At 71.2% G+C, this 114,784-nt stretch carries 99 protein-coding genes, 3 tRNA genes, 1 pseudogene and 1 riboswitch (2 of these 104 only partly in view); of the genes and pseudogenes, 49 read left to right on the top strand and 54 right to left on the bottom strand.

The window, feature by feature from the left end; all coding sequences use genetic code 11:
* The 12 genes from ACN28F_RS25510 to ACN28F_RS25565 form a co-directional block, all read left to right on the top strand.
* Positions 1 to 415: the final stretch of an SCO3242 family prenyltransferase gene (locus tag ACN28F_RS25510; RefSeq protein ID WP_421360029.1), read on the top strand. 539 nt of this gene lie to the left of the window's left edge; the window shows 415 of its 954 coding nt (coding positions 540-954); its start codon lies off the left edge, out of view; the stop codon is at positions 413 to 415.
* Positions 412 to 1,365, top strand: coding sequence for a sugar phosphate isomerase/epimerase family protein (locus tag ACN28F_RS25515; protein WP_421360032.1), 954 nt, complete (start codon positions 412 to 414; stop codon positions 1,363 to 1,365). Before ACN28F_RS25510 ends, ACN28F_RS25515 begins: the two co-directional genes overlap by 4 nt.
* A complete protein-coding gene (locus ACN28F_RS25520; protein ID WP_421360034.1) occupies positions 1,362 to 2,033 on the top strand; it encodes an EboA domain-containing protein in 672 nt (223 codons plus the stop codon). The genes ACN28F_RS25515 and ACN28F_RS25520 overlap by 4 nt, the downstream gene beginning before the upstream one ends.
* Entirely contained in the window at positions 2,034 to 2,885 is an 852-nt protein-coding gene (locus ACN28F_RS25525) for a TatD family hydrolase (protein ID WP_289210391.1), read from the top strand.
* Positions 2,885 to 4,051, top strand: a complete 1,167-nt coding sequence (gene eboE, locus ACN28F_RS25530) for a metabolite traffic protein EboE (RefSeq protein ID WP_421360036.1) — start codon at positions 2,885 to 2,887, stop codon at positions 4,049 to 4,051. The genes ACN28F_RS25525 and eboE overlap by 1 nt, the downstream gene beginning before the upstream one ends.
* A complete protein-coding gene (locus ACN28F_RS25535) occupies positions 4,048 to 5,463 on the top strand; it encodes an alkaline phosphatase family protein (protein ID WP_289210393.1) in 1,416 nt (471 codons plus the stop codon). Before eboE ends, ACN28F_RS25535 begins: the two co-directional genes overlap by 4 nt.
* A complete protein-coding gene (locus tag ACN28F_RS25540) occupies positions 5,460 to 6,530 on the top strand; it encodes a polyprenyl synthetase family protein (RefSeq protein ID WP_289210394.1) in 1,071 nt (356 codons plus the stop codon). The genes ACN28F_RS25535 and ACN28F_RS25540 overlap by 4 nt, the downstream gene beginning before the upstream one ends.
* Positions 6,531 to 6,553: 23 nt before the next feature.
* Entirely contained in the window at positions 6,554 to 7,807 is a 1,254-nt protein-coding gene (locus ACN28F_RS25545; protein ID WP_289210395.1) for a glycosyltransferase family 4 protein, read from the top strand.
* Positions 7,808 to 7,915: 108 nt separating this feature from the next.
* Positions 7,916 to 9,427 (top strand): O-antigen ligase family protein, encoded by a 1,512-nt coding sequence (locus tag ACN28F_RS25550; RefSeq protein WP_289210396.1) that lies wholly within the window; start codon positions 7,916 to 7,918, stop codon positions 9,425 to 9,427.
* Positions 9,428 to 9,441: 14 nt separating this feature from the next.
* The gene (locus tag ACN28F_RS25555; protein ID WP_289210397.1) at positions 9,442 to 10,563 is read left to right on the top strand and encodes a Wzz/FepE/Etk N-terminal domain-containing protein; all 1,122 of its coding nucleotides are present in this window, start codon (positions 9,442 to 9,444) and stop codon (positions 10,561 to 10,563) included.
* Positions 10,532 to 12,217: an oligosaccharide flippase family protein gene (locus ACN28F_RS25560; protein WP_421360040.1), complete on the top strand. Its 1,686-nt coding sequence runs from the start codon at positions 10,532 to 10,534 to the stop codon at positions 12,215 to 12,217. The genes ACN28F_RS25555 and ACN28F_RS25560 overlap by 32 nt, the downstream gene beginning before the upstream one ends.
* On the top strand, positions 12,214 to 13,068 hold the full coding sequence (locus ACN28F_RS25565; protein WP_421360042.1) for a sulfotransferase family protein: 855 nt from the start codon (positions 12,214 to 12,216) through the stop codon (positions 13,066 to 13,068). The genes ACN28F_RS25560 and ACN28F_RS25565 overlap by 4 nt, the downstream gene beginning before the upstream one ends.
* 20 nt (positions 13,069 to 13,088) lie before the next feature.
* Here the strand turns inward: ACN28F_RS25565 and ACN28F_RS25570 are convergent, their stop codons facing one another.
* On the bottom strand, positions 13,089 to 13,277 hold the full coding sequence (locus tag ACN28F_RS25570; protein WP_421360044.1) for a hypothetical protein: 189 nt from the start codon (positions 13,275 to 13,277) through the stop codon (positions 13,089 to 13,091).
* 124 nt (positions 13,278 to 13,401) lie between these two features.
* Positions 13,402 to 14,160 carry a GntR family transcriptional regulator gene (locus tag ACN28F_RS25575; protein ID WP_421360046.1) on the bottom strand — a complete coding sequence of 253 codons (759 nt, stop codon included), beginning with the start codon at positions 14,158 to 14,160 and terminating at the stop codon, positions 13,402 to 13,404.
* A gap of 91 nt (positions 14,161 to 14,251) precedes the next feature.
* On the opposite strand from ACN28F_RS25575, the pseudogene ACN28F_RS25580 reads away from it, so the two are divergent.
* Both ACN28F_RS25580 and ACN28F_RS25585 read left to right on the top strand, forming a co-directional pair.
* A pseudogene (locus tag ACN28F_RS25580) lies at positions 14,252 to 14,770 on the top strand (XRE family transcriptional regulator); the annotation flags it as partial.
* A gap of 180 nt (positions 14,771 to 14,950) precedes the next feature.
* Positions 14,951 to 15,895, top strand: a complete 945-nt coding sequence (locus ACN28F_RS25585; protein ID WP_289210403.1) for an endonuclease domain-containing protein — start codon at positions 14,951 to 14,953, stop codon at positions 15,893 to 15,895.
* A 6-nt stretch (positions 15,896 to 15,901) separates the two neighbouring features.
* Here the strand turns inward: ACN28F_RS25585 and ACN28F_RS25590 are convergent, their stop codons facing one another.
* The 4 genes from ACN28F_RS25590 to ACN28F_RS25605 form a co-directional block, all read right to left on the bottom strand.
* Complete coding sequence (locus tag ACN28F_RS25590; RefSeq protein WP_421360048.1) at positions 15,902 to 16,363, bottom strand: NUDIX hydrolase; 462 nt, start codon at positions 16,361 to 16,363, stop codon at positions 15,902 to 15,904.
* Positions 16,364 to 16,445: 82 nt separating this feature from the next.
* Positions 16,446 to 17,933, bottom strand: coding sequence for a hypothetical protein (locus ACN28F_RS25595; RefSeq protein WP_421360050.1), 1,488 nt, complete (start codon positions 17,931 to 17,933; stop codon positions 16,446 to 16,448).
* 5 nt (positions 17,934 to 17,938) lie between these two features.
* Positions 17,939 to 18,751 carry a sulfotransferase family protein gene (locus tag ACN28F_RS25600; protein WP_289210406.1) on the bottom strand — a complete coding sequence of 271 codons (813 nt, stop codon included), beginning with the start codon at positions 18,749 to 18,751 and terminating at the stop codon, positions 17,939 to 17,941.
* The gene (locus ACN28F_RS25605) at positions 18,744 to 19,730 is read right to left on the bottom strand and encodes a hypothetical protein (protein WP_421360052.1); all 987 of its coding nucleotides are present in this window, start codon (positions 19,728 to 19,730) and stop codon (positions 18,744 to 18,746) included. Before ACN28F_RS25605 ends, ACN28F_RS25600 begins: the two co-directional genes overlap by 8 nt.
* A gap of 262 nt (positions 19,731 to 19,992) precedes the next feature.
* On the opposite strand from ACN28F_RS25605, the gene ACN28F_RS25610 reads away from it, so the two are divergent.
* The 4 genes from ACN28F_RS25610 (at position 19,993) to ACN28F_RS25625 (ending at position 24,545) form a co-directional block, all read left to right on the top strand.
* A complete protein-coding gene (locus tag ACN28F_RS25610) occupies positions 19,993 to 21,243 on the top strand; it encodes a glycosyltransferase (protein WP_289210408.1) in 1,251 nt (416 codons plus the stop codon).
* Positions 21,240 to 22,346, top strand: coding sequence for a sulfotransferase family protein (locus ACN28F_RS25615; RefSeq protein WP_421360054.1), 1,107 nt, complete (start codon positions 21,240 to 21,242; stop codon positions 22,344 to 22,346). Before ACN28F_RS25610 ends, ACN28F_RS25615 begins: the two co-directional genes overlap by 4 nt.
* A 2-nt stretch (positions 22,347 to 22,348) precedes the next feature.
* Entirely contained in the window at positions 22,349 to 23,254 is a 906-nt protein-coding gene (locus tag ACN28F_RS25620; RefSeq protein ID WP_289210410.1) for a sulfotransferase family protein, read from the top strand.
* 283 nt (positions 23,255 to 23,537) lie between these two features.
* On the top strand, positions 23,538 to 24,545 hold the full coding sequence (locus ACN28F_RS25625) for a sugar phosphate isomerase/epimerase family protein (protein ID WP_282228563.1): 1,008 nt from the start codon (positions 23,538 to 23,540) through the stop codon (positions 24,543 to 24,545).
* A gap of 104 nt (positions 24,546 to 24,649) precedes the next feature.
* On the opposite strand, the gene ACN28F_RS25630 is transcribed toward ACN28F_RS25625, so the two are convergent.
* Positions 24,650 to 25,069, bottom strand: coding sequence for a hypothetical protein (locus tag ACN28F_RS25630; RefSeq protein WP_421360056.1), 420 nt, complete (start codon positions 25,067 to 25,069; stop codon positions 24,650 to 24,652).
* Positions 25,070 to 25,384: 315 nt separating this feature from the next.
* Here ACN28F_RS25630 and ACN28F_RS25635 point away from each other — a divergent pair.
* The 3 genes from ACN28F_RS25635 (at position 25,385) to ACN28F_RS25645 (ending at position 27,768) form a co-directional block, all read left to right on the top strand.
* Positions 25,385 to 25,457: transfer RNA gene (locus ACN28F_RS25635), tRNA-Asn, on the top strand.
* Positions 25,458 to 25,466: 9 nt separating this feature from the next.
* Positions 25,467 to 26,708: an FAD-dependent oxidoreductase gene (locus tag ACN28F_RS25640; RefSeq protein WP_421360058.1), complete on the top strand. Its 1,242-nt coding sequence runs from the start codon at positions 25,467 to 25,469 to the stop codon at positions 26,706 to 26,708.
* Between the two features lie 847 nt (positions 26,709 to 27,555).
* Positions 27,556 to 27,768, top strand: coding sequence for a QsdR family transcriptional regulator (locus ACN28F_RS25645; RefSeq protein WP_421360060.1), 213 nt, complete (start codon positions 27,556 to 27,558; stop codon positions 27,766 to 27,768).
* Positions 27,769 to 27,885: 117 nt separating this feature from the next.
* Here ACN28F_RS25645 and ACN28F_RS25650 read toward each other — a convergent pair whose 3' ends face one another.
* From ACN28F_RS25650 to ACN28F_RS25685, 8 genes are all read right to left on the bottom strand, one after another.
* Positions 27,886 to 28,752 (bottom strand): alpha/beta hydrolase family protein, encoded by an 867-nt coding sequence (locus ACN28F_RS25650; RefSeq protein WP_421361511.1) that lies wholly within the window; start codon positions 28,750 to 28,752, stop codon positions 27,886 to 27,888.
* Positions 28,753 to 29,178: 426 nt separating this feature from the next.
* The gene (locus ACN28F_RS25655) at positions 29,179 to 29,406 is read right to left on the bottom strand and encodes a hypothetical protein (protein WP_421360062.1); all 228 of its coding nucleotides are present in this window, start codon (positions 29,404 to 29,406) and stop codon (positions 29,179 to 29,181) included.
* Positions 29,407 to 29,640: 234 nt separating this feature from the next.
* Positions 29,641 to 30,591 (bottom strand): class I mannose-6-phosphate isomerase, encoded by a 951-nt coding sequence (locus ACN28F_RS25660; RefSeq protein ID WP_421360063.1) that lies wholly within the window; start codon positions 30,589 to 30,591, stop codon positions 29,641 to 29,643.
* The gene (locus ACN28F_RS25665; RefSeq protein WP_421360065.1) at positions 30,588 to 31,835 is read right to left on the bottom strand and encodes an ADP-dependent glucokinase/phosphofructokinase; all 1,248 of its coding nucleotides are present in this window, start codon (positions 31,833 to 31,835) and stop codon (positions 30,588 to 30,590) included. The genes ACN28F_RS25660 and ACN28F_RS25665 overlap by 4 nt, the downstream gene beginning before the upstream one ends.
* A gap of 1 nt (position 31,836) precedes the next feature.
* Complete coding sequence (locus ACN28F_RS25670; RefSeq protein WP_421360067.1) at positions 31,837 to 32,700, bottom strand: ketose-bisphosphate aldolase; 864 nt, start codon at positions 32,698 to 32,700, stop codon at positions 31,837 to 31,839.
* A 40-nt stretch (positions 32,701 to 32,740) separates the two neighbouring features.
* A complete protein-coding gene (locus tag ACN28F_RS25675) occupies positions 32,741 to 33,583 on the bottom strand; it encodes a carbohydrate ABC transporter permease (protein WP_421360068.1) in 843 nt (280 codons plus the stop codon).
* Between the two features lie 5 nt (positions 33,584 to 33,588).
* Positions 33,589 to 34,524: a carbohydrate ABC transporter permease gene (locus tag ACN28F_RS25680; protein WP_421360069.1), complete on the bottom strand. Its 936-nt coding sequence runs from the start codon at positions 34,522 to 34,524 to the stop codon at positions 33,589 to 33,591.
* A gap of 56 nt (positions 34,525 to 34,580) precedes the next feature.
* Complete coding sequence (locus tag ACN28F_RS25685; protein ID WP_421360070.1) at positions 34,581 to 35,834, bottom strand: ABC transporter substrate-binding protein; 1,254 nt, start codon at positions 35,832 to 35,834, stop codon at positions 34,581 to 34,583.
* A gap of 324 nt (positions 35,835 to 36,158) precedes the next feature.
* On the opposite strand from ACN28F_RS25685, the gene ACN28F_RS25690 reads away from it, so the two are divergent.
* Together ACN28F_RS25690 and ACN28F_RS25695 are read left to right on the top strand one after the other, a co-directional pair.
* Entirely contained in the window at positions 36,159 to 37,004 is an 846-nt protein-coding gene (locus tag ACN28F_RS25690; protein ID WP_421360072.1) for a DeoR/GlpR family DNA-binding transcription regulator, read from the top strand.
* Between the two features lie 235 nt (positions 37,005 to 37,239).
* The gene (locus ACN28F_RS25695; protein ID WP_289210416.1) at positions 37,240 to 38,481 is read left to right on the top strand and encodes an ATP-binding protein; all 1,242 of its coding nucleotides are present in this window, start codon (positions 37,240 to 37,242) and stop codon (positions 38,479 to 38,481) included.
* A gap of 195 nt (positions 38,482 to 38,676) precedes the next feature.
* Here ACN28F_RS25695 and ACN28F_RS25700 read toward each other — a convergent pair.
* The 9 genes from ACN28F_RS25700 to ACN28F_RS25740 all read right to left on the bottom strand — a co-directional run bounded on the left by ACN28F_RS25700 (position 38,677) and on the right by ACN28F_RS25740 (position 46,630).
* A tRNA-Ile gene (locus ACN28F_RS25700) sits at positions 38,677 to 38,750 on the bottom strand.
* A gap of 176 nt (positions 38,751 to 38,926) precedes the next feature.
* On the bottom strand, positions 38,927 to 39,748 hold the full coding sequence (locus ACN28F_RS25705) for an alpha/beta fold hydrolase (protein ID WP_421360073.1): 822 nt from the start codon (positions 39,746 to 39,748) through the stop codon (positions 38,927 to 38,929).
* A gap of 182 nt (positions 39,749 to 39,930) precedes the next feature.
* Positions 39,931 to 40,698, bottom strand: coding sequence for a GntR family transcriptional regulator (locus ACN28F_RS25710; protein ID WP_289210418.1), 768 nt, complete (start codon positions 40,696 to 40,698; stop codon positions 39,931 to 39,933).
* A 73-nt stretch (positions 40,699 to 40,771) separates the two neighbouring features.
* A complete protein-coding gene (deoC, locus tag ACN28F_RS25715) occupies positions 40,772 to 41,479 on the bottom strand; it encodes a deoxyribose-phosphate aldolase (protein WP_289210419.1) in 708 nt (235 codons plus the stop codon).
* A gap of 100 nt (positions 41,480 to 41,579) precedes the next feature.
* On the bottom strand, positions 41,580 to 42,035 hold the full coding sequence (gene rbsD / locus ACN28F_RS25720) for a D-ribose pyranase (protein ID WP_289210420.1): 456 nt from the start codon (positions 42,033 to 42,035) through the stop codon (positions 41,580 to 41,582).
* A complete protein-coding gene (locus tag ACN28F_RS25725; RefSeq protein ID WP_289210421.1) occupies positions 42,032 to 43,597 on the bottom strand; it encodes a sugar ABC transporter ATP-binding protein in 1,566 nt (521 codons plus the stop codon). Before ACN28F_RS25725 ends, rbsD begins: the two co-directional genes overlap by 4 nt.
* Before the next feature lie 6 nt (positions 43,598 to 43,603).
* Positions 43,604 to 44,629 carry a substrate-binding domain-containing protein gene (locus ACN28F_RS25730; protein ID WP_421360074.1) on the bottom strand — a complete coding sequence of 342 codons (1,026 nt, stop codon included), beginning with the start codon at positions 44,627 to 44,629 and terminating at the stop codon, positions 43,604 to 43,606.
* Positions 44,630 to 44,684: 55 nt separating this feature from the next.
* Positions 44,685 to 45,713, bottom strand: coding sequence for an ABC transporter permease (locus ACN28F_RS25735; protein WP_289210423.1), 1,029 nt, complete (start codon positions 45,711 to 45,713; stop codon positions 44,685 to 44,687).
* A complete protein-coding gene (locus ACN28F_RS25740) occupies positions 45,710 to 46,630 on the bottom strand; it encodes a ribokinase (protein ID WP_289210424.1) in 921 nt (306 codons plus the stop codon). The genes ACN28F_RS25735 and ACN28F_RS25740 overlap by 4 nt, the downstream gene beginning before the upstream one ends.
* 224 nt (positions 46,631 to 46,854) lie before the next feature.
* Between ACN28F_RS25740 and ACN28F_RS25745 the strand changes: the two genes are divergently transcribed.
* Both ACN28F_RS25745 and ACN28F_RS25750 read left to right on the top strand, forming a co-directional pair.
* Entirely contained in the window at positions 46,855 to 49,008 is a 2,154-nt protein-coding gene (locus ACN28F_RS25745; protein ID WP_421360075.1) for an ArnT family glycosyltransferase, read from the top strand.
* A 189-nt stretch (positions 49,009 to 49,197) separates the two neighbouring features.
* Positions 49,198 to 50,457, top strand: a complete 1,260-nt coding sequence (locus tag ACN28F_RS25750; protein ID WP_289210426.1) for a bifunctional glycosyltransferase family 2/GtrA family protein — start codon at positions 49,198 to 49,200, stop codon at positions 50,455 to 50,457.
* Between the two features lie 5 nt (positions 50,458 to 50,462).
* Here the strand turns inward: ACN28F_RS25750 and ACN28F_RS25755 are convergent, their stop codons facing one another.
* Positions 50,463 to 51,425, bottom strand: a complete 963-nt coding sequence (locus ACN28F_RS25755; RefSeq protein WP_421360076.1) for a discoidin domain-containing protein — start codon at positions 51,423 to 51,425, stop codon at positions 50,463 to 50,465.
* Positions 51,426 to 51,574: 149 nt separating this feature from the next.
* The gene (locus ACN28F_RS25760; protein WP_421360077.1) at positions 51,575 to 52,579 is read right to left on the bottom strand and encodes a 2-hydroxyacid dehydrogenase; all 1,005 of its coding nucleotides are present in this window, start codon (positions 52,577 to 52,579) and stop codon (positions 51,575 to 51,577) included.
* Between the two features lie 113 nt (positions 52,580 to 52,692).
* Here ACN28F_RS25760 and ACN28F_RS25765 point away from each other — a divergent pair, with 113 nt between their 5' ends.
* A complete protein-coding gene (locus tag ACN28F_RS25765; RefSeq protein WP_421360079.1) occupies positions 52,693 to 53,949 on the top strand; it encodes an FAD-binding protein in 1,257 nt (418 codons plus the stop codon).
* Between the two features lie 39 nt (positions 53,950 to 53,988).
* On the opposite strand, the gene ACN28F_RS25770 is transcribed toward ACN28F_RS25765, so the two are convergent.
* Complete coding sequence (locus ACN28F_RS25770) at positions 53,989 to 54,750, bottom strand: hypothetical protein (RefSeq protein WP_289210430.1); 762 nt, start codon at positions 54,748 to 54,750, stop codon at positions 53,989 to 53,991.
* Positions 54,751 to 54,895: 145 nt separating this feature from the next.
* The gene (locus ACN28F_RS25775; RefSeq protein WP_289210431.1) at positions 54,896 to 55,306 is read right to left on the bottom strand and encodes a hypothetical protein; all 411 of its coding nucleotides are present in this window, start codon (positions 55,304 to 55,306) and stop codon (positions 54,896 to 54,898) included.
* A 163-nt stretch (positions 55,307 to 55,469) separates the two neighbouring features.
* Between ACN28F_RS25775 and ACN28F_RS25780 the strand changes: the two genes are divergently transcribed.
* Positions 55,470 to 56,228 (top strand): SDR family oxidoreductase, encoded by a 759-nt coding sequence (locus tag ACN28F_RS25780; RefSeq protein ID WP_421360081.1) that lies wholly within the window; start codon positions 55,470 to 55,472, stop codon positions 56,226 to 56,228.
* Between the two features lie 30 nt (positions 56,229 to 56,258).
* On the opposite strand, the gene ACN28F_RS25785 is transcribed toward ACN28F_RS25780, so the two are convergent.
* Positions 56,259 to 57,851, bottom strand: a complete 1,593-nt coding sequence (locus ACN28F_RS25785; protein ID WP_289210433.1) for a restriction endonuclease — start codon at positions 57,849 to 57,851, stop codon at positions 56,259 to 56,261.
* Between the two features lie 168 nt (positions 57,852 to 58,019).
* Between ACN28F_RS25785 and ACN28F_RS25790 the strand changes: the two genes are divergently transcribed.
* Complete coding sequence (locus ACN28F_RS25790; protein ID WP_421360083.1) at positions 58,020 to 60,089, top strand: prolyl oligopeptidase family serine peptidase; 2,070 nt, start codon at positions 58,020 to 58,022, stop codon at positions 60,087 to 60,089.
* A gap of 79 nt (positions 60,090 to 60,168) precedes the next feature.
* Here the strand turns inward: ACN28F_RS25790 and ACN28F_RS25795 are convergent, their stop codons facing one another.
* From ACN28F_RS25795 to ACN28F_RS25805, 3 genes are all read right to left on the bottom strand, one after another.
* The gene (locus tag ACN28F_RS25795) at positions 60,169 to 61,095 is read right to left on the bottom strand and encodes a DUF559 domain-containing protein (protein WP_289210435.1); all 927 of its coding nucleotides are present in this window, start codon (positions 61,093 to 61,095) and stop codon (positions 60,169 to 60,171) included.
* 108 nt (positions 61,096 to 61,203) lie between these two features.
* The gene (locus tag ACN28F_RS25800; RefSeq protein WP_421360085.1) at positions 61,204 to 61,785 is read right to left on the bottom strand and encodes a hypothetical protein; all 582 of its coding nucleotides are present in this window, start codon (positions 61,783 to 61,785) and stop codon (positions 61,204 to 61,206) included.
* Between the two features lie 41 nt (positions 61,786 to 61,826).
* A complete protein-coding gene (locus tag ACN28F_RS25805; RefSeq protein WP_289210437.1) occupies positions 61,827 to 64,361 on the bottom strand; it encodes a VWD domain-containing protein in 2,535 nt (844 codons plus the stop codon).
* A 70-nt stretch (positions 64,362 to 64,431) separates the two neighbouring features.
* Between ACN28F_RS25805 and ACN28F_RS25810 the strand changes: the two genes are divergently transcribed.
* From ACN28F_RS25810 to ACN28F_RS25820, 3 genes are all read left to right on the top strand, one after another.
* Positions 64,432 to 65,514: a response regulator transcription factor gene (locus ACN28F_RS25810; protein WP_289210438.1), complete on the top strand. Its 1,083-nt coding sequence runs from the start codon at positions 64,432 to 64,434 to the stop codon at positions 65,512 to 65,514.
* A gap of 271 nt (positions 65,515 to 65,785) precedes the next feature.
* Positions 65,786 to 66,475 (top strand): S1 family peptidase, encoded by a 690-nt coding sequence (locus ACN28F_RS25815; protein ID WP_421361513.1) that lies wholly within the window; start codon positions 65,786 to 65,788, stop codon positions 66,473 to 66,475.
* 658 nt (positions 66,476 to 67,133) lie between these two features.
* Complete coding sequence (locus ACN28F_RS25820; RefSeq protein ID WP_421360087.1) at positions 67,134 to 68,456, top strand: hypothetical protein; 1,323 nt, start codon at positions 67,134 to 67,136, stop codon at positions 68,454 to 68,456.
* Positions 68,457 to 68,669: 213 nt separating this feature from the next.
* Here ACN28F_RS25820 and ACN28F_RS25825 read toward each other — a convergent pair whose 3' ends face one another.
* The 3 genes from ACN28F_RS25825 to ACN28F_RS25835 all read right to left on the bottom strand — a co-directional run bounded on the left by ACN28F_RS25825 (position 68,670) and on the right by ACN28F_RS25835 (position 70,227).
* Complete coding sequence (locus ACN28F_RS25825; RefSeq protein ID WP_289210441.1) at positions 68,670 to 69,086, bottom strand: hypothetical protein; 417 nt, start codon at positions 69,084 to 69,086, stop codon at positions 68,670 to 68,672.
* A 185-nt stretch (positions 69,087 to 69,271) separates the two neighbouring features.
* Entirely contained in the window at positions 69,272 to 69,703 is a 432-nt protein-coding gene (locus ACN28F_RS25830; protein WP_289210442.1) for a hypothetical protein, read from the bottom strand.
* A 125-nt stretch (positions 69,704 to 69,828) separates the two neighbouring features.
* Positions 69,829 to 70,227: a hypothetical protein gene (locus ACN28F_RS25835; RefSeq protein WP_289210443.1), complete on the bottom strand. Its 399-nt coding sequence runs from the start codon at positions 70,225 to 70,227 to the stop codon at positions 69,829 to 69,831.
* 490 nt (positions 70,228 to 70,717) lie between these two features.
* On the opposite strand from ACN28F_RS25835, the gene ACN28F_RS25840 reads away from it, so the two are divergent.
* Both ACN28F_RS25840 and ACN28F_RS25845 read left to right on the top strand, forming a co-directional pair.
* Positions 70,718 to 71,077 (top strand): STAS domain-containing protein, encoded by a 360-nt coding sequence (locus ACN28F_RS25840; protein ID WP_289210444.1) that lies wholly within the window; start codon positions 70,718 to 70,720, stop codon positions 71,075 to 71,077.
* A gap of 160 nt (positions 71,078 to 71,237) precedes the next feature.
* Complete coding sequence (locus tag ACN28F_RS25845) at positions 71,238 to 72,110, top strand: serine/threonine-protein kinase (RefSeq protein ID WP_289210445.1); 873 nt, start codon at positions 71,238 to 71,240, stop codon at positions 72,108 to 72,110.
* 67 nt (positions 72,111 to 72,177) lie between these two features.
* Here ACN28F_RS25845 and ACN28F_RS25850 read toward each other — a convergent pair whose 3' ends face one another.
* The 5 genes from ACN28F_RS25850 to ACN28F_RS25870 all read right to left on the bottom strand — a co-directional run bounded on the left by ACN28F_RS25850 (position 72,178) and on the right by ACN28F_RS25870 (position 81,413).
* On the bottom strand, positions 72,178 to 75,135 hold the full coding sequence (locus tag ACN28F_RS25850) for a glycosyl hydrolase (RefSeq protein ID WP_421360091.1): 2,958 nt from the start codon (positions 75,133 to 75,135) through the stop codon (positions 72,178 to 72,180).
* Positions 75,136 to 75,653: 518 nt separating this feature from the next.
* Entirely contained in the window at positions 75,654 to 76,841 is a 1,188-nt protein-coding gene (locus ACN28F_RS25855; protein WP_421360092.1) for a coiled-coil domain-containing protein, read from the bottom strand.
* 6 nt (positions 76,842 to 76,847) lie between these two features.
* A riboswitch (cyclic di-AMP (ydaO/yuaA leader) is annotated at positions 76,848 to 76,978 on the bottom strand.
* 168 nt (positions 76,979 to 77,146) lie between these two features.
* On the bottom strand, positions 77,147 to 78,055 hold the full coding sequence (locus ACN28F_RS25860) for a cation diffusion facilitator family transporter (protein ID WP_289210447.1): 909 nt from the start codon (positions 78,053 to 78,055) through the stop codon (positions 77,147 to 77,149).
* A 119-nt stretch (positions 78,056 to 78,174) separates the two neighbouring features.
* Positions 78,175 to 80,307 carry a HelD family protein gene (locus tag ACN28F_RS25865; protein WP_289210448.1) on the bottom strand — a complete coding sequence of 711 codons (2,133 nt, stop codon included), beginning with the start codon at positions 80,305 to 80,307 and terminating at the stop codon, positions 78,175 to 78,177.
* 131 nt (positions 80,308 to 80,438) lie between these two features.
* Positions 80,439 to 81,413 (bottom strand): alpha/beta fold hydrolase, encoded by a 975-nt coding sequence (locus ACN28F_RS25870; RefSeq protein ID WP_289210449.1) that lies wholly within the window; start codon positions 81,411 to 81,413, stop codon positions 80,439 to 80,441.
* Between the two features lie 135 nt (positions 81,414 to 81,548).
* Here ACN28F_RS25870 and ACN28F_RS25875 point away from each other — a divergent pair, with 135 nt between their 5' ends.
* Positions 81,549 to 82,220 carry a carbonic anhydrase gene (locus ACN28F_RS25875; protein WP_421360095.1) on the top strand — a complete coding sequence of 224 codons (672 nt, stop codon included), beginning with the start codon at positions 81,549 to 81,551 and terminating at the stop codon, positions 82,218 to 82,220.
* A gap of 131 nt (positions 82,221 to 82,351) precedes the next feature.
* On the opposite strand, the gene ACN28F_RS25880 is transcribed toward ACN28F_RS25875, so the two are convergent.
* Positions 82,352 to 82,681, bottom strand: coding sequence for a hypothetical protein (locus tag ACN28F_RS25880; RefSeq protein ID WP_289210451.1), 330 nt, complete (start codon positions 82,679 to 82,681; stop codon positions 82,352 to 82,354).
* 389 nt (positions 82,682 to 83,070) lie between these two features.
* Between ACN28F_RS25880 and ACN28F_RS25885 the strand changes: the two genes are divergently transcribed.
* Both ACN28F_RS25885 and ACN28F_RS25890 read left to right on the top strand, forming a co-directional pair.
* On the top strand, positions 83,071 to 83,562 hold the full coding sequence (locus ACN28F_RS25885; RefSeq protein ID WP_282228514.1) for a DUF3145 domain-containing protein: 492 nt from the start codon (positions 83,071 to 83,073) through the stop codon (positions 83,560 to 83,562).
* A 114-nt stretch (positions 83,563 to 83,676) separates the two neighbouring features.
* Complete coding sequence (locus ACN28F_RS25890; protein ID WP_289210452.1) at positions 83,677 to 85,419, top strand: glycoside hydrolase family 3 N-terminal domain-containing protein; 1,743 nt, start codon at positions 83,677 to 83,679, stop codon at positions 85,417 to 85,419.
* A gap of 77 nt (positions 85,420 to 85,496) precedes the next feature.
* On the opposite strand, the gene fabF is transcribed toward ACN28F_RS25890, so the two are convergent.
* The 5 genes from fabF to ACN28F_RS25915 all read right to left on the bottom strand — a co-directional run bounded on the left by fabF (position 85,497) and on the right by ACN28F_RS25915 (position 90,544).
* Positions 85,497 to 86,723, bottom strand: coding sequence for a beta-ketoacyl-ACP synthase II (fabF, locus tag ACN28F_RS25895; protein WP_289210453.1), 1,227 nt, complete (start codon positions 86,721 to 86,723; stop codon positions 85,497 to 85,499).
* Positions 86,720 to 86,959: an acyl carrier protein gene (locus ACN28F_RS25900; RefSeq protein WP_289210454.1), complete on the bottom strand. Its 240-nt coding sequence runs from the start codon at positions 86,957 to 86,959 to the stop codon at positions 86,720 to 86,722. The genes fabF and ACN28F_RS25900 overlap by 4 nt, the downstream gene beginning before the upstream one ends.
* Positions 86,960 to 87,046: 87 nt before the next feature.
* A complete protein-coding gene (locus ACN28F_RS25905; protein WP_289210455.1) occupies positions 87,047 to 87,991 on the bottom strand; it encodes a beta-ketoacyl-ACP synthase III in 945 nt (314 codons plus the stop codon).
* Positions 87,992 to 88,019: 28 nt separating this feature from the next.
* Complete coding sequence (locus tag ACN28F_RS25910) at positions 88,020 to 89,225, bottom strand: acyltransferase domain-containing protein (protein WP_421360099.1); 1,206 nt, start codon at positions 89,223 to 89,225, stop codon at positions 88,020 to 88,022.
* Between the two features lie 134 nt (positions 89,226 to 89,359).
* A complete protein-coding gene (locus ACN28F_RS25915) occupies positions 89,360 to 90,544 on the bottom strand; it encodes a PucR family transcriptional regulator (protein ID WP_289210892.1) in 1,185 nt (394 codons plus the stop codon).
* Between the two features lie 142 nt (positions 90,545 to 90,686).
* Between ACN28F_RS25915 and ACN28F_RS25920 the strand changes: the two genes are divergently transcribed.
* On the top strand, positions 90,687 to 91,379 hold the full coding sequence (locus ACN28F_RS25920) for a phosphatase PAP2 family protein (protein WP_289210457.1): 693 nt from the start codon (positions 90,687 to 90,689) through the stop codon (positions 91,377 to 91,379).
* 301 nt (positions 91,380 to 91,680) lie between these two features.
* Here ACN28F_RS25920 and ACN28F_RS25925 read toward each other — a convergent pair whose 3' ends face one another.
* Positions 91,681 to 92,328 (bottom strand): hypothetical protein, encoded by a 648-nt coding sequence (locus ACN28F_RS25925; RefSeq protein WP_289210458.1) that lies wholly within the window; start codon positions 92,326 to 92,328, stop codon positions 91,681 to 91,683.
* Positions 92,329 to 92,632: 304 nt separating this feature from the next.
* On the opposite strand from ACN28F_RS25925, the gene ACN28F_RS25930 reads away from it, so the two are divergent.
* On the top strand, positions 92,633 to 93,187 hold the full coding sequence (locus ACN28F_RS25930; protein ID WP_421360102.1) for a copper resistance protein CopC: 555 nt from the start codon (positions 92,633 to 92,635) through the stop codon (positions 93,185 to 93,187).
* Positions 93,188 to 93,217: 30 nt separating this feature from the next.
* Here ACN28F_RS25930 and gltX read toward each other — a convergent pair whose 3' ends face one another.
* A complete protein-coding gene (gene gltX / locus ACN28F_RS25935) occupies positions 93,218 to 94,654 on the bottom strand; it encodes a glutamate--tRNA ligase (RefSeq protein ID WP_289210460.1) in 1,437 nt (478 codons plus the stop codon).
* A 165-nt stretch (positions 94,655 to 94,819) separates the two neighbouring features.
* Here gltX and ACN28F_RS25940 point away from each other — a divergent pair, with 165 nt between their 5' ends.
* Positions 94,820 to 95,272: an SRPBCC family protein gene (locus ACN28F_RS25940; protein WP_282228503.1), complete on the top strand. Its 453-nt coding sequence runs from the start codon at positions 94,820 to 94,822 to the stop codon at positions 95,270 to 95,272.
* Positions 95,273 to 95,398: 126 nt separating this feature from the next.
* Here the strand turns inward: ACN28F_RS25940 and aceE are convergent, their stop codons facing one another.
* The 6 genes from aceE to ACN28F_RS25970 all read right to left on the bottom strand — a co-directional run bounded on the left by aceE (position 95,399) and on the right by ACN28F_RS25970 (position 101,031).
* Positions 95,399 to 98,161: a pyruvate dehydrogenase (acetyl-transferring), homodimeric type gene (gene aceE / locus ACN28F_RS25945; protein ID WP_421360105.1), complete on the bottom strand. Its 2,763-nt coding sequence runs from the start codon at positions 98,159 to 98,161 to the stop codon at positions 95,399 to 95,401.
* 171 nt (positions 98,162 to 98,332) lie between these two features.
* Positions 98,333 to 98,737, bottom strand: a complete 405-nt coding sequence (locus tag ACN28F_RS25950) for a YjbQ family protein (RefSeq protein WP_421360107.1) — start codon at positions 98,735 to 98,737, stop codon at positions 98,333 to 98,335.
* Positions 98,738 to 98,854: 117 nt separating this feature from the next.
* Positions 98,855 to 99,652, bottom strand: a complete 798-nt coding sequence (locus tag ACN28F_RS25955) for an ABC transporter permease subunit (RefSeq protein ID WP_289210462.1) — start codon at positions 99,650 to 99,652, stop codon at positions 98,855 to 98,857.
* Positions 99,639 to 100,550, bottom strand: coding sequence for an ABC transporter ATP-binding protein (locus ACN28F_RS25960; protein WP_421360110.1), 912 nt, complete (start codon positions 100,548 to 100,550; stop codon positions 99,639 to 99,641). Before ACN28F_RS25960 ends, ACN28F_RS25955 begins: the two co-directional genes overlap by 14 nt.
* Entirely contained in the window at positions 100,543 to 100,701 is a 159-nt protein-coding gene (locus ACN28F_RS25965; RefSeq protein WP_421360112.1) for a hypothetical protein, read from the bottom strand. Before ACN28F_RS25965 ends, ACN28F_RS25960 begins: the two co-directional genes overlap by 8 nt.
* Positions 100,702 to 100,728: 27 nt before the next feature.
* On the bottom strand, positions 100,729 to 101,031 hold the full coding sequence (locus ACN28F_RS25970; RefSeq protein WP_421360114.1) for a GbsR/MarR family transcriptional regulator: 303 nt from the start codon (positions 101,029 to 101,031) through the stop codon (positions 100,729 to 100,731).
* Positions 101,032 to 101,387: 356 nt separating this feature from the next.
* On the opposite strand from ACN28F_RS25970, the gene ACN28F_RS25975 reads away from it, so the two are divergent.
* The 10 genes from ACN28F_RS25975 to ACN28F_RS26020 all read left to right on the top strand — a co-directional run.
* Entirely contained in the window at positions 101,388 to 103,739 is a 2,352-nt protein-coding gene (locus ACN28F_RS25975) for a transketolase C-terminal domain-containing protein (RefSeq protein WP_421361516.1), read from the top strand.
* 109 nt (positions 103,740 to 103,848) lie between these two features.
* Positions 103,849 to 104,286, top strand: a complete 438-nt coding sequence (locus ACN28F_RS25980; RefSeq protein WP_282228497.1) for a DUF3052 domain-containing protein — start codon at positions 103,849 to 103,851, stop codon at positions 104,284 to 104,286.
* A gap of 14 nt (positions 104,287 to 104,300) precedes the next feature.
* Positions 104,301 to 104,765, top strand: a complete 465-nt coding sequence (locus tag ACN28F_RS25985) for a peroxiredoxin (RefSeq protein ID WP_289210467.1) — start codon at positions 104,301 to 104,303, stop codon at positions 104,763 to 104,765.
* Positions 104,766 to 104,990: 225 nt separating this feature from the next.
* A tRNA-Val gene (locus tag ACN28F_RS25990) sits at positions 104,991 to 105,062 on the top strand.
* Between the two features lie 245 nt (positions 105,063 to 105,307).
* On the top strand, positions 105,308 to 106,090 hold the full coding sequence (locus ACN28F_RS25995; RefSeq protein ID WP_289210468.1) for a GntR family transcriptional regulator: 783 nt from the start codon (positions 105,308 to 105,310) through the stop codon (positions 106,088 to 106,090).
* Positions 106,091 to 106,102: 12 nt separating this feature from the next.
* Entirely contained in the window at positions 106,103 to 107,029 is a 927-nt protein-coding gene (locus tag ACN28F_RS26000; RefSeq protein ID WP_289210469.1) for a DMT family transporter, read from the top strand.
* The gene (locus ACN28F_RS26005; protein WP_421360117.1) at positions 107,016 to 107,963 is read left to right on the top strand and encodes a UTRA domain-containing protein; all 948 of its coding nucleotides are present in this window, start codon (positions 107,016 to 107,018) and stop codon (positions 107,961 to 107,963) included. Before ACN28F_RS26000 ends, ACN28F_RS26005 begins: the two co-directional genes overlap by 14 nt.
* Before the next feature lie 1,560 nt (positions 107,964 to 109,523).
* Positions 109,524 to 110,126 carry a phosphotransferase gene (locus ACN28F_RS26010; protein WP_289210471.1) on the top strand — a complete coding sequence of 201 codons (603 nt, stop codon included), beginning with the start codon at positions 109,524 to 109,526 and terminating at the stop codon, positions 110,124 to 110,126.
* Between the two features lie 340 nt (positions 110,127 to 110,466).
* Complete coding sequence (locus ACN28F_RS26015) at positions 110,467 to 113,544, top strand: AAA family ATPase (protein WP_421360119.1); 3,078 nt, start codon at positions 110,467 to 110,469, stop codon at positions 113,542 to 113,544.
* Between the two features lie 21 nt (positions 113,545 to 113,565).
* Positions 113,566 to 114,784 carry the 5' portion of a DUF4157 domain-containing protein gene (locus ACN28F_RS26020; protein ID WP_289210473.1) on the top strand. It continues 641 nt past the right edge of the window, so 1,219 of the gene's 1,860 nt are visible here — the first part of the coding sequence; the start codon lies at positions 113,566 to 113,568; its stop codon lies off the right edge, out of view.

Consider the following 114,784-nt stretch of genomic DNA (forward strand, 5'->3'; position numbering starts at 1 on the left):
CGACCCCCGGCTGCCGGCGGCGACGATCGCCGGCACCGCCGCGATCGCCGTGGCCGCCGTCGCACCGGCGGTCCGGCGACCCGCAGCGCCCGGGTCCACAGCGCCCGGGTCCACAGCGCCCGGGTCCACATCGGCCGGGGCCGGCCGCTGGTGGCGCGCGGCGGTCACCGCCAGCCTCGCCGGCTGGTACGCGGCCCGTTACGGTGCCGCGCAGGCGGCGGTGGCCCGCGATCCCGCACCGCACCAGGTGCAGGCCGCCGTCGGCGCCGGCATCGTCGGGCTGCCCGCCCTGCAGGGCGCGCTCACCGCCCGGTCGGCGGCGACGGCCACCGGCGCGGCGACCCTGGTCGGGCTCGCCGTGGCCGCCGCCGCACCGCTGGGCCGGCGGCTGGCCCGCCTGGTGTCGCCGACATGAGCGCCGACCCGAGCGCCGCCCTCAGCGTCGACCCGAGCGTCGACACGTTGGCCGGGCTGCGGTTCGGCTACGGTACCAACGGTTTCGCCAACCACCGGTTGACCGACGTGCTGGCCCTGCTCGCCGACCTCGGCTACCAGGGCGTCGCCCTCACCCTCGACCACGACCACCTCGACCCGTACGCCCCCGATCTGCCCGCCACGGTGACCCGGGTCGCCGACCGGCTGCGTGACCTGGGCCTCGCGGTGGTCGTCGAGACCGGCGCGCGGTACCTGCTCGACCCGTGGCACAAGCACGCCCCGACCCTGCTGCACGACGCGGCCGCGCACCGGATCGACTTCCTGCGCCGGGCCGTGGCGATCGGCGCCGACCTCGGCGCGGAAGCGGTCTCCTTCTGGTCCGGGGTACGCCCGGCCGAGGTCGACGACGCCACCGCCTGGCAACGGCTGGTCGCTGGCTGCGCCTCCGTGGTCGACGCCGCCGACACCGCCGGCGTCACCCTCGGCTTCGAACCCGAACCCGGCATGCTGGTGGCCGACATCGCCGACTGGCGGCGGCTGCGTACGGCACTCGGTGATCCGGCGCGGTTCGGCATCACCCTCGACATCGGGCACTGCCGTTGCCTGGAGCCGCTGCCGGTGCCGCAGTGCGTCACCGAGGTGGCCGCGCACCTGGTCAACGTTCAGATCGACGACATGCGCCGGGGCGTACACGAGCATCTCGAGTTCGGCACCGGCGAGATCGACTTTCCGCCGGTGCTGGCCGCCCTCGGCGCGGCCGGCTACCGGGGCCTGGTCGCCGTCGAACTGCCCCGGCACTCGCACGCCGCCCCGGCGGTCGCCGCCCACTCCATCGAGTTTCTCCGTGCCGCCCAGCGCCGGGCCCTCGCCGGCACCGGCACCCGCGCGGCAGCCGGCACCGGCACCCGTGACGAAGGAGGCAAGTCGTGAACCAGCCCACCGCGACCGCCGACCCCACCACCGTCGTGGCGCGACTCGTCGCCGCGCTGCACGACGTACCCGATCCGGACTGGCTCGCGCAGGCGCGGACCCGGATCGTGGCCGACCCGGCCGCCCTGCCGACGCTGTTCGCCGCGGTCGGCCGCCGCTGCGGCCGTGCCGACCTGGCCGGCGCGCCCGGCTGGAGCGCCGACGTCGCCGCCCGGGCGGTGCTGCTGGCCGATCTGGCCACCGTCACCGACGCGCAGACGCTGGCCGTCGCGGTGACCGACTGCTACCAGTACGGCGATGCCGCCGAACGCCGGGCGGTGCTCACCGCACTGCCGTTGCTGCCGATCGGTGACCGGGCGGTGCCGCTGCTGCACGACGCGATCCGTACCAACGACACCCGCCTGCTGGCCGCCGCGCTCGGCGACTACGCCCGCCACCTGGACCAGCCGGCGTGGCGGCAGGCGGTGCTGAAGTGCGTCTTCACCGGGGTGCCGCTGGCCGCCGTGCACGACCTCGACGCCCGCGCCGACGGCGAGCTGCTGATCATGCTGACCGGACTGCACGACGAACGGGTCGCCGCCGGCCGGGCCCTGCCCGACGACGCGCTCGCCCTGCTGCGGCGACTGGAATCCGCCGCAGCGGACACGACCACCCGACAGGAGGGGTGAATGCGCATCTTCGACCCGCACATCCACATGACCTCGCGGACCACCGACGACTACCAGGCAATGGCCGACGCCGGGGTCCGTGCCCTGGTCGAACCGGCGTTCTGGCTCGGCCAGCCGCGCACCAACGTCGGCTCCTTCGTCGACTACTTCGACTCCCTGCTGGGGTGGGAACCGTACCGGGCCAGCCAGTTCGGCATCCGGCACTTCGCCACGCTGGCGTTGAACCCGAAGGAGGCCAACGACCCCCGCTGCACGGGTGTGCTCGACGTGCTGCCCCGCTACCTGGTCAAGGACGGGGTGGTCGCGGTCGGTGAGATCGGCTACGACTCGATGACCCCGGCCGAGGACGAGGCGTTCGCCGCCCAGTTGGCGTTGGCCCGCGCGCACGAGCTGCCGGCCATGGTGCACACCCCGCACCGGGACAAGGCCCGGGGCACCGAACGGACCCTCGCGGTGGTCGCCGAGTCCGGCATCGCACCCGGCCGGGTCGTCGTCGACCACCTCAACGAGGTGACGGTCGGGCTGGTCAAGGAGTCGGGCTGCTGGATGGGTTTCTCGATCTACCCGGAGACCAAGATGTCCCCGCCGCGAATGGTCGAGATCCTCAAGCAGTACGGCCCGGAGCGGATCCTGGTCAACTCGGCCGCCGACTGGGGCCGATCCGACCCGCTGCTGACCCGCAGGACCGGCGAGGCGATGCTGGCCGCCGGCTTCAGCGACGACGACGTCGACCGGGTGCTGTGGCGCAACCCGGTGGAGTTCTACGGCCAGTCCGGTCGGCTGGACCTGGGCGACGTCGTCGCCCCCGCGCCGACCTTCGAAGGCAGTTCGATCATGCGCGGTGGTGGCTGATGCGGCTCTCCGACCGGCACCGCCGTACGGTCCACCTCAGCTACTGCACCAACGTGCACCCGGCCGAGGACCTCGCCGGGGTGCTCGACCAGCTCGACACGTACGCGGTGCCGGTGCGCGCGCAGCTGGCCGCCGACCCGCTCGGCCTCGGGCTGTGGCTGGCCGCGCCGGCCGCCGCCGCGCTGAACGCCGACCCGGCGGCCCGCCGCCGGCTGCGGGCCGCGCTCACCGACCGGGGCCTGGAAGTGGTCACCCTCAACGGATTCCCGTACGAGGCGTTCCAGGCGCCGGTGGTCAAACACGCCGTCTACCACCCGGACTGGGCCGACCCGCGTCGGCTCGACTACACGTTGGCGCTGGCCCGGATCCTCGCCGACCTGATGCCCGACGACGCCGAGCGCGGCTCCATCTCCACCCTGCCGTTGGCCTGGCGCGAGCCGTGGGACCGCGACCGGGCCGACGCCTGCGCCCGGATGCTGGACCGGTTGGCCGCCGGACTGGCCGACGTCGAACGGGAGACCGGCAGGGCCGTCCGGGTCGGCTTCGAACCCGAACCGGGCTGCGCCGTGGAGACCACCGCCCAGGCCGCGCAGCTGCTGGCCGGCGTCGACACCGACCGGCTCGGCGTCTGCGTCGACCTGGCTCACCTGGCCTGCGCATGGGAGGAGCCGGTCGCTGCGGTCGGCCGGCTGCGGGCCGCCGGGCTGCCGGTGGTCAAGGTCCAGGTGTCGGCCGCGCTGGAGGTCACCGACCCGGTCCGCGACCGGTCCGCGATCGCCGGGTACGTCGAACCACGGTTCCTGCACCAGACCCGGTCGGGTGTTGCCGGGGCGACCGACGATCTCGATGCCGCACTCGACGCCGCGCTGCCCGGCCCGTGGCGGGTGCACTACCACGTGCCGCTGCACGCCGCGCCGGTCGCGCCACTGGCCGCAACGATGCCGCAGCTGCGAGCCGGTCTGGCCGCGGTCGTCGACGGCACCGACTGCGACCACTTCGACGTGGAGACCTACACCTGGGGGGTGCTGCCGCAAGGGCAACGCCCCAGCGGGCCGGCGCAGCTCGCCGCCGGGATCGCCGCCGAGCTCGCGCAGGCCCGCGACGAACTGGTCGCGCTCGGCCTGGACGCCCGCACCCGTACCGCCGCCGGATCGGAGGCCACATGAACCCGCTGCTCGTGCTCGACGTGGTCGGGCTGACCCCCCGGCTGCTGCGCCACATGCCCCGGCTCGCGGCGCTGGCCGACACCGGTTTCCAGGCCGAACTCGGCACCGTCCTGCCGGCGGTCACCTGCTCGGTGCAGTCGACGTTCCTCACCGGTGAGACGCCGGCCGGGCACGGCATCGTCGGCAACGGCTGGTACTTCCGCGACCTCGGTGAGGTGTTCCTGTGGCGCCAGCACAACGCCCTGGTCGGCGGGGAGAAGCTGTGGCACGCCGCCCGCCGGGTCCGCCCCGAATACACGGTGGCGAACATCTGCTGGTGGTACGCCATGGGTGCGGACGTCAACTGGACGGTCACGCCCCGGCCGATCTACCACGCCGACGGGCGCAAGGACCCGGACTGCTACACCGACCCGCCGGAGCTGCACGACGAGTTGACCGGCCGGCTCGGCACGTTCCCGCTCTTCTCCTACTGGGGTGCGGGTGCCGGCCTGGTGTCGTCGGAGTGGATCGCGAAGGCGACCCGGCAGATCATGGCCGACCATTCGCCGGACCTGACCCTGGCGTACCTGCCGCATCTCGACTACGACCTGCAACGGTACGGCGGCGACGGTCCGCACGCGCAGCGGGCGGCGGCCGAACTCGACGCGGTGCTCGCCCCGCTGCTGGACGCGGCGGCGGCGCGCGGCACGACCGTGGTGGCGTTGTCCGAGTACGGCATCACCGACGTGTCGCAGCCGGTGCACGTCAACCGGTTGCTGCGTGCCGAAGGTCTGCTGCGGGTCTACACCCAGGCCGGAATGGAGTACCTCGACCCGTGGACGTCGCGGGCGTTCGCCGTCGCCGACCATCAGATCGCCCACGTGTACGTACGGGATCCGGCCGACGTGCCGGCGGTGGCCGCGCTCTGCGCCGGGCTGCCCGGGGTGGCGCAGGTCCTCGACGCCGACGGCAAGGCGGCGGCCGGGCTGGACCATCCGCGCTCCGGCGAACTGGTGCTGGTCGCCGAGCCGCAGGCCTGGTTCACCTACTACTACTGGCGTGACGACGCGGCGGCCCCGGACTTCGCCCGGTTGGTGGAGATCCACCGCAAACCCGGCTACGACCCGGCGGAGCTGCTGTTCGACCCGGCCAATCCGGGCGCGGCGAAGGCGCGGGCGGCGATCGCCCTGGCCCGCAAGAAGGTCGGCCTGCGGTACACGATGAACGTGGTCGGACTGGACGCCGGCGCGCGGGCGGTCCGTGGCTCGCACGGCCGGCTGCCGGCCGATCCCGCCGACGGTCCGGTGCTGCTCTGCTCGGACCCGGCGGTGGCCCGTGACCGCGTCGCCGCCACCGAGGTCAAGTCGTTGCTGCTGGAGTTGGCCGGCCTCGGCGACGCGGTGCGTGCCCCGGCGACGGAGGCGGCCCGGTGACCGTCGCCCCGGCCCGCCCCGGCAGCGTGTCGCCGCTGCGGGCCCGGTGCGACGCGGAGTTGACGGCGTTCCTGGACCGGCAGGACCCGCACTGGCCGGACGGGGCACCGCGCGGGGTGTACGACACATTGCGCCGGTTCGTTCTGGTCGGCGGTAAGCGGCTGCGGCCCACGTTCTGCTACTGGGGGTGGCGCGGTGCCGGCGGCGCCGACTGCCGGGAGATCGTCGCGGCCGCCGCCGCGCTGGAGATCTTCCACGCGTTCGCGCTGATCCACGACGACATCATGGACGGCAGCGACTGCCGTCGGGGTGAGCCATCGGTGCACCGGGTCTTCGCCGACCTGCACACCCGGTCGGCCTGGCGGGGCGATTCCGGCCGGTACGGGCACAGTGCCGCGCTGCTCTGCGGTGACCTCTGCGCCGCGTGGGCGGACCAGATGTTCCACGAGTGCGGCCTCGACGCGGAGCAGATCCGGCGCGGCTACGCGGTCTTCGCCGGGATGCGCACCGAGGTGATCGCCGGTCAGTACCTGGACCTGGTCTCCGGTGTCGGCGACGGTTCGGTGGCCAGTGCGCTGACGGTAATCCGGATGAAAGCCGCCAGATACACGGTTACCCGACCATTGCAGATCGGTGCTGCCCTAGCTGGGGCTGGACCTGAACTGCTGGCCGCGTACGCTGCCTTCGGTGATCCACTGGGCGATGCCTTTCAGCTCCGCGACGACGTACTCGGGGTGTTCGGCGATCCCACGGTCACCGGCAAGTCGGTGCTCGACGATCTGCGAGAGGGCAAGTCGACGGTGATGATGGCGCTGGCCCGCAACATGGCGGACCGTGGTCAGACCGTGCGGCTGCGAGAACTGTTCGGCAACCCGGAGCTGGACGCCGCCGGGGCCGACGAGCTGCGCACGATCATCGTCGACACCGGGGCGCTTGAGGCGATCGAGCAGATGATCCGGATTCGTACCCAGGAAGCGGTGACCATTCTCGTCGATGCGTCGTTGACCCCCGAGACGCGTACGGAATTGACCGCCCTGGCTGAGTCGGTGGCTGAGCGGCAGCGCTGACCAGCAGATCCCAAGGAGGCATCGTGGCCATCCCCCATCAGGTTACTGGGAATTCCCGCCCGGTCGACCAGGAAGGTGCCGAGACCGGCACGGGGTACCGGCCCCTGCGCATCGCCATGATCGGCCAGAAGGGGATGCCCGCGACCTACGGCGGGATCGAGCGGCACGTCGAGGAGCTCGCCAGCCGGCTGGCCGGCCGGGGCCACGACGTCACGGTCTACTGCCGGCCCAGCTACGGCTCCGTGCCGATGGACCGATACCGGGGCGTACGGCTGCGTCAGGTACGGACGGTTGCCAGCAAACACCTCGACGCCATCGTGCACTCCACCACCTCCACCCTCGCCGCCATGCGCGAACGGCCCGACATCGTGCACTACCACGGACTCGGCCCCGGCCTGGTCGCGCCACTGCCGCGCTACCTCGCCCGCAGCAAGGTCGTCCTCACCGTGCACGGCCTCGACCAGCAGCGGGCCAAGTGGAGCCGGCTCGCTCAGACCGTCCTCGGCACCGCCCACTGGCTCTCCGGCTACGTACCCGACGCCCGGGTCGCCGTCTCCCGGGGGCTGGCCAGCCACTACCAGACCCGGTTCGGCAGCCTGGCCAACTACATCCCCAACGGGGTCAGCACCCCCCGGCAGGTCCCGGCCCGGCACATCGGTTCCCGGTTCGGCCTCACCCCCGGGCGCTACCTGCTGATGGTCGGCCGGCTCGTTCCGGAAAAGTCGGCGGACCTGCTGGTCCGCGCGTTCCGTCAGGTCGACACCGACATCCGGTTGGCCATCGTCGGCGGGTCGTCGTTCAGCGACGACTTCGTCGCCCGGGTCCGCGCCGAAGCGGTCGACGACCCGCGGATCGTGTTCACCGGCTTCGCCTACGGCGACCTGCTCGCCGAGCTCTACTCGCACGCCGCCGGGTTCGTCCAGCCGTCCCGGCTGGAAGGGCTGCCGCTGACCCTGCTGGAAGCCGCCTCGTACGGTCTGCCGGTGATCGCCAGCGACATCACCCCGCACGTCGAGGTGCTCACCACCGACGGACCCGGCCACCGGATCTTCCGCGACGGCGACACCGACGACCTGGTCCGGGCACTGCGCCAACTGGTCACCGACCCGGCCGGCGAGCGGGTCGGAGCCCAGGCCCTACGCGACCGGGTCACCAGCGAGTACACCTGGGACGCCGCCGCCACCGAACTCGAGACGCTCTACCACGAACTGCTGCAACCGCGTCGGACACCGCTGATCCGGCCCCGCCGTAAGGTCCGGTCGGAACCAGACGGCTGATGCGCACTCCCGGCGTGTCGGCCCATACTCCCTCATCGGGGACCCGACTAGATTTCAGGCGACCCTGACGGGCCGTTTCCAGGCGACGGAACAGCGGATCGGCGTGCGGTGACCACAACACGACACGAGCCCCGGCCAGCGGGTCGGGTGCCGGACGACGCCATGGCGTCCGGCGGCTCCGCCGTACCCGGTCATGCCCGACCCGCGCGGACGGCCGGGCGGGTGCTCAGCCTGCTCGCCGCGGTGGCCGCCGCCGCCGTCGCGGTCGCCGCCGGCCTGGCGCTCGCCGCCGGGGACCGGCGCGGCGTGGTCCTGCCGCTGGCGCTGACCGCCGGCCTCGCCGTCGGGGTCCTGGCGATGACCCGGTTCTCCGGGTACGTGATCCTGATGCTCGCCGTGCGGCCCCTGCTGGACGTGGTCAAACTCAGCGGACCCACGGCCGGGCGGGCAGACACCGAGCAGGCGTCCCGGCTGACCGACCCGTCGACGATGGTGGCGGTGCTGTTCCTGCTCGCCGCCGGGCTCTGGCTCGCCGCGCAGTTGCGCCGCCGGGGCCGGCTGCGCGGCTCCCCGCTGGGCTGGGCGATGCTGCTCGTCGGGGCGACCGCCCTGGTCAGCGCGTTCGGTGCGGACCGGCCGACGCCGAGCCTGCTGGAAGCGCTGCGGATCATGACCGTCGTCGTCATGTTCGTCGTTCTCGAGCAGTTGATGCCCGACCGGGCGGCGATCCGGCGGATCCTGATCGCCTGCTACGCCTCGCTGGCCCTGGCTCTGCTCTACACCGTGCTGACCAGCGCCTTCGGGCAGGTGCCGTCCGAGGTCAAAGGTGAGTTCATCCGGGTCAGTGGCCCGTTCAGCCAGTCCACCACCTTCGGCCGGTACCTGATGTTCCTGGTGATCTTCGGGTTCGCGATCTACCGGTTCCTGGCCCGGCGGGCCCAGGTGGCGCTCGCCGTACTGCTCGGGCTCTCCCTGATCTTCCTGATGCTCACCAACACCCGGTCGGCGATCCTCGGCGCGGCACTCGGCCTGATCGTCGTCGCGCTGCTGCACCGCAGCGGCCGGATGCTGGCGACCCTGCTGATCGTCGCGGTCGCCGGGGTCAGCCTGCTGCCGTCGGTGGGTGACCGGTTCGCCCAACTCGCCCAGGACCGGCCGACCGGCGGCGGCCCGACCGGCAACACCCTGCAGTGGCGGGTGGGCTACTGGGCGGAGATCATCCCGCTCGCCAACCGCAACCCGGTCACCGGCATCGGGCCCAACATGACCCAGCACGAGACACCGCAGGCCAAGAAGCCACACAACGACCTGCTCCGGGCGTACGTGGAAACCGGGCTCGCCGGCCTGCTCGCCTACCTGGCGATGCTGCTGTTGCTGCTGCACACCGCCCGGACCGCGCTGCGCCGCGCCCCACCGGGCAGTCTGGAACGGGGCGTCGCCGTCGGATTCGCCGGCTGCGCCGTATCGTTCATCGCGGTCAGCCTCGGCTCGAACGTCATCTCCAACGTGGTGACACTCTGGTACTTCGTCGCCTTCGCCGCTGCCGCCAGCGCCATCGCCCACGGCCGGGCCGCCACTGCGTCGGTGGCCGCCCCGGCACCACCAGTCCGGTACGAGTAGTAGGAGCCCATAGCGTGGAGATCGTCGACTACCTGCGCATCGCGCGCCGGCGGCTGTGGCTGCTGGTCGGTGTGCCGGTCCTGGCCGCCGGAGCGGCCGCGACGCTGGTGCTGATCGCCCCGCAGCAGTACACCGCCACCGCCTACGTGGCCGCCCCGGCCCTGGTGGGCGGGGCCGCCGCGCAGCAGTACACCGGCAACCAGGCCGCCAACCAGTTCGCGGCCGCGTTCAGCGCCGCCGCCACCTCGCCCCGGGTGGTCGACGAGGTCGCCGCCGACACCGGGGTGGCCGCCAACCGGTTGCGCTCCGGGCTGGCGGTCAGCCAGGTCGGGGCGAGCAGCCAGATGGAGATCGCGTACACCTCGCCGGACCGCGCGTCGGTCGCCCCGGTGCTCGCCGCGACCACCGAACGCGCGCTGGCCTTCCTCTTCTCCTCGCAGGTCGCGATCGCCACCGAGCAGGTCACCGCCGCCAGCACCGACGTGGCCGAGGCGACCGCCGCGATCACCGCCTGGGAGAAGGAGAACAAGGTCACCCAGCCGGACAAGATCTACCAGGCGACCCTCAACGAGATGGCCAGCCTGCGGCAGCAGCGGCTGCAGATGCAGGCGGTCGGCAACGGCCGGGGCGCCGACGCCGCCACCGACGCCATCGAGGCCGGCCAGAAGCAGCTCGACACGATCGGCCCGAAACTGCCCGACTACCAGGCGCTGATCGCCCAACGCGACGCCGCCACCAGCGCGCTCTCCTCGGCCCGGCAGGGCCTGCAGGCGGCGCGGGCGCAGGTACAGGCCGCCGACCCGGCGGAGGTCGCCAGCGTCGGCGCGGTCCGTGCGGTCTCCCGGACCACCAGCCTGATCAACGCCACCGTGCCGGTCGCCGGCGCCGGACTGCTGCTCGCCGTGGTCCTGGTCGCGATGCTGGAACTGCTGGCCCGCAACCGGGCCGGTGACCCGCCGACGTCGGGCACCGACACCCCGGTGCCGCCGCCGGGGCCGCGCCCCACCGGCGGTGACGAGACCCGGGAGATCCCGGTGGCCCGGGTGGGCCGGGCCACGCCGGCCGGGCAGCTCTCGCGCGGCGGCGGCCGGGTGTACGGGTCAGGTGGCGCGCTCGAACCGCAGCCGGGGCGGTGACGTGCCCGCCGGGGTCACGCCGTCGACCGCTGGCGCCGAGTCCGGCGACCAGCACATCCGGGGAATGGCCCGCGGCGGCGGACTGAACCTGGTCGGAGCCGTCCTCAACCAGGGCGCGGTCTTCCTGGTCATGCTGCTGCTGGCCCGGTTCCTCGGGATCAGCGAGGTCGGCCAGTACGCCCAGTGCTACGCGGTGCTGGCCCTGCTCAGCCTGCTGTCGCTGTCCGGGTTCCGGGCCGGGCTGACCCGGTTCGTCGCCGTACACCTCGCCGACGACGACCCGGCGGCGATCCGTGGCACCATCCGGCTCGGCCTGGCCATCTCCGCCGGCTCGGCGACCGCGATCGCGGTCGCCCTGGCCCTGGCCGCACCGGCGTTGGCCGCCGCGCTCAACGACCCCGGACTGGTCACCGGGCTGCGCCTGGTCGCGTTGACCCTGCCGGCGCTGACCGTCTGCGAAGCGGCGCTCGCCGCCACCCGGGGCTGGCGTACCCAGCGCCCGTTCACCCTGATCGGGCAGATCTACGAACCGGGTACCCGGCTCCTACTGACCGCCCTGGCCCTGATCCTCGGGGCCGGCGTCACCGGCAGCTACTGGGCGTTGGTCATCGCCGGCTGGTCGGCCGCCCTGCTGGCCCTCGGCGCCCTGGCCCGGCTGATGCGCAAGGTCGCACCGGGCCCGGTCGTCTACCGGCCCCGGCAACTGTTCAGCTTCTCCACGGTCAGCTGGCTGTCGTCGCTGTCGTCGACCGGGCTGATCTGGGTCGACACCCTGATGCTGGGCTTCTTCGCCAACGACGAGATCGGCGTCTACAACGTCGCCACCCGGCTGGTCACCGTCGCGATCTTCGTCCTCGCGCCGATCAACGCCGCGTTCGGGCCGTACCTCGCGTACCTGCACCACCAGGGGCGGGCCGACGAGGTACGGCGGATCTACGGTGCCGCGACCGGCTGGGTGGTCCGGCTGTCGCTGCCGGCGTTCGTGGCGCTGCTGGTCTTCCCGGAGAGCCTGCTGACGGTCTTCGGCGGCGGGTTCGCCGCCGGGGCGGCGGTCACCCTGATCCTCGCCGTCGGGCAGCTGGTCAACGCGGCCACCGGACCGTGCGGCACGGTGCTGAACATGTCCGGCCGGGTGGCGATCAACATGTACGACAACATCGCCGCCCTGCTGCTGAACATTCTGCTCAACCTCTGGCTGATTCCGGCGTACGGGATCATCGGCGCGGCGATCTCCTGGGCGATCTCCCTCGCGGTGGTCAACATCGCCCGGGTGCTGCAGGTCCGGGCCCTGATCCACGCGGTGCCGGTCACCGTCGGCATGCTCAAGGGGTTCGCCGCCGGGCTGGCCGCGTTCGCCGCCGGCCTGGTCGTCCGGCTGCTGCTGCCCGGCTGGCCGGAGCAGCTGCTGGTCGGGCTGCCGGTGGTGGTGGTGACCTACGTCGGGGTGGTGCTGGCGCTGGGCCTGAGCCGGGAGGACGTCATGGTGCTGCGTACCCTGCGCCGGGGCGGCCGTGGTCGGCGCGGTGCCGGCGGCAGCCGTGGCGGTGACGGCGCTGGCGGCGGCCGTGGCGGTGACGGCGCTGGCGCGGGCGGGTTGCCCGGCCAGAGTGGACCGGACCCGTCGGCGGCGAACCTGGCGGAGGTGCCGCGATGACCACCGGAAACCGGACCGCGACCGACCGGCTGCGCCGCACCGTACGCGGTGCGCGGGCCTGGGCGCGGTCGGTGGTGCCCGGCCAGCTCGGCGCACCGCCCGACTTCCTGATCATCGGTGGGCAGCGCTGCGGCACCACCTCGCTGCACCACTACCTGGCCGCGCATCCGCAGGTGCGTCCGGCCACCGGCAAGGAACTGCAGTACTTCAGCATCCACCATGGACGCGGCGAACGCTGGTACCGGGCACACTTCCCCGCCCGCCCGGCCGGGGTACGCAGCTTCGAGGCCAGCCCGTACTACCTGTTCCACCCGAGCGTGCCGGCCCGGGTCGCCGCCGGCCTGCCGCAGGCCCGCTGCATCGCCCTGCTGCGGGATCCGGTCGAGCGGGCCTACTCGCACTACCTGCACACCCGCTCGTACGGGGCCGAACCGCTGTCGTTCGCCGACGCGGTCGACGCCGAGGAGCAGCGGCTGGCCGACGCGCTGCGCGACGGGCCGGACAGCCCGACCGCGCACACCGCCCTGCGCAACTATTCGTATCTGGCGCGGGGGCGCTACGCCGAGCAGCTGCGGCGCTGGTACGCCGTACTGCCGGCGGACCGGCTGCTGGTGCTGCGCAGCGAGGACATGTACGCCGACCCGGCCGGCGTCTACGACCGGGTGCTGCGCTTCCTCGACCTGGATCCGTTCACCCCGGCGGCGTTCGCCCAGCACACCCGGCGGACCGACCGGGGGCCGGGGGAGTTGACCGACTCGCTACGCACCCAGCTCGGCGACTACTTCGCCCCGTACAACGCCGACCTCGCCGACCTGCTCGGCTGGCCGCACACCTGGTCGCCCCGGAGCTGACCGGATCGTCCACGGTCAGGTCAGTGGCGGGCACGGAGCGCGTAGACCGCGTACCTGCCGGTTCCACTGTCCACCTCGGCTATCTGGAGGTCGGTGACCGGTACGGCGAACCGCTGCCCGACCCCGCCGCTGCCGGCGTCGGCCCACACCTCGACCGTCCCGCTCGCGGGTAGCTCCCGTGGGCCTACCACCAGAACTGTGCTTGGCATGTCACGTCTCCCTGTGTCTCCGCCCTGCGCCGGGAAGTCGGTCACGACATCCCGGTGACGGGGCTTCCTGTCGGATGAGACCCAGGATGACAAACTTGCATATGCATGTCAACGGTTGCAGGTGTCAGTCGGTGTGTGCTGTCAGATCGAAGTGATTCACCAGCTCGTAGACTCCTGCATCCAGCACCATCCGGTTGACCTCGACGCACCGGTCGCCGGACCTCGCGTACCGGGTGATCTGCAGCACCGTCGCCCTGTTGCGTGCGATGTCCAGGTCGTCAATCTCGTCCGGATGTGGCGGCCGGGCGACGACCCGCTCCTCGAACCTGGTCGGTTTCCATCCTTGATCTTCAAGCCGGCCGTACACCCCGCCCGGGCCGGAGTTCTTGTAGACGATCGCCGTGCCCCGTGCGAGCTCGACGGGGAAGTAGGACGCCGATATCTGGACGCGGCGACCTTCCACCCAGTGCACCCGCTTGCGGCGAACCACCGGATCGCCCTCATCGACGCCGAAGGCTGCGGCAACGAAATCGGGTGCCGGAAGCTCGTCGACCTCGACGTCGGTGCGGATCGGGCGGTCGCCGGCATCATGCTGATGGATGGTTCGCCCCAGCTGTTTCGAGCTGTCCAGGCGATCTGGCATGACCCGTTCGAGTCGGGCGAACCAGCCCTTGACGATGCCGGGGGCGCCGCGCCGCGAGGTGACAAGTCCTTCCGCCCTCAGCGCGTTGAGCGCCTGCTGTGCTGCCCCTCTGCCGACGCCGAATCTGTCCATGACGGCGTTGGCGGTAGGCACCCTGTCGCCTTCGGCGAGTTCGCCGGTCCGGATCTCCTCACGGAGGTGAGCAGCGACGGTTTCGGCTGTTTCACCGGCTTCTGCCATGGTTCACCACCAAGTGTCTCCTGAAAGTTTCACATGCCGGAGAGTACAGCGGAGGCGTACCCGCTACTTCATATGCTTGGGCGGCACGGACGACGAGGGAGGAGACCACGTCGTGGAGATCTCGAGTGCCACCCCGTTGGTGCCGAGCGGCGGGCCGGCCCCGCGTACCGCGCCGACCGGCAACTACTCCGGGGTGTGGCTGTCCCGGTACGAGTACCACAGCTCAGGTCGTGGTGCCATGTTCACCGGTCGGCACTACGTGGTGCTGCTGCAGCACGGCGACCGGCTCACCGTACGCAGTCTGCCCGGATCCTCCGACGCGCCACTCACCATGGACCTCACCGTCGACGGCAACGTGGTCACCGGGACCTGGGTCGAGCAGACCGCACCGCACGGCTACTACCGGGGTGCCCGTTACCACGGTGCGATTCAACTCCTGGCCGAGCCGACCGGGCGTCGGTTGAGCGGCAAGTGGATCGGATTCGGCAAGGAGATGGACGTCAACACCGGCCCGTGGGAGCTGATCTTCCAGGACGCCAGTACGAACAAGGCGACTCTGGCGGCCTACGACCGCCGCCCCGCGCCGGAGCAGCCGACCGCTGCCTCATGATCAGTTGTCGTATCTACGGCCGACACGCCGTTGCGAGCCCGTAAATACGACAACTGATCATGACGGACCGATAGCACATCACCGAGGCCGGCGCCGCCCGCTCCACAGCCGAGCCGTCTGTCCACAACCAACACGCGTCCGGTCGTGCCACAGACCGCTGCCGGGGCATCGTCGACGGTCATGGACCCAGTGCTCGACGCACTCCTGCGCCGTACCGGGGGAGTGGTGACCCGCAACCAGGTGTCCCAGGTGCTGCCCCGCTGGGCACTGGAGAACGCGGTCGCCGCCGGCCGGCTCCGCCACGTGCTGCCGACCGTCTACGTCGCCACCGACCTGCTCGACCACAACCGTTCCGGAGCTCCGCAACTGAGCGATCTCGGACCGCAGTCGCGACGACGTGCGGTACTGGCCTACGCCGACGGTAGGGCCGCGTTCAGCCACACCACCGCACTCGAGCTCTGGGGGCTGCGCCGGCAACCCGCTGACGAGGCACTGCACCTGACGGTGCCGTACGGCGCGGGCATGCGCAGCCGGGCCGGGCTGACGGTGCACCACCGGCGGGGGTTCGTCGTCGGTCCGCCGCAGGTGGTGGTGCGGGGCGGAGAACCGGTGGTACGGCTGGAGCGGAGTCTTGTCGAGTCCTGGCCGCTGCTGCCGGCCGCCGACCGGCCGGCTCCGCTGATCCGAGCCGTCAACGACAGGTGGACGAACGCGGGCCGGCTCATAGCGGCCCTCGACGAGCTGCCCCGGCTCACCGACCGGGCCGCGTTGTGGACGCTACTGGCGAAGCTGGCCGCCGGCTGCCGCAGCCAGTTGGAGATCTGGGGACACGATCACGTCTTCGTCGGCGCCGGCATGCCCGCGTTCCGACGCCAGCAGATGGTCCGGGTCGACGGCGGCCGCACCGTCTACCTGGACGTGTACGCCGAACGGGAACGGGTCGACTTCGAGCTCGACGGGGCGGCGTCGCACGGCAGCCCAGCCCAGCGTGAGATCGATCTGCGGCGCGACGCGCTGCTCGCGGCCGCCGGCATCCAGGTGGTCCGGTTCGCGCACCGCCGCCTGATCCACGAACCGCAGCAGGTCCGCCGGGAGATCTTGGCCATCCTCGACCGCCGCCGCTGATGCGGCTCAGTGCCGGCCGACGCTCACCTCGGCGGCGAAGAACCGTTCCAGGAACTCTGCCTGTTCCGCCAGCGTGCCGGGCGGGACGCTGCGAAACCAGCCCACCTCGTCAGCCTGCTCGTCGGCGGTCAGCCGGTCGCCGCTCGGCGTCGCTTCGAACGCGATGCCAACAGGCCAGCCACGGTATCCCTCCCGCAACAGTGACGGGTACTCGATGTATCCGAGCATTCGGCCAACCGTCACGGCAACCCCGAGTTCGCGCCGGGCGACCCGCCGGACCGCGTCGTGGAGGTGTTCGCCGAAGTACACCGTCCCACCGGGTAGGTGCCATTTCCCCTGGGCCGGCGGAACAGCCCGCCTGGTCAGCACGACACCGCGAGAGTCGACGCACACCACCTCGGCGGTCAGTCGCGGCACTCTGCTGTAGATGTCGGCGAACTCGGCGGCCGAGAACGGATGCTTCTCCACCTGACCGACATTACTTTCACCCTACGGGACCCGGTCCGCCAGGCCGGCGATCGTGCCGTGTCGGTGTCGCTGATGATCCGCCTCAGTCGACGTCGGCGAGGATCGATTCGGGGGTGCCGGTGGCCCGCAGCAGTATCGGGCGGTCCGAAATGGTGACCTCGGCACCGGCCGGGGTGAGCGTGGCTCCGGCCGCACCCGTGCGCAGGCTCGGCACCGGCGCGACCCGTAGCTCGTCGTTGAACTCGCTCGACCAGACGACCAGGGTGCTCTCCGCGCCCTGCTGGAACGCCACCCCGATCAGCCCGTCCCGCCGGACCGGGGTGACGGTGGCACCCCGCGCCGCGATCGCCAGACTTTCGAACATCCGGCCGGCCTCCCGTTCCGTACCGTCGGGTTCCAGCAGCCCGTAACGGACCTCGCTGCCGGCCCGGTTGTTCGGGTTGTAGCCCAGCGGCAGCCACATCACCTGCCGGATGCCGCCGGCCAGCAGCATCGTGGAGACCTTGACGACCTCCTCGGCCCGGCTGATGTCGTCGCCGTCGCCGTCGCGCCAGAACTGCCCGACCTCCCACGCCTCGATCGGTACGTCGGCCGGGTTCTCCGCCGCCAGGTAGTCCAGCAGCGCCGGTACGCCCTCGAAGTGTTCGTAGTAGTGCACCTGCCGCAGCTGTACGACGCCGTCGTCGATCAGCTGCTCGGTGGCGGCCAGGAAGGCGACGTTGCGGACGTTGGTCTCGTTGTCGAGCGCGGTACGCAGCGTCTCGATCGTCTCCACCTGCGGGATCTTGCGGCCACGGGTGCCGATGCGACGCTGGAAGTAGGCGTTGTAGGCGGCGATGGCCTCGTCGTCGCGGCCGGCGCGGACCAACCGGTCGACCACCCCGAAGCCGTACGCCACGCTGCTGATGCCGGAGTCGACCACCACGGCGTCCGGGTCGGCGGCGTGGACCGCCTCGGCGGCCGCAGTGACCAGGGTGACGTACTCCTCGGGGGTGCCGCGCCAGTACTGCTGGGCGTTGACCTCGTTCTCGATCGCGTACTGCCGCACGCCGTAGGGCGCGTAGCGGCGCACCACCTCGCCGACGAACCGCTGGTAGGCGGCCATGTCCAGCGGCATCGTCGACTCGGTCTTGTTCGCCTCGCCGCGCGGGAACTCCGGTGTGCCGCCGGTGGCCCAGCACATCTCGGTCCGGATCTTGATGTTGAGTGCGATGCCGAGGTCCTGGCTGCGCTGGGCGATCCGGTCCAGCGCCGTCCAGTCCGGCCGGCCGGCGACCGGCTCGATGCTGCACCAGCTGATCTCGTGGTACGTCGCGGAGCCGGACAGTTTGCGCAGGTACGGCAGGAACTCGTCGTAGCGGTTCCAGTCCCAGTGCGCACCGAACGGGTGGGTGTCGGCGGGGTACGGCGGCAGGTCCGGCAACGGTGCGCCGGTCGGCGGCGGCGGGGTGGGGCTGACGTCGGAGTCGCCGCTGGTGCAGCCGGCCAGCAGCAGCAGTACGCCGAGCGCCGCCGCGACGGCGCGCCGGCCTACGGCGTTGCGCCGGCCTGCAGCGTCGCGTCGGGCCACGACGCTCACCGGTAGCCCAGTTCGCGCAGCATCCGGCCGGAGAAGACGGCGACGAGCAGTCGCAGGAACGGGTCCAGTTCGCGACGGTAGCTGCCGACCCGCGAGCCGTAGATCGCCGAGTCGGTGCCGGCGGCCGCCCGCCGACGGTCGGCCTCGGTGGTGTACTTGCCGGCCACGTCGTGTGGCTTGTCGACGTAGTCGAGCACGCCGTCCTCCCAGGGTTCGCCGAGGAACTCGAACAGCGCCCGCATCGACTTCTCCGGCTCGCGTACCGCGTCCTCGTAGCGCAGCTCGTAGTACCGGTCGGCGGGCAGGCTGGCCGCCATCGCACGGGCGGTACGGATGTAGCGCGGCCATTTGACCACGCACTTCACCGCCGACCAGTAGCCGAACCGTTTGCGGTGCGAGACCACCACGTCCCGGCCGTCGCGGATGACGTGCACGATCTGCGCGTCGGGGAAGACCTCGGTGACGAAGTCCAGCGAGATCGCGTACAGCGGGGTCTTGTCGGCCCACCGGGCCTTGCCGCGACCCTGCGCGTAGTCGGCGTGCACGCCGCCGAAGAAGTCGGCGATGCGGCGCAGCCAGTCCTCCCGGGGGAAGCCGAACCGGGCCAGCCGCTCCCAGTCGGATCCGACGATGCGCCGCAGGTCCGGCAGGAACCGGGTCTCCGGTCCGCAGGAGATCCGCGAGTGCGAGTCGAGCACCAGCCGCAGGAACGTGGTGCCGGAGCGCTGGCAGCCGACCAGGAAGATGGGGGCCGTCGGTGCCGCCACCGCGTCGGCGGTGGTGGTGGGCTGCGCGGCGGTCTCAGCCATGGTCGGTCCTTTCCACGGGCACCGGGGCACACCGGTCGGTGTCGACTTGGCGGGGCGGGGTGGCGGGGACCGGCGTGCCGCCGGTGAGGCGGACGGTGAGGTCGTCGCAGAGCGTACGGACCGCCGGGTCGATCGGCAGCGGCTGGCGGCGCGGCGCGCGGGGGGCGATGTGCGCGGACAACTCCGGCCGGTACGCCAACCCGAGGAAGTCGCAGAGCCGGCGGACCTGCCCGGCCGGGTCGGCGATCAGCGCGTCGTAGGAGCTGAGCAGGACGTCGTCGCGGCGGTCCAGGCCGAGCCGGAAGTACAGGCTGTTACGGACGTACCAGAACAGCGCGGCGGCGGTGTACCGGTCCATCGTGCGGTAGTCGAAGCCGTGGACGAGTTCGTAGGTGTCGGCGTCGAGGCGCTGGCCCTGCCAGCGCCGGCCGATGGTGCCGTCGGCGATGGTGGCCAGGGCCCGCAGGTTGGCGTCGCCGAACTTGGCGACCTCGGAGCGGGCCCGGTCGTCGACGTCACGCCACGCCCAGATCGCCCGGCCCGGCGCCACACCGGGCAGGGCGAGTAGTTCGTCCACCCGGTGGCTGTCGCACAGCGGCTTGATCAGGACGTACGCGTGCCGGCTGCGGCGCACGACGGCGGTGAGCACCGCGTCGTTGCGCAACTGGAAGCGGTGGAACACCCGCCGGTCGTTCTCGTTGTGCACCTCGAACTCGCCGGCGGCCTCCAGGCCCCGGACCAGCATGTTCGTGCCGGACCGTTGCAGGCCGACCAGGTAGACCGGCATGGCCTGCCCGGGCGGTACGCCGTGGCGTCGCCGCCAGCGCAGTTTGGTCCAGGCGGTGCCGGCCCGGTCGACCGGGTTGAGCCGGTCCTCCTCGACGAGCCGGCGCAGGCCCTCGGTGCGGATCCACCGGGCGTGCCGGGCGATCCGCCGGGCGGTCCAGGCCAGGGTGGAGGGCTCGTCGTCGTTGCTCACCGGTCCTCCTCGGGCACGTCACCAGCCGTCGTGGCCAGGCTGGGGCGAGGTCGGGCCGGGGCCAGGCTACCCACCGATCGGGGCGAAACGCCAGAACGAAGGCTGGTCAGCCACACGAGATCATCCGATCAGCTAGTTGGCGATTCGGTACTGGACTAACCCGACGCCGGTGCATAGCGTGAGGCAGCAGCTCAGGGCGGGAGTCCTGGGCCACCATAACCGGGTGGACGCACCCCGGTGTCGAGCGAGCGGGCCGGATGAGATGCGTGTCCTCCATGTGAACAAGTTTCTCTATCGGCGTGGTGGTGCGGAGGGCTACCTGCTGGACCTCGCGGATCTGCAGCGCGCCGCCGGGGACGAGGTCGCGTACTTCGGAATGACCCACCCGGACAACGACCGGCCGTTGCGCTACGCGGAGCATTTTCCGCCGTACGTCGAACTGGAACCGGCCCCGCGCGGCCTGGCACCCCGGCTGGTCGCCGTCGGTCGGATGGTCTGGTCACCGGCGAGTCGCCGGGGCCTGACCCGGGTGATCGAGGATTTCGGCCCGGACGTCATCCATCTGCACAACATCTACCACCAGCTCTCTCCGTCGGTGCTGGCCGCCGCCCGTGACGCCGGGGTGCCGTGCGTGTTGACCATGCACGACTACAAGCTCGCCTGCCCCAGCTACCAGCTGCTCGACCAGGGCAGGGTCTGCCAGGCGTGCGTGGAGGGCGGTCCGCTACACGCCGCGCGGCGCAGGTGCAAGGACGGATCGGCATCCGCCAGTACGCTACTCGCCGTAGAGACCTGGTTGCACCGACAGTTACGGGCGTACGGCCCGGTCGGGGTGTTCGTCAGCCCCAGCCGGTTCCTCGCCGACGTGATGCGGCGGGCCGGGGTCTACCCGGACCGGCTGCAGGTGATCAACCACTTCGTGGACACCGGCACCGTGGCGGTGAAGGATTCGCCGGGTGGGGGAGTGGTCCTCGCCGGCCGGATCGCCCCGGAGAAGGGAGTGGACGTGCTGGTCGAAGCGGTGACCCGGCTGCCCCGTCAGGTGCCGGTGCACGTGGCCGGCGACGGCCCGGCGCTTCCCGAGGTGACGGCGCTCGCCGACCGGGTGGCACCCGGCCGGGTGCGGTTCCACGGCCGGCTCGACAAGGCCCGGCTGCACGAGCTGATCAGGTCGGCGGCGGTGGCCGTGGTGCCGTCGCGCTGGCACGAGAACCAGCCCATGGCGGTGCTGGAGGCGTTCGCCTGCGGCGTACCGGTGGTCGGCACCGACCTCGGCGGGCTGCCGGAGCTGATCACCCCGGGCACCGACGGCGAGGTGGTCCCGGCCGACGACCCGGCGGCGCTCGGCGAGGCCGTCGGCAAACTGGTCGCCGACCCCGACCGGGCGTACACGATGGGGATGCAGGCCCGCGCGAAGATCGACCGGGACTTCACCCCGCAGCTGCACCTGTCCCGGCTGCGCGAGGCCTACCGGACCGCCGCGACGACCGCGCCCGCCGGAGGCCGGCGATGACCGACCCGGCTGGCGACCCGATCCCGGTACGGGTGCTCTACCTGGCCGGCAGTGGACGCAGCGGCAGCACGCTGATCACCACTGTCCTCGGCCAGCTGGACGGCTGTTTCGCCGCCGGCGAGCTGCGCTACCTGTGGCAGCGGGGCATCGTCGACAACCGCCCGTGCGGCTGCGGTGAGCCGTTCGACAGCTGCCCCACCTGGCGGGCGGTCCGCCGTACCCTCGGTACGCCTGACGCCGCCGGTACGCCTGACGCCCTCGATGCGCCCGACGCGGCCGGGATCGCCGCGCGGCTGCGGACCCGGCAGCGGATGCGGGACCTGCCGGCCCTGCTGCGCCGGGCCGCGACCGGCCGACGCGCCGTACCGCCGCACCCCGACGACGCCGTGATCGCCGCGATCTACCAGGCGATCGCCCGCCAGACCGGCACGCCCGGCAACGGCCCGGTGGTGATCGTCGATTCGTCGAAACTGCCGCCGTACGGGGCGCTGCTGCGTGACCTGCCCGGGATCGACCTGCGGGTGCTGCACCTGGTCCGGGATCCCCGTGGCACCACCTTCTCCTGGCGACGCCGACGCGGTCTCGACGGCGCCGGCGACCAGAAGCTGATGAGCCGGCCGCCGGTGTGGAAGGCGGCGCTGCTGTGGCGGGTCTGGAACGCCGCCACCGTCCGACTGTTCGGCGGCGACGGCCCGGACCGCTACCTGCGGATCCGCTACGAGGACGTGGTCGCCGATCCGGCCGGGCAACTGCGGCGGATCGCCTCCTTCGCTGGGCTCGACCCGGCCGGGCTGCCGCTGGACGCCGCCGGTCGGGTCACCCTGGCACCGACGCACTCGGTCGCCGGTAACCCGTCGCGGCACCGGACCGGCGCGGTGCCGATCACCGACGACGCCGAATGGCTCCGCGCGCTGCCGGGCCGGTCGTACGCGGTGGTGACCGCCGTGACCCTGCCGCTGCTGCGGCGCTTCGGCTACCCGGTACGCCGACCGGTACCGCCCGCTGCGGCGTCGTCGGATCCAGCGGTGCCGGCGTCCCCTGAGTCCGGGTCGGTGGTGCCGCCGCAGCCGGTCTCCGTCCCGGCCCCGACCAAGGAGGGTTGACCATGCTGTCCGTCGTCGTGGGCACCGGACGGTGCGGCTCGACCCTGGTGCAGGAGATCCTGGCCCGGCACCCCGCCGTCGGCTTCGTCTCCGGCCTGGACGACAAACTGCCCCGGCTCAATCTGGCCGGGCGGCGCAACGGCCGGCTCTACCGGCGCTCGGCACCCCGGCCGGCCGGGATGACCTCGTTGAGTCACAGCCGCCGGCTGCTGGAACGGGGTCGGCTGCGGGTCGCCCCGTCCGAGGCGTACCAGCTGATCGACCGGCAGGTGATGGCCGGCTACTCCCGGCCGTGCCGGGACCTGCGGGCCGACGATCTGACCCCGTACGTCGAGCAGCGGCTGCGGGCCTTCTTCGACCGGCGGGTACGGCAGCAGGGCTGCCAGGTGCTGCTGCAGCATGTGACCGGCTGGCCGCGCACCGGGTGGCTGCACGCCGCGTACCCGGATCTGCGGGTGGTCAACGTGGTCCGCGACGGCCGCGCGGTGGCCAACTCGTGGCTGCAGATGGGCTGGTGGGACGGCTGGCGTGGGCCGGACAACTGGTTCCTCGGCCCGCTGCCGTCCGACCTGCGTGCCGAATGGGAGGAGGCCGACCGGTCCTTCCCCGTCCTCGCCGCGTTGGGCTGGAAGATGCTGATGGCGGCCTTCGTCGAGGCCCGCGCCGCGCACCCGGTCGGGCAGTGGCTCGACGTGCGGTACGAGGATCTGCTGGTCGCCCCCCGCGAGGAGACCGCGCGGATGCTGGACTTTCTCGGCCTGGACTGGTCGCCCGGGTTCGACCGGGGCTTCCGCCGGTACGAGTTCCACGGCAACCGGGGGGCGGCGTACCAGCGGGAGTTGGGCCCGCAGCAGTTGGCGGCGATGGACCGGGTGCTGGAGAAGCCGCTCGCCGAGTGGGGGTACTGAGCCGGGCCTACCGTTGTCGGCTACACCGGCCTAGAGTGAGGCTGGCTGGCCCCCGCGTGGGCCGGTGGCCGGGCGGGAGGCGCAACCCGCCCGGGTCACGGTGTGTCCACCGCCGACCCCGTCGGCGTGCCCTGGCGTGTCCGTGACCGCCCCACCGGTCGGCTCTCGGCCCGGCCGTACCACCGGACAGTTCCACCGGGCCGTCACCTCGCACCGGTCCACCACCAGACGCCGCACCGGCGGCGTGGGCCGGAATCCCAGTAACGACAACGGGAGAAGGACCATGGCGCGACCCATCACCCTCTTCACCGGCCAGTGGGCCGACCTGCCGTTCGAGGAAGTGTGCCGGCTGACCTCGGAGTGGGGCTACGACGGCCTGGAGATCGCCTGCTGGGGCGACCACTTCGAGGTGGACCGGGCCCTCGCCGAGGACGACTACGTCGAGCGCAAGCTGCAGACCTTGGCCAAGTACAACCTCAAGGTGTACGCGATCTCCAACCACCTGGTCGGTCAGGCGGTCTGCGACCACCCGATCGACGAGCGTCACCAGGGCATCCTGCCGGCCCGGATCTGGGGGGACGGGGAGCCCGAAGGCGTCCGGCAGCGAGCCGCCGAGGAGATCAAGGACACCGCCCGGGCCGCCGCCAAGCTCGGCGTCTCCACCGTGATCGGCTTCACCGGATCGTCGATCTGGCACACCCTGGCCATGTTCCCGCCGGTGCCGCCGTCGATGATCGAACGCGGCTACCAGGACTTCGCCGACCGGTGGAATCCGATCCTCGACGTGTTCGACGAGGTCGGGGTCCGGTTCGCGCACGAGGTGCATCCGAGCGAGATCGCCTACGACTACTGGACGACCCGACGCACCCTCGACGCGATCGGCCACCGGCCCGCGTTCGGGCTCAACTGGGATCCGTCGCACTTCGTCTGGCAGGAGCTGGACCCGGTCAACTTCATCCTGGAGTTCGCCGACCGGATCTACCACGTCGACTGCAAGGACGCCAAGGTACGCACCGGCGACGGCCGACGCGGTCGGCTCGCCTCACATCTGCCGTGGGCGGACCTGCGTCGTGGTTGGGACTTCGTCTCGACCGGGCACGGCGACGTGCCGTGGGAGGACTGCTTCCGGGCGCTGAACGCGATCGGGTACGACGGTCCGATCTCGGTCGAGTGGGAGGACGCCGGCATGGACCGGCTGGTCGGTGCCCCGGAGGCGTTGCAGTTTGTCCGGCGGCTCGCGTTCGACGCCCCGTCGGCGGCCTTCGACGCGGCGTTCTCCAGCGGCGACTGACACCACAGCGGAGGCTGTGCACCGGGATCGGCGACTGACGCTGACGGGTCCGGGCCGGTCACCCACTGGGTGACCGGCCCGGACCCGTCCGAGGTCGGGCCGGCTCAGTCGCCGGTGCCACCCGTACCGGTGGCCTTGCTGGTGCCGGCGGCCTTGTTCGCGCCGCCGGGTCGGGGCGTCGTGCCGACACCGCCGGTCGTGCCGCTGCCGGTCGTGCCGCCGCTGGCCGCCGCGCCGCTGGTCACGCCGGCGCTGCTGAGGCTGTCGGTGTGGGCGGACGGGTCGGCGGTGTGGTCGTGGCCGTTGAGCTTCTCGCCCAGCCGGGTGTGGCTGAGCCGTTCCCGGCCCTCGGCGTACAGGCGGTTCGCCTGGGCCTGGGCTACTCCGGCGGCCTCCTGCACCGTCGGGTGGTCCATCACCTTGCGGGCGTTGAGCACCAGCTCGTCGTACTTCTCCCGGCCGGCGCGGGTGCCCAGGACGAAACCCACGGCCACCCCGCCGATGAACCAAAGCTTTCCGCGCATGGCGGCTCCCTCCGTACCTGACCCGGGCGTTCACCGGGGCCGGTGCCGGACTCGAGGTCCGTGCCGGCCGTCGATGAATCGACCCGGTCGTGCCTGCGTCGTCTGTCTGGTGCTGTCTACCCATCCTGCTACCCGTTCACGCGTCAGCGCAGACATCTCCGGTATTTGTCCGGTTCTGTCGGTCGTATCGGTGCCGCCGGGGTGGGCTCCCGCTGGCGGGTTCGACCCGACCCGGTCACCCACCGGGCGACGATGTCCTGTACTCTTGTCCCGTCGCAGGCGGCCGGAGTGATCCGGGCCGTGGCGATCTGGCAGTCCCCCGTAGCTCAATTGGCAGAGCAGCCGGCTGTTAACCGGCAGGTTTTTGGTTCGAGTCCAAACGGGGGAGCTCCCATACATGGCCACCGATCGGGAGTTCATCGTCATCGGTGCCGGGCTGGCCGGTCTCGCCGCCGCCCGCCGACTGCACTCAGCCAATGCCGACTTTCTGCTCGTCGACCGGTCCGACCGGATCGGCGGTCGGGTCGCCACCGATGTCGTCGACGGGTTCCGGTTCGACCGCGGCTTCCAGGTGCTGAACACGGCGTACCCCCGGCTGATCGACCTGGTCGATCTGGACCGGCTCGACCTGGGGTACTTCACCCCGGCCGTGCTGGTGCGCCGGGGCGCGGGCACGGTCCGGCTGGCGCATCCGCTGCGGATGCCCGCCGCCGCTCCCGCGACGCTGTTCGCCGGCGTGGGGAGCCTGTCCGACCGGGTCCTGCTCGGTCTGCTGCTCGCCCGCTACGCCGCCACCGACCCGGCGCGGCTGCTCGCCCGCCCGGAGACCAGCGCCCTTGACGAACTCCGGCGGGCGGGCCTGTCGCCCCGCATCGTGGACGAGGTGCTGCTGCCGTTCCTGTCCGGGGTGCTCGCGGACCCGACCCTGGAGACCTCCAGCCACGTGGTGGCGATGATTCTCCGCTCGTTCGCCCGAGGCCGTATCGCGGTGCCTGCCGCCGGCATGGCGGCGTTGCCGCTGGCGGTCGCCGCGCCGTTACCCGCCGACCGGATTCTGCTCGGGGTCGACGTCACCGCCGTCGCACCGGGTGTGGTCCGCACCGTCGATGGAGAGTTGCGCTGCCGTAACGTCATCGTCGCCGCAGATCCGCCCGCCGCCACGCGTCTGCTGCCAACGGTGCGTCGGGTCGCGATGCGTCAACTGACCACCTACTACCATGCGACGGCGCAGCCTCCGTCGGACGAGCCCATCCTGCTGCTCGACGGAGACCGCCGTGGCGTGGTCGCCAACAGCGTGGTGATCAGCCAGGCGGCGAGCGGGTACGCCCCGCCCGGGCAGCATCTGGTCGCCACCTCGGTCGTCGGGCCGGACCCGGTGCCCGAGCCGGTGGTCCGCGCGGAGCTGGAATGGCTGTACCGGACCCCGACCCGCGACTGGCGCCATCTGCGTACGGTCGCGGTGCCGGACGCTCTGCCGGCGGCCCTGCCCCCGCACGGCCGACTACGGGAGCCAGCCCGGATCGACGAGGGTCTCTTCGTCGCTGGCGACCACCGGGACAGCCCGTCGATCCAAGGTGCTCTGGCCAGCGGTTGGCGGGTCGCCGGCGTGGCCCTGCACTGCCGGCCCCGGCACGCCTGAGCGTGCCGGGGAGCGACGAACGGCACTACGATGAACCTGTGGCCGCTGCCGACCGTGAACCAGTCATGGGGCCGTTGACATCTCTCCCTGCTGTAGCAGGGAGATTCGACCCTCACGGGTTGAGTTTTCTGCTTCGCCGACCACAGCCGACCCGAATCAACGGCAAGGGACGGAATACCGCCCATCGGTCTTACACAGTCTCCACAGACGCCACTTTCCGCCAGCCCGGCGGTAGGCCCGACCGGCTTGGTTGTCACCGGAAAGGCAACGCCACATTAGCACACCTGTCCGCATGTTCCGGTGTGCGGGTGGTGGACGACGATCCGCCTCGGCGGCGAATCGACTTCCCTGCCCTGCTCCGCAGGAGTCCGTTTCCTCCCCGGCCTGAAGGCCGGGGTATCCACGGAAGGTATCTGATGACTTACCAGGTGCCGGCGGCTGCCGGAGCGGGCATTCGCGGTGACCGGACGAGCGCGGCAGCCGCCCCGGTGGTCCCGGCTCCTCGCCGGGTGATCAGCGAAACAGCGGTCGTCTGCGGCGGCATCGAGTACTTTCTCGAACACGGCACGGTGGACATGGACGCGCTCGCCGCCGCGCTGGCCGTCAGCCGGGCCACCCTGTACCGGGTGGCCGGTGGCCGGGACCAGTTGATCGGCGAGGTGCTGTGGCAGCTCGGTAGTCGACGGCTGGCGGAGTCCCGCCGCGCGCGAGGGCTACCGGGCGTCGACGGGGTGGTCGAGGTGACCCGGCACTACGTCAGCGGTGTGCGGCACTCCTCGCCGCTGCGGCGTTTCGTGACCGCCGAGCCGGAGACAGCGGCGCGGTCTTCTTCGCCGAACCTGGTGGCGTGCACCAGCGCTTCATCCAGGCCCAGGTCGAGGTCTTCCGGGAGGTGCTCGGGCCCGAGCTCGACCGGGTCGTCGCCGATCCGCAGGCACTGGCGTACCTCTACATCGGCATCGTGGAGTCTGCGGTCTACGCCGAGCTGCTCACCGACCAACCGGCCGACCTCGGCCGGATGGAACAGGCACTGCGGGCACTGTTCACCCCGGTGACCTGAGCAGTCGCGACGGCAGCCGACGCCGACTCGGGTCGACGCCGGCCGGCTGGTGCCACCGCCGGCCGGCGGGTGCCACCGCCGGCCGGCGGGTGCCACCGCCGGCCGGCGCCGGCCGGCTCAGGCCGAGTGCGGGCAGCTGTCCCGGTATTCGGAGATCTGTCGGTCCGGCTGTGGCGGCGGGCACAGGAACTGCTCGTACCGCAGGTCGTCGTCCACGAAGCGCTTCAGCCACGAGATGCTGAACGACGCGATGGTGGTGTTGGAGATGTTCGGCGCGAAGTGGCTCGCGCCGTTCAATTCGAGGTACGCCTTGTCGAGGTCCGACGGGAAGCTGCCGAAGAACGGCTTCGAATGGGTACGTACTGACGCGATGCTGTCGTTCTCGGCCCCGATGATCAGTGTGGGTACCTCGAGTCCGGACCAGTTCCTGGTGAGATTCCACGGAGTCATCGGGATCGCCGCTTGCAGCGTCGGGCGGGCCTGGGCCGCCTCGAGCGCGCCACCACCGCCCATGGAGTGGCCGATCACAGCCAGCCTGTCCGGGTCCACCCGGTCGCGGACGGTGCTGCGCTGCACCAGGAAGTCCAGTGCCGCCAGGAGTTGCCGGCCCCGGCTCGCGGGCTGGTCGGACCGGGTGATCGTGTCGATGTTGAAGACGACGAAACCCTGCGAGGCGAGCCTCGGTCCGAGCCACGCCATGCTGGAACGGCTGGCCGTGAATCCGGGAGCGATCGCCACGGCACCGAAGGTGCCGCTGCTGGTGCTGGTGGGGAAGTAGATCGTGCCGCCGCCGAAGCCGTCGGCGCTGCGCGACGACACGGTGGCCTGGGAGGTGGCGAACGGACCCCGGACTGCGGCGATGCTGGCCGCGCTGGGGGCCGGACCCCGCTCGAAGGGATTGTCCGCAGCGCTGGCGTTGGGGATCGCGGTGAGTCCGGCCACCGCGAGTGCTCCGGCTGCGGCGGTGACCAGCAGGGCACGGATCCGGCGCCGAGCGCGGTCCGGCCGGGCTGTGTCACCGGCGGACCTCCGGGCTGTTCGTGATGGAATCGGGCGGGGCGTGGCCGACGACGGATACACCTGTCCTCCTCATTGGTGGGTCGTTCATGCCGTTGGCCACAGGTCGGCGAATTGCTCACAGGTCGGCGGATCGGCCGCAGGCCGGCGAATGGGCCGCAGCGGTCAGGGAACCTGTGCCGTTGTCTTTTCGGCGCTGCCGAAAGGTGGCCCCCGGGGTGGTGGAAATCCTGAGCGCCCTCAGGTGAATTCGACGTTATCCGTGCTTGTGGACCTTGACCAGGGACAAACGTCGATCGTGAGACGGCCGTCGCAGACTTGTCGAGGCCGGCTGAAAAAGTAAACCGAAATCGACTGCGAATCGTCAATCAGAGATTGCGGAATGTGACGGATTCAGTGATGGGGAAGTGCCGTCGAGTCGGCAGCCGTCGCGACGATCAGTTCGGCGGCGGTGAGCACCTCGCAGCCGTCGGGGTCGCACGCCGGGCAGCGCCCCTCGATCCGGTGCTGTTCGACGTCTGCGGCTGCGGCCAGCCAGCCGGCGTCCCGACGACGGGCGTCCGGTCGCACCCGGAGGCGGTTGCCGATCGGCACCGGCCGGTCGTTTCCGATCGGCGCCATGTCGTCTCCCTGGTCGCGCTGGGTCCGGCCGACGCCGGCGGCACCGTGGTGCGGCGTCGGTCGGGCCGACGCGCTGGCGGTCCAGACATTTGACCCTGTCGACGCCTGATCCGTCACGTGTATGGGTGACCCTGAGACAGCTGTCTCAAGAACGACGCCGGACGTGACGTGCGGACCGGCAGATGCCGTCTCCGGCGCGGGGAACTCGGCGGTTGGCGGGGTCGGGCGGATCTGTCAGCGCTCGGGCGGTGCCAGACGGATCACCTCGACCGTACCGTCCAGCCGAAGCGGTCCGGCGGCGTACGGAACCAGCAGGGTGTCTCCCTGCCGTACCGGCAGGTCGTCCCACTCACCGGCGACGCTGCCCTCGCCGGCCACCGCGACCAGGACGCTGAATCCCTGCCTCAGCCGGTCACCGCCGGAAAGCCGGTGCGCGGTGAAGAACTCGTCGGCCGCCTCGGGCAGCAGTTGTCGGCCGCCCCGTAGCTGGTCCAGCCTCTGTGGGGTCCACCTGCTCCGGTCGACGCATCCCAGCGCCAGGTCGTAGCCGAGGCCCAGATGGCCGTCGGCCAGGCCGAACTCCTCGTACTCGAGCAGCACCGAGAAGTCGGTCGGCTCCTGGACCTCGACCAGCAGGATGCCGTCGCCGATCGCGTGTGGAAGGCCGGCGGGGCAGAGGATCGCGTCGCCGGCGGACACCGGAACGCGGTTGGTCGCGGCCAGCATCTGCCCGGTCTGCTGGCCGGTCACCCAGCCGGCAAGTTCATCGGCCGACACGTCACGGGCGAAGCCGAGATGGACGTACGCGTCGGGGCGGGCCGACAGGATCACCCAGGCTTCGGTCTTGCCGTACGGCGACGCCAGGTGCGCGGTGGCGAAGCGGCGGTCGGGGTGGACGTGCAGTGGCAGGCGCTGGCCCGCGTCGAGCAGTTTCACGAGTACGCCTGGGTCGGCTCGCTGCGGGCCGAGCCACCAGTGCGGGTCGGCGGCGATCGCGTCCGCGAGCAGCCGGCCGTCGGACAGCGTGGACAGGCCGGACGGGCCCAGCCCGAACCGGGTGGTAACCGAGCCGACCCAGTCCTCGGGGCGGTCGGGCGCGGCCGGCACGTTGCGGAAACCGGCGATCCGGCCAGCGCCCCGGTAGAACGTCTCCGGCTGGTTGGCGGGCAGCACCTGGATGGTCATCGATCGACGATCTGGTCGAGGAAGGGAGTCGGGTCGCCGGCCGGTCGGGTCCGCTGCCAGGCGAGCGCGGCAAGGAAACCGCCGACGAACGTGTCGCCCAGCCCGACCGTGGTGGGGCGCGCCACGTCGAGCGCGAAGGCGGGTACGCAGTGCACCGTCTCGCCCATCCGGGCACGCAGCGCGGCGGCGAATTCCACGGACTCGGGCCGGCGCGGTCGCCGACGCAGACGGGCGATGTCGGCGTCGGTGAAGTCGTCACCGTGGCGGTAGCGGACGGCGGCCAGCACGGTGCCGGCATCGAGGGAATCGGCGTACGTCGACGCGTGTGGACCGAGGGCGACGGCCCAGTACCTCGTGTGCAGGACCACCGTCGGCGCGGGCACGAGCGCGTTGACCGCCGTGAGCGCGTCGGCGACCTCGGTCGCCGAGAGCAGATCGACCGGGTGCCCGAGGTACGACTGCAACTCGTCCTCGTTCAGTCCGTACACGTCGACGGCGTCCCGCAGCGCGGCCAGAACCCGGCGGCTGAACGCGGGCTCGTGGTAGGCGGCGTCCTCGAAGTAGGTCACCGCACCGGCGGGCAGCCGCCGTAGATGCCCGCGCAGCTCCGTGAGCCGCAGGTCGAGTTGCTCCGCGCAGCGCATCGCGTTCAATCCGGAGATCAGGAACAGATCTGCCCGGCTGAGCCGCTCGCCGAGATCTCCGCTGAGCGGCATGGCGCCGTTGGCGGGGTCGTTGACGTAGATCAGCCGGTTCGGAAACGGTGCGGTGATGTCGAGGTTGCCGGCGCGGATCCGGAGCCCCTGGTCGTACTGGACGATCAGGTGCGGATAGAGGGTGTCCTCGGCGTCGGCGGCGAAGTGGTCGCCCTCGGGCGGCAACAGCCGGCGCACGGTGTCGTTGACGGTGACCAGGTGCAGCGTCGACGGCACGCCCAGCCGACTCATCAGGATCCCGGCCCGTACGGACGTGCCACCCAGCGCCACCCGGCGTGGCAGCCGGTTGGCGAAGCTCTCCAGCGCCGGGGCGGCGGCGACGTAGTGCTCGCCACCACCCCCACGGGCGACGTAGCTGAGAATCGACACCACCAGGTCCCGCTCGCTGGCCACCGTCGACGGCGCCGCGAGTTCCGTGGCGCCGATGCCGTACGCGGTGACCAGCTGCTGCATGACCTCGGCGGTCAGTTTCACCTCGTAGTCGACGCAACCGCCGAGGCCGAGGACGATCCGGGACGCGTCCGCCATGTCAGTAGAGCGAGGCCCGGCCGGCCGCGCCGAACAGTTCGATCTTCTGTGCGGCGACCACCTTCATGGCCTCGATGCAGGCGGGTTGGATGGCGTTGGGCTCGCGGGTCTTGGGATCGTTGCCCAGCACCTCGCGCATCTTGCTGTGGTAGGCGACCTTGATGTCGGTGGAGATGTTGATTTTGTTGATGCCGGTCCGGGCCGCCTCGCGGATCTCGTCGTCCGGGTTGCCGGACCCGCCGTGCAGCACCAGTGGGATCTGTACCCGGCTCTTGATCTCCTTGAGCAGGTCGAGCTTCAGTTCCGGCTTGAGATGGGCCGGGTACATGCCGTGGAAGGTGCCGATGGCGACGGCGAGACTGTCCACACCGGTCTGCTCGACGAACGTGACAGCGTCGTCGGGATCGGTGTAGATGATCTCGGCGGCACCCGCCTCGGCGTAGCTGTCGTTCCCACCGATCGTGCCGAGCTCGCCCTCCACGGACACGCCGAGGACGTGCGCGGAGTCGGTCACCTTCCGGGTGATCGCGATGTTCTCCTCGAACGGCAGCAACGACCCGTCGATCATCACGGAGGTGAAGCCGTACTGGATCGCCTGCAGGATCTGTTCGTAGGTGGCGCCGTGGTCCCAGTGGATGGCGATCGGGACGCTCGAGTGGTGTGACCGCTCGGCGATACCGGTGATCATCTCGCGGCCGATGTGCCGGACCTCGTCCGGATGGATCCCCACGATCAGCGGGGCGTTCATCTCCTCACTGATCTCCACGATGCCCTTGAACATCGCCCAGTCGCTGATGTTGAAGGCTGGCACGGCGAAGCTGTGCGCGTTGGCGACGTCGAGAATCGCCTTGCCGGTCGTCAGCATGTCCGACTTACTCCTTAGTGGCTGTTGGTTACCGGGTGGGTCAGGTCTTCACGGCGCCGGCGGTGAGTCCACCGATGAAACGCCGCTGGAAGATGAGGAAGAGGATGAGGACGGGAATGGAACCGAGGATGCTCATCGCCATCATCTGGTTCCACTCGTACGAGTGCTGGCCCATGAGCAGTTGAATGCCGATGGGCACGGTGCGCATCTCGTCGGTGCGGGTCAGCGTGAGCGCGAACAGGTACTCGTTCCACGAGATCATGAAGGTGTAGACGCCGACCGCGACCAGACCGGGCACCGAGACCGGCACGAGGATCCGCCACAGCGCGGTCCAGCCGCTGCCCCCGTCGACCTTGACGGACTCGTCCAGCTCCTTGGGCAGCGTGTTGAGGTACGCGGTGATCATGATGATCGCGTACGGCAGGGTGAACACCATGTGGGTGAGGATCAGGCCGGCGTAGGTGTCGTACAGCCCGAGTGCGACGATGAGCCCGAAGTACGGGATGACGAGCGTGATCGGCGGCACCGCCTGGACGCTGATGATCACGGCGTTGATGGTCTTCTGGAACGGGAACCGGAAACGGCTGAAGGCGTACCCGGCGAGCACGGCGACCAGCAGCGTCAGGATGGTCACCGCGAAGGCGACGATGTAGCTGTTGAGAAAGAACCGCAGTTGGGCGCCGTTGCCCAGGATCGCGCGGTAGGCGTCGAGCGAGAAGCCCTCGGTGAGAAGCTGCGGAGGGCTTGCGAAGACCTCGCCGTTGCGCTTGAACGAGGTGGACAGCATCCACAGGACCGGCAGACCGGCGAAGAGCCCACCGGCGACCAGCCCGGTGACGACGCCGGCCTTCGCGAGTAGGCGTCGCGCCTTGACGGGGGCCATCTCCCTCACCGTTCCCTTTGCGAGCGTACGTAGAAGAAGGCCAGCACGGTCGTGAGCAGCAGGACGACGACAGCGGCCGCCGAGGCGGTGGCGAACTCGTACTCGCTGAATGCCTGCTTGTAGGTGAAGGTGCTGAGCATCTCGGTGGAGTTCAGCGGGCCGCCGCCGGTGGTCATCCAGATCAGCGCGAACTGGTGCGAGGTCCAGATCAGATCGAGCACCGCCATACTGATGATCACCGGCCGGAGTTGGGGCAACGTCACGTGGACGAACCGCTGCCACCAGGTCGTGCCGTCCACGGCGGCGGCCTCGTAGAGGTCGGCGGGGATGCCCTGCAGCGCGGCGAGCAGACTGATCATGAAGAACGGGTAGCCGGACCAGATGTTGACGAACGTCACCGCCCACAGCGCGATGGTCGGATCGCCGAACCAGTTCACGCCCTGCTGGACGAGCCCCAGGGTCTGCAGTACGTAGTTGACCACGCCGGCCGGGTCCAGCAGCAGCCGCCAGATCACGGCGATCACCGCGATGGTGAACAGCCACGGCAGGATGTGGACGATCCGGAAGATCGCCCTGGTGACCCCGCTGAGCAACTGTGTGTTGAGCATCATCGCGAAGGCGAGGCCGAGGACCAGGTGGGCCATGGTGCTGACGGAGATGAAGACCGCGGTGTTGCGCAGCGCGGCCAGGAAGTTCGGGTCGGTCAGCACCGTGGTGTAGTTGGCGAACCCGACGAAGACCGAGTTCTCCTGGACGATCACGTTGTCCCGCAACGAGTAGCTGACCACCATGAGGATGGGGACCACCATCAGGACCACGATCAGCGCCATCGTGGGGGACAGGTAGCCGTACGGAACCAGGCGCCGCGCCAGGGTGGAGCGGGACCTGGCGGCGGTGGCCGGCACGGCACGCGTCGGGGTCCGCGGTGCGGTCAGAGTCATGGGCTGTCTCCTTGGTGGGACGCCGCGCCGGCTCTGCCGGCGCGGCGCCCGGACGGCTACTCGATGACCGAGGACCAGTTCTCCTGCGACGCGGTCAGGGCGTCGTCGACGCTCGACCGGTCGGTCAACACGAGCTGCAACTGCTCGGCGAAGGAACGCATCAGATCCTCGGACTTGGGCAGGCCGACGAACTCGTTCGCCGGGTAGCCCTGCTGGTAGATGTCGAAGGCGGCCCGGAAAAGCGGGTCACTGTTGCTGAAGTCGGGCTCGGCATCCTTGTTGCCCGGGAAGCCGTTCGCGATCGTGCTGAGCGACGCGTTCGTCTCCTGGCTCATCAGGTACGACACGAACGTGAAGGCCTCGGCCTTGTGCTCGGTGGACTCGGAGATCCCGATGCCCCAGGAGGCGTAGGGGATCCCCCGCTCGCCGGTGTAGCCGTCCTCGGCGGGCAGCGCCACCACCTCGAAGTCCAGGTCCGGCTGGTTCTCCTTGATCAGGTTGATGTGCGCGAGCGAGTCGACCATCATCCCGATCTGGCCGTTGCTGAACTTCTCGACCTTGTCCTGCTCCTTCATGGTGAGCGCACCGGGGGCGATGACATCGGCGTCGTTGAGGCTCTTGACGAACTCGACCGTGCTCTTCACCTGCGGACTGGTCAGGTTCGGCTTGCCGTCGTCGGTGAGCATGCTGCCGCCGGAGGCCCAGAGCCAGGACATCACGTCGTTCTGGACCCCGTTCGGCACGGCGGTGTCGAGCGGCAGGGCCCAGCCTTTGACGTCGCCGCCGCTCGCACTGATCTTCTCGGCTGCCTCGAGGAACTCGGTGCGGGTCGTCGGCGCGCTGGCGACGCCGGCCTTGGCGAGCAGGTCCTTGTTGACGAAGAGCGGGTAGACGAAGTTGACCACCGGGATCATGTAGGTCTTACCGTCGATCTGGATCTGGCTGGCGATCTGGCTGTCGTCGTAGTCGGCGTCGGCCATCAGCTGGGACAGGTCGGTGATCGCGCCCTGGCGGGCGAAGTCGTTGACCCATGCGCCGTCGAGGCCGACCACGTCGGGCAGGGTCTTCGAGGCCGCGCCGGTGAGCAGCTGCTGCTTGGTCGAGGCGTACGGCGCACTAAGCAGCTCGATCTTGATGTTCGGGTGCTGTGCGGTGAAGTCGCTGATGATCCTGTCGAACTCCCCGGCCGGCAGTTCGGCACCCCACCACTGGGCGAACTCGAGCGTCACCGTGCCGTCGGCCGCGGCATCGTCCGTGCCGCACGCCGCCACGAACGCGACCGTCGCCGCCGCCGTGACCGTCCCTATCACTCGTCTCAGTCGGGTAGCCCGAAACAACATGGCGAACTCCTTCTATATCCAAGACTCTCGATCACCTGCCAGGTTGGCGTCACGTTAGCAACGTGTTACGGGCAAGGACAAGAGGAGAACAGCAGAAAAATGCGTAACGCGGCAGAACGCTGCGGCCAGGTGGTGAGCGGACCGGCCTTGCGGTACTCCTTGCGGCTGCTCAGAGCGCTGTGCGACGTTCCGCTGCTCCCCCTGCCGGATGCTGCAAGTTGATGCGGTCCGCTGCTCCTAGGTGCGCGACAAGCGCGTGGTTGTGGCATACTGCCGCATTGACAAGGGGGAAGCATGAACGTCGACAGGGACGAGCGGCAGCGCCACCTACCCGCCGGGCGCAAGGCTCAACTGGCCGCGTACGTCGCTGACACCGGCCAGGTGACAGTGAGTGAACTGGCCGAACGCTTCGGTGTCTCGATCGACACCGTCCGGCGCGACCTCGACCAGCTCAGCGCCGACGGGGTGCTCGTACGCACCTACGGTGGAGCCGTCAGTCTCTCCACGGTGTCCCGGACCGATCGGGCGGTCGACCAGCGACTCACCCTGCAGGAGCAGGAGAAGGAGAAGATCGCGGGACTGGCCGCGGCCCTGGTCCAGGACAGCTCGACCATCATGATCAACGGTGGCACCACCACCCTGGCGGTCGCCCGCAACCTGGGCCAGCACCGCGACCTCACGGTGGCGACGAACAACCTGCTGGTTCCCGGCGCGTTGCCGCCCACCGCGATCCGCGACATCTACGTCTTCGGTGGCGCGGTGCGCACCCTCACGCTCGCCACCATCGGGCCGGTCAGCTTCCGGGCCAACGGCGGCGCCGAACTGGACATCAGGTGCGACCTGGCGCTGATCGGTGTCGGGGCGGTGGACGCGGATGCCGGCTTCACGACGAGCAACCTCGCCGAGGCCGCGATGATGCAGGAGATGATCTCACGGGCGGGGCGGGTGGCGATTCTCGCCGACTCCTCCAAGTTCGGCCGCCGGCTGTTCGCCCAGGTTTGCGAGCTGGGCAGTGCGGACTACCTGATCACCGACAGCGCACCCCCCGCCGAGCTGCGTGACGCGCTCGCCGCGAACGACGTCAAGGTGATCACCCCGACGACCTCGCCTCGGCAACGGGCGGTGCGGAGCGCGGTCTAGCCGGTGTCCCGTGCGACCGCAGCCGCGTTCGCCGAGCCGACGCTCCGCAGCCTCGACGCCATCCACCTGGCCACCGCCCAAGTGCTGATTCGAGGGGGCAAGTGGTCGCCGACGCGTTGATGACGCAGCCCGGACTGGACGTGCCAGATCATGATCCGATGCTGGGCTAAATCATGTCCAGGCAGCGTGCTATTTTATGATTTCCAGCTGTGCTAGATCTGGATTGGAACTCTCGATGAGCGCCTACGTACCCCGCCTTCTCGACTCGGAGCTTCGCGAGGTCGTGGCCTCACACCCCGCCGCCCTCGTCGTCGGTCCGCGCGCTTGCGGCAAGACGACCACGACCCGACGTCACACGGCCTCGGTCCTGCGCCTGGATGTTCCCGCGCAGGCTGCCGTGGTGGCAGCCGACCCCGACGCCGCAATTCGCGGACTTGACGAGCCGATTCTGATCGATGAGTGGCAGTTGGTGCCGCAAGTTCTCGGCGCAGTCAAGCGGGCCGTGGACGACGATCCCAGGCCGGGACGATTCGTACTGACCGGCTCATCGCAAGCCGACCTCACGACGTCGGGCTGGCCTGCTACCGGCCGGATCGTCCGCCTGACGATGTATCCACTCGTCGGCCGGGAACGCCATGGCGATCCGGCCTCGACATCGCTGGTCGACCGGATCCTGGGCGACGGTGCCGACGCCCTCGGCAACCCGACCTCCCACTGGGACCTGCACGACTACGTGGACGAAGCGCTGACGAGCGGCTGGCCCGAGGCGTTGCGGGTGTCAGGCGATCGCGCGCGAGACCGATGGCTGACCGGCTACGTCGACCACCTCGTCACCCGGGAAGCACCCGCGCTCGGCGTAGCGCGCGATCCCGGTCGCATGCGGAGATACCTGCACGTCATCGCCGCCAATACCGGTGGCGTTCCGACTCACAAGCTGCTCTACGACGCGGCCGGCATCGACCGGAACACCGCCGTCAACTACGACAACCTGCTCGACAGTCTGATGATCACTCAACGAGTACCGGCCTGGGCCGGCAACTTCATGGACCGTGCAGTACGCCTGCCCAAGCGTTACCTCATCGACCCGGGACTGCTCGGCCCGCTCCTACGGGTCGATCACCGCCGCACTCTTCGCGACAATGACCTGCTGGGCCGGATCCTGGACACCCTGGTAGCCGCGCAGCTACGGGCCGAGTGCGCCATCAGCGTCGTCGGCGCCGACATGTACCACCTACGCGACGCCAACGGCCGCCACGAGATCGACCTGCTCATCGAGGCACGCGACGGCCAGGTCATCGCGATCGAGATCAAGGCGTCGGCGGCCCCCTCCCACGCAGACGCCCGCCACCTGGAGTGGCTACGCGACCGGCTCGGCGCAAGGCTCACCATGGGGCTTCTCGTTCACACCGGCCCTCGGGTCTTCGCGCTGAGCGAACGGATCCTCGCCGTCCCGATCGCCAGTCTCTGGTCGAGCTGAACCCAGCACACAGCCTTGAGCTGAGGACGCTCCGGACCGCCCTGACAAGGATGCAGGGCTACCCGTAGCGAGCCCGGCCAGGGCTGACCCACGAATCCCCGGCGCGGAGCCCGGTCGCCGTACGACAGGGCGGCCACGACAGCGGCCGTGGCCTGCATCTCTGCGACCCCTACCCCCGTTGGGTATCGCGTGAGGTGGGGCGGGCGGGGCTCGAACCCGCGACCGAGGGATTATGAGTCCCCTGCTCTGACCGGCTGAGCTACCGCCCCGGCGGGGTGAATCCTATCCGGTGCCCGCGCTGTCGGGCGTACCCGCATCGGTAGCGTCCGCGGGCGCGACTGGCGCGCCGCGGACGCGGCGAATGACGGAGTACGGGTGGTCCGTCGCCGACGGACCACCCGTACCTGCCGGAGCCGATCGTTCGTCCCCGGCGCGCCACCCCGGGTCAGCTCTTCAGGAAGGTGAGCAGATCCTGGTTGACCTGGTCCTGATGGGTGGCGGTGATGCCGTGCGGGGCACCCGGGTAGTACGCCTCCTGCGCACCCGGCACCATCTGTGCGGTCTTCATCGACGCGTTGCGGATCGGCACGATCTGGTCGTCGTCGCCCTGGATGACCAGTGTGGGAATGTCGAAGGCGGCCAGATCGTCACGGAAGTCCGTTTCCGAGAAGGCCGAGACGCACTGGTACACGTTCCACAGGCCGGCCTGCATGCTCCAGGCCCAGAACTGGTCCAGCACGCCCTTGGAGACCGTCGCCCCGGGCCGGTTGGCGCCGAAGAACTTCAACGCCAGGTCCTGGTAGAACTGCGAACGGTCGGCGGCCAGCGTGGCCCGCATCTCGTCGAACACCGCCAGCGGCAGCCCGTCGGGGTTGTCCGGCGTCTGCACCATGATCGGCGGTACGGCGGAGATCAGCACGGCCTTGGAGACCCGGTCGGTTCCGTAGCGGCCGATGTAGCGCGCGACCTCACCGCCGCCGGTGGAGTGGCCCACCAGGGTCGCGTCGGTGATGCCGAGTGCCTCGATGAGGGTGGCCAGGTCGTCGGCGTACGTGTTCATCTCGTTGCCGTCCGGCGACTGGCTGGACCGGCCGTGGCCGCGCCGGTCGTGGGCGACGACCCGGAACCCCTGTTGGGCGAGGAAAAGCAGCTGTCCGTCCCAGGCGTCGGCGTTCAGCGGCCACCCGTGGGAGAAGACGACTGCCGGGCCGGAGCCCCAGTCCTTGTAGTAGAGCTGGGTGCCGTCGGACATGGTGAGGTATCCCATGGCGTCACTCCTGACTCTCGGTGCGCTCGGCGTCCCATCGGCGTCCCGGCCGCGTTGCCGGTGGCGGTGGGCGGAGCATCCGTCGGACAGGAACTAGAGTCTCCGCTGCGGGAGCCAGATAACCGGCGTGGATGGGCGGATCCGGGGAACCGGCCGCCGGTGGGCGCGAAACATTTCCGGGGTCAGCGCCGGGACAGCAGTGAGGTGACCCGCATCCGTTCGCTGTGAATCCAGACGTCCGAGTACTCGATCGGCCGTCCGTCGTCAAGGTAGGTGATCTGCTCCAGGTAGAGCAGCGGAAACCCGTCGGGTACGCCGAGCGCAACGGCGACGTCACCGGCCGCGGCGGTCGCCGTGAAGGTACGCCGACCAGTGCTGATCTTCAACCGGTACTCGTTCTCCAGTAGCCCGAACAGCGACTGGTCGGCGAGATCGGCGTGTTCGATGCCGGGTGCCAGATCGAGTCGTACGTAGTTGACCAGCCAGGCGACCGGCCCGTCAGTGCTGGCCCGGAGCCGTTCCAGCCGCAGCACCGACTGCCCGGGGCGCAGGTCGAGCAGTGCGGCGACCGGCGACGGAGCGGCCATCACCTGGTGCGAGCGGACCTGGGTGGAGACGGTGACCCCCTGCCGGGCGAAGTCCTCGGACAGGGTGGTGAGTTTCTGCGCGATCGACGGTTCGATCGCGGTGGAGGTGACGTAGGTGCCGCGCCCCCGTACCTGCACCAGCAGCCCGTCGCGGATCAGCGTGGCGAGGGCACGGCGCAGGGTGCCACGGGAGATGCCGAGGTCGACGGCCAGCTCCGGTTCGCTGCGCAGCCGGTAGTGCGGCGGCCACTCGCCGGACACGATCCGGGCGCGGATCTGCTCCGACACCTGGGCGTGCAGCGGTGCCGGGGCGTCGCGGTCGAGCCGCTCCGCCGGTGCGGCGGTGCTGAACTGGTCGGACATGGCGCCTCATCGTCATGATGCCATCCTGTGCGGACACCGGTCAGGTGTCCGCACAGGACAGAGGATCGGCGGGTCAGTAACTGGTCGTCGCGGCGGTGGTCTGGTCAGTGACGATAGCCACCCCGGCGCTGGTGCCCAACAGCACCGCCCCGGCGTCGAGCAGCGCCACGGCCTGAGGGTAGGACTTGATCCCGCCGGACGCCTTGACCAGTACGCCCTGCGGGGCCCGGGCCACCAGGTAGGCGACGCTGTCGGGGTTGGCGACCTCGACAGCTCCGCTGCTGGCGTTCTTCAGGTAGGCCGCGCCCGCCTCGATGGAGAGTTCGACCGCGATGTCGCGTTCCTGCGGGGTGAGCAGCGGCAGTTCCAGCATCACCTTGACGGGTACCCCGGCCGCGCGGACCACCCCGGCGATGTCGTCGCGGAACGCGTCGTACCGGCCGCTCTTCAGCCAGCCGATCTGCACGCCGATGTCGATCTGCTGGGCACCGGCCCGGACCAGGCTCTCCGCCTCGGCGGCCTTGCCTGCGCTGGTGGTGACGCCGACGGTGGGGAAGTCCAACGCCGAGGCGACCTCGACGCCGGTGCCGCGCAGCACCTCGGCGGTTTCGGCGACCCACGAGCCGGCCACCATCGCCGCGCTGAAGCCGTACCGGACGGTCTCCTCGGCGTGGGCGACGATCTGGTCGTGGGTGGTGCCGACCTCGATCAGGGTGTGCTGGATGTAGGGCGCCAACGCTGCGGGGGTCGTCCCGATGTCGGCGCGGGGTGCAGGAATCACGATCTCTCCAAGGTTCATCTGGTGCGGCTGGCGGCGGTGCGGCAGGTGGCGGAGTGCGACTGGCCGGCGGTGCGGTACGCCTGCGCGGCGGACGGACCGGCTACATCCGGTCCCGGTAGTAGTCGGGGACGACGACACCGGGCTCGTCGAACCAGCGGGGTACGTCGACCCCGCAGACCAGGCCGACGTTGCCCCACGGGTTGAACGCGCCGGTCCGTACGATCACCTTCGCCTGCTGGGCGAGTTCGCCGAGGACGTCGGCGTGGGCCCGGGTGGTCGTCGGTACGCCGGGGAAGCGCCGGGCCAGCCAGTCCGCCAGCGGGGCGTTGTGGGTGGCGACGTCCTCGGCGTACACCACGCCTTCGACGATGAGCTCGTCGGCGATCAGGTCGAGCACCGTGGTCAGCCGGGGCAGGTCCTCGGCGATGGCCAGGTCGACGCGGTGCGCCGTACGGGGGACCGGGAACCCGGCGTCGACGACCAGCAGCAGGTCGGTGTGGCCGAGCGTGGCGAGCGCCCCGGACAGTTCGGCGTTGAGGATGCCTCGACGTTTCATGCCTTCTCCTTCATGATGTGGGTGCCCTCCGGCATGGTGTGGGCGCCGGTGGCCAGCGCCATGACCCTCTCCTCGGTGGCGTCGTCGGCGTCGAGGACCCCGACGAGCCGGCCGGCGGCCAGCACCGCGATCCGGTCGCTGACGGTGAGCAGTTCGGGCAGGTCCGACGAGGAGACGACGATGCCGACCCCATCGGCGGCAAGGTCGCGGAACAGCCGGTAGATCTCCGCTTTGGCGCCGACGTCGACGCCCCGGGTGGGTTCGTCGAGCAGCATCAGCCGCGGCTCGATGGCCAGCCAGCGGGCGAGCAGCGCCTTCTGCTGGTTGCCGCCGGACAGCTGCGTGATGCCCTGCGCGGAGTCGGCGGTCTTGACCCGCAGTTGGCGGACCCGGGTGTCGGCGTCGCGCCGCAGAGCACGCCGGGGCAGCAGACCGAACCGTTGCCGGCGACCGAGGGTCAGGATGTTGATGTTGTCGGCGACGCTCATCGTCGGCAGGACGCCCTGGTGGCGACGTTCGCCGGGCAGGTACGCCACCCGGGCGCGGATCGCGTCGCGGGGGGTACGCGCGGTGAACGACGTGCCGTCGAGCTGCAGGTCACCACCGCTGACCGGGTCGGCGCCGAAGATGCCCCGCAGCAGCTCGACCCGTCCACTGTCGGGTAGCCCGGCGATGCCGACGACCTCGCCGGGCGCGACGTCGAGGTCGACGTCGGTGAATCCCGTGCCGGTGACGCCGCGCATCCGCAGCCGGGGGGTGGTGCCGGCCGGGGCGGCGTGTCCGCCGCCGCGGTCGAGTTCGCCGGCGAGTTCCCGGCCGACCATCGCCGCCACCACCTGGTCGGGGGTCACGTCGGCGGTCGGCCAGTGCCCGACGTGCCGACCGTCGCGCAGCACGTGGATGTGCTGCGACAGGGCGAACACCTCGGGCATCCGGTGTGAGACGTACAGCATGGTGACGCCGTCGTCGCGCAGCTGGCGGATCACCCGGAACAGCCGATCGGACTCGGCCGGCGACAGGATCGACGTCGGCTCGTCGAGGATCACCAGGCGGGCGTCGCGGGCCAACGACCTGGCGATGACCACTAGTTGCCCGGTGGCCGCGTCGAGGTCGCCGACGCGACGGCGGGGATCCAGCCGTACGCCGAGCCGGTCGAGCAGCGCGGCGGCCCGGTCGTCCATGCGGCGCCGGTTCGGGAACACGCGGGAGCCGGGTTCCGCGCCGAGCAGGATGTTCTCGGCGACGGTCCGGTCGGTGGCCAGGGCCAGTTCCTGCGGCACCAGGGCCACCCGGTGCCGACTGAGCAGATTGGCCGGGTCGAACCGGGTGACCTGCTCGTCAGCGACCTGCACGGTCCCGCTGGTGGGGGAGTCCAGGCCGGCCAGGATCTTCATGAGCGTCGACTTGCCGGCACCGTTCTCGCCCATGACGGCGGTGAGGCTTCCGGCGGCGACGTCCATCGTCACGTCGTGCAGCGCACGGACTGGTCCGAAGTGCTTCGACAGACCGGTCACCGCGACGGCGGTGGCCGTCGGGGTGCTGATCGTGGCCGGGCTGGTCATATCGGCTCAGCCCTCCACGGGTACGTCGTCGACGTTGTCTGGGGTGACGACCAGGACGCCGGTGTCCACGTCGCTGATCGCGGTGCCGTCGCTGAGGAAGCCGGTGAGCAGCTTGACGGCCTGGTAGCCCTGCTCGGCCGGGGCCTGGCTGATGGTCAGGTCGACCACACCGGCCTTGAGGTACTCGACGGTCTGCGGCTGGACGTCGAAGCCGACCGAGTGGATCTTTCCGGCGTTACCGGACTGCTGGAGCCAGGTCGCACCGGCGGTGAAGCTGCAGCAGTCGAGGGAGACCAGCGCGATCGCGTCGTTCTGTGCCGCCATCGTCGATTCGATCGTGTTGTACGCCGCGCTCGGCTCGTTGCCGGTGTTCACCGGTCCGACGATGTCCAACCCGGATGCCTCCAGGGCCGACTGGAAGCCGGAGAAGCGGTCGTTGGACCAGCCGGCACCGGCGTCGACGGAGACGACGACGACCTTGCCGGTCTGGCCGTCGAGGACGCCGAGCAGCTCCTCGGCCAGCGCGGCGCCGGAGGCGACCAGGTCCTGTCCGACGAAGCCCATCTGCTGCGAGTCGGGGTTGTTCGTGTTGAACGAGATGATCGGGATGCCCGCGTCGTAGGCCTGAGCGATGACCGGCATCAGGGCGTCGTTGCTGGCCGAGGAGACGGCCAGGCCGTGGATCTGCCGCTGGTTGATCAGCGTCTGCAGCTCGGCGACCTGGTCGGCGGCACTGCCTCCGGCGGGTCCGATCATTTCGGCCTCGACGCTGAGTTCGGCGGCGGCCCGCTGCATGCCCTCGCGGATCGGTACGGCGAACGCCAGCGAGGGGTCGTGGTAGCTGAGCCGGATCTTCAGCTGGTCGCCGTTGTCGACCGCCTCCTGGATGTAGTCGGCGAGTTGGAAGCCGCCGTCGCCGGAGGCGGAGTCGGAGTCGGTGGCCGGGGTGACCGCACCGCAGGCGGTGGCGGCGAGCAGGCTCGCGCCGAGTACGGCGGCGAAGGCGGTGCGTCGCCGGAGGGAGAACCGCATGTCGAAGGCTCCTTGCTGGTGTGTCGGGGTGGATGGGTGGTGAGCTGGACCGGGGTCAGCGTCGACCGGATCGCTTGCGCAGCCAGGTGTCGGCCGCGACGGCGAGGATGATGACCGCGCCGGTGGCCACGGTCTGCCAGAACGACGAGATGCCGCGCAGGTTGAGGATGTTCTGCAGGACACCGATGAAGGCGACGCCGATGACGGTGCCGAGCATGGTGCCGGATCCGCCGAACAGCGCGGCACCGCCGATGATCACCGCAGAGATCGCCGTCAGCTCCATCCCGGTGCCGGTGACGCCCTGCACGTACGACAGGAACGACAGTCCGAGTACGCCGGCGAGGGCGGCCAGGGTGCCGGAGATGGTGAAAGCGGCGACCTTGACCCGGCCGGTGCGGATGCCGCAGAGCCGGGCGGCTTCGGCGCTGCCACCCACCGCGTAGGTGTTGAAGCCGTAGCGGGAGCGCGACAGCACGATGGCGAAGACGACGGCGACCGTCGCGAAGATGACCAGCTGCATCGGCAGCAGCCCGAACAGTCGTCCCTGGCCGAGCAGGTTGAACTCGGCTACGCCTGGTTCCCGGGCGGACAGGGAGATCGGTGCGCCGCCGCTGAGCAGCAGCGTGACACCACGGTAGACGCTCAGGGTGCCCAGGGTGACGATGAACGACGGGATGCCGAAACCGACGGTCATCAGGCCGTTGAGCAGGCCGGCGAGCGCGCCGGCGGCTACCCCGCCGAGGGCGGCCAGTGGCCAGGCGACGTCCGAGGTCATCAGCAGTCCGCAGACGATGGCGCCGAGCCCGTAGATCGAGCCGACCGACAGGTCGATCTCGGCGTTGATGATGACGAAGGTGACGCCGACGGCCATGATGCCGATCTGGGCGATCTGCTGGCCGACGGTGAGGAAGTTGTTGGTGCCGAGGAACCCGGGTGCCAGGAACGCACCGAGGGCGAACAGGACGATCAACGCGCCGAAGGTGCTCGCCTCGCGGGCGTGCAGGAATCGGCGCAGCGGTGACCGGTTGGCGGGTGGGGCGGCCGGTACGGCGACCGGGGGCGCCGGGGTGGTCGTCTGGGTCATCGGTCTCGTCTCCTGAGCAGGGCCGCGACGTCGTCGGGGTAGGCGAGTGCGGGGACGACCTCGGCGATGCCGACGGCGTGGGCGCCGGCGGCGGCGGCGTACCGGGCCGCGTCGGTGAGGGTGTCGCCGCGGGCCAGGCCGACGGCGAGCGCGCCGGTGAAGGCGTCGCCGGCGCCGGTGGTGTCGACGACCCGGGGCACGGTTACCGGTTCGACGACGACGCGCCGCCCGTCATGGTCGACGACGGCACCGGCGGCGCCGAGGGTGAGTACCAGCGCACCGGCGTACCGGGTGCGGATGAGGTCGACGAGGTCGTCGGGGTGCGCGTTGCCGTCCGGCTGGTGGCCGGTCAGCACCTGGGCCTCGCTGGCGTTCGGGGTGAGCACGTCGATCCACGCCCAGGCCTCGTCCGGCAGTTCGACGGCGGGTGCCGGGTTGAGCAGGGTTCGTACGCCGTTCGCGTGCGCCAGGCGCAGCGCGGCGGTCGCCACCGGCAGTGGGATCTCCAGTGACACGACGACGGTGTCGGCGTCGGTGATCCGGTCGGCGAACCGGTCCACGTCGGCCGTGGTGAGCTGGTCGAGGGCGCCGGGGGCGATGACGATCCGGTTCTCGCCGTGGGTGTCGACCAGGATGACGCCGACCATCGTCGCGGCGTCGGCGGTGCGCACCCCCGTGGCGTCCACACCTTCCTCGGCCCACATCTGTCGGGCGGCGGTGCCGAACTGGTCGGGTCCGACCGCGCTCAGCAGGCTGACCTGTGCCCCGAGCCGAGCGGCGGCGACCGCCTGGTTGGAGCCCTTGCCGCCATGCCCGGAACTGAAGTCACCGCCGGTGAGGGTCTCTCCGGCGACCGGCACCCGGGGCACCCGCATGGTGAGTCCGGCACCGTAGCTCCCGACTACTGCTATCTTCATCCTGGCCTCTTGTTCATGGACAACCATGTACAACTCAACTGACCATAGGGACTGCTCGGCGACAGTGTCAAGGGTCGGCGCGGCGACTCTTCGTAACATTGCAGTAATTCAAACGACATGAACTGAAATCAGATGCCAGTTCGTCGCGGACGAGCCCGCAGGTTCACAGCCGTCGCACAGCCGTCGCACACGGCCCGGCGAGCTGACCGACCGAACCTTCACGCATGACCTCGACACTGTCTGCTCCCGTACCGGCAGGACCGCCGAGCCAGGACGGACCGCCTGGTCCGCAACCCGGCACCGGGCCGGGAGGGCCGTACGCTGATCAGCCGACCGTCGATCAGCCGGCCACCCGGTGGCGACGCCTGGTCCACGGCCCGCCGGGCGAGCCGCGCTGGGCCCGACCCGCGCTGGGTGCCCTGCTGCTGGCCACCGCCGCCCTCTACCTGACCGGGCTGGACGCCTCCGGCTGGGCCAACGCCTACTACTCGGCGGCGGCCCAGGCCGGGTCGCAGAGCTGGGTGGCGTTCTTCTTCGGCTCCTCCGACGCCGCCAACTCGATCACCGTCGACAAGCCGCCGGCGTCGCTGTGGCTGATGGCATCGTCGGTACGCCTGTTCGGGCTCAGCTCGTGGTCGATCCTGCTGCCGCAGGCGCTGGCCGGCGTCGCCGCGGTCGGTCTGCTGTACGCCACCGTCCGGCGCTGGTACGGGCCGGCCGCCGGCCTGATCGCCGGCCTCGTGCTGGCCGTCACCCCGGTCGCCGTCCTGATGTTCCGGTTCAACAACCCGGACGCGCTGCTCGTGCTGCTGCTGGTCGCCGCCGCGTACGCCACCGTCCGGGCGGTGGAGACCGCCAGCGCCCGATGGATGCTGCTGGCCGGCACCGCGATCGGGTTCGCCTTCCTCACCAAGATGCTGCAGGCACTGCTGGTCGTACCGGCCTTCGCGCTGGTGTACCTGATCGCCGCGCCGGCCCCGGTCCGTCGCCGAATCCTGCACCTGCTGCTCGGCGGCCTCGCCATCGTCGGTGCCGCCGGCTGGTGGATCGCGATCGTCGAACTCGTCCCGGCGCGGTACCGCCCGTACATCGGCGGATCCCAGTCCGACAGCATCCTGGAACTGACCCTCGGCTACAACGGACTCGGCCGGATCACCGGGGAGCAGGTCGGCTCGGTCGGTGGTGGCGGCGGCTGGGGGCAGACCGGCCTCGCCCGGCTGTTCGACGCCGACAACGGCGGACAGATCGCCTGGCTGCTGCCGGCGGCGCTGATCCTGCTGGCCGCCGGGCTCGTGCTGCGCGCGCGGGCCCCACGCACCGATCGGGTACGGGCCGGATTCCTCCTCTGGGGAGGGTGGCTGCTCACCACCGGTCTGGTGTTCAGCCTGATGGCCGGCATCTACCACGCGTACTACACGGTGGCCCTCGCGCCGGCGGTCGGCGCGCTGGTCGGCATGGGTGCGGCGACCCTGTGGCGGCGCCGCCACCGGCTGTGGATCAGAATGCTGCTCGCCGCCACGGTGGCGGTCAGCACCGCCTGGTCATGGACGCTGCTGAGCCGCAGCGCCGACTGGCAGCCCTGGCTGCGCGTCGCGGTCGCGGTGCTCGGCGCCGGCGCGGTGGTGGCACTGCTGCTGGCAGGCCGGTCGGCGGGTCGGTTCGGGCTGGTCGCGGCCGGTGCGGCGCTGATCGCGGTGCTGGCCGGCCCGACCGGGTACGCGGTGCAGACCGCCGCCACCGCCCACACGGGAGCGATTCCCAGCGCGGGTCCGGCCGTCACCAGTGGGATGGCCGGGCCGGGCGGGATGGGCCGGCCGGGTGGGGCCGGCGGTCGTGACGGGGCCGGCGGGCCCGACGGCGCGGGCGGACCCGACGGGGCCGGTGCCCCCGACGGCACCGGCCGGGACGGCGGCGCCGACGGCGGCCCCGCTGGTGGCCAGCCGGACGGCACCATGGGCGGCCCGACCGGCGGTACGGCCGGACCGGGCGGGGGAATGGGCGGACTGCTGAACGCCGCCAGTGCCCCCGAGGAGCTCGTGGCCGCGCTGCGTACCGACGCCGACGCGTACACCTGGGTCGCCGCAGCGGTCGGTGCCAACAACGCCGCCGGCTACCAGTTGGCCACCGAGGAGCCGGTGATGGCGCTCGGCGGGTTCAATGGCAGCGACCCGTCACCGACCCTTGCCGAGTTCCAGCAGTACGTCGCCGACGGTGCGATCCACTACTTCATCGCCGGATCGCTGCCGCGTAGCGACTCGGGCAGCGACACCGCCGACCAGATCGCGACCTGGGTGACGCAGACCTTCACCGCGACCGAGATCGGTGGCGTGACCGTGTACGACCTCACCGCCGGCGCAGCGGCACCGGCGACCGACTGAACGACACCGGCGACGCCGCCCCGGCGGTCACGGCACAGCAGCCGCGACCGCCGGGGCGGCGTCGTGCCGTCCACCTGCTCAACCGTCCCGTCCCACCCTGGAGGGCGTTCACCTGAACGTCGTCAGTCGCACAGCCGGGACACAGGCCGGTCCGAACGCCCGCCCAGCCCGTCGCCGCACCGTCGAGGCATGTCCACCACGATGCTTCCCGCCGACGGCGCCGCGCTGACCGGTCCACGACCACGGTCCGACGAGGCAGGGTCCGTCACCGACCCGCCGCCCGTGCTCGACGTCACGATTCCGGTCCACAACGAGGAACGCGACCTCGAACCCTGCGTGCGTCGACTGCACCAGCACCTTGTCGAGACGTTCCCTTACCCCTTCCGGATCACCATCGCGGACAACGCCAGCACCGACCGTACCGCCCAGGTCGCCGCCGCCCTCGCCGACGACCTGCCCCGGGTCGTCGTGGCGCACCTGCCGCAGAAGGGCCGGGGCCGGGCCCTCGCCGCCGTCTGGTCCGCCTCGCCCGCTCCGGTGCTCGCCTACATGGACGTCGACCTGTCCACCGACCTCGCCGCACTGCTGCCGTTGGTCGCGCCGTTGATCTCCGGCCATTCGGACCTGGCCATCGGCAGCCGACTGTCCCGCAGCTCCCGGGTGGTCCGGGGAGCGAAGCGGGAGATCATCTCCCGGGGCTACAACCTGCTGCTGCGCGGAGCCCTCGCCGCCCGGTTCTCCGACGCGCAGTGCGGGTTCAAGGCGATCCGCAAGGACGTTGCCGACCGGTTGCTGCCGTTGGTCCGCGACACCGGCTGGTTCTTCGACACCGAACTGCTGGTCCTGGCCGAACGCGCCGGACTGCGCATCCACGAGGTCCCGGTGGACTGGGTCGACGACCCGGACAGCCGGGTCGACATCGTCTCGACCGCGATCGCGGACCTCAAGGGGATGGCGCGGGTGGGACGGGACCTGGCCACCGGGTCCCTGCCGCTGGCCGAGGTCCGCCGCGAACTGGGCCGGCCGGCCGGTGAGGGGCTCACCGGCCAGCTGATCCGGTTCGCCGGGGTCGGGGCGGCGAGCACCCTGGCGTACGTCGTGATCTTCGCTCTGTTGCGGGCCGGTCTGCCGGCGCAGTCGGCGAACCTGCTGGCTCTGCTGATCACTGCGGTCGGCAACACGGCCGCGAACCGCCGGTTCACCTTCGGCGTCAGCGGACGGGGCAGCGTCGGCCGGCACCACCTGCAGGGCCTGGCGGTGTTCGCCGTCGGGCTGGCGCTGACCAGCGGCTCACTGGCGTTGCTCGACGCCGCCGTGCCAGCCGCCGGTCGCGCCGTCGAGGTGGCGGTGCTGGTGGCGGCGAATCTCGCCGCCACCGTGGCGCGCTTCCTGCTGCTGCGCAGCTGGGTGTTCCGCCGCTGGCCGGCGGCGGCAGCTGACCGGCGGTGACGGCGTCAGCGCACCTCGAACTCCAGCAAGGAGTAGCCGTACTGGCCGTTGCGTGTCGTGCCGGACATCCGCACGTAGCGGGCGTCGGTCCCGGACAGTTCGAGATGGACGGTGCCGGTGCCGGTGCGGGTCGCGTACCCGGTCGACCAGTGTCGGCCGTCGGCCGAGGTCTCCACCCGGTAGGCGACGGCGTACGCGTGTTCCCAGTGCAGCGTGACGCTGCGGATCCGCCACAGCGCGCCGAGGTCCACCGCAATCCACTGCGGGTCGCGGAACGCGCTGCTCCACCGGCTGCCGAGGTCGCCGTCGACGGCGGCGGAGGCCCCGAAATGTGGAGCCTCCGCGCTGGACGCCGAGACGGGACGTCGCAGCGCCAGGTTGCGCCCGTCCGGGTTGGGGCGTCCGGCCCGAGGCGTGGGATCGGTCGGCGCGGACGGTGGTACGGACGGCGGCGGTACGGCGGCCGGCGTGGCCGACCGGTCCGGTGGTGTCGACACCGTCGGACCGGGTGACGGCGGCACCGGTGTCGCCTCCGCCGTTGGTGCCGTCGGTCCGGTGGAGCCGGGCGGGGTGACGGCCGCAGCAGAGACCTGCGGTGCGACCGCAGACAGCGGGTCCGGCGGTGGTGCGTCGGCGGGCGGGTCGTCGCGGGGAATCCACCACAGCAGGGCCGCCGTCACGGCGACCAGTGCCCCTGCGGAGCACAGCAGCAGCAGCCGTCGGCGTCCGCCGGGTCGGTCCGTCCCGGTGTCCGCCACCGCGCCCGGCTGCGCTGCCGCTGGCTGCTTCGGCGTCGGCTGCGCCGGCTTCGGCACGGGCTGGTGCGCCGCTGGCTGAGCTGGCGCCTGTCTCGCCCGGCGTGCGGTGGCGGCGGGGAACAACGTCCGCAAGGCGTGTGCCCGGTCACCGGCGTACGCGCTGGCGCGCCTGGCGACCGGACCGTCCGGCGGTTCTTCCTCTACGGACACGATGACTCCCCGCGACTGCCGACACCACCGCCGCCCGGTACGTGCGGACGGGCATATCGGACGAACAACCAGGCAAGTTAGCAAGCGACCCGGGTGATGGCGCAACCGTAGGTAGGAATCAGCGCAGTGGACGGCACGGCGGCCCCGGCTCAGTGCACCAGCGCGTCGGGTGCGATCCGGGCGGCGGAACCCTCCCGCTCGAAGGCGGTGAGGCTGGCGACAGTGGTCGCGGCGATGTTGTGCAGCGCCTCCTCGGTGAAGAACGCCTGATGGCCGGTGATCAGCACGTTCGGGAAGGTCACCAGCCGGGAGAACAGGTCGTCGCGCAGCATCTGGTCGGACAGGTCCTCGAAGAACAGATCGGCTTCCTCCTCGTACACGTCCAGCCCCAGGTAGCCGATCTTGCCGCTCTTGAGCCCCCGGATGACGGCGGCGGTGTCCACCAGCGCGCCCCGGCTGGTGTTGATCAGCATCACGCCGTCGCGCATCTGCGCGATCCGTTCCTCGTCGATCAGGTGATGTGTCTCGGGTGTGAGTGGACAGTGCAGGGTGATGATGTCCGACTCGGCGAGCAGGGTCGGCAACGGTACGTAGCTGGCCCCGGCGGCGACCGCCTCGTCCGCCGGGTACGGGTCGGCGGCGATCACCCGGCAGCCGAAACCCGCCATGATCCGGATGAACCGTACGCCGATCTTGCCGGTGCCGACCACGCCGACGGTCCGCCCGTGCAGGTCGAAGCCGAGCAGCCCGTTGAGGGCGAAGTTGTGCTCCCGTACCCGGTTGTACGCCCGGTGGATCTTGCGGTTGAGGGCCAGGACCAGCCCGGCGCAGTGCTCCGCGACCGCGTACGGCGAATAGCCCGGCACCCGGGTGACGGTGAGCCCGAGCCGCCGCGCGGTCGCCAGATCGACGTGGTTGAACCCGGCCGAGCGCAGCGCGATCAGCCGGACCCCGCCGTGCGCCAGCGTCTCCAGCACCGGCGCGCTGAGGTCGTCGTTGACGAAGGCACAGACCGCGTCGGCACCGGCGGCCAACGGCGCGGTCTCCGGGGACAACCTCGGCTCCAGGAACACCAGGTCGTGCCCGGCCGCCGCGTTCGCCTCGGTCAGGAACCGCGTGTCGTACGGTTTCGTGCTGAACACCGCCACGCGCATGACGCCACCTCCGTGCTCGACCGTCGTGGTCACCGGTCCACCGACCGGACCGCCCCGAGGACGGATCGCATCCAGGGTACGGTGGGCGGGGTCGGGGAGAGGGGTGCGGGCCGATGACCGCAGCGGTCACCAACTGGGCGGGCAATGTCACCTTCGCCGCGCGCCAGATCCACCGTCCGGGCAGCGTCGAGGAACTGCGGCGGATCGTGGCCGGGGCGGACCGGCTGCGGGTGCTCGGCACCGGGCACTCGTTCAACCGGCTCGCCGACACCGACGGCGACCTGGTCAGCCTGGCCAACCTGCCGACCGAGGTGACCATCGACGCCGCGTCGTCGACAGTGACCGCCGGCGGCGGCATCCGCTACGGCGAACTCGCCGCGCATCTGCACGCCCACGGCTACGCGCTGCACAATCTGGCCTCGCTGCCACACATCTCCGTCGCCGGGGCCTGCGCCACCGCCACCCACGGCTCCGGCCAGCACAACGGCAACCTCGCCACGGCGGTGCGTGCGCTGGACCTGGTGACCGCCGACGGCGACCTGGTCCGGCTCGACCACACCCACCCGGACTTCGCCGGCGCGGTGGTCAGCCTCGGCGGACTCGGCGTCGTCACCAGCGTCACGCTCGCGATCCAGCCGACCTTCGATGTGGCGCAGTACGTCTACGAAGGGCTCACCCGGGACGCACTCGTCGCCCACTGGCCGCAGATCGCGGCCAGCGGCTGGAGCGTCAGCCTGTTCACCGACTGGAGCAGCACCGACGTCGACCAGGTGTGGGTGAAACGGCGTACCGACGCCGACGCCGCCCCGGTGGACGCCGACGGGTGGGGGCTGACGGCGGCCGACGGGCCGCGTCACCCGGTGCCCGGGATGCCGGCCGAGAACTGCACCAGCCAGCTGGGGGTGGCCGGCCCGTGGCACAACCGGCTGCCGCACTTCCGGCTGGACTTCACCCCGAGCAGCGGTGCCGAACTGCAGTCGGAGTGGCTGGTGCCGGCCGACGACGTGGTGGCCGCGTTCGACGCGGTGGCCGGGCTGCGGGAGCGGATCGCCCCGGTGCTGCAGACCTGCGAGATCCGTACGGTCGCCGCCGACGAACTGTGGCTGAGCATGAACTACCGGCGCGGCGCCGTCGCGATCCACTTCACCTGGGTGGCCGACACCACGGCGGTGCTGCCGGTGGTCACCGCCATCGAGCAGGCACTCGCGCCGTACGCGCCCCGGCCGCACTGGGGCAAACTGTTCACCGTCGACGCCGACGTGCTCGCCGGCCGCTACGAGCGGTGGTCCGACTTCGCCGACCTGTTGGTCCGCTACGACCCGGCCGGGGTGTTCCACAACGACTTCCTGGACCGCTACTTCCCCCGCTGACCGGCCGGCCGTCGGCAGCACCCGCGCCGACCAGCGGGTTCACGCCGGCTGCCAGCCGGTTGCCCCGATGGCGGCGGTCGCACCGCCGCCGGCGGCGGTGACCGGATCGGCGGCCCGGGGCCGCCACCGGCGCAGCCGCCATGCGAGGGCGTCGGCGGCGACCGCCTCCGCCCGTAGGCTGCGGGCGGCGGTACGGGCCGACTCCACCGCCTGCCAGGCGCCGCGTTCCCGTTCGACGACGGCCCGGTACTGCCGGTAGCGCTCGTCGCGGATCGCTGCGCGCAGCGCCAGCTCCTGCTCCACCGGATGCCGGCGCGGATCCCAGCCGTTGCGGTTGGCCAGCGCGTCGGTCAGCTGCCGTACGGTCAGCTCACGGCGCCAGTACGCGGCCATCGCCGCCCGGTGCAGGTGACGTTCCCGGTCGGCGTACTCGGCCGGGGTCCGGTCGGTGGTCGGAGCCGGCAGGGTGGCGGCGGCGGCCAGCCGCCGTACCGCCCGGTCGGCGGCGTCGAAGTCCTGCCAGGCGGCGTCGAGAGCGGCGTGGTCCTGCTGCCACTGGTCGTGTCGGCGGCGTACCGTCCGCTCGGCCCGGGCGGCGGCGACGGCGACCTCGCCGGCGTAGCGGTAGGCGTCGCGGGCCTGCGCCACCCGCCGGCTCCGCCGCCCCGGGCGGGGACCGACCCCGCCGGCCGAACGGGTACGGAGAGTGAGCAGGACCAGCGCGCCGGCGGCGGCCAGTAGCAGCACGGTCCCGGCGACACCTGCCAGAGCCACGTCAAGAAGAAACTGGTGGAGTGCCATGTCGGTCAACGGTCACCTCATCGGTCACGGCGAACAGGAGGGGCGGCGTCACCGCCGGGCACAGGTCGGCACGGGCGCGGCGCCGGAGCGTGGGCGGCAGGACGGGGGCGTAACCGGTCAGCAGGTGTCAGTTGGCCTGCAGATGTCAGTTGGCCTGCGGTCGCGTGCCGTCGGCGTGGGGTGGCGGAGCACGCGGCGGTGCCGGCGCTGCGGCGTACGCGGAGGTCGCGCCGACGTCGGCCGGCCCGGTCGGCACCGACGGCAGGCCCTCCGGCGCCCCATCGGCGGCTGGACCGCCGTGGACCGGCGTCGCCTGCCGGGTGACGGGGATGCTCTGGCTGGTCGCCGACGCCTGGTGCGGCGTGGCGGCGATGCCGACGGTCGGCGCCGCCAGGGTGCTCACCTGCACCGTGGCGCCCGCCGGTGGCCACCCGTACGGTTGTTCACCGGCGCCGGCGGACAGCGCCAGGACCGCGAGAGCCAGGTAGGTCAGGGCCCGGCCGCACCATCGTGCCACCCACCACAGTGGTGCACGGTGCGCGGCGTCGCCTGACATGCCGACAAATGTAACGCGTCGCCGGGGACGCCGGCGTCGAGCGTGACGCAGCCGACGGGCGGTCCACCGGCGTCGACGGCGGGCCCACCGACCTGGGCAGGGAGGCGGCGGGCCTGGGCAGGGAGGCGGCGGGCCCGCCCGCCCGGCAGGGGAGGATGGGCCGGTGACAGACGACAGGACCGTACGCAGGGGTACCGCGCTGGTGACCGGAGCGTCCCGGGGGCTCGGGGCGGTCATGGCCAGGGCGTTGGCCGCCGACGGATGGGCGGTGGCGGTCAACTACCGGTCGGACGCGGCCGGCGCGGCCGCCGTCGTGGCGGACATCCGGGCCGCCGGCGGCACCGCCGATGCGTTCGGCGCCGACGTGACCGACGAAGCCGAGGTGACGCAGTTGGTGGCGGCGGTCGCCGCGCGACTCGGCCCGGTCCGGGTGCTGGTGGCCAATGCCACCGGCCCGCAGCCGCAACGGGCCGTGGAGGAACTGACCTGGCAGGACCACCTGGACCAGCTGACGTTCTTCGTCAAGAGCCCGACCCTGCTGGTGCAGGCGGTGCTGCCGGGGATGCGGGCGGCCGGCGGTGGACGGGTCGTCCAGATCGGCTCGGACATGTTCGACCGGGGCACTCCCGGCTGGTCGGCGTACGCCGCCGCCAAGGGCGCGCAGGTCGGCCTCACCCGTACCTGGGCCCGGGAGCTGGGCCCGTCGAACATCACGGTCAACCTGGTCGCGCCGGGGTGGATCCCGGTGGAGCGGCACGCCGGCACCACCGACGAGGCACTGCGCGGGTACGCCGCAGAGGTGCCGCTGCGGCGCATCGGTACGCCGGACGAGGTGGCGGCGGCGGTCTGCTATCTGGCCTCGCCCGGTGCCGCCTTCGTCACCGGGCAGCGGATCACCGTCAACGGCGGCCACACCGCCTGATCCGGTGTCGGGCCGTCCCGGCGGTGGCGCTCAGGTCCGGCTGTCGATCCGTGCCTTGACCCCGCCAGCCTCGGCGAGCATGTGCAGCAACGCCGAACCGTCGATCAGCTCCAACGGCTTGCCGGAGGCGAAGTCGTGCGCCGCCGGCGTATAGCCGGCAGTGGTCACCAGGATGCCGTTCGACGCGTTCTCCGCCTGGACGACTCCGAACAGGTCACGCACCGCCGAGACGTCGACGGTGCCACCGCCGCGTCGGGCCAGTACGACCACGGTGCCGCCGAACAACGGTCGCGGGTCGTGCGCCAGGCACTCCACCGTGCCGTCGGCGGTGGTGCGTACCTGCCGCATCTGCAACCCGAGCTTGACGAACAGGTCGGCGATCAGCTGCTCGAACTGCTCAGCCGGCATGGCCAGCAGGTTGGGCCGCTGGTCGAGGTCGGCGAGGACGTCGATCTCGTCGGCGAACCGCTTGTCGACCTGGTCGAAGTCGACCACGGCCGACACCGGTGCCAGCTCGGCCGGGCGGGCGGAGAGCCGGGCGTCGAGTCGACGCAGACAGGCGGCCGGGTCGACCTTGGCGAGGTTGATCGCGACGAACTCGTCGCGGGTGGTCCGGAGACTGACCAGGCAGGGGCGGGCCCGCCGCCCGGTGGCCGGGTCCAGGGTGTCGACGATGCCGTTGAGACAGACCGTCTCGACCAGCCGGGTACGGTCGGCCTCGTACAGCTCGTGCACGGTGCGCAGGGTGATCTGAGTGACCACGTCGGCGTACCGCTGGGCGATCTCGTCCGCCGGGCGGCCCACCGCGGTCACCTCGTCCTCGGCCGGCTGGAAGCGGTACTCGCGCACCCGGGGGATGACCTCGACCGTCGGCAGTTGGTACTCCACCACCAGTTGCCGGGACTCGGGCAGGTACGCCAGCCGGTACCGCTGCGGGAAGTCGTCCGGGTAGACCGAGTTGCCCAGCACCAGTCCGAAGTACTCGACGACGGCCTTGGGATCGGCGGCGGCGAAGACGGCGGAGAAGCGGTCGATCGCGGCGTTGTGTGCGGCGGCCTTGGCGGCCAGCTTCTCGCACTGCTCACGGTAGCGCTCCTCGGCGGCGGCGAGCCGTCGTTGGCGCTGCGCCTCCGCCGCCTCGTGGTCGGCGGTGGCCTGCGCGAACGCCTGCTGTGCCTCGGCGAGGAACTGCTGGTGGCGGACCTCGCCGCCGAACATCTTGCCCAGCCCGGCCGGTGCCGGTGGCGCGAAGTCGGACCACTTCGGCGGGGTCAGCGCCACGGCGAGTGGGCCCGGGTCGAACGGCGGCGGTGCGGCGGTGCGCTTGAGCCGGTTCAGGTCGATGTGGTCGTCGACGGCGAGGGTGTCGGCGAGCAGGTCCTCCAACTCCGCCACCCGGGAGCGCAGATTCGCGTTGGCCGCCGCGACCTTGGCCGCACGGGCCTCGGTGTACAGGCGTTTGCGCTGGCGTTCGTCGTCGGCGGCGGCCCGCTCGGCGGCCTGCCGGGCGTTCTCCGCCTCCCACAGCATCTGCTGGTGCTGCCGGTAGGCGAAGGCCTGGGTGCGGTGCTGGGCGTGCACCTGCTGTGCGTGCGCCCGCTGCGCCTCCCGCATGCTGCTCATTGTCGACCCCGATCGTCGCGCCGGCCCGTCACTGGACGTGCGTCAATCTTGTCCGACCGTCACAGTAGCGTCCAGTCTCCACCGCCCGGGCGGTCCGTGCCGTACGACGGGTTTGCCTATCCTGGTGCGTACCCCGGAGAGCGGTCCGGGGCAGGGGAGGGCGGACCGGTGGCGGAGCAGGACCACGACGCGGCGGGCGACGACGACCCGTACCTGTGGCTGGAGGATGTGCACGGCGACGCGGCGCTGGACTGGGTCCGGGCCAGCAATGCCGCCACCACGGCCGCCTGGACCGACGATCCCGGGTTCGGCATGCTGCGCGACCGGATCAAACAGGTGCTCGACTCGGCGGAGAAGATTCCCGACCCGACCTGGCGCGGTGAGTACCTCTACAACTTCTGGCAGGACGCCGACCATCCGCGCGGGGTGTGGCGGCGGGCCACCTTCGCGCAGTACCGGGCGGCGCAGCCGGACTGGGAGATCCTGCTGGACCTCGACGAGCTCGCCCGCGTCGAAGGCGAGAGCTGGGTCTGGAAGGGCGCCCAGGTGCTGCGGCCGGCGTACGACCGGGCCCTGATCACCCTGTCCCGGGGCGGCTCCGACGCCGCGGTGGTCCGCGAATTCGACCTCACCACCCGGGCCTTCGTCCCGGACGGCTTCGTCGTGCCGCAGGCCAAGAGCAGCGTCTGCTGGATCGACGTCGACCACATCTACGTCGGCACCGACTTCGGCGAGGGCACCCTGACCACCTCCGGCTACCCCCGGACCGTCCGCCGGTGGCGACGCGGCACCGCGCTCGCCGACGCCCCGGTGGCCTTCGCCGGCGAGACCGACGACGTCACCGTCTCCGTCATCCACGACCCGACCCCCGGTTACGAACGTGACCTGGCGGTACGGCGTACCGAGTTCTTCCGCAGCCGGACCTACCTGCCACGCGGCGACGGCGAGTGGGAGCCGCTCGACGTACCCGACGACGCCGAGATCGACCTGCACCGGCAGTGGCTGCTGATCGAGTTGCGCAGCCCGTGGCAGGCCGGGGACGTCACCCACCCGGCCGGGGCGGTGCTGGTGACCCCGGTCGACGAGTTCCTCGCCGGCAAGCGCGAGCTGACCACAGTCTTCGCCCCCACCGAGCACACCGCGTTCAGCTACCACGCCTGGACCCGCAACCACCTGCTGCTGGTCACCCTCACCGACGTCCGCAGCGAGATCACCGTACTGACGCCGGGCGACGACGGCTGGCAGCGGCGGACGCTGCCCGACGCTGGCGGGTTCGACCACACCGACATCGCCGACACCGAACCGGATCTCGGCGACGAGTTTCTGCTCGACACCTCCGGGTTCACCCGCCCGCCGACCCTGCTGCACGGCAGCGTCGACGGCCCGGTGCGCCCGGTCAAGACCGGGCCGGCCTTCTTCGACGCCGACGCGATGACCGTCCGGCAGTTCTTCGCGGTATCCGACGACGGCACCGAAGTGCCGTACTTCCTGGTCACCGGTGCCGAATCCGCCGGTTCTGCCGGGTCCGGGTCCGCCGCCGGGCTCACCCTGATGACCGGGTACGGCGGCTTCGAGATCTCCTGGACACCGGCCTACAGCGGGGTCATCGGCACCGGCTGGCTGGCCCGGGGCGGCAGCTTCGTGGTCGCCAACATCCGCGGCGGCGGCGAGTACGGACCCCGCTGGCACACCGCCGCGCTGCGCGGCGAACGGCCCCGGGCGTACGAGGACTTCGCCGCCGTCGCCACCGACCTGGTCGCCCGGGGTCTGACCACCCCGGACCGGCTCGGCTGCTACGGCGGCAGCAACGGCGGGCTGCTGATGGGGGTGATGCTGACCCGCTACCCCGAGCTGTTCGGCGCGGTCGTCGGCCAGGTGCCGCTGCTGGACATGCGCCGTTACCACAAGCTGCTCGCCGGGGCGTCCTGGATGGCCGAGTACGGCGACCCGGACGACCCCGACGACTGGGCGTTCCTGCGGGAGTATTCGCCGTACCAGAACGTCCGTCCCGCCCGGGCGTACCCGCCGTCGCTGTTTCTCACCTCGACCCGCGACGACCGGGTGCACCCCGGTCACGCCCGCAAGATGGTCGCCCGGCTGCGGGAGTACGGCTACGACGTCACCTATCACGAGAACATCGAAGGTGGACACTCGGCAGCGGCGGACAACGGCCAGGCGGCGTTCAAATGGGCGCTGCTGTTGGAGTTCGTCCGGCGCACCCTGACCGGCCAGCGGTGACCGCCACACCGCTTGGCCGGCGGTGGGATGCCACCGCGTTTTCTACATGGCATACGTTCAGAGCGCATCAATTCGTATGCTATGTAGAAACCGCGTCGTCGTTGCGGTGGCGTCGTCGTCGCGAGAGCGCTGAGGCGACCTGCCGAGCGGTGCGGTCCGGGTGCCGCAGGACATCGTCGGCGGTGAACCGCAGGACCAGCCACCCGCAGTCACGTAGCGCATTGAACCGGGCAACGTCCTGCTGGTAGTGCGCCCGCTCCCGATGGTGATCACCTTCGTACTCGATCGCCAGTCGCCACCGCGGATACGCGAAGTCGACCCGGGCGACGAGCCGGCCGAGCGGGTCCAGCACTTCGTGCTGGGCGACCGGAGGTGGCAGGCCGGCGTCGTGCAGCAGCAGCCGCAACCTCGTCTCCATCGGCGACTCGGTGCGCGGCTCGGCCAGCGGCAGCAGCTCCCGCAACCGACGTACTCCTGGCCAGCCCGCCCGTTCCTCGACCAACCCGCACAACGCGGGCAGTTTGACCACCCGCCGGTGCAGCAGCGCATCGACGGCGACCAGCGCATCGGTACGGGACGGGTGAGCGCCGAGGTCGAACGCCGTGCGGAGGCCGGTGGTGACCGGCAGGCCGCCGAACCGGGTCACATCCCCTGCCGGGAGCCGGACGCGCCGTACCACCATCCGATCGGGCTGCCGGATCCGTGACCCGGGTGGTACGGCGACGGAGACCGGCGCGTCGCGGGGAAGCAGATCGACACCCCACAGGTACGCGGCGCTCAGCCCGGCGATCGCGCCACCTGCCGGCAGCCACAGCGCCGCCGCTTCGCACCAGGTCCGATGATCGGCGTTGTCGGCCGCCGCCGCATGAAGGTAGACGTCCTGGAACATGCGTCGCCAGGTCGGGCCGGCGAGCATTCGCTGGGTCAGCAGTCCGTCGGCGACAGCGGCGCTGCCCCGGAACGGTGCGAACCGCAACTGCTGCGGTACGTGGGCCCGGCGCGACATCCGCCCGATCCTGCCCGGCGTGACGCGGCGACGCTGTCCCGATCGTGACAGCTACCGGCGCTCCCGCACCCGGTCGGTGCGTCACCACGCCACGGCGTCAGGACGGCGTCAGGAGGTCGTCTCGGCGGCGGTGAGCGCGGCCCGGCCCAGCGCGGTGAGCTGCCCGTCGGTCGGGGTCACGGTGCCGGCGACGGCCACCTCGACCGCCCAGCCGTGCGGGCCGGCCAGGATGACGCCCTTGTAGACGGTACGGTGTGCCTCGACGCCGAGCCCGGTGAACTCTCCCTCGCCGTACTCGGCGAGCAGGTCGTTGTCGACGGCGTCGCGGAAGTTCGGCGTACTGCCGAACCGGATCGTCACGCTGCGGGTGCCGCTGTCGTTCTCCCAGACGCAGGAGACGTTCACCGCGCTACCGGAGGGCGGGTTGAACGCGCGTACCGCGACCGGCCCGCCGAGCACGTCGACCACCGGGGCCTCGTCGACCGCCCCGCACAGGGTCTGCTCGTCGGGCAGGTGCCCGGCGGCCGCTGGCGCGTCACCCGATCGGGGTTCCACCGACGCCTCCGTGACGGCCGACGCGGCCGGACCGGGTCCGGCCGGTGATGGGGCGGCGGCATCACCGGAGCCGCAACCGGAAACCAGCAGCACCAGCACGCCGGTGGCCGTGCCGGCCCGCCACACCATCGACATCCTCGACATTGGAGATCCTCCTGACTGAGCACTGCCCCGTCTCACCGGGCCACCGTCACCGCGTCGGTGATGCCGAGCGCGGCGACGGCGTCGATCGCCGGCCCGAGCTGCCGGTCGTCGCGGCGGGGCCCGTCGACGCCGGCCGGCGGGTCGCACAGTCGCACCCGGTCGGCCCGCTGGTCGGCGTCGAGCACCCCGGCCAGGTCGAACACGGCCGGACCGTCGCCGGTGCCGACCCACCGCCAGCGGTCGGAGCCGGTGGCCGCGACCCACACCTGGTAGCGGGCGTCGCCCGCGCCGATCTGCACCACGCCGAGGTCGGCACCGGGACCGTCGGTCAGTGGCGTCGCCGACAGGCGCAGCACCAGCGGGAACTCGCATTCGGTGTCGCCTTCGCCGAGTTGCACGTTGCGGACGTCGCGTGGGCCGAGCGCGTCGGTCGGGTCCTTGCCGACGAGGCCGGCGTCGACGGCGGCGGCCCGCTCGACCCCGTCCGCCCAGCCGCGCACCGGGTAGCGCCGGTCGGCGACCGCCAGGACCTGGTCGTCGTCGGAGTCCCCGGTGACCCGTTGAACCGCGGCCGCACCGGCGGCGAAGTCCGCCTCGCCGGTGCCGGCGACGTCGAGCACACAGCCGGCGAGCAGCGCCGGGTCGGTGACGCCCCGGTGCCGGCACAGCGCCGTCGCCGCCGCCCGCTGTCGGGCCGGTAGCCCGGCGAGCGTCGTCGGCCCGGCGGGGAAGGCCCGGTCGGTGAAGTCGTCGGTGCCGGTCCCGTCCGGGTACGGCAGCACCGACGTGGCGTCGGTGAGCCGCCAACTGTCGGCGTACCCGCCGTAGAGGTCGGCGGCGGACGGCGCGGCCGGGTCGAGGGTCTGCCCGGCGGCGGTCCGCAGGTCGTCGGCCCGGTCGCCGTCGGCGTCACCGAGCAGTCCGGTGACCGGCCGACCGGCCGGTACGACGGCGACGTCGAGCAGCGCCGCGCGGGCGGTCACGAAGACCCGTCCGCCGCCCGGGAGTCCGACCTGGACGAGACGGCCGGTGCGGACCACCTGCTGGTCGCCGACGGTTCGCCGGCCGTCGGGGTCGAGCGTTTCGCCCGGCCCGGTGGTCCCGTCGGCAACGGTGACCGTGACCGCGTCGACGCCGGTCCCGGGGTGGTCGATCCGGACGACCCCGCCGGGCAGCCGGACGGCGACCGCGCCGGTCGTGGACAGCCGGTCCGAGTCCCGGTACGGGCGGTAGCGCACCTGCACCTCGGCGGCGTCGTCGGCGAAACGGGCGAGCACGAATTCACCGACCGCCTGGAAGTCGTAGTCGAGACCGTCGAAGGTGCGCAGGTGCGGGTCGCCCCAGGACTGGCCGACCCCGTCCGACCCGTCGTAGCAGGTGCCGGTCTGCGCGTCTCGCAACGCGCAGCCGCCGCCGGCACCGGCGTCGGATTCGTCGGCTCCGGTCGGTTCGCCGCCGAGCAGCAGGATCTGGATCCGGGCCAACTCGAGCAGGTCGTCGGTGGAGCGCGACAGCAGCCGACCGGCGGCTGCGGCGTCGACCTCGGACCCGGTCTGGTCGCCGACCCAGGCGAGCACGTCCGGCAGCCAGGACGGCATCGAGTCGGAGAGCAGGTCGTTGAGCACCGCCCCGGCGACGACGGCCCCGCCGTACCGGTCGAGGTCCTCGGCGAACCGGGTGGCGTCGGCGATGTCGTCGGCGGTCGGCGGCCGGCCGGCGTCGGTCACCGCCGACGCCGCGTCCCGCGCGGTGACCACGATCTCGGCGGCGGCCCCCGGGTCCGGCTGGGCATGACCCGCCGTCCGGAGGCTCCCGACCGCCCGGGGGTGCCGGACCGGCGCGAACGCCGGTCGGGCGGTGGCCGGCACCGGGGCGCCGGAGCAGTCGAGCACCAGCCGCACCCGCCGGTCCCAGCCGGCCGGGCCGGCACCGGTGCAGTCGGCGCCGCCGGCGGCCACCGCGTCGTGGTAGGCCTCGCCGGTCGCGGTGTGGGCCACCAGCCGCCCCGGCGGGTCGACGACGATCACGTCCAGGACGTCGACGGTGTCGTCGCCGTCGAGGTCGAGCAGGCTGGCGTACCGACCGGGCGAGGCGACCAGCGCACCCACCCGACGTCCGGCGGGGTCGGTGAGTACCTTCGCGGTGCCGCCGCCGTCGAGGTCCAGCACGTGGATCGCGGGTTGCGGCAGTGGCATGCCGCCGGCCGAGGTCACCGGGTACGCGGTCGGCCGACTCGACGGATCCGGTAGCGCCAGCCGCAGGGTGCCCGACCACGGCACCCCGTCGCCCCACGGTCCGGTAAGGCCGTCCCAGGCGCGTACCCGGTAGCCGCCGGCTGTCCCCGCCGGTCGCGGCGACCCGGTGTCCGGCGCGACGGTCACCCCGGCGGGCAGGAAATCGGTGACCGGCCGGGCGCTGTAGCCGCCGTCGGCGGCCGGTTGCGGGTCCGGGTCGCGGTCGAACCAGCCGCAGCCGGCCAGCACCAGGGTGGCGACGAGCACCGGTACGCCGCCCGCCCGGGGACCACGTAGCGGTCGCCGACGGCGTCCGGTGACCGTTGCTGACATCTGCCCAGCGTGGTCGGACCCGCCGTGGCCGGGCAATACGACGTTTGACGTACCGTCGTACGGTCGGTTGGTGACCACCACCGCGACGTCGCCGGCGCCGGGCGCGGAGATCCTGCTGGACCTGGTCGACCGGATGATCGGCGCAGCCGACCTGGACAGCTACGCGCGGACCGCGTGCGCCGGGATCCGGGAGCTGATCCCGGCGCTGAGCGTGTCGTACAACGAGTTGAACCCGCTCGCCGGCCGGGCCTTCGCGTTGATCGACCCGGACCCCGGCCCGGGCTGGTTCCGCCGCTACCAGCCTCCGTTCGAGGCGTACATGATGGACAACCCGCTGGTCCGGCATGCGTTGACCACCGGTGACACCCGGGTGCTCGGGTGGGGCGACGATGGCCTCGGCACCGTCCACGGCACCACCCTGGACCGGGAGTTCTACCAGCCGAACGGCATCCGCAGCCAGCTGGCGGTGGTGCTGCCGGCCCCACCCGGGGTGCTCGTCGCCTTCGGCGTCAACCGGGGCGCGGAAGGCTTCGACCCGGCCGAGCGGCGGATCTTCGCGTTGCTGCGCCCGCACCTGGTGCACGCCTACCGGGCGGTGCAGCTGCGGGCCGACTCGGCGATGCTCGGCTCCACGCTTGGCGCGCAGGGCTGGGTGGTGGTGCTGGTCGACGACGACGGCCGGGTGACGACGAGTTCACCGGGCGCGGTGCCCAGCGCCGCCCGGTACGGACTCGACGTCGCCGACGGCACGCTGCTGCCGGACGGGCCGCTGGCGGCGGTCCGTGCGGTGCTCACCGGATACGATCCGGCGACGCCGGCCACCCGGTCCGCGCCGCTGCCGGTGACCGGGCCGGCCGGCACCCTGGAGGCGGTGGTGGTGCCGAGCGCGGTCGGCCCGCACGTGGTGCTGCTGCGGCCCCGCCCGGACGGCCCGCAACGCCTGGCAGCGGTCGGTCTGACTCCGCGGCAGTGCCAGGTGGCCGTCGAGTTGGCGGCCGGGGCCACCGGCGAGCAGATCGCCCGCCAGCTGGGCATCGCCCCGGCGACGGTACGCAAGCACCTGGAGGCGGTGTTCGCCCGGCTCGGGGTGCGTCACCGGGCGGCGGCGGTCGCCCGGCTGCGGTCCCTGCTGGACGGTACGCCGTCGCGGTGAGGCGTTGTGACGGTCGACGGCGGATGCCTCATCACGCCGTAATAGGGCAGGACCGGTATCCCCGTACATATTGAAGTTGTTGTTTTTGTCGATAGTGTTCGTGCCGGGTACCCGAAGTGCCTGTCGCTCAGGCGCACCACCTGTCGTATCGCCGCGCCGCCCACAAGGCGGGCGCGGAACCCCCCGACGATGAGGACACCGCACGATGAAGGTATTCCCGCTCCTGTCCCGGCTGTTGCTGGCGACCGGATTCGCCGCCGCGAGCCTGGCGATGCCCGCGACGGCCCAGGCCGCGCCCCCGTCGAGCACTGCCGACGACATCGGCATCCTGGTGGTCAACGGTCGTCCGGCGACCGAGAACTACCCGTTCCTGGTCTACACCTCGGGCTGCACCGGTTCGCTGATCAAGGCGAACTGGGTGGTCACCGCCCGGCACTGCCCGACGCCCAGTTCGGTACGGGTCGGTAGCGTCAACCGCAGCAGCGGCGGCACGGTGGTCTCAGTGATCCGGGCGGTCAACCACCCGCGCATCGACGTCAAGCTGATGCAGCTGGCCAGCTCGGTCAGCTACGCGCCGGCCCCGATCCCGACCACCTCCGGCGCAGTCGGCACCGCGACCCGGATCATCGGCTGGGGTCAGACCTGCGCGCCGCGCGGCTGCGGCTCGGCGCCGACGATCGCACACGAACTCGACACGTCGATCGTGGCGGACAGCCGTTGCCTCGGCATCGACGCGAGCTACGAGATCTGCACCAACAACACCAACGGCAACGCGGGCGCCTGCTACGGCGACTCGGGTGGCCCGCAGGTGCGGATGGTCTCCGGCCGCTGGCACCTGATCGGCGCGACCAGCCGGGCCGGCAACAACAGCTCGACCTGCGCCACCGCTCCGTCGATCTACGGCGACCTGCCGTCGATCCGGAGCTGGATCAACACCCAGGTGGGTGGCCTGCCTGCCTGACCGTCGACACCGACAGGTGCGCCGTGCCGGTCCGTCCGGCACGGCGCACCTGTGTGTGGGCGGCCGGGGTACCGGTGCCCGGCGCTGGCGTGCCGGGTCGGCTCAGCCGTTCGGATGTTGTGCCCGGTTGCACTCTGCGTCGACGATTGCCGCTACCGGTGACATCGACTTGTCGGCACTCTCCGCGCGGGCGAATCAGGGTCGCCAGCGTGGATTTTCTCACTGCTCGACTGTGCGGACCTGCATCGTATCCGTTGCGTCTCCGGTCAGTCGCGGGGGGTGAAATGCTGGTTCGGGACGGTCGAACGGGGTGAATGCCGACGATCGGTCCTGTGCGGCTCTGACCTGCGGAAACAAGTTTTCTGGTGCGACGTTGAACCTCCAGCATTGACCGAAAGTATGATGTCGGCCGGTTGAGGGATGCCCGCCAATTTTCCACTAACTGTGAGTCGACCCAGTCGTGGGGTTGGTGTTGCTTGACAGTGCCGGAAACCCGCTTTTAGCGTGTGATCGCGTAAACGTGGTGCGATCTCGTTCCGGCATAGGAAGTGGGCGTGTTGAAGGCACCCGTTTGACCAGCACGACAGAGTACGGCTGCCTCCACCGGACGACGCCTGTCAACCGCGCCGCCCTCGACGAGAAGGAGTAGGTAAACCCCATGTACAGGTCGGCACAACGGCGCAGTTCGACCCCGCGTGGCCGAGGCCAGCGCGGCGTCAGCTCCCGGAACAAACGGCTCATCGCTGTTCTCGGCACGGTCACGGTCTTCGCGGGGATCGTCGCGGTCACCCAGGTGTCCTCGGCAAACGATCAGCTGAGGACCTCGGGCGAATGCGTCGCCCCCAGCCCGGGTTCGACCGCCGAGGGCGGCGTCACCACGACAGTCACCCGGGAGAACGGGCGCGAGGTGCGTCACCACTGGGGTGACGGTCAGACCACGATCGAGGAGTGCGAGAGCGGCAACACGGTGGTCGCCACGCCCACCATCGAGTGTCCCTCGGTAGAGGACCAGTTGCCGGAGATCCCGGCTGCGGCCCGCAACGAGGTGACCCGCAACCTGCAGCTGCTGCAGACCCAGATCGACGACGCCAACGCCGATCTGGTCAACAGGGCGGGCCAGGGCGGACCGAACTTCATCAACAACGCGATCCTTGGCCCGCTGGCCAGCAAGCGGGTCGCCACGCTGGACCGCATCGCGATCGCGATCGGCCGGGTCGCCCCGCGTCCGCGCAACCTCGAGGAGCTGGCCACCTGTCAGCTGGTCAACCGTCCGGGTAACGGCGGCGACAACAACGGGGGCAACGACGGCGGCGGCGACAACGGCAACAACGACGGCGGCGACAACGGCAACAACGACGGCGACAACGGCAACAACGACGGCGGCGACAACGGCAACAACGACGGCGACAACGGCAACAACGACGGCGGCAACAACGGCCTGGAGATTCTGGCCAACAGCTGTGAGAACAGCAACCTGGACGACCACGACGGCTTCCAGATCGGTAACCGCTGCGTCGACACCGAGATGGGTGAGGTCGGCTCGGCCGGTAACAACCCGTCGCTGCTGATCACCGAGTTCCCGCAGGAAGTCAACGTCAACGAGCCGTTCACCATCCGGGTCAGCACCCGCAACCTGATCCGGGACCGCTTCCTGCCGGCCGGTCAGGGCGGCTACTACATCGAGAGCTCGCTGCTCAACGAGCAGGGCCTGACCCGAGGCCACTTCCACACGGCCTGCCGTCTGCTGCAGTCCACCGACGTCGCGCCGGACCCGGCCCCGGTTCCGGAGTTCTTCGTGGCGACCGAGGACGGCGGCGGCGGCGCTCAGCCCGACCAGGTGACGATCCAGGTCTCGGGTATGCCGCAGGCCGGTACCGTGCAGTGCTCGGTCTGGGCCGGCGACGGCTCGCACCGGGTGCCGATGTCGGAGCGGGCCAACCAGACCCCGGCCTTCGACTCGGTCCGGATCGTGGTGAACTGATCACCCGCTACTGAGAGCATCGATCCCCCGCCCGTGACGGGCGTGGACTCCGCGGAGTCCACGCCCGTCACGGCGTTGTCGACCCTGTTCGGGGCCGGGGGCCGGCACGCGCCGCCTCGGGGGCTACGAACCGCGTCGTTGCGGCTGCGGGCGTACCGGCCCCCGGGGTCCGTCGGACCGCTGCACGGCCGGGCGGGGCGGGCTGGGCCCGGGTCAGGACACGACCGCCAGATGGAAGGAACGGTCGGCGAGCACGCCGGCACTGGTGAAGGTCTGGACGAACACCCCGTTCGGGATGCCGGCCCGGCCGACGACGGTGATCTCACCCGGAGCGGACGCGCCGGAACTGCCGGGCAGGCCGATCGTGCCGATGTAGGCCGAACCTGTCAGGTCGTGGCTGAAGACCACCTGGTACGTGCCAGCGGCCAGGCGAGTGGCGGAGACCACCCCGAACCCGCGGACCAGGCCGCCGCTGGCGTTGACGACGGCGAAGAAGGTCTGCGCCGTCGGTGGCATGCCGGCGCCGGTGGCGGGGACGAGCGCGATGCTGGCGCGCTCGCGGTCGGTCTTGGTGGTCGGTGGTTGTTCGGTGACGGCGGTGCCCTGTTCCGCGCTGATGGACTCGGACATGGTGCCTCCTCCGGGTACGGCGCGTCTTGGCGTGGTCGTGACGCGCCGGGGGTGATGGACCGTCGTCCCGTGGGGCCCCATCAGATAGCGACGTAACTCAAAGTGTATGCGAAAACTCGGAGAGTAATCGACGGCCGTGATGTCCAATCGAGGACAACGGGGAGAGGCCGGCCCGGTCTCGGGCGTCAGGGCTGCTGGTCGGGTGCGCCGAGACGTCGCTCGAGCAGGACCGCGAGGGGGATCGACTCACCGTCGCGCCCGCCGGCCCCGATCACCAGACGGGGGCGCATCGGCGCGATCCGGACTCCGGTGAGCCGTGCCCGCAGGCTCGCCGGGACCGCCAGCAGGTAGAGATTGCCGTCGGTGCCGACGGCCAGCGACCGGTCGGACTTGAGGTACCAGCCGGACAGTCCGGTCCGGTAGCGTCCCCAGCCGCGGTGTGGTCGGGCGGTCAGCGGCTGCGGTGTCAGGCCCCGGTCCCGGGCGGCGGCCACGAAGTCGGCGACCTGGGCGGCGGCCTGTCGTTGTTCGGCGGTGCCGCGCTGGTGCTGGTCGGCGGCGTGGGCGGCGATGGCCTGCTGCCGCTGCCGTGCCCAGTCCTGCTCGTCCTGTCCCACCTGGTCACCTTACGTGCCGCCGGGTCGACCCGTCGGCCGGTGCCGGTGTGGTCGGCGCAGACGGCGGTACGGGTGGCACCGACCTCGGTACCACCCGTGCGACCGTGCGACCGTGCGTGGCGCGTTCAGCGTCGCAGTGTGCCGGTTGGTTCGTCCACGTCGACGAACTCGATCCGGGTGTCGTCGCCGAGGCCGTCGCGGGGACGCATCACCGATCGGGTCATTGCCCCGGCGAGCCAGCCGAGGGCAACGCCGGCTGCGGCCGCGCCGGCGATCCACGCCCAGGGCGTCGGTGGACGTCGACGACCGGCGAGCGCGTCGACGGCGGCCATCGCCCGGTGCCGGGCCTCCTCGGTGGCCGGCCCCATCCGGTGGCCGGCACCGTTGGCCAGATGTGAGGTGCGCCGACCGGCCAGCCGGGCGGCGTCTCCGGCGGAGCCGACCGCCGAGACCAGTTGAGCCCATGCCTGGTCGGTCATCCGTTGCGGCTTGCGGCGGCGCTCCATCAGGTGGGTCGCGAACATGCTGCTACCTCCTTCAGCGCCGTGACGACCGGACGGTGCCGGACCGGCGCGGCGCGCTGCGATGTCTTCTCGTGCCCAGCGGCCAGCCTGGGCAAACGTGCCGGGCGTGCGGCGTTCGTCGGTCGGATCACCGACCGCCGGCCGCCCCGGTCGGTCGCAGCCGTTGGCTGTCGTACCGGGCGGCTAAGGTAGAGGCGACAGTCGGTCATGCGTCACCACCCGGCGATGTGTCGCTACCCGGGCTTCCTGACCTGGGATTCCTGTCGGGCTGGCGGGCGGCGGGGGCCAGGAGATGCCTGCAGGCGGTACGCGTTGCATAGCTCACTGTGTCGGGCGCTATGATGCGGAATGTCATGCTGTGTGTGGTTGTTATGCCCGTCGGATGCGGATCCGGCCGGCCGAAGGCTGGCGGCGACCCGCGCTGGGGAATACGCTCGGTCCCGGCCCGCGTACTGACGAGACGCCCTGGTGGGCGAGTGGAGGTGCTCGCGTGAGCCTGTCGGTTGTGACATCGACCCTGCCCGGTGGAATTGTGGAGATCGCGCCGCAAGGTGAGATCGACGTAGATACGGCACACGAGGTGCGCGAGGCGGTCCAGGCCGTGTTGACCAAGGGCCGGCCCAGCCGGATTCAGCTCAACATGCGTCTGGTGACCTTCATCGACTCGGTCGGCATCAGCGCCATGGTCGCCGGCTTCCAGGCCGCCGAGGTCAGCGGCATCAAGCTCGTGGTCACCGAGCCGAGCCGGTTCGTGCACCGGCAGCTGTGGGTGACCGGCCTGCTCGGGCTCTTCGGCGCTCCCGAGCCGTACGTCGGTGACGCGGCCGAGCGCGAGGTGCCACTGCGCTGACGTCCGAGGACACGCCGGCCGTCGGCACAAAAGGCGGCTGCAACCTGCTTCCGCGACCCGGCCTGCAGCCGGCCACGTTAGCGCCCGGTTAACACTCGACCGCAATGCTTGTCGGGTTATCGATCTTGCTGGAAAATAGTCGCTCGTGACATGGTTGCGGGTGGGTACCACTATTCTCCGGCGCTATGTCCTGCTTTATCCGATCGGACGCGGCGGTGTCTCGGTCGTCTACCGCGCGATCGACATCGAGAACGCCCGTCCCATCGCCGTCAAGCTGCTGGCCCCGGCTGTCCGGGGCGATCGTCGTGCCCACGCCGACATCCGCCGGGAGGCAATGATCGCCGACCGGTTGCGGCACCCGAGCGTGCCCCGGGTGTACGACGTCGGCGAGATGCCGCTCGGTGGTGGCGGCACCGCCTCGTACGTCGCGATGGAACTGCTCACCGGCTGGGTGCTGACCGCCCGCCTGCGCGACGGCCCGATGCCGTGGTCCGATGCCGTGCGGATCGCCGCCACCGCCGCCGACGTGCTGGCCGTGGCGCACCGTCGGGGCGTGGTACACCGCGATCTCACCCCCAGCAACGTGATGCTGACGGATGCCGGGGCGAAGATCATCGACTTCGGGCTGGCAACGGTCGCGGACCGGCCAGCGCGTGGTCCGGGCCACCGTACCGGGTGGACCTCCGGACCGCGTCGGCCCGACCTGCCCGTGCACCCGGTCGGCGGACCCGGCCGGCCGAGCGACGACGTGTACGCGCTGGGCGTGCTGCTCTACCAGATGGTCACCGGCAGCTCGCCCTACCCGGCGGCCCGCCCGGGCCGGTCGGCGGCCGACGTACGGTTCAGTGCATTGGCCCCGACCCCCGTACTGAACGTCACCGGGATGCCGCGCGCCGTCGCAGAACTGTGTCGGGCGTTGATGGCCAAACGGGCTGACACCAGACCGAGCAGCAGCGAAGCGGCCTTCGCGCTGTGGGAGCTGCTGGACCGCCCGGCCGTCGAGTCCGTGCTGGCCGGCAGGTCCTCCCACTGACACACTCCCGGCGGGTCGCTGCCCCGGGCGGTGGTCCGCCCGGGGCAGCGGCATCTCATGGGTCCGCTCAGCCGAGCTGGAACGGCACCCGTACGGTCGACTGACCGGCGGCCGCCGTGGCGGCATCCACCCGTACCGTCGTCGCGGCGTTGCCGATCGCGTTCCACAACTCCAGTCGGACGCAGCCGTTGCTCATCGCCCGGAAGTCACCCGAGGCCGACCGCAGGCCGGCGCTGTTGCGGTACGTCTCGGTGCCGGGCACCGGGTCGGTGGCGAAGTAGTGGTAGGTCTCCGTACGGCTGTAGGCGCCTGAGCCGGTGAAGTCGTACGACACCCGGGCCTGGATACCCGCGCCGACCGCGGTGCCCGCGTCCACCTGCAGGGCGAACGTGGTGCCGGCCGACCGGTACGCACCGGCCAACCCGCAGGCCCGGAAGGTGACCGGGTTGTGCGGCGTACCGTCGTGGTTCGCTCCGCCCGCCGACGGCACCGTCACCGTCGTCGCGGCCGTCCCGGCGGTGTTGCTCAGCACCCCGGCGGACCGCAGGTGGAACAGGTCCGAGGTGACCGGCGGGGTGGTCGGACCCGGCGTGGGCGAGGCCGGTGGGGTGGGGGACAGGCTCGGCGACGGGTTCGGGGTGGCCGGGGCACCGGTGGCGTTGCCGCCGCTCCAGGTGTGCGCCCCGCTGGTGGCGGTCCGCCCGGCCGGCACGGTCAGTCGGGTGCCGTCGGAGAAGGTGACCGTGACCGGTGCGGCGGTGATGTTGCTCGCGACGTAGGTGCGGGCACCGTTGCGGTTGAACACCGCGTACAGCGGGGTGTTCGCGGTGACGCCGGTGTCGACGCGGCCCAACGCGGCCAGGTTGCGCACCCAGTGGAACGTGTGCGCCCGGCTTTCGCCCTCCTCGACCGGGTAGTTGGGGTTGGCCCGCAGGCTGGTCAGGGCGGCGTCAGCGTTGCCGAGCGCCTGGAACGACCAGAGGATGTCCTGCCAGACCGTCGGCGGACCCCCGTTGTTGCTGACCAGCGCGTTCCAGTTGGTGGCGATGTAGTCCGGCCGGTAGCCGAGGTAGAGCGAGCCACCGGTGATCGGCAGCATGTTGATGCCCTGGATCATCTCCGGTTCGGCGCTGAACCAGGTGGCGTACGCACCACCGTCGCCCCAGACCATGCCGACCGACCGGTGCCCGAAGTTGGCCGGGAAGTTGGTGTCCGAGGAGTCGAACCAGTACTCCTGGATGGCCGCCGACTGGGTGGTGTAGATGTACAGCCCGGCGTCGCGGATCGCGGTGTTGCCGGTGGCCAGACCCCACTGGATCAGGGCGTTGGCGAAGTTCATCCCCTCCGACGAGGATTCCTGGTTGTTGCCGGCGAAGAACGCGCCGTGCCCGGCCGCCCAGTCGTGCCCGGCGTAGATGTCGAAGTCACGCAGGAACGGGAACATCGGGTCGTTGCGGTCCCAGCTGTTCGCGTCGCGAATCAGCAGGTTGACCATGCCGCCGTACTGGCTGGTCGACGCCCATGTCGGGTCGAACTTGGCCAGCGTCGCGGCGGCGGCGATGTAGTAGCCGTAGTGGAAGTGGTGGTCGTTGAGGTCGGTGTCGGAGCCGTACGAGGCGGGGTAGCCGACCAGGGTGCCCCACGCCTGGTCGTAGAAGAACACCCGCTCGGCCTTGCCGGGGCTGGCGGTGAACCAGTCGGTCAGCCGGGTCCGGATCGCGGCGAGCAGGTGGTCGCGTTGCGCGGTCCGGCCGAGCTGGTCGGCGATCTCGGCCAGGCGGGCGGCCCGGCCGAGCGCCTTGCCGGTCCAGTAGGTGTCGTTGTTGAACCCGGCGAACGGGTCTCCGGAGGCGGCCTGGTCGAGGTGGGCGGTGAGGGTCGCGAGGTCGGCGCCGGTGCTGGTGGCCACCGCCGGCACCTCCGGCAGTACGCCGTGGAAGCGCATCGCGGTCCGGAACGACGTCGCGCCGACCAGGTTGCGCATCGGGCCCCGGGCCGACACGTAGGTCTCCGCGATCGGGCTGCCGCCGTCGAGGTGCTTCCACTGGTGCGGGTAGAGCGAGACGACCGTGCCGGTGGCGGAGCCCTCACGGGCCGTGGTGGTGAAGCTGTAGGTGGCGTCGACCGTGCTGCTGGCCTGGTCGTAGCTCCAGCTGACCCGGGTGCCGGTGACGTGGGCGTGGGCGTACTGGCCGTAGCTGTCCATCAGCGCGGTGCGCCGGGCGGCGCTGGTGCCGGTCGAGGTGGGCAGCAGCGCCACCGAGAAGTAGCCACGGCCGGCCAGGGTGGAGCTGATCGTGGTCCCGGAGACGGTCCAGGTCGCGCCGCTGGGGGCGTAGGCGACGTAGTCGTGGCCGCGCATCAAGAATCCGACGCGGGTGCCGCTGTGGTGCCAGACCGTCGGTGTGCCGGGGAACGACAGTTGTGCGTTTCCGCCGGTGACCTGGGCGTACACGAACGGCAGGCCGTGGCCGACGGTGGTGCGCAGGGTGCGGGTGCCGTCGGACCAGTACGGACTGACGGTCCAGTCGGTCCAGCCGTCGACCTTGACGTCCGGGGCGTTGAGTCCGGCGACGCCGAGGGTGAACTCCCGGGTGTACGGGTAGTGGTACTCGCCGACGCCGGTCGACGTGCCGGAGATCGCCGCCTCGGTGGTGTACGAGACCCCGAGCCCACCGGAGGCCGGCTGGAACGACATCGGGTGGGCGTGCAGCGGATCGGAGTACGCGCAGTTGTAGCGCTTGAACAGCAGCGACGACCACCAGTCGTTGGTGGGTACCGCACCGGTAGGCGCGTTGCCGGTCACGTACTGCCGGGGGTTGGCGGAGATGTTGCCGCAGGCGGTCGGGGCGGCGGCACCGGCCGGGCGGGTGGTGGTGTAGCTGCCGGCGCCGACGGTGGCGGCGTCGGCGGTGCGCAGCACGCCGAAGTTCAGTCCGGCGGCTGCCAGCGCCGTCACGGTGGTGGCTGCCAGGATCCGGCGCGGCGTGCGGCTTCGGCGCCCGCCTCGGATCGACAGTGTCATGGTGCCTCCGGTCAGATCGGGCGTAGTCCAAGATCACAAACTGTTTCACGCCCATTAATGAATTATTGCCAGGAGGTCACCAGAGACCTGGCCCTGCTGTCAATATCCGGACATGAACTTTCGTGAATCAGGTAGGCGTCGGCTGTTCCGGTTGACAGCCGCACGGGTTGCTCGTTACCTTCGTGAGAGCGCTCTCACAGCCTCCTTGGCTCCGACAACACGGGGTAGGGTCGGGGTGACGGTGAGCTGAAAGAGCGCTCTCACTGATTGTCCGGTGTCGTTGCCGGCCGGAACGCCGGTCGGCGTCGGCGCTTTTCGCAATCAGTCCATTCGTTATCAGTCCATTCGTTGTGCCCGCATACCGCCGATGCCATTTGCCGACCATTGGGTCGCGGATCGAGTCGGCGCATCGCGCGGGCTGAGTCGGCAGGTCGGCCGGGCCGAGCCGGCGCATCGCGCGGGCCGGGACACGACGACGGCGGCCACCGTTCGGTGACCGCCGTCGTTCGGGGGAGGAATCAGTACACGGACAGGTGAACGTGGTTGGTGTGGTCGCTCGACGGGTCGCCGCCGGCACCGCTGTACGCCTTCCAGCCACTGCTGGGCAGCCAGATCCGCTTGAACCAGATCACGTAGAGCACGCCGAGCCGGTCGGCGTTGGCGATGTAGTAGTTGGCCAGGTTGTCGCCGTAGGTCTTGTCCCCGCCGCTGGCGACCCCGCCGAAGCCGTTGGGCTGGGCGGCGAAGTCGCACGCCCGGCCCTTCGGGTGCTCACCCGAGCCGCCGTTGCGGAAGCAGGAGACATAGCGGGTGAAGCCGGCGGCCTTGGCCTGGTTGAGCGCGTGCAACGTACGCGGGGTGATGCAGCCGGAGGTGGTCGGGTCGTCGACGTTGCAGGACTCGCTCGGCCAGGAGCCGTTCGCGTTGCGAGGTGCCGGCGTCGCCGACGCGCTGGCCGACCCGGAGCCCGACGATCCGGAGCCCGACGATCCGGAGCCCGACGATCCGGAGCCCGACGATCCGGAGCCCGACGATCCGGATCCGGAGCTGTTCGCCGCTTCGCGTTCGGCCTGCTCACGGGCCTGCTCCTCAGCGGCGACGGCCACCGCGAGGGCCCGTTCGGCCTGCTTCTTGCGCTGATCCATGATGGTCAGCTGCTTGCGCTGCTCGCGGATCTCGTTCTCGATGGCCGCCTTCGACCGGGTCACCTGGTCGCGGGTGCGGTACAGCTCGCGCAGCTGCTTCTCCTCGTTGGCGGTCACCGCGCTCAACGCGGCGGCGCGGTCGAGGAAGCCTTCCGGCGAGGTGCTGTTCAGCAGCGCAGAGACCGGACCGAGCCGGCCGTTGCGGTACGCACGGTCGACGAGCTGACCGACGTTGGTGTTGCGGACCTCGAGTTCGGTCTCGACCTCGGCCAGCCGTGCGGTGAGCTGCTTCTGCCGCTTGCCGGAGTTGTCGAGCGCGGCCTTGGCGTCGATCCAGCCGCGCGAGGCCGCGTCGAGCTCCTTGCGCAGACTCGGGGTGCCGCCTTCGTCGTCGGAGCCGGCGGGAGCGTAGGCGGGTAGCGCGGCACCGGCCGGCACCGGGGCACCGACCGGCGCTCCGGTGACGGCGATCAGGATCGCGGCCAGCGGCACCAGGCGGGCAAAGCGGTTCTTCCGCCCCGGCGTCGCGCGCCGGGGTCGTTCGGGGAGCGGGTACGTCACCGTGCAGGTTCCTTCCGTCAGCCGCCGACCGGGTTAGCTGACGGGTTCGGGACGGAAGATCCCTACCGCTGACGCGGATGCACCCCAGGAACGTGGTTCCCCGGCTCGCCGTACAGGCGATTAGGCGACGGCCTTCGCGGGCGCCGGAGGGGCGCCGCCCGGACGAAGACCGAGGCCGAGGCTACCGGTCCGGTCGCCATCTGTCGCGAGATCGATGAACATATTATGTCTAGATAAATCGGAAATAAAGGTATATCGCCGTTGTTTGCGTCGCGGGAAGGTCACGAAACTTAAGCGTCCGCTAATCACCAGTCCGTCGGTCCGCAGGGGTCCGCAGGCGACAATGGCTCGACTTGCAGCGTTGCGTGATCGATTCCGAACTCTTCGTGCAGGGCCCGCCGGGCGTCGCGCAGCACCCCGCCGACCTCGGCACCGGCCACGGTGGCCAGATGCGCCGAGACCACCTCCATCCCCTGGGTGAGGGTCCACACGTGCAGGTCGTGCACGTCGCACACGCCCGGCACGGCGGCCAGGCGGGCCCTGACCCGGGGCACGTCGACGTGCTCCGGCGCGGCCTGGACCAGCACCCGCACCGCGGAGCGGGCCAGCCGCCAGGTCCGGGGCAGGATCAGCGCCCCGACGGCGACGGCGACCACCGGGTCGGCGTACCACCAGCCGGTGGTGGCGATCACCAGGGCCGCCACGATCACCCCGACCGAGCCGAGCAGATCGCCGAGCACCTCCAGATAGGCGCCCCGGACGTTGAGGCTCTCCTTGGCGCCGGCGCGCAGCAGCCCGAACGCGACCAGGTTGGCGACCAGGCCCGCCACCGCCACCGCCAGCATCGGGCCGGCGGGCACCGGCTCCGGGTCGGCGAACCGGCGGACCGCCTCGACCATGACGTAGCCGGCGACCCCGGCGAGTAGCGCCGCGTTCGCCAGGGCGGCGAGCACCTCGAGCCGGTAGAGGCCGAAGGTGCGCTGCGGATCGTCGGACGCGCGACGGCCGGCGGCGATCGCGGCCAGCGCCATGCCGATGCCGAGAACGTCGGTGAACATGTGCCCGGCGTCGGAGAGCAGCGCCAGGGAGCCGGTGAGCAGCGCGGCCACCGCCTCGACGACCATGAAGACCGCCAGCAGGACGAACGCGATCCACAGCCGCCCGTAGTGTCGCTGCCCGGCGGTGCCCGCTCCGTGATCGTGTCCCGCGCCCATCCCGGTCACCTTCCGTCGCCCGGTGCCCCGACCGAAGACTAATGCCCACATAGCGATATGTGCAACAGATGACCGGGCGGCGCCCACCACCCCCGCCGGGAGCCGCCGGAGCAGGCCCGTCAGCCGCCGCCCGGCACCGGATCGACGGTCACCAACCGTTGGGTCGCCCGGGACAGCGCCACGTACAACGTCCGTACGCCCGCTGCCGACTCGGCACGGATCTCCGCTCCCGCGACCAGCACCACGCCGTCGTACTCCATGCCCTTGGCCTGCAGACTCGACACGACCTGCAGACGTGGGTCGGTCAGCTCGGTGGCCAGCCAGCCGGCGACCTCGTCGCGTCGGGCCACCGCGGCGATCACCCCCACCGTCCCCTCCACCTCGGCGAGCAGCGCGGTGGCCGCCCGGCGGACCGCCGCCGGCAGTGCGGCGACGTCGACCTGCTCGCGGCGCGGCGGCACCCCGGTCGAGCGCACCGCCGTCGGCAGCACGGCGTCCGGGGCGACGGTACGGATCACCTCCGCCGCCAGCTCGAAGATCTCCGCCGGGTTGCGGTAGTTGGTGGTCAACTGGAACTCCTGCCGGGGCCGACGACCCAACGCCCGGTCGCGGGCCTGAGCCAGCTCGCCGGGATCCCCGGTCCACGCCGTCTGCGCCGGATCCCCGACCACCGTCCACGACGCGAGCCGCCCCCGACGGCCGATCATCCGCCACTGCATCGGCGAGATGTCCTGTGCCTCGTCGACCACCACGTGGGCGTACTCCCGGTAGTCCACCGGCCGTTCCCGCGCCGCCGCCCGCGCGGCCCGTTCCCGGTCGACGAAGGTCGTCACCTCTCGTACCCCACCGGCGAGCCGGAACGGATCCTGCTGGCGGCGCTTGGGCTGCGGCGGTCGACCGAGCAGCTCGGCCAACTCGTCGAGCAGCGCGACGTCGGCGATCGTCGGACCCTGCTCGGCCAGGTCCCGCAACGACTCCCCGAGCAACCTGATCTCCGCCGGTTCGAGGATCCCCTGCGCGTAGCGGCGCAGCCGTTCCGGCCGGGCCAGCCAGGCCAGCACGTGCCGGGGCAGCAGCCGTGGCCACCAGGCCTTGATGAAGTCCCGGAAATCGTCCCGATCGGACAGCTCGTCTTCGAACTCGGCCTGACCCGGCAGCCGGGACGCCGCCACGAGCCGGCGGGCCTGTGCCCACAGCGCGTCGAAGAGTCCGTCGATGCCGGCCCGGCGGACCTCGTTGCGGCGGGCACCCCGGGGCAGCGCCCGCGCCCGGATCCCGTTCAGTTCGGCCTCGCGCAATCGCAGCAGCTGCCCCCGGTAGAGCAGCCGCAGCTCGGTCGGCCCGTCCGGTACGGCGTCGCGGACCGCCCGCTCCAGCACCCGCCGCATCCGCAGCGACCCCTTCACCACGGCCACCGCCGCCGGATCGGTCCGGGTCGCCGACACGTGCGGCACCAGCGAACCCAACGACCGCAACGTGGCGCTCTCCTCCCCGAGCGCGGGCAGGACGGCGGCGATGTACTCGACGAACACCGCTGTCGGCCCGACCACCAGGATGCCGCCGCCGGCGAACCGGCTCCGGTCGGCATACAGCAGGTACGCCGCCCGGTGCAGCGCGACTGCGGTCTTGCCGGTGCCGGGCCCGCCGGAGACCACCGTCACCCCCGACGCGGGTGACCGGATCGCCTGGTCTTGCTCCTGCTGGATGGTGGCCACGATGTCGCGCATCCCGCGGCCCTTGGCCCGAGCCAGGGTGGCCAGCAGTGCCCCGTCACCGACCACCCGCATCCCCGCCGGTGCCGATCCGGGGTCGAGCAGGTCGTCCGACACCCCGGTGACCCGTTCCCCCCGGGACGAGATGGTGCGCCGACGCACCACCCCCTGTGGGCGGGCCGGGGTCGCCCGGTAGAACGCCGCCGCCGCCGGCGCCCGCCAGTCGATCAGCAGCGGCTCGGCCCGCTCACCGCGGATCCCGAGCCGGCCCACGTGCAGCACGGTCCCTTCGCGCAGGTCCAGCCGGCCGAAGACCAGTCCTTCGTGTTCGGCGTCGAGCAGGTGCCGCCGTCGGGCCGCGTGGAACACCATCGCGTCGCGCTCGACCAGGGCGCCGACGTTGCCGACGCCGGCCAGCCGGTAGCCGTCGCGCTCGGCGCGCACCGCGTCGGAGCGCATCTGCGCCAACCGGGCGTACACCCGGTCGACGTGCCGTTGCTCGACGGCGATCTCCTGGTCCAGCGTGGTGGCGTCGGTCAACGCAGTGGCTCCTGAACGGGGGCGGTCCGTCCGGTGTCCGGCGGACCGTCAGCGGTACGGTCACGACTGCGGGACGCGGCGGGCACGGGTGCTCCCCGTGACGTCCGGCCGACCCCGGCAGCCTTACGACGTTACCGTCCGCGCGCCACCTCGGTGCCGTGTAGGGCACCGGCCGGCTCGTCGGCCCGCGTCGACCCGCTCCCGACGCCGACCCGGTCGAGGACGCCCCGTACGGCCGCGGTGATCTCGTCCGGCCGTTCCATCATCAACATGTGTCCGCCGCCGGGGCACACTGTCAGATCGGTGTCGGTCAGCGCCTCGGCGATGGACTCGGCACAGACCGGAGGGGTCAACCGGTCGCGGTCGCCGACCAGCACCGCCGCCGGCAGGTCGCCGATCGCCGCCAGGGTGGACAGCCGCTGCTGGGCGCCGATCGACGTCCGGTAGCCGCCGATCGCCCGCAGCGTGGCCCGGCTCACCGCCGTCGTGGTCAGCGCCAGGTCCTGCGGATCGCAGGAGTCGCCGAACAGCAGCCACCGCAGCGTCGGACGCAGCGGACGCAGCAGGTCCTGGTGCGGTCGCCAGGTGCCGCACCGGGCGAGCACGCCCGCGCCGGCCAGCTCGCAGATCCGCACCAGCCGGGCGACCGGCGGAGCCAGTCCGTAGACCGTGTGGGTGTGTCCCTGCGCGGTGGTGGCCACGAACACCAGCCCGGCCACCCGGTCGGCGAACTCCTGCGGGTGCCGGTGCGCGTACTCCATGATCGCCATGCCGCCCATCGAGTGCCCGGCCAGGACCACCGGGCCGGTGCCACCGACCTGGCGGACCACCTCGGCCAGGTCGTCACCGAGGCGTTCCAGGGTCATCGTGGCCAGACAGGTGGACGTCGACCGACCGTGGCCACGGGCGTCGTAGGCCACCACCCGTACGCCGGGGTGCCCGGCCAGCGCGGCCGCCTGCCGGTGCCAGGTGTGCAGGTCGAGGGTCCAGCCGTGCAGCAGGACCACCGTCAGCGCGGCGTCCGCCGGACCGGAGACCTCGCCGTGCAGCACCGCCGCGTCCGGCAGCCGTACGGCGACCTCCCGCCGTCTGTCAACGTCGGTCACACCCACCTCCGCCGGTCGTCCGTGCCTGCGTACCGCATCGACCGACGTACCCCGGCGGGCCCGGTGCCGAACCGCCACCGTGAGAAGATTCGCAACATCCTTCCCGACCGGCCGGTAGCACGCCAGGCTGCAACCATGTCGCCACCGCCACCGCCACCGCCACCTCAGCCGCCGCAGTCGCGGACACCGCGCCCGAACGGCCCACCGCCGCCGGATCACCCCGGACCGGCCGAGGCACTGGCCGAACTGCTCGCCGGGAACCGGCGGTTCGTCACCGGGCAGCCCCGGCACGGCCACGACATCTCCGCCGCCGCGGCCAGCGCCGCGCTCGGCGAGCAGCATCCGATCGCCTTCGTGCTGGGCTGCATCGACTCGCGGGTGCCGTTGGAGGCGATCTTCGACCAGACCTTCGGCTCGATCTGTGTCGGCCGGTCCGGTGCCCAGGTGCTGGATCAGGCGATCATCGGCTCGATCGAGTTCGCGGTCGGTGCGCTCGGCGTGCCGCTGGTGGTCGTCCTCGGACACGAACGCTGTGGCGCGGTGGCCTCGACGATCGCTGCCGAACGCTCGGGCACCCGACCGTCCGGCAGCGTCGGCTACCTGGTCGAGCAGATCGCCCCGGCGGTGGCCCAGGTCGGCCTGGACGATCCGAACGTGCAACCGCTCGCGGTCCGGGCCCACGTGCAGCGGACCGTACGGGCGTTGCGGGAGGTGCCGGCGCTCGCGGCGGCCCTGGCCGCCGGGCGGATCGACGTGGCTGGCGGCGTCTACGACCTGGGCAACGGACAGGTGGAGATCCTCGACTGAGGGCGGCGCTCGTCGTCGGGACGGCAGCAGAGTCGGGACGGCAGCAGATACGCGACGGCCCCGCCGGGAAACATCCCGGCGGGGCCGTCGTCAGTTCGTCCGCCCGGGCGCGGTGGCCCGGGGCGGGCACGTCAGGCCTCGAAGACCCCGGCCTCGACGAGCCGCTTCTCGGTCAGCTCCCAGCCGTGCTCCGGGTGGGTGCTGGCCAGCGCGTTGAGCTCGGCGCGGATCTTCGCGGCGTGCCCGGCACCGGCCAGCGACCGGATCTCCTCGACGAAGGCCGCCGAGTCGGTACGCAGGTGGGCGGTCTTGCCCGTCGTCAGGTTACGTACGTAGGCGTGCTTGCCGCTGTTGAGCGGGATCAGGTACTTGAACTCGCCGAGGACGCTCAGGGCACCACCCTGACCGGCCTGGCCGGCGCGGACTGACGCGCGCGCGGTCTTGGAGGTGTTGCTCGCCACGGGGGGACTCCCTTGTAGGACTGACGGATACGGACAATTGAGCCGAACTGCCTGATCTTGGTGCAAACTGCTCGATCTGGAGCGGACTGCCTGGTGCGGATGCGAACAGAAGCCCGGCACGCCGACAGACGCCAGGTCCATCTTACCGGACGGTCGACCGGGGGCCGTTGCTGGCCTGGCCGGCCAGCAGGGACAACGACGCCCCGATGCCGGCCATTCCCCGCCTGTCCGAGAGCCTGGCGGGTCGCCGGGATGACCGGCGCGACAAATGTCGGCGACGAGTTCGTCGATTCACTGGCGCACCACCCGTCACAGCAGTCATCATGGGTCACACCACTCGGTGGCCGAGGTCGTAGGGGAAGACGCACCTCGCTCTCCGGGAGGTCACCGTGCCAACGCGTGGCGTCGTATACGTCCACTCGACCCCGCTCGCCGTGTGCCCACACGTCGAATGGGCGATATCGCGCGTCCTCGTCGCGCCGGTCAACTTGCAGTGGACGGCGCAACCGCTCGACCCGAACGGGCGGCGCGCCGAATGCGGCTGGTCCGGCCGTGCCGGGACCGGGGCCGAGCTGGCTGCTGCCCTCCGCCAGTGGCCGATGATCCGGTTCGAGGTGACCGAGGAACCCAGCCCGGGTGCCGACGGAGAGCGGTTCATGTACGTGCCCGGACGAGGGCTGTTCCGGGCGACCACCGGCGCGGCCGGCGACATCCAGCTCGGCGAGGACCGGATCCGGGCGATCATGGCCGCCTCCCCGGCACCGGAAGCGGTCGCCCACGCGTTGGACAAGGCACTGGGAACCGCCTGGGACACCGAGCTTGAGCCGTACCGGCACGCCGGCGAGGGGGCGCCGGTGACGTTGCTCACCCGGGTGGGGTGAGGACGGAGGCTGCCGGGCCACCTGCGCACGCTGGCCAGGAAAGCCGGCTCACCCACAGGAGCAGTTCGCCGCTCGCGTCGGCCGCAGCTTGCCGGCAGGTCGTAGCCTGGTGTGATGGCCGGTGTGTTCCCCTCACCCCGAGTAACAATCGCTGCGCTGCTGCTTGCTGCCGTCGGCGTCACCACCGGCTGCGCCGAAGCGCGCACCGGGACCCCTAACGCCACCCCCAGCAGTGCGGACGAGCCGTCCGCCGCGCCGACGTCAACGGCCGAGTCGGCGACCCCCGCCGCCCGCCTGGTCGCCACACTCAGTGACGAGGATCTGGTCGGGCAGGTGCTGATGCCGTACGCCTACGGGGCCTCCGCCACGGAGGTCTCGGCTGGCTCGGCGGCCGGCAACCGGGAGCTCGCCGGGGTGGACACCCCCGCCGAGATGATCGAGCGGTACCGGCTCGGCGGTCTGATCCTGGTCGGTTTCTCCGCTGACGACCCCACCGGCAGCAACCAGCCCACCACCAACGTCGACGACACGGCGCAGGTCCGGCAGCTGACCACCGGGCTGCAGGAGGCGGCCGGGCGGCTGCCCGCCGCAGCACTGCCCGACGGCGGTGGCGAGCTGCCCCTGCTGATCGGTACCGACCAGGAGTTCGGCATCGTCACCCGGATCACCCAGGGCGTGACGCTGCTGCCCAGTGCCATGGCCGCCGGCGCGGCCGGGCAGCCGGAGCTGACCGAGGCGGCCTGGCGGGCCGCCGGCGCCGAACTCGCCGCTCTCGGGGTCAACGTCGACTTCGCCCCGGTGGCCGACGTACTCGGCGTCGACAGCACGGTGATCGGCTCCCGGTCGTACGGTGCCGATCCGGCCGCTGCCGCCGCGCAGGTCGCTGCCGCGGTACGCGGCCTGCAGGCCGCCGGCGTGGCAGCCACCCTCAAGCACTTCCCGGGGCACGGTCACACCGCCGTCGACTCACACGGCGACCTTCCCGTGCTCGACCAGGACCGGGACGCGCTCGGTGCGGCCGACCTCCCGCCGTTCGTCGCCGGCATCGACGCCGGTGCCGGCCTGGTGATGTCCGGCCATCTCGACGTCACCGCCGTGGACCCGGGGGTGGCCGCCACCTTCTCCCGCAAGGTGCTGACCGACCTGCTGCGGGGCGAGCTCGGATTCGACGGCGTCGCGGTGACCGACGGAATGAACATGGCCCCGGCCCAGGTGATGCCGCCTGGGGAGGCGGCGGTCGCCGCGATCAACGCCGGCAACGACCTGATCCTGATGCCACCGAACGTCTCCGCCGCCTACGACGGGCTGCTCGCCGCGCTACGCGACGGATCCCTGCCGCGGGAACGCCTGCAGCAGGCGGTCACCCGGGTCCTGACCCTCAAGCAGCGCCTCGCCGAGGCCGCCGTACCGCCGATGACCGTGCTCGGCGCGGCCGGGCACTACGCCGCGGCCCGGCAGCTGGCGGCGGCGGCGATCACCCAGGTACGCGGCTCCTGCTCCGGTGTCGACGGCCCGGTCACGGTCACCGCGTCGGGTGGCCGGGACCGGACCCGGGCGTTGCTGGTGGAGGCGCTGCGCGCCGGCGGGGTCGAGGTCGTCGACCGGGGCGGAACAGTGGTGCACCTGGTCGGCTACGGCGACGGCACCGCCGACCTGAGCTCCGCTGCGGCGGTCACCGTGGCGATGGACACCCCGTACCTGCTCGCCAGTTCCCGGTCACCCTCGCTGCTGGCGACGTACTCGTCGAGCCCGGCGTCGATGGAGGCACTGGCGGACGTGCTGCGGGGCGCGGCACCGGCTCCGGGTCGGCTGCCGGTGCCGGTCGACGGCCTACCCGCGACCAGCTGCACCAGCTGACGAACCGGTCCGGGCACCGACATCCGACGACGAGGCCCCGGCCCAGTTTCGACTGGACCGGGGCCATCTGGTAACCGTCAGGGCCGGGTGAAGACGAGCGCCACGTTGTGGCCACCGAAGCCGAACGAGTTGTTCAGCGCGGCGGGAACGTCCAACGGCCGGGCCTTGTGCGCGGCCACGTCGAGGTCGAGCTGCTCGTCGGGGTCGTCCAGGTTGATCGTCGGCGGCACCACGCTGTCGCGGATCGTCAGGATCGTGGCGATCGACTCCAACGCGCCGGCCGCCCCGAGCAGGTGACCCGACATCGACTTGGTGGCGGTCAGCACCGGATGGTCACCGACGGCCGACCGCAGCGCCACCAGCTCGGCCAGGTCGCCGGCCGGGGTCGAGGTCGCGTGCGCGTTGACGTGCGCGATGTCGGCACCGGAGACGCCGGCGTCGGTCAGCGCCAGCCGGATCGCCCGCGCCGCACCCAGCCCTTCGGGATGCGGCTGCACCATGTCGTACCCGTCGGAGGTGATCCCGGCCCCGGCCAGCCGGGCGTAGACGCGGGCACCGCGCGCGGCAGCATGCTCGGCCCGTTCCAGCACCAGGATGCCGGCACCCTCGCCGAGGACGAACCCGTCGCGGGCACGGTCCCACGGCCGGGACGCCCGCTCCGGATCGTCGTTGCGGGTGGACATCGCCCGCATCGCGGCGAAGCCGGCGATCGGCAGGCCGTGCACGACCGCCTCGGTGCCGCCGGCCACCACGACGTCGGCGCGCCCGGCGCGGATCATGTCCAGCCCCAACGCGATGGCCTCGGCGCCGGTGGCGCAGGCACTGGCCACCGAGTGCACCCCGGCCTGGGCGCCGAGCTCCAGCCCGACCCAGGCCGCCGGGCCGTTGGGCATCAACATCGGTACGGTGTGCGGCGAGACGCGGCGCGGCCCGGAGGCTTCCAGGATGTCGTCCTGGGCCAGCAGGGTGAGTGCGCCGCCGATCCCGGAGCCGACGGTGACGCCGAGGCGTTCCCGGTCGACGTCGGCGTCGGCCAGCCCAGCGTCCGCCCACGCCTCACCGGCGGCGATCAGCGCGATCGCCTCGGAGCGGTCGAGTCGGCGCAGTTTGACCCGGTCCAGCCGTTCGGCGGGGTCGACCGCCAGTTCGGCGGCGATCCGGACCGGTAGCTGCGCGGCCCACTCGTGGGTGAGCGGGCCGACTCCGGACTTGCCGTTGAGCATGGCATCCCAGGTCGACGCGACGTCCCCGCCGAGCGGGGTCGTCGCGCCGAGTCCGGTGACGACGACGTCGACCATCGTCACGCCTGCGCTTCGATGTAGGCGACGGCGTCGCCCACGGTCTTGAGGTTCTGCACCTCGTTGTCCGGGATCTTCACGCCGAACTTCTCCTCGGCGGCCACCACGACCTCGACCATGGACAGGGAGTCGACGTCCAGGTCGTCGGTGAACGACTTTTCGCCAGCCACGTCGTCCGGGTTGACTCCGGCGACCTCTTCGAGGATCTCGGCGAGGCCTGCGGTGATCTCGTCACGGGTCATGGGTTTCTGCTTTCCTCTCGGATGGGTTGACACTGGCGTGCGCCCGATCGGCGGGCGTACGCCGTACCGCACGGGTGCGGTTGGCGCTCAGGGACAGCGGACAACCTGCCCGGCGTAGGTGAGGCCGCCGCCGAAGCCGAACAGCAGCACCGGGGCGCCCGACGGGATCTCCCGCCGTTCGACCAGTTTGGACAGGGCCAGCGGTACGCTGGCCGCCGAGGTGTTGCCGGACTCGACGATGTCCTTCGCGACGATCGCGTTGGGCATGCCGAGCCGTTTGGCGATGCCGTCGATGATCCGGGCGTTGGCCTGGTGCGGGACGAAGGCGCCGATGTCGCCGGGGTCCACGCCGGCCCGCTCGCACGCCTGCAGCGCCAGCGGCGCCAGCGCCGTGGTCGCCCAGCGGAACACCGACTGGCCTTCCTGCTCGATGTAGGGTCGCCAGCCTTCGATCCGGACCGCGTCGCTCTTGTCCGGGGCCGAGCCCCAGACCACCGGGCCGATTCCGCTGGGCTCGCTGCCGCTGGTGGCGGTGACCACCGCGGCACCGGCACCGTCGCCGAAGATGATGCAGGTGGAACGGTCGGTCCAGTTGGTGAAATCGGAGAGCTTCTCGGCGCCGATGACGATCGCGTTGCGGGCCGCGCCGGCCCGTACCGCGTGGTCGACCGTGCCGAGCGCGTAGCTGAACCCGGAGCAGGCGGTGTTGATGTCGTAGGCGCCGGGGGCGTGGATGCCCAGCCGGGCGGCGACCCGGCAGGCCACGTTGGGGCTGCGGTCGATGGCCGTGCAGGTGGCCACCACCACCAGGTCGATGTCGTCGGGGGTGAGGCCGGCGTTGGCCAGCGCCTTGTCCGCCGCCGCGGCCGCCATGTCGGAGACGGTCTCCGAGTCGGCGATGCGTCGGGTGACGATCCCGACCCGGTCGCGGATCCAGGCGTCGTTGGTGTCGACCAGTTGAGCCAGCTCGTCGTTGGTCACCACCCGGGACGGCTGGTAGTGCCCGAGGGCTACGATCCGTGATCCGGTCATCATGGTGCCTTCCCGTCGCGGTGCGCGATCACAGTGGGGACCCGCTGATCCGGGCCAACGGCTGGCCGGGCGCGACCGGGTCGTCGTGGTGGGCGAGCCATTCGGTGAGGACCCCGGCGTCGTGCGCGGTGACCTCGACCGGACCCTGCCGGGTGGTGACGTGTCCGATGACCTGGCCGGCGGTGAGCTGGTCACCCTCGGCCAGCCCGGCGGCCGGCTCGAACGTGCCGGCACTGGCCGAGACCACGACGCGGAACTGCCGGGTGGGCTCGTGCCGGGGCGCGACGCCGTGCCGGGCGATCAGGTCGCGGGCGGCGGGCAGGTCGTCGGGGGTACGCAGGGTGACGATCTCTGGCACGCCGCGCTCTTTGAACTCCCGCTTGACCAGTCCGGCCAGGGTCCCCGCCGGCGGGAGTTCCAGGACCCCGGTCACGCCGAGCTCGGCCAGCGTGCGCATGCACAGGTCCCAGCGCACCGGCGCGGTCACCTGGCGGACGAGACGCTGCAGCAGCTCCCGTCCGTGGTCGACGGCGGTGCCGTCGAGATTGGACAACACGATGCGGTTGGGGTCGGCCGGGATGATGCCGGCGGCGACCGAGGCCAGCGCCTCCTCGGCGGTGGCCATGTACGGCGTGTGGAACGCGCCCGCCACCTGCAGCACCGCGACCCGGGCGCGGGCCGGCGGCTCGGCGGCGAACTTCGCCAACCGGTCGCTGGCGCCGGCCGCGACGATCTGGCCGGCGCCGTTGTGGTTGGCCGCGTGCAACCCGTGGCTGTCGATGGCGGCGAGCACCTCGTCACGGTCGCCACCGAGGACGGCGGCCATGCCGGTGGCCTCGATCGCGCAGGCTGCGGCCATCTCCCGGCCCCGAACGGCGGCCAGGGTGATCGCCGACTCGGCCGGCAGCGCACCGGCCAGCGACGCGGCGGCGAGTTCGCCGACGCTGTGTCCGGCGACGACGGCGACGTCGTAGAGTCCGCCCGGGCGGGGGCCGGTGGGGGAGCCACCGGGCAGGTGCTCGGCGGCGAGCAGTGCGGCGGCGACGAGCAACGGCTGGGTCCGGGCGGTGTCCTTGATCTCGTCGGCGTCGGCGGTCGTGCCGAGGTGGACCAGATCGACCCCGGCGAGCGCGGACCACCACCGAAGGCGGGCCCGGGCACCGGGCAGGTCGAGCCAGGGGCTCAGGAAGCCAGGCTTCTGGGCCCCCTGGCCAGGTGAGAGTACGGCGAGCACGGCTATGACTCTCCCTGATGCGCACGGTTCAACTGGGTGCGGTGAGGTACCAATCCGCACTACCGCTGTTGGAGGAACCCTACAACGAGCGGCCCAGTAGTGATGATTGAGCCGGTTTTGTCGGCTAGGGCCGTTCAGCCGGCGCTCGGGTCCGCCGGCCTTCGGACGGTGCGTACCGGCGGTGGCGGGTCGAGCCGGCCGATCGCCAACGCCATCTGCAGCGCGTACGCGTCGCGCGCGGCGAACGGTGACAGCCCGGTGATCTCGCCGATGCGCCGCAACCGGTACCGCACGGTGTTCGGATGCACGAACAACGCCCGGGCGGCCGCCTCCAGCACCGCGCCGGCGGCGAAGTAGGCGTCCAGCGTGTCCAGCAACTCACCACCGGTGCGCACCAGTTCGGCGTACACGTCCCGGCGTAGCCGCCGCCGCGCCTCCGGGTCGCCGGCCAGGGCCCGTTCGGGCAGCAGATCGGTCGCCGCTACCGGGCGGGGCGCCCCCGGCCAGGCCGGTGCCGCCCGATAGCCGGCCAGTGCCGCCCGGGCCGACTCGGTCGCCTCGTCCAGGCTCGCCACCATCGGCCCTACCACCACCGGACCGGTGCCGAAGGCGTCCAGCAGGTTGCGGGTCGCCGCCAAGGAGTCCGCCGCGCCGCCCAGGACCACCACGAGCCGGTCGTTGTGCACCCCGCCGATCGTCTCCACCCCGAGGCGCCGGGCCGCCCGGTAGACGATCTGCAGCACCGCGGCCACCTCACCACCGGGCGACCGGCCGACGACGACCGACACCGGGGTCGCGTCGGTCCAGCCCAGTGCGGCGGCCCGGCTCGCCAGGACGTCCGACGAGTCGCCCCGCAGCAACGCGTCCACCAGCAGCGCCTGCAACCGGGCGTCCCACGCGCCCCGGGACTCCGCCGCCCGCGCGTACACCCGGGCGGCGGCGAAGGCGATCTCCCGGGAGAACCGCAGGACGGCCTCCCGCAGCAACGACTCCTCGCCGGCGGCCGCCAGATGCGGCACCTGTGCCTCCACGACGTCGATGGTGACCTTGATCAGGGCCACCGTGTGCTGCAGGCTGATCGACCGGGCGAGCGCCCGGGGGGCCGTGGCGAACACCTCGTCGGAGACCTCCTGCGGGCTGCCGGAGGCCCCACCGCCGTCACGGAGCCAGTCGACCAGCGACCGCACGCCCGCCTGGGCGATCACCATCACCCAGGACCGCTGGTCGGCCGGCAGTTCCCGGAACCAGGGCAGCGCCTCGTCCATCCGGGCCACGCTGGCGGTGGCGAGCGCGCCGGCGGACCGTTCGATCCGACGCACCGTGGCGGTGAGCCGACCGTCCCCGTTGCCGGCCGTGTCGTCCGCTGGCGGCGTACCCGACCGGTCGTTGTTCCTGCTGCCCACGCTGCCAGCCTGTCACGCTCCGCCTGCGGCGGGACAGCAGCCGTGCCACCATGGGCGGATGATCGCCCGTCCCCCAATCGCGGTGCCGCTGTCCGCCGGGCTGGTCCTGGCGGTGCTGACCGTGCTGTTGATCGTGGAGCCGACGATCGTCGCCCAGGTCGACGGGCCGCTGAGTGAGCGGCTGCGCGGGTACGCGGCGGACCGTCCGGCCCTGGTGACGGTGCTGCGGTACGCCACCGATCTGGCCGCCACGGTGTCGTTCGTCGCGGCGGGTGTGGCCGCGACCGTGCTGTTCGCCCTGCGGCGGGAGCGCACCCGGGCCTGGTTCTGCGGGGTGGTCACCGTCGTCGTTCCGGCCGGCTGGTTCGCCGGGCAGTGGCTGCTGCACCGGCCGCGACCGGTGGACGGATTCATCACCGTGGCCGCCAACGGCTTTCCCAGCGGTCACACGACGAACGCCGCCGCCGTCGCGGTGGCCGTGGTACTGCTGGCCTGGCCCGGTGCCAGCCGCCGGGGCCGGCTGCTGGTCGTGACGCTGGTCGGCCTCGGTGCCGGCTTCATCGGGGCGACCAGGTTGCTGCTGCTGGCCCACTGGCCGGTCGACGTGATCGGCGGCTGCCTGCTCGCCGTGCTGCTCGTGTCGCTGGTCGCACGCTGGGTGCCCGGACCATCGGGTCCGCCGGCACCGCCGGTGACCCCACCTGGCAAGGTGTCGTCTCGGGACGGCTCGTGCGAGGTGAGGAGATCGTGATGGCGCACGTGGGGGCGGGGCAGAGCAACGGTGCCGGTCATGATCAGCAGGCGGAGCACGACCAGCCCGTGACCGGGCGGTCCTTCGCCGGCCCGGGCGAGGAACGCATCGACGCTTCCCGGCCGCACCCGACCTCGGGGTGCTGTGCGGGCCAGCGCGGATGGGCGGGTGCCCACCGGCACCTCGGGGTGCGACCGCGCCAACGGAGCGCTCGCCGGGAACGGCCCCCGCACCGCTGGTGCTGACCGGGCCGGGGGTCCGGCCCCGGTACGACCGCGCAGCCGGGCCCCGGTGTGCCCGCTCAGCGGGTCCGGCGCCGCACCAGTAGCGCGATCGCGGCCAGCCCGAGCGTGATGCTGACCACCACAGCTCCGTTGAGCAGCAGCACATGCCGTAGCTCGGCGAACATCTTGTCCAGGTCCTCGCCCGGGTTGAGCGCGTCCTGCGGGATCACCCGCTCGCCGCCGCCGATACCGCCGCTGATGCTGTCCGGGCGGGCCGGCAGGGGAGCGCCGGCCGCCCGCAGCGTCTCCGACATCGTCAGCCGGCCGAAGAACCAGGCGGCCGTGGTCTTGCTGCCGTCAGGCTGCTCCGCCGGCCGGAACGCCCGAGGACCCCCCTCAGCCAGCGGGTACAGCTCGTAGCTGCGGCTGGGATCGTCGTCGATCAGCACCACGATCTGATATTTCGGGCCGAGCGCGGCCGGCTCCGGCGAGCTGGTCTGCCCCGGCCCGGTGAGCCAGTTCACCTGCCCCAGCATCGCGGTGAACAGTTCGCTGTCGGCCTCGGCGGTCACAGTCAACGGCTCCGGCATGTCGTCACCTTCGACGGTGACGCTCGTTGGAGCTGGTGGTGCCGCCTGGGCCCGGCCGGCCGTCAGCGTGGCCGCGCCGAATGCCAGGAGCAGCGCAGTGGCCGCGACGAGTCGGCCGGTGGCCCGCTGTCTCATGGTCAACTCCCTCGCCCCCGCGGAGGTCATGTACGTCGTCGACGTGCTCACTACCCGACGGCGGCCCGGCATAATCCGACGGGGTGCGAGGCCGTGGACCCTCACTGTGAGAGACTCCGCGCGACCCTGGACGGTTGCACCCACCGGACAGTTTTTTTTCGGGAACCATCGCGGGCCGGTGGCCGACCAACTAGGGAGGTCGACCGGACGGCGGCCCAGCACGTATCTGGCGACAGATGGTATCCGGCGAACGCAACATGTGGGGGACAGGGTGGTACGCGTACCAGCGGTTTTGCTCGCGGTGGTGGCTGGGCTGCTGAGTGTGCTGTTCGGAGGGTCGGCGGCGTACGCGCACAACGTGCTGACCGGGAGCAACCCGGCTGACGGAGCCGAGCTGGCGCAGGCCCCGGAGACGGTCGAGCTGACCTTCCTGGCGCGGCTGAACCAGGAGCAGACCGAACTGAGCGTGACCGGCCCGGACGGTGCTGCGGCGTCGACCGGTGCACCGGTCGTGGACGGCTCGGCGGTGAGCGTGGCGGTCCAGCCCGGTCCCGCCGGTGAGTACACAGTGAACTACAACGTGTTGTCGACCGACGGGCACTGGGTCAAGGGCACGCTCGCGTTCACCGTGACGGTCGGTGTCGAGCCGACGGCCGCCCCGACGCCGAGTGCACAGCCGAGCCCGACCGACGCCCCGTCGACGCCAGCCACGACCGAGGTGTCCGCCGCACCGGCGACGCCGCAGGCCACCAGCTCCACGGAGAGCACCCCCTGGTGGCCGTGGCTGGTCGGTGGGCTGGTGGTGCTGGTCGCCGGGGCGGCGGGGGCGTTCTTCGTCCGCCGCCGCCGCAGCAGCTGACGCCGGGGTCAGCCGAGCCCGGACCCGGGGTCAGCCGAGCGTCGCGCGGGCGTCGCGAAGGCGACGCAGCGTCCGGTCCCGGCCGAGGACCTCCAACGACTCGAACAGCGGCAACCCGACGGACCGACCGGTCACGGCCACCCGTACCGGTGCCTGGGCCTTGCCGAGTTTGAGTCCGCGCGCGGCACCGACCTGCTCCAGCGCCGCCTTCAGCGGCTCAGCCGACCACTGCGGCAGGGCGTCGAAGGCGGCGATCGTCGCGTCCAGCAGGTCGGCGGCACCTTCCTTCATCGCCTTCGCCCACGCGGCGTCGTCGACGGCCGGCGCGTCGAGGAAGAGGAAGTCCACGTTGGCGACGATCTCGCTGAGCACCGCGATCCGGGTCTGGGCCAGCGGCGCGACCGCCGCGAACGTGGCGGGGTCGTAGTCCGCCGGGCGCCACGGGGGCACCGGGATGCCGGTGCCCGCTGGCGTCCCGGGCTCCGGCGGCGTCCCGGTCAGCCAGGGCTGGCAGGCCGCGACGAACTCGTCGACCGACAGTGCCCGGATGTACTCGCCGTTGAAGGCGCGCAGCTTCTTCTCGTCGAAGAAGGCCGGCGACGGATTGACCGCCTCCAGCCGGAACTCCTGCTCGATCACCGACCATGCGACGATCTCCCGGTCGTTGCTGGGTGCCCAGCCGAGCAGCATCAGGTAGTTGCGCATCGCGTCGGCCAGGTAGCCCTCGTCCCGGTACGCCTCCAACGCCACCTTGTCGCGGCGCTTGGACAGCTTCTGCCGCTTCTCGTTGACCACCACCGGCACGTGAGCCCAGATCGGCGGTTTCACGCCGAGCGCCTCCCAGAGCAGCTGCTGCTTGGGCGTGTTGGGCAGGTGCTCCTCGGCGCGGATCACGTGGGTGATCCCCTGGGTGATGTCGTCGACCACGTTGGCCAGCAGGAACACCGGTGACCCGTCGGCGCGGGCGATGACGAAATCCTCGATCAACTTGTTGTCGAAGGTCGGTTCGCCCCGGACCAGGTCGATCACCGTGGTGGCCCCCGTGTCGGGCGTACGGAAGCGCAGCGCCCGGCCGGCGCCGGCGGTGAGGCCACGGTCGCGGCAGAAGCCGTCGTACCCCCGGTGTTCGCTGCCGGTGCGGGCCTGCACGTCGGCCCGGGCGCAGTCGCAGTAGTACGCCCGACCGGACTGGTGCAGCCGCTCGGCGGCGGCCCGCTGCTCGTCGGCGTTGGCGGACTGGAAGTACGGGCCCTCGTAGGAGCCCCGCTGGATGCCGATCCAGTCCAGCGCGGTGAGGATGCCGTCGATCCACTCCGGGCGGTTGCGTGCCGCGTCGGTGTCCTCCACCCGGAGCACGAACACGCCGCCGTGCTGCTTGGCGTAGATCCAGTTCTGCAGCGCGGAGCGGGCCCCGCCGACGTGGAACATGCCGGTGGGGGAGGGGGCGAAGCGTACGCGTACCGTCACGTCCTCCAGCCTACGGCCGGCGGCTGGCCGACCGGTGGTCAGGGGCCCGCGACGTCGGCTTCGTGGTGTTGTCCGCATCTACCTGAACCACGAAGTCTGCACCTTTTGCGGTTAATGTGATTTACGCTGCGCCTGTCCCGACGAGCAGGCAGACAGGCAGGGCAGATGATCCTCATCGAACGCAGTGGGCGGGTGGAGGCACCGATCGACACCGTCTGGGAGGTGGTGGGGCAGGCCGCGCTGCTGCCCGACTGGCTCGCCGGGGTCCGCCAGGCCGAGGTGATCGGGACCGACACCCGCCGGATGCGGGTGCACACCGCCGACGGCGCGGCGGCCGAGGCCGAGGTCATCGAGTTCCAGCCGCCGAAGCTGATCGCCTGGCGGGAACGCGCCGCCGGCCCGGGGATCCGCGCCGAGGCCCGCACCGAGGTGCAGGTCGAGCTCACCCCGGAAGGCGACGGCACGGCCGTCCGGCTGACCGTCGTACGGTGGCCGGCCGGCCAGGTCAGCGCGACCCTGCTGCGGCTCGGCAAGCACCGGGTCGGCGCGGACCTGGAGACCTCCCTGGGACGGCTGTCGGACCTGGCCGCCGCCCGGCACTCCGCCGACGTCTGCTGACCGGCCCGGACGTCCATGGCCGCCCGACGGCCCGGACGTCCATGGCCGCCGACCGGCCTGCGCCGACCGACAGTAGGGCCCCGGCGGATCACCGCCGGGGCCCTACTGTCGGATGCGAGGAACCGGTCAGGAGTCGCCGCCGGTCTCCCCGACCGGAGCGGCGTTGACGTCGTCGATCGCGTACTTCTTGGCGGCCCCCGCCGGCACCTCGGCCGGTACCTCGCCGCGCAACGCCAACTGCCGCAGCGTCGCCACGGCCACCGACTCGGCGTCGACGTGGAAGTGCCGCCGCAACGCGTGCCGGGTGTCGGACAGACCGAACCCGTCGGTGCCCAGCGAGGTGTAGTCACCCGGAATCCAGCGGGCGATCAGGTCCGGCACCGCCCGCATCCAGTCGCTGACCGCGACCACCGACTGCGGCGCGTCGGCCAGCGCCGTGCGCACGTACGGCACCCGCGCCTCAGCGCCCAGGTTGAGCAGGTTGTGCTCCTCGCAGGCGACCGCGTCGCGGCGCAGCTCGGTCCAGGAGGTCACCGACCACACCTCGGCGGCCACCCCCCAGTCCTCGGCGAGCAACTGCTGCGCCTTGAGCGCCCACTGCATGCCGGTGCCGGAGGCGAGGATCGTCGCCCGGGGCGCCTCGCCGCCGTCGGCCCGACTCACCTGCGGTGCCGGCGAGTACCGGTAGAGCCCCTTGAGCAGGCCCTCGACGTCGAGGGAGTCCGGCTGGGCCGGCTGCAGGATCGGCTCGTTGTACACCGTCAGGTAGTAGAAGATGTTCTCCGGCGACTCGCCGTACATCCGGTGCAGGCCGTTCTCCACGATGTGCGCGATCTCGAACGCGAACGCCGGGTCGTAGGCCACCACCGCCGGGTTGGTCGCGGCGAGCAGCTGGGAATGACCGTCCTCGTGCTGCAGGCCCTCACCGTTGAGCGTGGTCCGCCCGGCGGTGGCACCCAGCACGAAGCCACGGGCCATCTGGTCGGCGGCCGCCCAGAACGCGTCGCCGGTGCGCTGGAAGCCGAACATCGAGTAGAAGATGTACAGCGGGATCATCGGCTCGTCGTGGGTGGCGTACGACGTGCCGGCGGCGGTGAACGACGCCACCGAACCGGCCTCGTTGATCCCCTCGTGCAGGATCTGCCCGGCGGTGGACTCCTTGTACGACAGGAACAGCTCCCGGTCGACCGCCGTGTACTTCTGCCCGTGCGGTGAGTAGATCTTCTGCGTCGGGAACAGCGAGTCCATGCCGAAGGTGCGCGCCTCGTCCGGGATGATCGGCACCCACCGCTTGCCGAACTCGCGGTCCTTCATGATGTCCTTGAGCAGCCGGACGAAGGCCATCGTGGTGGCGACCTTCTGCTTGCCGGAGCCGCGTTTGACATCACCGAACCGCTCACTGCCCGGCACCGCCAGCGGGCGGGCGGCGGTCCGCCGGGTCGGCACGTACCCGCCGAGGGCCTTGCGGCGCTCCTGCAGGTAGGTCATCTCCGGGGAGTCGTCGGCCGGGCGCAGGTACGGCGGCAGGTACGGGTTGGCTTCCAGCTGCTCGTCCGGTACGTCCAGGTAGAGCCGGTCCCGGAAGGTCTTCAGGTCGTCCAGGGTCAGCTTCTTCATCTGGTGTGTGGCGTTGCGGCCCTCGAAGTGCTGGCCGAGCGTCCACCCCTTGATCGTCTTGGCCAGGATCACCGTCGGCTGGCCGGTGTGCTCGGTGGCCGCCTTGTACGCCGCGTACAGCTTGCGGTAGTCGTGCCCGCCGCGCTTGAGGTTCCAGATCTCGTCGTCGGACAGGCCCTCGACCATCTTGCGGGTGCGCGGGTCGCGGCCGAAGAAGTGCTCCCGCACGTACGCCCCGGACTCGGCCTTGTAGGTCTGGTAGTCGCCGTCCGGGGTGGTGTTCATCAGGTTGACCAGCGCGCCGTCGGTGTCGGCGGCGAGCAGTGGGTCCCACTCCCGGCCCCAGACGACCTTGATCACGTTCCAGCCGGCGCCCCGGAAGAAGGACTCCAGCTCCTGCATGACCTTGCCGTTGCCGCGTACCGGGCCGTCCAGCCGCTGCAGGTTGCAGTTGATCACGAAGGTGAGGTTGTCCAGCTCCTCGCGGGCGGCCAGGCCGATGGCGCCGAGCGACTCCGGCTCGTCCATCTCGCCGTCCCCGAGGAACGCCCAGACATGCTGGTCGGAGGTGTCCTTGATGCCCCGGTGCTGCAGGTAGCGGTTGAACCGGGCCTGGTAGATGGCGTTGATCGCGCCGAGACCCATCGAGACGGTGGGGAACTCCCAGAAGTCCGGCATCAGCCGCGGGTGCGGGTACGACGGCAGCCCGCCGCCGGCCCCGGCGTGCGACAGCTCCTGCCGGAAACCGTCGAGGCGCTGCTCCGACAGCCGGCCCTCGACGAAGGCGCGGGCGTACATGCCGGGAGAGGCGTGCCCCTGGAAGAAGATGTGGTCACCGCCGCCGGGGTGGTTCTTGCCGCGGAAGAAGTGGTTCATGCCCACCTCGTACAGCGACGCGGCGCTGGCGTACGTCGAGATGTGGCCGCCGACGCCGATCTCCGGCCGCTGCGCGCGGTGCACGAGCACGGCGGCGTTCCACCGGATGTACGCGCGGATCCGCCGCTCGATCATCTCGTCGCCGGGGAACCAGGGTTCCCGCTCCGGCGGGATCGTGTTGATGTAGTCGGTCGTGGTCAGTGGCGGCACCCCGACCTGGCGCTCCCGAGCCCGTTCGAGCAGGCGCAGCATGACGTACCGGGCGCGTTTGGCGCCGCGTTCGTCGATCACTCCGTCGAGTGACTCGACCCATTCGCTGGTTTCCTCAGGGTCGATGTCCGGAAGCTGGCTCGGCAGGCCGTCGCTGATCACCGGGCGCTTGCGTTCCGTGGCCACAGGCGTTCCCTCAGTTGTGTGTGGGATAGGTCTCTACCGACCATCCTGCCCCCTGGGGGGCGGTTGCGTCACGCGTGGTCGCCATAGAGGCGATCTGGGACACAGGTACCAGGCGGTAACTTCAGGTCGACCGTACCGCCACGCGCCGCCGCCGGCCAGTTGGCGGCCCGGTCAGCCGGCGAGGAACGACAACCGTACCGAGCGGTCGGCGTTGTCGCCGTTCGGGTCGACCAGACAGATCGACTGCCAGGTGCCGAGGGCGAGCTGGCCGCCGAGGACCGGCAGGCTCGCGTACGGCGCGACGAACGCCGGCAGCACGTGGTCGCGGCCGTGGCCGGGCGAGCCGTGCCGGTGCCGCCACCGGTCGTCGGTGGGCAGCAGGGCGTCCAGCGCGGTGAGCAGGTCGTCGTCGGAGCCGGCCCCGGTCTCGATGATCGCGACGCCGGCGGTGGCGTGCGGCACGAACACGTGCAGCAATCCGTCGCCACGACCGGCGACGAACCGCTGCGCCTGCGTGGTGATGTCCCGCACGACCGGCCGGGAGCCGGTGCGGATCGAGATGACCTCGGTGTCCATGCCGGCCAGTCTGCCAGGCCGGCCTGCGGTGGGCAGCCGAGCGTTGGGTGGCCGAGCGGTGGGTGGCCGAGCGGTGGGTGGCTGCGGCGACCGCCGCAGCCACCCACCGCGCACGGCTCAGACCGCGATGTCGCGCCGGGTGAAGCGCCAGGTGCCGGCGGCGACGCCGACGGCGGCGAAGCCGACCAGCAGCAGTACGCCGCCGACCTGCACGCCGTTGACCAGCGGATCACCGGCGAGATACCACCGGAACGGGGAGAGATGCCGGGCCCAGGCCAGCCCGTCGACCTGGGGCAGTACGGCGTTGGCCAGGTAGCCGAGCACGGCGACCACGGCACCGACGCCGAGCGCCGCAGCCCGGCTGCCGGTCGCCGCGCCCACGCCGTACGCCAGGGCGGCGAACGCCGTCCCGAACAGCACCAGGTGCAGGCTCATCGCGGCCAACGCGCCGATCCCGACAGCGGTGAACCCGGCCGGGCCGCGAACGGCGACCAGCGCCAGCCACAGCAGGGCACCGGTCAGCGCCAGCCACACCACCACCGCCGCGAAGCGACGCAGCGCGGCGCTGGCCCGCCCGACGGGGTGGGCCAGCAGCAGATCCAGCGAGCCGGCCTCCTCGTCGCCGGCGATCGTCCGGGCGCCGGCGGTGATGCCGAGGACGGCGACGAGCAGCGGGATCAGCAGGCCGAACACGGCACTGCCGAGGTAGCCGGCCGGGCTGGTGACGTCGTTGAAGTTGAACGCCTCCAGCATCCCTTCCGGGTAGGCGGCCATCGCCTCGGCCATCTCCGGGGTCTGCATCGTCGGCCAGAACGACGCGTACATCGCGCCGACCGCGGTGATCGCCACCGCCCAGGTCAGCATCGACCGTCGGGTGTCGCGCAGGGCCTTGGTGAACGGGTCAGACAGCAGCACGGTCGGCCTCCTCCCGCCGGTAGTAGGTGAAGAACAGTTCCTCCAGGTCGGGTTCCTCGGCGAGCAGGCTGATCACGGTGTGCCGACTCGCCGCCTTGATCAGCGGATCGGCCCGTCCGTCCAACCGGCACCGCAGCCGGTGACCGCTGATCGTGAGATCGCTGACGCCCGGCACCGCCTCGAACTCGGTGGCGGGCACCGGGGCGTCGAAGACGATCTCGATCCGCCGGACCGCGCGGTCGCGCAGCTGCTCGACGCCGTCGACGGCGACCAGCCGGCCGTCGCGGATGATGCCGACCCGGTCGGCGGTCTGCTGGACCTCGCTCATCACGTGCGAGGACATGAAGACGGTCTGCCCGGCGGCTTTCGCCTCCCGGACCATCGTGACGAACTCCTGCTGCAGGAACGGATCCAGCCCGCTGGTCGGCTCGTCGAGGATGAGCAGCTCCGGGGAGTGCATGAACGCCTGTACCACGCCGACCTTCTGCCGGTTGCCCTTGGACAGGCCCTTGATCCGCCGACCGAGGTCGAGGTCGAGCCGCTCGGCCAACTCGGCGATCCGGGTCCGGGGTACGCCGCCACGGAGATTGCCCAGGTAGGTCAGCAGTTCGCGACCGGTCTGCCGGCCGTCGACGACGAAGTCGCCGGCGAGGTAGCCGATCCGCCGTCGCAGGGCCACCCCGTCGGTGCGCGGGTCGAGCCCGAGCACCCGGACGGTCCCGCTGGTCGGGCGGATCAGGTCCAGCAGCAGTCGGATGGTGGTGGACTTGCCGGCTCCGTTCGGGCCGAGGAAGCCGTACACCTCGGCGGTCTCGACCTGAAGGTCGAGTCCGGTCAGGCCGCGGTTGCGGCCGTAGGTCTTGACGAGTCGTTCGGTACGGATGGCCGGGTCAGCCATCGGACCTCGCCTCCTTGGATCGGGTCTGTCGACGCTCCGCCTCGAAGCGTTGGACGATCAACGGCATCTCGCGCTCGATGAACGCGTAGAAGTCACGCAGGTAGACGAGCCGTTCGCTGGTGCGCGCCTGCGGACCGCCGGCCAGTTCCACTCCCTGTTCGAGCAGCTCCCGGAAGATTCAGAACTTGGCGATGTCCGGCTTGGCGAGGCCGGCCGGATCGACCTCGTACGCCACGCCACGTCGCCCGGGCACCGGCACCCGGGATATCAGGCCACCCTGCTCCAGCAGCCGGATGCTGGTGCTGACCGAGCCCTTGGACACTTCGAGGGCGGCGGCCAGGTCGCTGCTGGCCTGACTCGGGGGGTCGCAGATCAGCAGCCAGCCGAGGATCTTGCCGGCGGCCGGCGGCAGGCCCATCCCGCCGAGGACCACCCCGGCGTGTTCGGCGTAGCGCCGCTCGACGGGCAGGTCGGCAACCATGGCACTCCTCGCTGTCGATCGTGCCGCGCGGATGGATCGTGCCGCGCGGATCGATCTTGATTTCGTAGGGTTGCGAACGTTCAGAACATACTGAACTCAATGATATACCGCCGCCGCAACGGCCGCCGCCCTCCTCCTGCCGCACCCGGCGGCGCGGCTGCCCTGCCGTTCGCCGCGACGCCGCGTAGCATCGCGACCATGACCTCCCCGGCCACCAGCGGCGCTGCCGCCTGCCCCGACCCGGCCCCGCGGCCCGCCCGCCGCCCGGTGGCCGAACCTGGCGAGGGTCGGTAATGCTGTCCGACGTGACCACCCCGCAGGACCTCGACGAGCGGTTCCGCACCGCGGTCGCCCAGATGACCGGCCCCACCGACCGCCGCGCACCGCAGGAACCGGTCCGCGACGACACCGTCCTCACCGGCCAGACCGCGCTCGCCCTGTTCGACGCCCAACTCACCAGCCGCCACCTCGACCTGGCCAAGCGCTGGCTGCGCAGCTTCGGCGAGGGCTTCGACACCCTCGGCTCCTCCGGACACGAAGGAAACGCGGCGCTGGCCGCGGCCGTCCGGGTCACCGACCCCGCGTTGCTGCACTACCGCTCCGGCGGCTTCTACTGCGCCCGGGTCGCCCGGGCCGCACAGCCCGTCGGGCACGCCCCCGGGATGGCCGGACCCGACGCCGACGACGACGCCGACACCGGGGCCGCCGACGCGGAGACCGACCCCGTCTCCGACGCCGCCCGCGACGTGCTGCGCGGTGCGGTCGCCTCCGCCGCCGACCCGATCACCGGCGGCCGGGCCACGGTCTTCGGCAGCACTGGGATCGCCGTCGTCCCCACCTCGGGCACCGTCGCCGCGCACCTGCCCCGAGCAGTCGGCCTGGCGCTCGCCATCGAACGGATGCGCCGGCTCGTCCCGACGGTGCGCCAACGCCAACCCGGGCTCGCCCGCTCGGCAGCGGCCAGCCGTCCGTACCTCGAACCACGACTGCCCTGGCCGGACGACGCGATCGTGGTCTGCAGCTTCGGCGACGCCGCGGTCAACCACGCCGCCGCCACCGCCGCCTTCACCGCCGCCGGCCACGCCGACCACACCGGAGAGAAGACCCCGGTGCTGTTCGTCTGCGAGGACAACGGCCTCGGCCTCAGCGTACGGTCGCCGGACGGCTGGGTCGCCGCGACGCTGCGCTCCCGGCCCGGCCTGCACTACTTCGCCGCCGACGGCTGCGACCTCGCCCAGACCTACGACACCGCGACGCAGGCCGCCGCCTGGGTCCGCGAGCAGCGCCGGCCCGCGCTGCTGCACCTGTCCACCGTACGGCTGATGGGGCACGCCGGCACCGACGTCGAATCGGCGTACCGCAGCGCCGAGGAGATCGACCGCGACGTCGACCGCGACCCGCTGGTCGGCACCGCGCGGCTGCTCGTCGCGGCGGGCCTGGCCACCCCGGACGAGATCATCTCCCGGTACGACGAGGTCGGCTGGCAGGTCCGCAAGGTCGCCGAGGAAGTCATCGGCGAGCCGAAACTCGCCACCGCCGCCCAGGTCGTCGCCACCACCGCGCCGCGTCGGCCGATCCGGGTCGCCCGGGTGGTCACCGACACCGGCGCCCGCGCGGCCGGCGCCGCGGCCACCGCCCGCGCCAGCGTCCTGGGCACCCGGCTGCCCGAGGAACGCGGCCCGATGACCCTCGCCGAGACGATCAACGCGACCCTCGCCGACGGGCTGCTCGCCTACCCCGGGATGATCGTCCTCGGCGCCGACGTGGCGGCCAAGGGCGGCCGGTACGGCGTCACCGCCGGGCTACGGGAGCGCTTCGGTGGCAACCGGGTGTTCGACACCACCGGCGACGCCACCACCGTTCTCGGCCACGCGCTCGGCGCCGGCCTGGCCGGCCAACTGCCGGTGGTCGAACTGCCGGGCCTCACCTACCTGCACGGCGGCGAGGACCAGCTGCGCGGCGAAGCCGCCACCGCGCAGTTCCTCTCCCGGGGCGGCTACCGCAACCCGCTCGTGCTGCGGGTGCCCGGCCTGGCGTACCAGGACGCCCTGAGCGGGCACCGGCACAACGACAACTCCCTCGCGGTGCTGCGCGACATCCCCGGGATCGTGCTGGCGGTACCGGCCCGCGCCGCCGACGCCGCCGGACTGCTGCGGTCCTGCCTGGCCAGCGCCGCCGTCGACGGCAGCGTCTGCGTCTTCGTCGAACCCGTCGCCGGGTACGCGACCCGCGACCTGTACGCCGCCGACGACGGGCAGTGGCTGGCGCCCTACCCGCCGCCCGGGGAGTGGGGCACCGGACACGTTCCGGTCGGCCGGGCCCGCAGCTACCCGGTCGGCAGCGCCGAGGACCTGACCGTGATCACCTTCGGCAACGGCGTACGGATGTCGCTGCGGGTCGCCGCCCGACTGGCCGCCGAGGGGATCGGCTGCCGCGTCGTCGACCTGCGCTGGCTGGCCCCACTGCCGGTCGCCGACATCGTGCGGGAGGCCACCGCCACCGGCCGGGTACTCATCGTCGACGAGACCCGCCGCTCCGGCGGAGTCGGCGAAGGAGTCCTCGCCGCGCTCGTCGAAGCCGGGTACGTCGGTGCCGCCGCCCGCATCGCCGCGCTCGACTCGCTCATCCCGTTGGGCCCCGCCGCACATCAGGTGCTGGTCAGCGAAGATGCCATCACCCAGGGTGCCCGAGCGCTGCTGGCGCGGTAAATTCCGGTGAACTCGGTGCGCCACTTGCGCCGGCCGGCACAACTGTGTGAACTACCCGCTATCGGTGTCCGACGGATACCGGCAGCTCAAGACGAGGAGGCAAGCAACAGTGAGCGCGACCGCTGGTCAGGCCGCCGACGGCGTACGGAGCCTGGCGGACCGGTTCGGCATCGAGCCGGGCATGGTGGTCATGGAGATCGGCTACGACGACGACGTCGACCAGGATCTCCGCGACGCCCTGGCCGACCGCTGCGGCGAGTTGGTCGACGAGGACACCGACGAGGTCGTCGACGCGGTGCTGCTGTGGTACCGCGACGGGGACGGGGACCTGTTCGAGCTGCTCGTCGACTCCCTCGGCCCGCTGGCCGACAACGGCGTGGTGTGGCTGCTGACGCCCAAGGCCGGGCGCGACGGCCACGTCGAACCGAGCGACATCAACGAGTCCGCCCCCAGCGCCGGACTCCAGCAGACTTCCATGGTCAACGCCGGCAAGGACTGGAGTGCCGCCCGGCTGGTGCTGCGCCGTGGGGCCAAGGCGAAGAAGTGAGTGAAGGAGCGGACATGGCAGTCGAGGTCGGTACGCAGGCACCGGAGTTCACCCTCAAGGACCAGAACAACCAGGAGGTCCGGCTGGCGGACTTCCGGGGTCGGCAGGCCGTCCTGCTGATCTTCTACCCGCTCGCGTTCACCGGCACCTGCCAGGGCGAGCTGCAGGAGGTCCGGGACAACCTCGAGGCGTACGTCAACGACGACGTGCAGACGTTGACGGTCAGCGTCGACTCGGTCTACACCCACAAGATCTGGGCCGAGCAGGAAGGGTTCCAGTTCCCCCTGCTCGCCGACTTCTGGCCGCACGGCGCCGTCGCCCAGGCGTACGGGGTGTTCAACGACGCCGCCGGGATCGCCAACCGTGGCACCTTCCTCATCGACAAGGCCGGCGTGGTCCGGTTCGCCGAGATGAACGGCCCCGGCCAGGCCCGCGATCAGGCAGCCTGGCGCAAGGCCATCGCCGAGCTGTCCGACTGAGCATCCGGACCGGCGGATCCCGGCGGTACGCAGCGGGACCGGCCACCGTCCGGCGGGTCCCGCTGTCCCTGCCGTACGGGCCCCGCCGTCCCTGTGCGGCAGGTCCCGCCGTACCTGCCGGCCGCGTCCGGTACGCCGCGTTCCGCACCATGGGACGGGGCCGCCGGGCCGCCGACCGTGGCAAGGTAAGCTAGCCGCCGCCGGGGCGGTCAATCCGCCGTGCCCGGGCGCGTAGCTCAGTGGAAGAGCACTCGCCTTACAAGCGAGGGGTCGCAGGTTCGAAACCTGCCGCGCCCACACTCTGACCAGCACGCGAGCAGGGCACCGGATGCCCGGTGCCCTGCGTCGTCTCACTTCCTCGCCTGCGACGATGGTCGCCAGTGGACGCCCGTGCTCCTAGGCCGTCGATGGAGATCGGCCCGCTCAAACTACTGGCTTGAGCCAGTTTGTGGTGCATAGCGAACAGCCGCCCACTACTGGCTTGAGCCAGTTGGAGGTAGCGTGGAGCGTGTTGTTGACCCCCAGTGACAGGCAGGCCAGAAATGGACGAGCCGACCAGCACAGATAAGCGACCACCCAGCCGGCGGATAGCCGATGACCTGCGTCTGAGCATCCAAGCGGGGGAGTTGCCACCCGGCGGCAAGCTGCCATCGGAGCGGGACCTTGCCGCCCGCTACGGCACGGCACGCAACACCGCCAGGGAAGCGATCAGCATCCTGCAAGGGGAAGGCCTGGTCGTCGCGCAGCACGGGCGAGGCGTCTACGTCCGCCCCAACCGGCCCCTGATGCGCCTCGGAGCCAACCGCTACTCCCGCCAGCTGCGCAACGAAACGGGACTGTCGCCGTTCCGCATCGAGGTCACGAAACAGGGCCGCGTACCCCGGACCGAATGCCGGTCGGTCATCCGCGACCAGCCTCCACCGGACGTCGCCGAACGCCTCGGCCTCGACGGGAACACCGCGACCGTCGTCCGCCGGGAGAACTGGTACTTCGCCGACGACGAGCCGGTACAGGTCGGCGTGACGTACATCCCCGTCGACGTCGCCGAGGGGTCGCCGCTGGCGACCGAGCGGACCCTCGGCGAGGGCAGCATCTACGCCAGGTTCGAAGAACTCGGCCACCGGATCACCCGCGTCCGCGAGGAGATCTCGGCGAGGATGCCGTACCACGACGAGTCGACCGGGTTGGGGATGCCGCCCGGCGTACCGGTCATCGAGGTGCTGCACACCAGCTTCGACGAGCAGCACACTCCGTTCGAAGTCACCCGGTTCGTGATGCGCGGCGACCTCAACGGCCTGGACTACGACATACCCGTAGAGGACTGACAGGACCGTCTGATGAGTCGAGGCAGTCTCGTCCGGCTGGTGATGCTCGCGTTGCTGTGGGGGTCAGGGTTCCTCTGGATCAAGCTGGCGCTACGCGGCTTCACCCCGGTGCAGATCGTCCTTGTCCGCCTGGCCCTCGGTGCACTGGTGCTGATGCCCGTCGCCCTGCACCGGGGGCTGCGGTTCCCGGCCGACCGGTCGACGTGGGGGCATCTGTTCGTCGCGGCGTTGGTCGCCAACGCGATCCCGTACACCCTGTTCGGCATCGGTGAGCAGACCGTTGGCTCCGGTGTCGCCGGGGTACTCAACGCCACCACGCCCCTGTGGACGGCGCTGATCGCTTTCGTCGTCGGAGCCGACCGCACGGCGACGTGGTCGCGGGGAGCGGGACTGACCCTCGGCTTCGTCGGCGCGGTGGTCATCTTCACGCCGTGGAAGTCGGCGAGCGAGGTCGCCAGCTGGGGAGGGCTGGCGATCCTGGCGGCATCCGCCAGCTACGGAGTCTCCTACGTCTACATGGGCAAGTTCCTCACCAACCGGGGAATCCCGCCGATCATGCTCTCTGCCACACAGTTCGTCGCCGGAACGATCCTGATGATCCTGGCTCTGCCCCTCGGCGGCCTGACCGTGCCAGACCTGCGCTTCGACGCGGTGGTCAGCCTGCTGATCCTGGGTGTCCTCGGCACCGGGGCCGCCTACGTGCTCAACTACCGGCTCATCACCGACGACGGACCTACCGTGGCATCCACGGTCACCTACCTGCTGCCGGTCGTCGCGGTGATCCTCGGATTCCTGGTCGTCGACGAGCAGGTGACAGCCTCCATGGTCCTCGGGATGCTCCTGGTCCTGGCGGGCGTCGCGCTGGTACAGCGCCGACCTCAACGGAGCAGAGTCGCTGATCCCCTGCCACTCGGGAGGAACCGAAATGGTCGTCGTTGACCCGGACTTCGTCCGACTGATGCGCAGACTCCGACAGGAACACGGGATGTCGTTCCGGGATCTGGCAAAGAAGGCGTACTTTTCACGCTCGTATCTGTGTGAGGTCGAGAACGGCAAGAAGCCGCCCAGCCTGCATCTCGCCAAAGCGCTGGACGCCTGCCTCAACGCCGAAGGCCAGCTCATGCGACTCGTAAAAGCCACTCCCGATGGCCAGGAGCGCGAATTCCCATCCCGATCCGCAGTGTCCGGCGACGGTCTGGACCGCGACGTCGAAGCGGGGAGAACGCGCTCGACGTGGTTCACGCAGATGAGCGGACCAGCGCTCGTCAGCGCATCCCAATGGTCGCAGGTCGCGACGATGCTCTACGACGTCTTCGTCCGCAGTCGGCCACCGCTCATGCGCCTCGGAGCAGATCGGTACGCCAACCCCTTCCTGCGGGAACAGAACCTGACACCGTTCGCTGCCGAGTCAACCATGCAGGGACGTACACCACGTGTCGAATGCCTCGCCGTATCCCGACAGCAGCCGCCGAGCGACGTAGCCGCCATGCTATCCCTGGGCTTGGGCGACCCCGTCACCCTCCGAGAGAACAGATACCTTGCCGACGGCAAACCCGTCCAACTCGGCTACAGCTACCTGCCGACGAGCGTAGTCGGAACCTCGGCCCTTGCGACCGAACTGGACTTGGGGCCAGGCGGGACCTTCGCTGCCCTCGAAAGACTCGGATACCGGACCGCGCGGATCAGAGAACAGCTCAGCACCCGATTCCCGACCCGCGACGAGGCAGAGGCGCTGAAACACCCGCCCGGTGTGCCCGTCATCGTCCTGCTGCACGTCTCCTTCGACTCCGGTGGCTTCTCGTTCGAAGCGACTCGCTACATCATCCGTTCCGACGCCATGGCGGTTCGGTACGTGGCGCGGGTCTCTGACTGATGCGGCAACTGTCTACGACGCGTTGAAGATGCCCCCTTTAGCGGGTCAAAACTGACCTGACTTGAAGGGCTAGTTCGTCGAGAGCCTATTCCCTGCTGTAGTGCTCCGTCAGGCTGCGCGACAAATATAGAACTTGCGTTCGAACTTGCTTCCGTGTCCATTCGACTTCGTCGGCACCCTGTGCGGTGGCGTTGTGTCGCATGTTTCCTGCGGCTCCGGCGCAGCGAGAGCACCATTCGCGGTTAATTACTTCATCCGCAGGCAGTGGTCGTCCAAAAACGTAAGCCGCCAGTGGGCCGATGAATGGAGTCCGACCGAGATCGCCCGTATCAATCCAATGCTTCACGGACTGGCAGCCGAATGGACTTCCCCAGTGCTTGAGTAGGCCACCTCCACCCGATGAATCGACCACGCTGCAAGTAGGCATTTGAAGGCAATAGAGCTCGGGCTCGCTGTGTATGTTCGGCGCAATAAAATGGCTTCCTGCATCGCTCTTGTGGCATCGCTCGCAGAAAAATGGTCGTCCATCGGCGTGGATGACGCTGTTGGCGAGCGCTATTGCTGCAGCTTGATCCTTCTCGCTAGGGGCGTCTGCGTCACCGTAAGTTTCCCCGGGCTCACTAAGCCACGGGTGCTGCATGTATCGGCCGTAACCTTCGCTGCGGAGCCAGGCATCGTGGCTTGGCGACCAGCGAACTCGTCTGCCCGAACCCTTTGCATGGTCGAGCACCACGGCATAGAAACCTGAGAACATCTCCCGTGCATCGCCTGACCGGCCGGAGCGGCCGAGGTTGTCTGTCACATCACCGAGTATGCCGTCTCGCTCACTGTGGTACGGGACTGTCCGGAGAGGTCCTCAAGCCGATGGTGCGCATGATCGGGGCGGTGTCGGACCAGGGTGGACAGCCAGAGTGGCTTTTACAAGCGAGGGGTTGCAGGTTCGAAACCTGCCGTGCCCACCTATCCCGACCAGCGACGGGGCAGGTTCGAGGGCCCGCCCGTCCGGCCCCCGGTGGAGTCAGATCGACTCGCGGCCTCGACTCCCGCCTGAATGATTGCCGGATGAGCTTGAGTGACACCGACCCCCTGTTGGTGGCCGTCCACCTGGTGGTGACTGTGTGTGGCCTCCTTCTGGTCGTACTCGGTGTCCACACCGCGATGACGCGTCGATCGCCCCTGTCTAGGTTTCGCTTCGTTCGACCGACGGTGAGCCAACGGTCCCAGCCGGTCCGCAACGGTTGGTGCCAAGCGTTGATCGGCGCGGGTCTGTTCATCCATCAGGTCCCGTTCCTTGTCCCGATGCCGCATTGGCTCGGAACCGCCCTGTTTGCGGTGGCGCTGCTCGTCGTGTTCACCGCGTTGGGATGGTTCGCCCTGGTTCGGCGGCAGGGCTCAATAGCATCGCGGCAGTGGACGACAGACGCTTGCGCGACCGGAGTGGCTGGCCCAGGTGCGGGATCGGATCGACGGCCGGCTCGACGAGCTCGGGGTGCGGCGGATCGCCGCCCGCCAGCCCGACGCAGTGCCGACGTTGTTGGTGGCCGACCCGCCGCCGGTTGGATGCTGATGGCGGACGCGGGGGAGACGCTGCGGGTAGTGACGCAGTCCGAGCGGAGCCTGGACCGGTGGCGGGATGTCCTGCCGCGCCACGCCGGAGTGCAGCTCGACCTGGCCGACGACGTCAACGACCTGCTCGCGCTGGGGTCGCCCGACCGGCGGCTCGCCACCCTCCCGGACGCGTACGCACGGATTATCGACGAGGTCGGCGCGCTGCGGCGTCTGCGCGACGCGGTGCCGATGGTGGCCGAGCTGCGTGCCGAGCCTGCGGAGTACGGACTGCCGGAGTTGCCGCAGCACGACGACCTGCACGACGTGCAAATCTTCGTTTGCGACGGCCGCCACCTCATCATGGACTGGGGTGACGCCTGCGCGTCGCATCCGTTCTTCACCCTGTCGGTCACTGTCGAAGGTGTGCTGGCGTCGGGGTTGGACGACGTTCAGGACTCCGTAGACCCCGGCCCCGTTCCCGGACGCGTATCTGGCGCCGTTGTGTCGACCGGTTCACTGGCGACCTGGTTGCCGCTACTCGGGTGGCGCTGCGGCTGGGCTGGGTCTGTCGCGCGGTCAACGGACATGTGCCCGGCGACGACAAGCAGACCCTGACCCGGCTGTGGATGCTCCACGACGGCCGGCCATAGTCCGGCCTTGTGGTCGCCGATCACAGACGGTGACGGTTGTTCCAGGTCGCCGGTCTCGACGTCGATCTCGTTCCAGGACGGACCGCAGACCGTGGCCGGGACAGGACCTGCCGGCCCGGTTGTCGCCGCAGTCCAAGTGGCCGGTCGACGACAGTCGCGATGACCAGTCGGAGCACCGTGGAGTAGCGTGGCGCCCCTATGTCCTGATTGGCACCGGAGCTGGGGACGACGTGCGGCGAGCGGCGCCCGCGCTGGCGGGGCCGGCCGGGCGGGCCGTTGCGGTACGAAGGAGACACGTCGTGCAGGTGAGACTCTTTGACGATGTCTCGATCCTCCGACGTGGTCAACCACTCAGTGCGCCGCCTGGCAAGGCCCTTGAGCTGTTCGGCTACCTGCTCATTCATCGGAACCGGACGCACACCCGCGAATCCATCTCGGAACTGCTCTGGCCGGGGGCCGAGCCCGGCGTTGCCCGCAAGTACCTGCGCCAGGCACTGTGGCGGCTCAACACGAGCATGCAGGACCAGCCGAACGACCAGCGCCCGGCGAGCGAACTCGTCGTCATCGACCCCGGCTGGGTGCGGATCAACCCGGAGGCGTCCTGTTGGCTGGACGTGGACGCGTTCGAGGAGAGCTACGCGGCGGTCCGCGACGTGCCCGGCGGAGCGCTCTCCGACGACCAGGCCCATACGGTCGAGCACGCGCTGGAGCTCTACCGTGGAGACCTCCTCGCCACCTGGTACCACGACTGGTGCGGTGCCGAACGGGACCGGCTACGCGACACCTACCTGTCGATGCAGGAACAGCTCATGGGCTACTGCGAGGCCCGTGGTCTCTACGCCAAGGGCGTGGACCTCGGTCAGACCGTGCTGCGCCACGACGCGGCGCGTGAGCGGACCCACCGCCAGCTGATGCGGCTGCACTACGCCGCCGGTGACCGGATCGCCGCGCTTCGTCAGTACGATCTGTGTACGTCGGTGGTGGACGAGGAGTTCGGGGTGCGCCCGTCGGTGGACACCACGGTCCTCTACGAGCAGATCCGGGCGGACCGGGCGGCGGACATCCGACCGGGAAGCGGCCGATCGGTGCAGACTGTCGGCGTATCCACGATCGCGCCGGCCGCTTCCGGCGGCAATGATGTACCGGTCGGGGACAACCGGGACGAGGTGCGGGGATCCATGGACGGTGCGGGGTACGCCAACTCGACGGAGCACCTGCTGGCCGAACTCGCCCGGCTCGACCTGGTGCTGGGTAGGCAGGTCAGTCGGGTCCGGAAGGCCCGACCCCGGCCCGGCGGTGAGCTTTCCACCTTCTATGTCTCCGAGGCCGAGGCCGACGCGTTGCTGGACGGTGTACCCGACTGGGCGCCGCCGGGCGACGACGACCCGGGGACCGCGGCCGAGCTGGACAAGTTGTCCCACGAGATCGGCGAGCGGGTGGCGCAGAGCCTGCGGGACGGCGTGGGTCTGCGGCTGGTCGCGCTGGCCGGAATGTTCGACCTCGCCCCGTTCGATGTCGAAGTGATCGTGGCCTGCCTCGCGCCCGAGATCGACCGGAGCTACGAACGGCTGTACGGCTACCTGCACGACGATCTGACCCGCCGGCTGCCGACGGTCGATCTCGTTCTCACGATGTTGTGCGCGGACCGTCAGTCGCGGATGGCCGCGCGAGCCCGGTTCGCGCCGTCGGCACCGTTGCTCCGGCATCGGCTCGTCACGTCGACTGAGGACCCGACCGCACCGGTGCACTCACTGCTGGGTAACAACCTCCGGTTGGACCCACGGGTCGTCGGTTTCCTGCTGGAAGACGACGACGTCGCCCAGCAGCTTCAGCCGTACGCCCGGATCGTCGCACCGACCCGGACCCTCGACGACCTGCACTTCCCGGCGGAGTTCGGAGCGGCACTGGCCCGGTTGAGCGAGCACGCCGGCGACGACCTGGTGGTCTACTGCCATGGGGACTACGGCGTCGGCCGGCGCAGCGTCGCGGCGGCGTGTGCGCGCCACTGGTACGCGCCGTTGCTGGTGGTGTCCGCCAATCTGCTGGCCGACCGCCCGTTCGACGAGTTCGTCACCCTGGTCGGCCTGGCCGAGCGGGAGGCCCGGCTGCAGGGCGCGGTGATGTGCTGGGCGGACGTCGACCCGTTGCTCGTCGAGCAGGCCCGGCCACGACTGTCGCTGCTGCTGTCCACCCTGGCGGCGTACCCTGCTCCGGCGTTCCTTACCGGTGACACCTCGTGGGAGCCGGCCGACCTGCCGGCGGGCCTTACCTTCGCCCGGCTGGAGTTTCCCGCGCCCGGCTACGCCGAGCGGCTGCGCATCTGGGACGGCGCGCTTGCCGGGGCGGACCGAGACACCCTGGACCAGGACACCTTGGACCTGGCCGCCGTCGCCGGCAAGTTCCGGCTCACCGGCGGCCAGATCCGCGACGCCGCGGTGACCGCTCACAACCTGGCGTACACCCGTGCACCCGGCGCGCCCCGGATCACCCAGGCCGACCTGTACGCGGCATGCCGGCTGCAGTCCAACCGAAAGCTGGCCGACCTGGCCCAGCAGATCACGCCGCACTACGGCTGGCATGACATCGTGTTGCCCGCCGACCGGATGCAACAGCTACGGGAGATCGCCAACCAGGTCCGCTACCGGGCTCTGATCTACGAGTCCTGGGGGTTCGAGCGCAAGCTGGCCAACGGTCGAGGGCTGGCCGTGCTGTTCGCCGGCCCGTCGGGCACCGGCAAGACGATGGCCGCCGACGTGCTCGCGCACGAGCTCGGCCTGGACCTCTACAAGATCGACCTGTCGACGGTGGTGAGCAAGTACATCGGTGAGACCGAGAAGAACCTGTCCCAGATCTTCGCCGAGGCCGCCACCAGCAACGCGGTGCTCTTCTTCGACGAGGCCGATGCGATGTTCGGCAAACGCTCCCAGGTCCGCGACGCGCATGACCGGTACGCCAACCTAGAGGTCAGCTACCTGCTGCAGCGGATGGAGCAGCACGAGGGAGTGGTCATCCTGGCGACGAACCTGCGGAAGAACCTCGACGACGCGTTCACCCGCCGGCTGCACGCCACCGTCGACTTCCCGGTCCCCGAGGTAGCGGACCGTCGCCGCATCTGGGCGCAGGTCTGGCCCGAGCAGGCGCCGCTCGACGTCGACCTCGACCTGGATCTGCTGGCCCGGCAGGTCGATCTGCCGGGCGGAAACATCCGCAACATCGCTCTCGCTAGCGCCTTCCTCGCCGCCGCCGACGGTGGCAAGGTGACCATGGCGCATCTGATCCACGCGACCAGACGTGAGTATCAAAAGATGGGCAAGATCCTGTCGGCGGGGGAATTCGGCGCCGACCTATTGAACGGGAAGGTCGCCGCTGATCGGCGCTTCTGACGAGACTGTGGAGGGTTCGACGTGCATTCGGCACAGCACGACAGCGGCGTGGCGCACCGGTCCCCGGTGGTGGCCTCCGGGTCCGGGTCGGCTCCGCGTCGACCCGTCGCGTCTCGCGACGCGTTGCAGCGGCGGTACGGCAATCGTGGCGCGGGGGCGATCATCCAGGCGAAACTGAACGTCGGGCCGGTGGACGATCCGTACGAGCGGGAGGCGGACCGGATCTCCCAGCTGGCGTTCGGGTCGTCCGTGCAGCGTGCCCCGGAGGCGATCGGTCGGGTGCGCACGCCTACCGGTGGTGCGGCGGATCCTGGCCTCGCGCGGGCGGTGGACCGGGCGCGGGGCAGCGGTGGGCGGGCGGTGCCCGGCGGTGTGCGGGAGCGGATGGAGCGGGTGTCGGGGGCGGACTTCAGCGGGGTACGGGTACACGTCGGTGCCGAGTCCGATCGGCTGAACGACACGCTCGGGTCGAGGGCCTTCACCGTCGGCGCCGACGTGTTCGTACGCCGCAGTGAGTACCGGCCGGGCAGCGCGCGGGGTGACGCGCTGCTGGGGCACGAGCTGACGCACACCGTCCAGCAGGGCGCCGCCGGACCGTGTACCACCGGGCCGACGCCCACGGTGGGACCCGCTCTCGCGCAGCGTAAGTTCGGGTTCGAGCTGGAGCTCCATCATGTGCCGTTGTTCAGCCGGCGGGGCGGGGTGGAGAGCACGCCCAGGAAGAACGCCACGGCGGTTGCCAGCGGCAAACGTTTCGAGGCGCATGTCGACCACACCCCGGACCTGGACTCCACCGTCGTGCCGGATGCGCTTCGTGGCGCCGGCCAGCCGGCCCCGATCCTTGAGCTCGTGACCGGACCGATGGATGAGTTCAAGGATTCCGAGAGCACGGTGCGTGGCGTCATGAACCGGCTCGTGCAGGTGGCGACGCACATCGAAAACCAGGCGCTCACGCCGAACACGAACGTGGCGCTGGACGGTGTCCCCGGCCTGACCGCGAACCCTGCCGGCGTGAATTTCGTCGGATACCCGAACGGATCCACCGCCCCGGCGGGAACGCTGACGGGCGCGCACGCACATGTGCAGGCGACCTACGGACTGTCGGTCACCCAGATCAGCGACGAATTCGCCGACCGGGCAGCGCAGCCGACGGCGCCCGGGACGGGGCAGTACAGGTTGGCGACGTACAAGGTCGCCCTGGGTGCGGCCAACACCCGAGCTGGTGACGTTGTTCAGTGGA

The sequence above is a fragment of the Solwaraspora sp. WMMA2101 genome (assembly GCF_049179175.1).
GTDB lineage: Bacteria > Actinomycetota > Actinomycetes > Mycobacteriales > Micromonosporaceae > Micromonospora_E.

What these genes read in the sequence shown, in the direction of transcription:
- ACN28F_RS25515 (WP_421360032.1), top strand. Translation starts at nt 412, where the DNA reads ATGAGCGCCGACCCGAGCGCCGCCCTCAGCGTCGACCCGAGCGTCGAC.
- ACN28F_RS25525 (WP_289210391.1), top strand. Translation starts at nt 2,034, where the DNA reads ATGCGCATCTTCGACCCGCACATCCACATGACCTCGCGGACCACCGAC.
- eboE (WP_421360036.1), top strand. Translation starts at nt 2,885, where the DNA reads ATGCGGCTCTCCGACCGGCACCGCCGTACGGTCCACCTCAGCTACTGC.
- ACN28F_RS25535 (WP_289210393.1), top strand. Translation starts at nt 4,048, where the DNA reads ATGAACCCGCTGCTCGTGCTCGACGTGGTCGGGCTGACCCCCCGGCTG.
- ACN28F_RS25565 (WP_421360042.1), top strand. Translation starts at nt 12,214, where the DNA reads ATGACCACCGGAAACCGGACCGCGACCGACCGGCTGCGCCGCACCGTA.
- ACN28F_RS25570 (WP_421360044.1), bottom strand. Translation starts at nt 13,277, where the DNA reads ATGCCAAGCACAGTTCTGGTGGTAGGCCCACGGGAGCTACCCGCGAGC.
- ACN28F_RS25575 (WP_421360046.1), bottom strand. Translation starts at nt 14,160, where the DNA reads ATGGCAGAAGCCGGTGAAACAGCCGAAACCGTCGCTGCTCACCTCCGT.
- ACN28F_RS25585 (WP_289210403.1), top strand. Translation starts at nt 14,951, where the DNA reads ATGGACCCAGTGCTCGACGCACTCCTGCGCCGTACCGGGGGAGTGGTG.
- ACN28F_RS25600 (WP_289210406.1), bottom strand. Translation starts at nt 18,751, where the DNA reads ATGGCTGAGACCGCCGCGCAGCCCACCACCACCGCCGACGCGGTGGCG.
- ACN28F_RS25610 (WP_289210408.1), top strand. Translation starts at nt 19,993, where the DNA reads ATGCGTGTCCTCCATGTGAACAAGTTTCTCTATCGGCGTGGTGGTGCG.
- ACN28F_RS25615 (WP_421360054.1), top strand. Translation starts at nt 21,240, where the DNA reads ATGACCGACCCGGCTGGCGACCCGATCCCGGTACGGGTGCTCTACCTG.
- ACN28F_RS25620 (WP_289210410.1), top strand. Translation starts at nt 22,349, where the DNA reads ATGCTGTCCGTCGTCGTGGGCACCGGACGGTGCGGCTCGACCCTGGTG.
- ACN28F_RS25625 (WP_282228563.1), top strand. Translation starts at nt 23,538, where the DNA reads ATGGCGCGACCCATCACCCTCTTCACCGGCCAGTGGGCCGACCTGCCG.
- ACN28F_RS25630 (WP_421360056.1), bottom strand. Translation starts at nt 25,069, where the DNA reads ATGCGCGGAAAGCTTTGGTTCATCGGCGGGGTGGCCGTGGGTTTCGTC.
- ACN28F_RS25640 (WP_421360058.1), top strand. Translation starts at nt 25,467, where the DNA reads ATGGCCACCGATCGGGAGTTCATCGTCATCGGTGCCGGGCTGGCCGGT.
- ACN28F_RS25655 (WP_421360062.1), bottom strand. Translation starts at nt 29,406, where the DNA reads ATGGCGCCGATCGGAAACGACCGGCCGGTGCCGATCGGCAACCGCCTC.
- ACN28F_RS25660 (WP_421360063.1), bottom strand. Translation starts at nt 30,591, where the DNA reads ATGACCATCCAGGTGCTGCCCGCCAACCAGCCGGAGACGTTCTACCGG.
- ACN28F_RS25665 (WP_421360065.1), bottom strand. Translation starts at nt 31,835, where the DNA reads ATGGCGGACGCGTCCCGGATCGTCCTCGGCCTCGGCGGTTGCGTCGAC.
- ACN28F_RS25670 (WP_421360067.1), bottom strand. Translation starts at nt 32,700, where the DNA reads ATGCTGACGACCGGCAAGGCGATTCTCGACGTCGCCAACGCGCACAGC.
- ACN28F_RS25675 (WP_421360068.1), bottom strand. Translation starts at nt 33,583, where the DNA reads ATGGCCCCCGTCAAGGCGCGACGCCTACTCGCGAAGGCCGGCGTCGTC.
- ACN28F_RS25680 (WP_421360069.1), bottom strand. Translation starts at nt 34,524, where the DNA reads ATGACTCTGACCGCACCGCGGACCCCGACGCGTGCCGTGCCGGCCACC.
- ACN28F_RS25690 (WP_421360072.1), top strand. Translation starts at nt 36,159, where the DNA reads ATGAACGTCGACAGGGACGAGCGGCAGCGCCACCTACCCGCCGGGCGC.
- ACN28F_RS25695 (WP_289210416.1), top strand. Translation starts at nt 37,240, where the DNA reads ATGAGCGCCTACGTACCCCGCCTTCTCGACTCGGAGCTTCGCGAGGTC.
- ACN28F_RS25705 (WP_421360073.1), bottom strand. Translation starts at nt 39,748, where the DNA reads ATGGGATACCTCACCATGTCCGACGGCACCCAGCTCTACTACAAGGAC.
- ACN28F_RS25710 (WP_289210418.1), bottom strand. Translation starts at nt 40,698, where the DNA reads ATGTCCGACCAGTTCAGCACCGCCGCACCGGCGGAGCGGCTCGACCGC.
- rbsD (WP_289210420.1), bottom strand. Translation starts at nt 42,035, where the DNA reads ATGAAACGTCGAGGCATCCTCAACGCCGAACTGTCCGGGGCGCTCGCC.
- ACN28F_RS25725 (WP_289210421.1), bottom strand. Translation starts at nt 43,597, where the DNA reads ATGACCAGCCCGGCCACGATCAGCACCCCGACGGCCACCGCCGTCGCG.
- ACN28F_RS25730 (WP_421360074.1), bottom strand. Translation starts at nt 44,629, where the DNA reads ATGCGGTTCTCCCTCCGGCGACGCACCGCCTTCGCCGCCGTACTCGGC.
- ACN28F_RS25735 (WP_289210423.1), bottom strand. Translation starts at nt 45,713, where the DNA reads ATGACCCAGACGACCACCCCGGCGCCCCCGGTCGCCGTACCGGCCGCC.
- ACN28F_RS25740 (WP_289210424.1), bottom strand. Translation starts at nt 46,630, where the DNA reads ATGAAGATAGCAGTAGTCGGGAGCTACGGTGCCGGACTCACCATGCGG.
- ACN28F_RS25745 (WP_421360075.1), top strand. Translation starts at nt 46,855, where the DNA reads ATGACCTCGACACTGTCTGCTCCCGTACCGGCAGGACCGCCGAGCCAG.
- ACN28F_RS25750 (WP_289210426.1), top strand. Translation starts at nt 49,198, where the DNA reads ATGTCCACCACGATGCTTCCCGCCGACGGCGCCGCGCTGACCGGTCCA.
- ACN28F_RS25760 (WP_421360077.1), bottom strand. Translation starts at nt 52,579, where the DNA reads ATGCGCGTGGCGGTGTTCAGCACGAAACCGTACGACACGCGGTTCCTG.
- ACN28F_RS25765 (WP_421360079.1), top strand. Translation starts at nt 52,693, where the DNA reads ATGACCGCAGCGGTCACCAACTGGGCGGGCAATGTCACCTTCGCCGCG.
- ACN28F_RS25770 (WP_289210430.1), bottom strand. Translation starts at nt 54,750, where the DNA reads ATGGCACTCCACCAGTTTCTTCTTGACGTGGCTCTGGCAGGTGTCGCC.
- ACN28F_RS25775 (WP_289210431.1), bottom strand. Translation starts at nt 55,306, where the DNA reads ATGTCAGGCGACGCCGCGCACCGTGCACCACTGTGGTGGGTGGCACGA.
- ACN28F_RS25785 (WP_289210433.1), bottom strand. Translation starts at nt 57,851, where the DNA reads ATGAGCAGCATGCGGGAGGCGCAGCGGGCGCACGCACAGCAGGTGCAC.
- ACN28F_RS25795 (WP_289210435.1), bottom strand. Translation starts at nt 61,095, where the DNA reads ATGTCGCGCCGGGCCCACGTACCGCAGCAGTTGCGGTTCGCACCGTTC.
- ACN28F_RS25800 (WP_421360085.1), bottom strand. Translation starts at nt 61,785, where the DNA reads ATGTCGATGGTGTGGCGGGCCGGCACGGCCACCGGCGTGCTGGTGCTG.
- ACN28F_RS25805 (WP_289210437.1), bottom strand. Translation starts at nt 64,361, where the DNA reads ATGTCAGCAACGGTCACCGGACGCCGTCGGCGACCGCTACGTGGTCCC.
- ACN28F_RS25815 (WP_421361513.1), top strand. Translation starts at nt 65,786, where the DNA reads ATGCCCGCGACGGCCCAGGCCGCGCCCCCGTCGAGCACTGCCGACGAC.
- ACN28F_RS25820 (WP_421360087.1), top strand. Translation starts at nt 67,134, where the DNA reads ATGTACAGGTCGGCACAACGGCGCAGTTCGACCCCGCGTGGCCGAGGC.
- ACN28F_RS25825 (WP_289210441.1), bottom strand. Translation starts at nt 69,086, where the DNA reads ATGTCCGAGTCCATCAGCGCGGAACAGGGCACCGCCGTCACCGAACAA.
- ACN28F_RS25835 (WP_289210443.1), bottom strand. Translation starts at nt 70,227, where the DNA reads ATGTTCGCGACCCACCTGATGGAGCGCCGCCGCAAGCCGCAACGGATG.
- ACN28F_RS25850 (WP_421360091.1), bottom strand. Translation starts at nt 75,135, where the DNA reads ATGACACTGTCGATCCGAGGCGGGCGCCGAAGCCGCACGCCGCGCCGG.
- ACN28F_RS25860 (WP_289210447.1), bottom strand. Translation starts at nt 78,055, where the DNA reads ATGGGCGCGGGACACGATCACGGAGCGGGCACCGCCGGGCAGCGACAC.
- ACN28F_RS25875 (WP_421360095.1), top strand. Translation starts at nt 81,549, where the DNA reads ATGTCGCCACCGCCACCGCCACCGCCACCTCAGCCGCCGCAGTCGCGG.
- ACN28F_RS25890 (WP_289210452.1), top strand. Translation starts at nt 83,677, where the DNA reads ATGGCCGGTGTGTTCCCCTCACCCCGAGTAACAATCGCTGCGCTGCTG.
- ACN28F_RS25900 (WP_289210454.1), bottom strand. Translation starts at nt 86,959, where the DNA reads ATGACCCGTGACGAGATCACCGCAGGCCTCGCCGAGATCCTCGAAGAG.
- ACN28F_RS25905 (WP_289210455.1), bottom strand. Translation starts at nt 87,991, where the DNA reads ATGACCGGATCACGGATCGTAGCCCTCGGGCACTACCAGCCGTCCCGG.
- ACN28F_RS25920 (WP_289210457.1), top strand. Translation starts at nt 90,687, where the DNA reads ATGATCGCCCGTCCCCCAATCGCGGTGCCGCTGTCCGCCGGGCTGGTC.
- ACN28F_RS25925 (WP_289210458.1), bottom strand. Translation starts at nt 92,328, where the DNA reads ATGAGACAGCGGGCCACCGGCCGACTCGTCGCGGCCACTGCGCTGCTC.
- ACN28F_RS25940 (WP_282228503.1), top strand. Translation starts at nt 94,820, where the DNA reads ATGATCCTCATCGAACGCAGTGGGCGGGTGGAGGCACCGATCGACACC.
- ACN28F_RS25950 (WP_421360107.1), bottom strand. Translation starts at nt 98,737, where the DNA reads ATGGACACCGAGGTCATCTCGATCCGCACCGGCTCCCGGCCGGTCGTG.
- ACN28F_RS25960 (WP_421360110.1), bottom strand. Translation starts at nt 100,550, where the DNA reads ATGGCTGACCCGGCCATCCGTACCGAACGACTCGTCAAGACCTACGGC.
- ACN28F_RS25970 (WP_421360114.1), bottom strand. Translation starts at nt 101,031, where the DNA reads ATGGTTGCCGACCTGCCCGTCGAGCGGCGCTACGCCGAACACGCCGGG.
- ACN28F_RS25975 (WP_421361516.1), top strand. Translation starts at nt 101,388, where the DNA reads ATGACCGGCCCCACCGACCGCCGCGCACCGCAGGAACCGGTCCGCGAC.
- ACN28F_RS25985 (WP_289210467.1), top strand. Translation starts at nt 104,301, where the DNA reads ATGGCAGTCGAGGTCGGTACGCAGGCACCGGAGTTCACCCTCAAGGAC.
- ACN28F_RS25995 (WP_289210468.1), top strand. Translation starts at nt 105,308, where the DNA reads ATGGACGAGCCGACCAGCACAGATAAGCGACCACCCAGCCGGCGGATA.
- ACN28F_RS26000 (WP_289210469.1), top strand. Translation starts at nt 106,103, where the DNA reads ATGAGTCGAGGCAGTCTCGTCCGGCTGGTGATGCTCGCGTTGCTGTGG.
- ACN28F_RS26005 (WP_421360117.1), top strand. Translation starts at nt 107,016, where the DNA reads ATGGTCGTCGTTGACCCGGACTTCGTCCGACTGATGCGCAGACTCCGA.
- ACN28F_RS26010 (WP_289210471.1), top strand. Translation starts at nt 109,524, where the DNA reads ATGCTGATGGCGGACGCGGGGGAGACGCTGCGGGTAGTGACGCAGTCC.